We start from the raw sequence: 103,187 nt of genomic DNA on the forward strand, positions 1-103,187 counted from the left end.
GGTCTGCGCTTCGCCATCCGCGAAGGCGGCCGCACCGTCGGCGCAGGCGTCGTGTCCAAAATCATCGAGTAAGGCGCGCTTGTCGCGCTCGGTTGCGGCAGGTGGTTTTCCAAAGCGAAGCCAGCCGAAAGCAACTCGGTGAGAAACAAAAGAAGGCCGTCCCAAACCGGGGCGGCCTTTTTCGTTATGTCCACAAAACATTGGTTGCGCACATCCTGGTGTTGCACGCGAATACGCCAAGCTTGCGTTGAGCCGCGCCCCTCGACACAATTGCAGTCAGAATTGTCCAGAAGGGGAGGATGGTGGGATGACCAAGCATGTTGAAATCGGCCGGACTGGGGTCAGGTTGCCGCAAATAGGGTTCGGCTCAACAGGGCTGGGAAGCATTCCACAGATATATGGATACGAAGTAGACGAAAGCCGTGCACTGGATACCATCAGGGCAATTCTACAGCGTCCGGATGGCTTCATTGATACGGCGCGCGGATATGCCTTGGGCCGAAGCGAAGAACGTATCGGGCAAGTCATTCGCGAGCTGGGCGGGTGGCCCGAGGGCCGGGTTCTGTCCACGAAACTGGACCGGGATATGGAGAGCAACAGGTTTGATGCGACACAAGCGCGAAGGTCGCTTGAAGCAAGCCTTGAAGCCCTTGGCGTCGACCAGGTGGATATTCTTCACCTTCATGACCCTGAATACGCCGCAGATCTTTCCGAAGTGACCGGCACGGGCGGCGCGCTTGATGAGCTGTTTCGGATGAAGGAAGAAGGCCTGGCCAAAGCTGTGGGGCTTGCCGGTGGTCGAATTGACGTCCTGATGCCTATGCTACGCGATCGTGAGTTCGACGTCCTTCTGACGCACAACAGGCATACAGTCGTCAACGTGAATTCCGCTCCGCTGATTGAACTCGCGCGTTCCAAGGGAGTGACCGTTCTGAATGCGGCGCCCTATTCCGGAGGAATATTGGCCAAGGGAAGTTCTGCTCATCATTTCTATGTCTATCAGCCGGCGACCGAAGCTGTTCTGGGTCCGGTTCGTGCGGTCGAGAGTATCTGTTCCCGCTACGATGTCCCGTTGGGGGCGCTTGCGTTGCAGTTCTCGGTCAAAAACGCAGATATAGCTTCGACAATCTGCGGCGCGACATGGCCGCAGCACGTGGACCAGACATTCGAATGGGCCGACTGGTCTATCCCGGGTGCGGTCTGGACAGAGTTGGCGGAATTGGGGCAATCCCAAATGGATCCTGAAGCCGGGTAGGGTCTTCAAGATTCAGCGCGGCGGCCTATCACTTGTTGGACAATCCGCATTTGGGGCTTGGTGGCATTTCCCCCTTGCCAAACAGCGCCAACCCCACTAAACCGCGCGAGTTCTCGGTGAGAACGTGAAGGCGGGGTGATTCCCGCCTTTTGGGTTCGATGAGGGTTGGCGATGAGCGCCCGTCCTCCTCTCAACTCCAACGCCTGAAAAAAGGCTGTTAATATGCAAAGCCAAAACATCCGTATTCGGCTGAAGGCATTTGACTATCGCGTCCTGGATGCCAGCACGCAAGAGATCGTCAACACTGCAAAGCGGACCGGCGCGAACGTGCGCGGCCCGATCCCGCTGCCGAACAAGATCGAGAAGTTCACGGTTCTCCGTGGCCCTCACGTTGACAAGAAATCCCGCGATCAGTTCGAGATCCGTACGCACAAGCGTCTCTTGGACATCGTAGATCCGACCCCCCAGACCGTGGACGCGCTGATGAAGCTCGACCTGGCCGCTGGTGTGGACGTCGAGATCAAGCTGCAGTCGTAAGATCGGAGGGTATTGATGATGCGCTCTGGTATTATCGCAAAAAAAGTCGGCATGACCCGCCTGTTCATGGAAGACGGCAAGCAGATCCCTGTGACCGTTCTTCACCTGGACAATCTGCAGGTCGTTGCACAGCGTACCGCTGACAAAGACGGCTACACCGCCGTTCAGCTGGGCGCCGGTGCCGCCAAGGCAAAACGCACCTCGAAGGCCATGCGCGGCCACTTCGCCGCCGCCAAGGTCGAGCCCAAGCGCAAGCTGGCCGAGTTCCGCGTGTCGGAAGACGCGCTGATCGAAGTGGGCGCCGAGATCTCGGCAGATCACTTCCTGGCTGGTCAGAAGGTTGACGTTTCGGGCACCTCGATCGGTAAAGGTTTTGCCGGTGCAATGAAGCGCCACAACTTCGGTGGTCTGCGCGCCTCGCACGGTGTTTCGATCAGCCACCGTTCGCACGGTTCGACCGGTCAGTGTCAGGACCCGGGCAAGGTGTTCAAAGGCAAGAAGATGGCCGGTCACATGGGTGCTGCCCGTGTTACCACCCAGAACCTCGAGGTCGTCAAAACCGACGCCGACCGTGGTCTGGTCTTCATCAAAGGCGCCGTTCCCGGACCGAAATCGGGCTGGGTTACCGTCAAGGACGCCGTCAAGAAGAAAGCACCGGAAGGCTTGCCTTTCCCGGCTGCTGTGAAATCGGCTGCAACCGAAGCACCTGCGGAAGAAGCACCCGCGGAAGGTGGTGAAGCATGAAACTTGATGTAATCAAACTGGACGGCAAGAAAGCCGGCAACATCGAGCTGGATGCGGACCTGTTCGGCCTGGAGCCGCGCGCGGACATCCTGCACCGTGTGGTCCGTTGGCAGCGCAACAACGCGCAGGCTGGCACCCACAAGGTGAAGACCCGCTCGGAAACCAGCTACTCGACCAAGAAGATCTACCGCCAGAAGGGCACCGGTGGCGCACGTCACGGTGACCGCAACGCGCCGATCTTCCGCAAGGGTGGCATCTACAAGGGTCCGACCCCGCGTTCGCACGGCCACGACCTGCCGAAGAAGTTCCGCAAGCTGGGCCTGCGCCACGCACTGTCGGCCAAGGCCAAAGCCGGTGAGCTGGTCGTGATCGAAAGCGCCGAAGCCGAAGGCAAGACCGCCGCACTGGCCAAGCAGGTTGCAAACCTGGGCTGGAAGCGCGCTCTGGTCATCGACGGCGCCACCGTGAACGAAGGGTTCGCCCGCGCAGCCCGCAACATCGAAGGTCTGGATATCCTGCCGTCGATGGGCGCAAACGTCTATGACATCCTCAAGCGTGACACGCTGGTGCTCACCAAGGCGGGTGTCGAAGCACTGGAGGCTCGACTGAAATGAGCGCGAAGGCAGAACACTACGACGTGATCCGCAAGCCGATCATCACCGAGAAAACGACCATGGCGTCCGAAAACGGCGCGGTTGTCTTTGAAGTGGCGATCGACGCCAACAAGCCGCAGATCAAAGAGGCCGTCGAGGCGCTGTTTGGTGTGAAGGTCAAGGCGGTGAACACCACCGTGACCAAAGGCAAGGTCAAGCGGTTCCGCGGCCAGCTGGGCAAGCGGAAAGACGTCAAAAAAGCCTATGTGACCCTGGAAGAGGGCAACACCATCGACGTGACCACCGGTCTCTGATCGGCCCCGTCTTTGGAGCAAAACGAAACCCCCGCGTGAGCGGGGGTTTTTTTGTGGGCGCTAGCTGCGTGCAATGATTTTCGCGTCATCCAACGCGAAGCGGAATGTCAGACAGTACAACCTTCTCATGGGCATCTGGTACGCCCAATTCTTCCAGTACACCTACGAACGCGCTGTAACTGACGTATGGATACTGAGTTGGCCCAATAATAATGCGATCCAGAAGCGACGGAATATCCGCCCCGTGCAACCCGTTGTCTGGTTCGTTTGCTAGCCGAAGCTTGTATACCTTCTGTGGAACTCCACCCAGAACTACAGTTTCCTCCGTCATCTCTGGGCTCGTCCGTTCCGTCGGTCGATAGAAGAGTCGCCACTCCTGTTCCTCTTCGAATCCGGGATGCTTTGTGGCAATTGCGAACCGAAAAAGCATGTTATGAATGTATGCTACCAAAGTTTCCTGCCCCAAGCTCTGTAAGTATTTTCTATTAATTAAAATGGCATCAGTGATTTTGGCGAGATGTCCGGTCAACCCCTCGACCGAAAGATATAGCACCGGGATAGAATAGACCGCCAAAAGATCAGTTACCGCAGCCATCGGAGTATTTTTGAAAACCAGTGCGGTATCTCCATAGGCTCTCCACATTGAAAGCCGGCCGCGACGATCTTCTTCGGGATTATGGAGGGATACACACGCAATGTATGTCTCGAGCTGCCAATCTTGTTCCCATCCCGAAAGCAGTTTGTCAGACTTTTCAATTGTTCCCGGGAAGATGTCTTCGACTGCCTCCCGAAACCTGTTTCCTTCAAGGCCAGAGAACACTGAGCGGATCAACTGCAGGCCGTAGGAAATCTCGGAGAAATCATTCATTACAGTGGCGTTTCTGAACCAAAGTTCCTGATTACGGAGTACCTTCAGAGCCGTGTCAGCAGACGTGTAATAGACAAAATTTTTTTGTTCGGCCACGACCGACAAGCTTGCTTCCGCCAGTCCAGGTCGAAAAATCTGATTGAACATCATTGTTTCGTTGTCGAAGTCCACCGCTTCCCTCATTATTGATTCTTCAAATGTGGCAACCATTTCCGGATTTATTTCGATATGGAAGATGAGGCCGCACATTTTTTGAGCTTGTTCGTATCAATTGCTCTAACTTGTTGGAAAATGGTTTCGACGCATAGAGTAGAAGCTGTATGGTTTCGGTGGATACCCTTCAAAGAGTTGCAAACTCGGTGTCTAGATGTTCTTTCTTTGAAATCCGGGCGCACCCTATAGACACCCACCCCCAACCCTGCTACACGCTCCCAATCTTGCGGCCTCGGATTCGTTCCGGGGCCTCTGATATTTGAAACCGGGGACCTTCGGGGCCCTATAACCTGGGCACCTACGGGGGCCTCTCACATAGCGGGGATTGATCCTCGCGCTTGCTAAACGGAAGACAGAAAGCATGGCACTCAAGTCGTACAAACCGACGACGCCGGGCCAGCGCGGGCTGGTGCTGATCGACCGTTCGGAGCTTTGGAAAGGACGTCCGGTCAAGTCTCTCACTGAGGGTTTGACCAAATCGGGCGGCCGGAACAACACCGGACGGATCACTTCACGCCGCCGTGGCGGTGGCGCAAAGCGTCTCTACCGGATCGTTGACTTCAAACGGAACAAACTGGATGTGGCGGCAACCGTCGAGCGGATCGAATACGACCCGAACCGGACCGCATTCATCGCACTGATCAAATATGACGACGGCGAGCAGGCCTATATCCTGGCGCCGCAGCGTCTGGCGGTTGGCGACAAGGTCATCGCTTCGGCCAAGGCCGACATCAAGCCCGGCAACGCGATGCCGTTCTCGGGCATGCCGATCGGTACCATCGTGCACAACATCGAGATGAAGCCCGGCAAGGGCGGTCAGATCGCGCGTGCAGCGGGCACCTACGCCCAGTTCGTCGGCCGCGATGGCGGCTATGCCCAGATCCGTCTGAGCTCGGGCGAGCTGCGCATGGTGCGCCAAGAATGCATGGCCACCGTCGGTGCCGTGTCGAACCCCGACAACAGCAACCAGAACCTCGGCAAAGCCGGTCGTATGCGCCACAAGGGCGTGCGTCCGTCGGTCCGTGGTGTTGCCATGAACCCGATCGATCACCCCCACGGTGGTGGTGAAGGCCGGACCTCGGGTGGCCGTACGCCGGTTACGCCTTGGGGTAAGGACACCAAGGGTAAGCGTACCCGCAACAAGAACAAAGCGTCCCAGAAGCTGATCATCCGCTCGCGGCACGCCAAGAAGAAAGGGCGTTAAGACATGTCTCGCTCTGTTTGGAAGGGTCCTTTCGTCGACGCTTACGTGCTGAAAAAAGCCGAAGCTGCGCGCGAGTCGGGCCGCAACGAAGTCATCAAGATCTGGTCGCGTCGTTCCACCATTCTGCCCCAGTTCGTGGGTCTGACCTTTGGTGTGTACAACGGCCAGAAGCATATCCCGGTAAACGTCTCGGAAGACATGATCGGTCAGAAGTTCGGTGAGTACTCGCCGACCCGGACCTATTATGGCCATGCCGCAGACAAAAAAGCGAAGCGGAAGTAAGTCATGGGCAAGGAAAAGAACCCCCGCCGCGTGGCTGAAAACGAAGCAATGGCAAAAACCCGTATGCTTCGCACCAGCCCGCAGAAACTGAACCTGGTTGCGCAAATGATCCGCGGCAAGAAAGTCGAGAAGGCTCTGACCGACCTGACTTTCTCGAACAAGCGTGTCGCGCAGGACGTCAAAAAGTGCCTGCAGTCCGCAATCGCGAACGCCGAAAACAACCACAACCTGGACGTGGACGAGCTGATCGTCGCCGAAGCATGGGTTGGTAAGAACCTGGTCATGAAGCGCGGCCGTCCGCGTGCCCGTGGCCGTTTCGGCAAGATCATGAAGCCGTTCTCGGAGATCACCATCAAGGTGCGTCAAGTTGAGGAGCAAGCCTAATGGGACATAAAGTCAATCCGATCGGCATGCGCCTTCAGGTCAACCGTACCTGGGACAGCCGTTGGTACGCAGATACCAAGGACTACGGTGATCTTCTGCTGGAAGACCTCAAGATCCGTGAGTTCATCAAGAAAGAGTGCAAGCAAGCCGGCATCGCCCGTGTGATCATCGAACGTCCGCACAAGAAGTGCCGCGTCACGATCCACACCGCGCGTCCCGGTGTCATCATCGGCAAGAAAGGCGCGGACATCGAAGTTCTGCGCAAGAAGATCGCGCAGATGACCGACAGCGAACTGCACCTGAACATCGTCGAAGTGCGCAAGCCGGAACTCGACGCGCAGCTGGTTGCCGAGTCGATCGCTCAGCAGCTGGAGCGCCGCGTTTCGTTCCGCCGCGCGATGAAGCGGTCGGTTCAGAATGCCATGCGCATGGGCGCCCTGGGTATCCGGGTGAACGTCGCTGGTCGTCTGGGCGGCGCCGAAATCGCACGGACCGAATGGTACCGCGAAGGCCGCGTGCCTCTGCACACCCTGCGTGCCGACATCGATTACGCACATGCCGAAGCGATGACCCCCTACGGGATCATCGGGATCAAGGTCTGGATCTTCAAAGGTGAGATCATGGAGCACGATCCGCAGGCACGTGACCGTAAAGCACAGGAACTCCAGGACGGCCCTGCACCTCGTGGTGCTGGTGGCGGTCGTCGCTAAGGAGGGAAAGATATGCTTCAACCAAAGCGTACAAAATTCCGCAAGATGCACAAAGGCCGGATCAAGGGCGAAGCCAAAGGCGGCTCTGATCTGAACTTTGGCACCTACGGTCTGAAGGCCCTGCAGCCCGAGCGCGTCACTGCACGCCAGATCGAAGCTGCTCGTCGTGCCATGACCCGTCACATGAAGCGTCAAGGTCGCGTCTGGATCCGGATCTTCCCGGATACCCCCGTGACCTCGAAGCCTACCGAAGTCCGTATGGGTAAAGGTAAAGGCTCGGTCGACTATTGGGCAGCCAAAGTGAAGCCCGGTCGCGTGATGTTCGAGATCGACGGTGTCAACGATGAAATCGCGCGCGAGGCTCTGCGCCTGGCTGCGATGAAGCTGCCGATCAAGACCCGCGTGGTGGTCCGCGAGGACTGGTAAACCGGTCTTGCCAAGACTTCAGAAAACCCCGCCGAACCGGCGGGGTTTTTTGTTTTTCGGATGGTTTGGGTTAGGCTCCGCTTCAGCTTTTGATATTTTGGAAAAGCCTAGAACAGGGGGCCTCAAATGGTTTCGACGTCAGAGATAGAAAAGATTGACGACGGCTTCTTTGCCGCACTGAACGCTATGTTCGAGGGTGACGTTGTACCGATGGAGGCGCTGTGGTCGCATGCGGACGATGTCATCTATATGGGGCCGTCACCCGATCTGTTCCACGTCGGGTGGAAAGTCACGGATCAGGATTGGGTCGCGCAGGGTCGGGCGCATCTGGGCGGGTCGATCAAAGTGCTGAACCGGCATGTTGTGGTTGGGGATACGCTTGCCACTGTGCACCATGTCGCCGAGGCATCGGGGCAGGGCGATGGGGCCGGTATCCGGATGCGCGGCACGAATGTCTATCGCCTTGAAGGTGGAGCGTGGAAGCTGATCGCGCATCACAGCGACCCGTTGCCCTATATTGACTTGTGACAGCAGCAGGGGTTTTCCAAATTCGAAGAAAGTTCCTCTATCGCGCCTGGGCGTCGAATAGGGTAATGGACGCCCATGGCACAGATTGAATCACTCTTCGTTACCCGTCTCTACCGCGCCGCTCTGTCTGAGTTCGATCCAAGGATCGATCCGGAGGAGCTGGAGAACTCGTGCCTTGTCATCGCTGAGGATGACGAGGCCGGGCAGGAGTGGTGCGAAAAAAACGGCTATCCGGGTTACACCAGCTATGCCTCGTTGACTGACCTGCCCTGGCGGTTTCCGATCTTTCAGGACTTGGTGAAGACTTTGGATCAGCACGTGGCTGCATTCGCAAAAGACCTTGAGTTTGATCTCGATGACCGGGAATTGAAGCTGGAGGATCTTTGGATCAACATCCTGCCCGAGGGTGGAATGCATGCCAGCCACATCCATCCGCACAGTGTGATTTCTGGAACGACCTATGTGTCAATGCCGGAAGGCGCCAGCGCACTGAAGCTGGAGGACCCCCGCTCAGGCCGCATGATGGCCGCGCCGGTGCGTCGCAAGGGAGCCCGACGCGAATTGCAGCCCTTCATTTATATGAAGCCGAAGGTTGGCGACGTTCTGCTGTGGGAAAGTTGGCTGCGCCACGAGGTGCCGATGAACATGGCCGAGGACGAGCGGATTTCGGTCAGTTTTAACTATAAGTGGGAGTGAGCAGTCAGCGCCCCTCACGTTCGTCAAAAAGGTCAGGAGCCACACCCAACTATGCCAGTGTTGGATTTTCGAGAGATTCCCGACGCCCATATAGCAACTGGGAAACAAGACACATTTGAGCTGTTCGCCCGCGATTTTTTGAAAGCTTTGGGTTTCAAAGTACTTTCTGATCCGGATAGAGGCGCCGATGGTGGCGTAGATTTGCTAGTGGAAGAAACACGTGCCGGTGTCGGCGGTGAAACAAAAATCAAATGGCTGGTAAGTTGCAAGCACAAAGCAAGTAGTGGTCGGTCGGTAAGCGCTCAAGATGATTCTAACATCTATGACCGTGTGCAATCCAATGGTTGCCAAGGCTTTATGGGGTTCTATTCCACTATTGCTAGTTCAGGCTTATCCGACATGCTTGCGGGACTTCGCCCCGTTTTGGAGGTCTTGCTGTTTGACCGAGAAAAAATAGAGGAAAGCCTTCTGAATTCCGAAGAAGGCATGTCATTAGCTGCGCGATACTTCCCGGTTTCATTCGAAGCATGGAAGCGGGAAAACCCCAAACCGGCGACGCTTTTCGCAGAGGAACCGTCTTTAAAATGCTGCGTGTGTAATGCAGAGCTTTTGGAGAAAGAAGATAAAGGCGTAATTACTCTATGGATGGATATGGTCGACTTCACAGTAGATAGGCCTAAAGCATATCGTCATATCCGGTGGTGTTGCAGGGGGGCCTGTGACACTGAGGTACGTGCGTCGATGAGCAATCAAGGCTTGATCGACGGATGGGAGGACATCAATGATCTGGTTATGCCAACAAAGTACATTCAATGGGTCATGACCCTACTCAATCAGTTTCGTAGTGGAGTGGAATATTCCGACGAAGCTTTTGAGGAAATAAAAGACTTTATGCTCCAAGTCTTTCCACATGTGTCTAGGCACCCAACGATGAAGGAAATTGAGCGCGTGGAACAACTCAGTGATATTCCTTCTTGGATCGGTGGCTTAGGGACCTAAAACTTCCTCTTGCCACCCACCCATCAAACCCTTATACGGCGGCATCCTGCGGTCTCCCGGCGTTGTCGGGCGATTCGCATGTCTATCATTCATCCACCAGGTCCAAGGTGACCCGTGTACGGGGCCTTCTGGTGTTTTGAGCAAAGGAAAAGGCGATGAACGCCCAAGAACTGCGTGAAAAGACCCCGGACCAGCTCCGCGAGGAACTGGCCAACCTGAAGAAAGAAAGCTTCAACCTGCGCTTTCAACAGGCCACCGGTCAGCTGGAAAACACTGCTGGTATCAAAGCGGCCCGCCGCAATGCTGCCCGCGTCAAAACCATTCTGAACGAAAAGGCCGCTGCCGCGGCATCCGAGGAGTAATCAGATGCCCAAGCGTATCCTGCAAGGCACCGTGACCAGCGACGCCAACGAACAGACCATCACCGTTCTGGTCGAGCGCCGTTTCAAGCACCCTCTGCTGCAGAAAACCGTTCGTAAGTCCAAGAAATACCGGGCTCACGACGAAAAGAACGCCTTCAAGGTCGGCGACACCGTACGCATCATCGAATGCGCGCCGAAATCGAAGACGAAACGTTGGGAGGTTCTGGAGGCCTAAGCCTCCGGGATTTTTCCATTTGTCGAAACCCTGGGGGATTTAACAAGACCAGCCCCCACAGGTCGGGAGAAACCACATGATCCAGATGCAGACCAATCTGGATGTCGCTGACAACTCCGGCGCCCGCCGAGTTCAGTGCATCAAGGTCCTGGGTGGTTCCAAGCGTAAATACGCCTCCGTCGGCGACATCATTGTCGTCTCGGTGAAGGAAGCCATCCCGCGCGGCCGCGTGAAGAAAGGTGATGTCCGCAAGGCCGTCGTCGTGCGCACCGCCAAAGAAGTCCGTCGCGAAGACGGCACCGCGATCCGCTTCGATCGCAACGCCGCCGTCATCCTGAACAACAACAACGAGCCCGTCGGCACCCGTATCTTCGGCCCCGTTGTTCGTGAACTGCGCGCGAAGAACTTCATGAAGATCATCTCGCTGGCTCCGGAGGTGCTGTAATCATGGCTGCTAAACTCCGCAAAGGCGACAAGGTCGTCGTGCTGGCCGGCAAGGACAAGGGCAAAGAGGGGACTATCACCTCGGTCGACCCCAAAGCCGGCAAAGCTGTCGTTGATGGCGTGAACATCGCCATCCGCCACACCCGCCAGTCGCAAACGTCGCAAGGTGGCCGCCTGCCCAAGGCTCTGCCGATCGACCTGTCGAACCTGGCCCTGCTGGACAAGAACGGCAAGGCAACCCGCGTCGGCTTCCGCATGGAAGGTGACAAGAAGGTTCGTTACGCCAAGACCACGGGGGACGTGATCGATGCTTGATGCTGCAACCTACACCCCGCGTCTGAAAGCTCAGTACGCTGAAACCATCCGTGCCGCTCTGAAAGAAGAGTTCGGCTACAAGAACGATATGCAGATCCCCAAGCTGGAGAAGATCGTTCTGAACATCGGCTGTGGTGCCGAGGCGGTGAAGGACTCGAAGAAGGCGAAGGCGGCGGTCGAGGATCTGACGGCGATCGCCGGTCAGAAGGCCGTTTCGACCAAGGCGAAGAAGTCGATCGCGGGTTTCCGCGTCCGTGAAGACATGCCGCTGGGCGCCAAGGTGACCCTGCGCGGCGACCGGATGTACGAATTCCTGGACCGTCTGATCACCATCGCGATGCCTCGCGTACGTGACTTCCGCGGTGTGAAACCGTCCTTCGATGGCCGTGGCAACTTTGCCATGGGCATGAAAGAGCACATCGTGTTCCCGGAAATCGACTTCGACAAGGTCGACGAGGTCTGGGGCATGGACATCGTAATTGCCACCACAGCGAAAACCGACGCTGAAGCAAAGGCACTGTTGAAAGCTTTCAACATGCCGTTCAACGCGTAAGCGCCGGGAGGATTGAGACATGGCTAAAAAAGCAATGATCGAACGCGAGAAGAAGCGCGCACGCCTGGTGGCACAGTATGCCGAAAAGCGTGCGGCTCTGAAAGAGATCGCGAATGACGAGAGCAAGCCGATGGAAGAGCGCTTCAAAGCGCGTCTGAAACTGGCGAAACTGCCGCGCAACAGCTCGGCTACCCGTCTGCACAACCGTTGTCAGCTGACCGGTCGTCCCCACGCTTACTACCGTAAGCTGAAGGTCAGCCGTATCGCGCTGCGCGAGCTGGGTTCTGCTGGTCAGATCCCCGGCATGGTGAAATCGAGCTGGTAAGGGAGAGACAGATATGAACGATCCTATCGGCGATATGCTCACCCGCATCCGCAACGCGCAGATGCGCGGCAAGTCCACGGTTATCACTCCGGCGTCGAAACTGCGCGCCTGGGTTCTGGACGTGCTGGCGGACGAAGGCTATATCCGCGGCTATGAAAAGACGACCGGTGAAAACGGTCATCCGGCTCTGGAAATCAGCCTGAAATACTACGAAGGCACCCCTGTCATTCGCGAACTGAAGCGGGTCTCGAAGCCCGGCCGTCGCGTATACATGGGCGTCAATGACATCCCGCAGGTTCGTCAGGGCCTGGGCGTGTCGATTGTCAGCACTCCGAAAGGTGTGATGTCGGACGCAAACGCTCGCTCCAACAACGTTGGCGGCGAAGTGCTCTGCACCGTCTTCTAAGGAGGTCTGCAATGTCTCGTATTGGTAAGAAACCGGTCGAGCTGCCCAGCGGCGTTACCGCCTCTGTGTCGGGTCAGACCATCGAAGTCAAAGGTCCGAAAGGCACCCGCAGCTTCACCGCAACCGATGACGTCACTCTGACGGTCGAAGACAACGTGGTCAAAATCGACCCGCGTGGTTCGTCCAAGCGTGCGCGTCAGCAGTGGGGCATGAGCCGCACCATGGTCGCCAACCTGGTGACCGGTGTGACCGAAGGCTTCAAGAAGGAACTGGAAATCCAGGGTGTGGGTTACCGCGCTCAGATGCAGGGCAACACCCTGAAGCTGAACCTGGGCTACAGCCACGATGTTGATTTCGTTGCTCCGGAAGGTGTCACCATCACCGCGCCGAAGCAGACCGAGATCGTTGTGGAAGGCATCGACCAGCAGCTGGTGGGCGAAACCGCGGCGAAAATCCGCGAGTGGCGCCGTCCCGAGCCGTACAAAGGCAAGGGCATCCGCTACAAGGGCGAGTTCATCTTCCGCAAGGAAGGCAAGAAGAAGTAAGGACGAACACAATGGCAAACAGCAAAAGAACCCTGTTTCTGAAGCGCCGCCTGCGCGTTCGGAACAAACTTCGCAAGGTCAACGCGGGTCGTCCGCGTCTGTCCGTACACCGTTCGAACAAGAACATCTCCGTTCAGCTGATCGACGACGTACGTGGCGTGACCCTGGCCTCGGCCTCGACCCTGGAAAAGGATCTGGGTGTTGTTGGCAAGAACAACGTCGAAGCGGCCACCAAAGTGGGCGCAGCCATCGCCGAGCGGGCCAAGAAGGCCGGCGTCGAAGAGGCTTATTTCGATCGTGGTGGCTTCCTGTTCCACGGCAAGGTGAAGGCAGTTGCCGACGCTGCGCGTGAAGGCGGCCTGAAAATCTAAGACCTGTGGGCGGGTTTCGATCCGCCCCGATGATCCGGGGGCCTCGGCTTCGGTCGAGGCTCACTTGGATTGAAGAAAACGGCGCCAAGCGCCACATGAGAAAAGGGATGCCAAATGGCAGAACGTGAAAACCGTCGGGGCCGTGGCCGCGACCGTGAAGAAGCACCGGAATTTGCCGATCGTCTGGTCGCAATCAACCGCGTGTCTAAAACCGTAAAAGGTGGTAAGCGCTTTGGCTTCGCCGCTCTGGTGGTTGTTGGCGATCAGAAAGGCCGCGTGGGCTTTGGCAAAGGTAAAGCGAAAGAAGTACCTGAAGCCATCCGCAAGGCGACCGAGCAAGCCAAGCGTCAGATGATCCGCGTGCAGCTGCGCGAAGGCCGGACCCTGCACCACGACATCGAGGGCCGTCACGGCGCCGGTAAAGTGGTCATGCGCACCGCGCCGGAAGGTACCGGTATCATCGCCGGTGGTCCGATGCGTGCTGTGTTCGAAATGCTGGGCGTGAAGGACGTTGTGTCCAAGTCGCTGGGCTCGCAGAACCCGTACAACATGATCCGCGCCACCATCGACGGCCTGAAGAAAGAACAGAGCCCGCGTTCGGTTGCCGCGCGTCGTGGCAAGAAGGTCGCCGATATCCTGCCCAAGCGGGATGAAGCACCGGCTGAAGCCGAAGCGTAAGGAGAGCGAGCAATGGCAAAAACCATCGTCGTCAAGCAGATCGGTTCCCCGATCCGTCGCCCCGCCGAACAGCGCGCAACCCTGATCGGTCTGGGCCTGAACAAGATGCACAAGACCCGCGAATTGGAAGACACTCCGTCGATCCGCGGCATGGTCAACAAGATCCCGCATCTGGTTGAGATCATCGAAGAGCGCGGCTGAGCGCCAACTTCGAAAGCCTAATGAACGCCTCCGATTTGATCGGGGGCGTTTTCATTTTTGGCCGTCGCCTGCGCGGAATGTCGGAAGACCGCCTTTTGCGTTGAACTTGGCCAAGGCCTGGCCAGGAACTCGCAGGTAGACACCTTTTTGCCCTCTGTCCTGACCTCTAAATTCAAAACATAGCCAAACGGCTAACTTTTTCTTGACGCGGGCGGTGCGTTGAAATACTTAGCCTTATGGCTAACAAACTCGATACATTTTTTTCTGCGCTGGCCGATCCGACCCGGCGTGCCGTGATCGAACGGCTGATCACTGGCCCAGCGGCCGTGTCAGAGCTGCACGAAGCGCACGACATGGCTCTTCCTTCGTTTCTGAAGCATCTCGGCAAACTGGAATCCGCTGGAATGATCCGTTCGGAGAAGATCGGTCGGGTTCGCATGTTGCATATCGAAGCCGCCCCGATCGCCGAGGCGGAAGGTTGGTTGAAACAACAACGTCACCTCTGGGAAGGCCGGCTGGATCGCCTGTCTGCACTTGCCGAGCAAATTGAGAAGGAATCCGATGATGGCTGATTACGAAACTTTGATCCTGGAACGCGAGATTGCCTGCGCTCCCGACCGGCTGTTTCAGGTGTTGACCGACCGCGAGTTACGCCAGAAATGGGCCGCACCAGACGATGAAAGCGTAGTTCTGATTGATGTTTTTGACTGTCGACCCGGAGGCCGTGAGGAAACGCGGTGTGGACCGAAAGAGGCGCCAGAGTTCAATACGACCAGCCTGTTCCACGTGGTCTCGCCGGAGTTTCTTTCATTGACCGAAACACTGGTCATTCAGGGAGAGTTGGTCTCGGTCTCGCTGTGCGGACACGAAATCATGCCGAATGGCCAAGGCAGTACGCTGCGCGTCACGTTGCAGATCACAAGCCTGGCCGGGCCAGAACTATTTCAGGACTACAAAGGTGGCTGGTCTGCTGCTTTGGACAACCTGTCCCGGCTTGCGGCCGGTAGCGGTAACTCCTGATTTGCGCCGCTATGCCAAAAATGCATAGCGGCCAGTCCAAAACCATCGTTGTTAGCGATAACTGAACTCCCTATCTCAACCCTGTCCAAGACAGGAACCAAGTAAGTGACATCGGGGAATACGCCCCGACATTCGAAAGGAAATGAGATAATGGCACACACAGCGACCCTGACATATGGCGGCTTCAACCTGACCGCCCGTATCGCAAACCTGATCGAGCGCGTGAAAGAAAACCGCGCCCGGGCCAGCGAATACACCCGCACGTATACCGAGTTGCAGCGTCTGAGCGACCGCGAGTTGAACGACATCGGCATCCGCCGGTGCGACATCGCCGACATCGCCCGCGAGCACGCCTACTGCTCGTAAGATAAGGGACTACAACATATGAAGCAGAGGCGCCCAAGTGGCGCCTCTTTTGTGTTTACGGATCCCACACGGGCAGGAAAATAGTTGCTACCACAACTGCGACGTTGCGCGGCGCCGGGAATTGGGTCACTCCAATGCAGGCAAGCCGTCAAGGCATGAACACATTGGGCAGAGAGGGCAGAACATGGCACGGGACTTCCAGATTGCAATGCTGTGGGTCGAGGGGCCGCTCAGCTTTTTGGAACTGCTGTGCATCCAGTCTTACTTGGATATGGGCCACAGCGTGCGGCTTTATACCTATAGCAATGTGACGAACATCCCCGAGGGTGTCGAGCACCGTGATGCCCGCGAGATCCTGCCGGATTCCGAATTTATCACTCATGAGCGTACCAATAGCCCCGCGCCGCATTCCGACAAGTTCCGCTACCGGATGCTGGCTCAGGAGCCCGACCTGATCTGGGCCGACACCGATGCCTATTGCCTGAAACCCTATTCAACGGCGAATGGTCATTACTATGGGTATCTCGAGGGTGAGGTGGCGATTGGGGTTCTGGGCCTGCCGCAGGACAGTGAAACTCTGGCCAAGCTGATCGAGTACACGAATGATCCCTACCTTATTCCTCCTTGGTTACCGCCGCGCCACCGCCGACCGCTGGAAGAGGCGCGGGACGCCGGGAACCCGACCAACGTTCCCGAGGTGTTGTGGGGCGTGTGGGGACCAAAGGCATTCACCTGGGCGCTGAAGGAAACAGGCGAGATAAAATACGCCCTGCCAGAGCATGTTTTTTACCCGATCAACTTTTCGCGGCGCCGGGCCCTTGCCCGGCCGAACGAAAATCTTGACCGGTTTTTTCACGAGGATACCGTTTCGATCCATTTGTACGGGCGCCGGATGCGGGCGATCATGCGCAAGAACCATGGTGGAATACCACATCCTGACAGCCTGGTCGGGCGACTTGTGGCCAAACATGGAATTGTGCCCCAAGACGCGCCCATTGCCGGCCGCGACGACTGAACCGCTGCGGCAGGGTAATCAAAACTTGCAACTCGGGGCCCGAGGCTGTACTGCGCTCCGGTGGCGTGTTCGCCACGAGAATCAAAACCAAGAAATGCCGTGTTTGGCCCATCACGCTTCGGGGTCATATCCGGCTTAGGAGAAGCGACATGAAACTGCACGAATTGCGCGACAATCCCGGCGCCGTCAAGAAACGCACCCGCGTTGGCCGTGGTCCCGGCTCTGGCAAGGGTAAAATGGGTGGCCGCGGTATCAAAGGCCAGAAATCTCGTTCGGGTGTGGCCATCAACGGCTACGAAGGCGGCCAGATGCCGCTGTATCAGCGCCTGCCCAAGCGCGGCTTCAACAAGCCGAACCGCAAGGAATTTGCCGTCATCAACCTGGGCCTGATCCAGAAATTCGTCGACGCCGGCAAACTGGACGTTAAATCGGCCGTCACCGAGGACGCACTGGTCGCCTCGGGTCTGGTGCGCCGCAAGCTGGACGGTATCCGCGTTCTGGCCAAAGGCGAAATCAGCGCCAAGCTGAACCTGGAAGTGACCGGCGCCTCGAAAGCGGCGATCGAAGCCGTGGAAAAAGCGGGCGGTTCACTGAAGGTCACAAAAGCCGCTGCGGCAGAGTAAGCGCTTGTGAGCGGGCGCCGACCCGCTTACATAGACCTCAGAGTTTTCCAAGACGCCGCCCGAGCCGGAAAACGGTTCCGGGCGGCGTTTTCATAAGAGAGACCGATTTATGGTATCAGCAGCAGAACAAATGGCAGCCAACACAAGCTGGGCTGCTCTGGGCAAGGCCACCGATCTGCGCAACCGCATCCTGTTCACGCTGGGTTTGCTGATCGTCTATCGTCTGGGCACCTTCATTCCGGTGCCGGGGATCGACGGTCAGGCGCTGCGCGAGTTCATGGAACAAGCGGGGCAGGGCATCGGTGGGATGGTTTCGATGTTCACCGGCGGGGCGCTTGGGCGGATGGGTATCTTTGCCCTCGGCATCATGCCCTATATCTCGGCATCGATCATCGTACAGCTGCTGACCTCGATGGTGCCCGCGCTCGAACAGCTCAAGAAAGAGGGCGAGCAGGGCCGCAAGAAGATCAACCAGTACACCCGTTTCGGAACCGTCGCGCTGGCCACCGTTCAGGCCTATGGCTTGGCGGTTTCGCTGGAATCGGGCGATTTGGCTACCGATCCGGGTCTGTATTTCCGCCTGTCCACGATGATCACTCTGGTCGGTGGCACCATGTTCCTGATGTGGCTGGGTGAACAGATCACCGCGCGCGGCATCGGCAACGGCATCTCGCTGATCATTTTCGTCGGCATCATCGCCGAGGTTCCGGCCGCGCTGGCCCAGTTCCTTGCCTCGGGCCGTTCGGGCGCGATCAGCCCGGCCGTGATCGTCGGCGTGATCGTGATGGTGATCGCCGTTATCACCTTCGTGGTGTTCATGGAACGCGCGCTGCGCAAGATCCACATCCAGTACCCGCGCCGCAATGTCGGCATGAAGGTCTATGAGGGCGGCTCGAGCCACCTGCCGGTCAAGGTCAACCCGGCCGGCGTGATTCCGGCGATCTTCGCCAGCTCGCTGCTGCTGCTGCCGGTCACGATCTCGACCTTTTCGTCGGGCGCTGCAAACGGACCGATCATGTCGTGGCTGCTGGCCAATTTCGGACCGGGACAGCCGCTTTATCTGCTGTTCTTTGCGTCGATGATCGTGTTCTTTGCCTACTTCTACACGTTCAACGTGTCGTTCAAACCGGATGACGTGGCGGACAACCTGAAAAAGCAGAACGGCTTTGTGCCCGGCATTCGCCCTGGCAAAAAGACCGCCGAATATCTGGAATACGTCGTCAACCGCGTGCTGGTGCTGGGTTCGGCCTATCTTGCGGCGGTCTGCCTGCTGCCTGAAATTCTGCGCGGCCAGTTCGCCATCCCGTTCTATTTCGGCGGCACCTCGGTTCTGATCATCGTGTCTGTGACCATGGACACGATCCAACAGGTTCAGAGCCACCTCCTGGCGCATCAATACGAAGGGCTGATCGAAAAGTCCCAGTTGCGCGGCAAAGGCAAGAAACGCGGCAGGAAGGGACCCGCTCGTCGATGAATATCATTCTTCTGGGCCCCCCGGGGGCAGGCAAGGGTACGCAGGCACGTCACCTGGTTGAAACGCGGGGCATGATCCAGCTCAGCACCGGTGACATGCTGCGCGAGGCCCGCAACTCGGGAACCGAGATGGGCAAGAAGGTGGCCGCGATCATGGACGCGGGCAAGCTTGTCACCGACGAGATCGTGATTGGCTTGATCGAAGAGAAGCTGACCACCGAAAAGGGCGCCGGCTTCATCTTCGACGGCTTTCCGCGCACCTTGGCCCAGGCTGACGCCTTGTCGGCCCTTCTGACCAAGCTGGGCCAGTCGCTGCACACCGTGATCGAAATGCGCGTGGATGACGAGGCTCTGGTTGAACGGATCACTGCCCGGTCGACTTGTGGCGGTTGCGGCGAGGTCTACAATGACAAGACCAAACCGATCCCGGCCGATGGCAAATGTACCAATTGCGGCAAGGAAAACGATTTCGTCCGTCGTGCCGACGACAACGAGGAAAGCCTGCGCACCCGGCTTATGGAATATTACAAGAAGACCTCACCGTTGATTGGCTATTACTACGCCAAGGGCGATCTTCGACCGGTGAACGGGCTGGCGGACATCAAGGAAGTCCGGGCCTCGATCGCAGCCATATTGGGTTAAGCTTGCAAAGGGCTTGACGCCAAGCCCAAAAGCCCATATCGACCCCCATCCCTTTGGGGAATCAATCGCGCATGCGGGATTCGTTCCGCATGTATAGACCACCTCGAATAATGCTGAACCCTCTGGCCACACTGCCACGGTTAGGCGTTGTGAAAAAAGGTTCTGGAACTACGGAACCGCAACGAAAGGAAAGTGACACGTGGCACGTATTGCCGGCGTAAACATCCCGACTGCAAAGCGGGTACCAATCGCCCTTACATATATCACCGGTATCGGCAACACCTCGGCCAAAGCGATCTGCGAAGCCGTTGGCATCGACACGACTCGTCGCGTCAATGAATTGTCGGATGCCGAAGTTCTGGCCATCCGCGAATACATCGACGCCAACTTCACCGTCGAAGGTGACTTGCGTCGCGAAGTTCAGATGAACATCAAGCGTCTGATGGACCTGGGCTGCTATCGCGGTCTGCGTCACCGCCGCAACCTGCCGGTTCGCGGTCAGCGTACCCACACCAACGCTCGTACCCGCAAAGGCCCCGCAAAGGCCATCGCTGGTAAGAAGAAATAAGGGAGGGTCTGACTGATGGCACGTGACAAGACTCGCGTTAAGCGCAAAGAGCGTAAGAACATCGCATCGGGCGTCGCCCATGTGAATTCGACCTTCAACAACACCAAGATCTTGATCTCGGACGTGCAGGGCAACGCCATCGCTTGGTCGTCGGCCGGCACCATGGGCTTCAAGGGATCGCGGAAATCGACCCCCTACGCCGCTCAGATGGCTGCAGAAGACGCAGGCAAGAAGGCGCAGGAACATGGCGTCAAGACGCTGGAAGTCGAAGTTCAGGGCCCCGGTTCGGGTCGTGAATCGGCTCTGCGTGCGCTGGCTGCCGTGGGCTTCAATATCACGTCGATCCGCGACGTGACCCCGATCGCCCACAATGGCTGCCGCCCGCCGAAGCGCCGCCGCGTCTAACCGATCGAATTACCAGGCTGGGGCCGTGTTTTTACACGGCCCCGGTTCGCCGTTTTGAAACCTCGGGCGTCTGCACCTGATTGGTCATGGGGCGCAGACAGGAATGGAGGGATTACATGATCCACAAGAATTGGGCAGAATTGATCAAGCCGACCCAGCTGGAAGGCAAGCCGGGCAACGATCCCGCGCGGCAGGCAACCCTGGTTGCGGAGCCGCTTGAGCGTGGCTTTGGTCTGACCCTGGGCAACGCGCTGCGCCGTGTTCTGATGAGCTCGCTGCAAGGCGCGGCCATCACCAGCGTCCAGATCGACAACGTCCTGCACGAGTTCAGCTCGGTTGCCGGCGTTCGTGAAGACGTCACTGACATCATCCTGAACCTCAAGCAGGTTGCTCTGCGCATGGAAGTCGAAGGGCCCAAGCGCCTGTCGATCAATGCCAAAGGCCCCGCAGTTGTCACCGCCGGTGATATCAGCGAAAGCGCCGGCATTGAGGTTCTGAACCGTGATCACGTCATCTGCCACCTGGACGATGGCGCCGAGCTGTTCATGGAACTGACCGTCAACACCGGCAAAGGCTATGTCTCGGCCGAGAAGAACAAGCCCGAAGATGCGCCCATCGGCCTGATCCCGATCGACGCGATCTACTCGCCGGTCAAGAAGGTCGCCTATGACGTTCAGCCGACCCGTGAAGGCCAGGTTCTGGACTATGACAAGCTGACCATGAAGATCGAAACCGACGGCTCGATCACACCCGAGGACGCGCTGGCCTTTGCCGCGCGCATCCTGCAGGATCAGCTGTCGATCTTCGTCAACTTCGACGAACCGGAATCGGCTGGCCGCCAGGACGAGGACGATGGTCTGGAGTTCAACCCGCTGCTGCTGAAGAAAGTGGACGAGCTGGAACTGTCGGTCCGTTCGGCAAACTGCCTGAAGAACGACAACATCGTGTACATCGGCGACCTGATCCAGAAGACCGAAGCCGAGATGCTGCGCACCCCGAACTTCGGCCGCAAGTCGCTGAACGAGATCAAGGAAGTGCTGTCCGGCATGGGCCTGCACCTCGGCATGGATGTCGAGGATTGGCCGCCCGACAACATCGAAGATCTGGCCAAGAAATTCGAAGACGCGTTCTAAACGCGTCTTCGCCAATGCCCGGGCTGCCGGGGACCGTATGGGCATTTCCGCCCCAAGGAGAGCCGGTGACACGCATCGCCGGCCAGACAAAGCAAAACGCGAAAGAAGGAATTGAAAAATGCGTCACGCACGTGGTTACCGCCGCCTGAACCGTACTCATGAGCACCGCAAGGCCCTGTTCTCGAACATGGCCGGCTCGCTGATCGAGCACGAACAGATCAAGACGACCCTGCCCAAGGCAAAAGAACTGCGCCCGATCGTTGAAAAACTGATCACCCTGGGCAAGCGCGGCGACCTGCACGCCCGCCGTCAGGCCGCAGCTCAGCTGAAGGAAGACAAGGACGTCGCCAAGCTGTTCGAGGTTCTGGGCCCGCGCTACAAGGACCGTCAGGGCGGCTATGTCCGTATCCTGAAAGCTGGCTTCCGCTATGGCGACATGGCTCCGATGGCGATCATCGAATTCGTTGATCGTGACATCGACGCCAAAGGCGCAGCCGACAAGGCCCGCGTCGCCGCTGAAGAAGTGGACGTTGACGAAGAATAAGAACCGGCTGCATTGCCGTTTCATGGCCCCTGTCCGGATATCCCGGTCAGGGGCTTTTTCTTATGGATCGCCACGCTTGCGGCGGACATGGCAGCGGCAAGGTTTCGCGTGCTCTATTGCATTCGCGTGCCGACCTCCGCATATCTTCGGCGGATGATGAACGGAGCTGTCATGATACGCACGATCCTGGCCGTATGCCTGATGACACTGGCCACCCATGCCGGTGCCGAGACACGGGTTCCTCAGTCACAGGTCGAGATTTCCATGGGTTTTGCCCCGGTGGTCAAAAAGGCTGCCCCGGCGGTGGTGAACATCTATGCCAAGATCGTCCGGCCTGGGCGCAGCAGCCCGATTTTCACGGATCCGTTCTTTCGCGACTTTTTCGGCGGTGGGTTCGGTGCACCGCGGCCGCGGGTTCAAAACTCGCTGGGGTCGGGCGTCATCCTGACCGAGGACGGCTATGTCGTCTCGAACTATCACGTTGTCGGCACCGCGACCGAGATCCGGGTCGTGACAACGGATCGTCGCGAGTTCCAGGCCGAGGTCGTTCTGGGCGACGAGGAAAGCGACATCGCCATCCTGCGCCTGCAGGACGCGCAGGGACTGCCGTTTCTGCGTCTGCGGGATTCTGACCATGTCGAGGTGGGGGAACTGGCTCTGGCCATCGGCAACCCGTTCGGCGTCGGGCAGACCGTGTCGTCTGGCATCATCTCGGGGCTGGCGCGGTCTGGCACCGCCACCGGCAATGCACGGGGCTATTTCATCCAGACAGACGCGCCCATCAACCCGGGCAATTCCGGCGGTGCCCTGATCGACGTGAATGGTGACCTGATCGGCATCAACACCTCGATCCTGACGCGGTCGGGTGGGTCCAATGGGATTGGCTTCGCCATTCCGGCCAATCTGGTGGCAGAGTTTCTGCGGCAGGCCCAGGAAGGAAACGAAGGTTTCGTCAGCCCTTGGGCGGGTATGGCCGGACAGACCATGAGCGCCGACATCGCCGAATCCCTTGGGCTTTCGCTGCCGCAGGGCGTTGTGATCTCGGACCTCCATCCGCTCAGCCCGTTGGCCGAGGCCGGGTTGCGGGTTGGCGATATTGTGACCCACGTGGATGGCGAGGAGGTGAATTCTCCGGCTGAGATGAAGTTCCGCATGTCTGTGGCGGGTGTTGGTGGGACATCCGTTCTGACCCGGCTCCGCGGCAGCGAACGTGCTGAGGTCGCCGTCGATCTGGTGCCCGCGCCCGAGACGCCTCCGGCCGAGGAAACCACTCTGGACGATCGCACGGTTCTTCCGGGAATGACGGTTGCGCGCATCAACCCGGCAATGATTGCCAAGATGGGTCTGCTGCTGTCGCAGACCGGTGTGGTCGTGGTCGACCCCGGCCCCTATGGCGCGCGGGCCGGGTTGCGGCCCGGCGATGTCATCAATGCCGTGAACGGGCGAAAGGCTGAACGCCCGCGTGACGTCGTTCGGGCGCTGCGCGATCCGGGTCGGCGGGTGCAGATCGACCTGGTGCGCGGCGGCAAACCCGTGTCGTTGCGGTTCAGGCTGTGACCGCATGAGTGACCTGTTCGACACCGAAGGCCAGGCCTCGGAACCGGCCCCGAACCGCCCGCTGGCCGACCGGCTGCGGCCCCAGGCGTTGTCCGAGGTGATCGGGCAGCAACAGGTTCTGGGCCCCGAGGCGCCGCTGGGGGTGATGCTGGCGTCGGGCAGCCTGTCCAGCCTGATCTTCTGGGGACCGCCGGGGGTGGGCAAGACCACCATCGCGCGGTTGCTGGCCAAGGAAACCGACCTTCATTTCGAACAGATCAGCGCGATCTTCACCGGCGTTCCCGACCTCAAGAAGGTGTTCGAGGCCGCCAAGTTGCGGCGGCGGAACGGTAAGGGGACACTGTTGTTCGTGGACGAGATCCATCGATTCAACAAGGCCCAGCAGGACGGGTTCCTGCCGCATATGGAGGACGGGACGATCCTTCTGGTGGGCGCGACCACCGAAAACCCCTCGTTCGAGTTGAACGCCGCCGTGCTCAGCCGCGCGCAAGTGCTGGTGCTGGAACGGCTGGATCTGGCCGATCTGGAACGCCTGACACAGCGTGCCGAAAAAGAGCTGGGCAAGGTGCTGCCCCTGACACCCGCGGCGCGGGACGCGCTGCAGGAAATGGCGGATGGCGACGGTCGGGCGCTGTTGAACCTGATCGAACAGATCGCGGCCTGGTCGGTGGACGCGCCACTGGACCCGGACGCGCTGGCCAAGCGCCTGATGCGCCGCGCCGCGAAATACGACAAGTCGGGGGACGAGCACTACAATTTGATCTCGGCGCTGCACAAATCGGTGCGCGGGTCCGACCCGGATGCGGCGCTGTACTGGTTCGCCCGGATGCTGACTGGGGGCGAAGATCCGCGATACTTGGCCCGCCGCATCACCCGAATGGCGGTCGAGGATATCGGCCTGGCCGACCCGCAGGCCCAGTCGATCTGCCTGCATGCGTGGGAGGTGTACGAGCGGCTCGGGTCGCCCGAGGGTGAGTTGGCGCTGGCGCAGGCGGTCGTATATCTGGCGCTGGCGCCCAAATCCAACGGAGCCTATGTGGGCTACAAGGCGGCGATGCGCCTGGCCAAACAGTCGGGCAGCGAGCCGCCGCCCAAACACATCCTGAACGCGCCGACCGGGTTGATGAAGGATCAGGGCTATGGCGCGGGCTATGCCTACGACCACGATGCCGAGGACGGGTTCTCGGGGCAGAACTACTTTCCCGAGACCATGAAACGCCCGGTCCTGTACCAGCCGGTCGAACGCGGGTTCGAGCGCGAGTTGAAAAAGCGTCTGGACTACTTTTCGAAACTGCGCAGTCAACGCAACGGGTCGTGACGCAAGGTCAGATCAGGCCGTGCCGTCGCGTTTTGCGCGACACCCAGGGCGCGGCCGGGTTTCCCTAGGGTTACATGCCGCCAGGGAGGAGCGCAGATGACCGTTTCCATCGACAAGACAGATGACGTGTGGACCATCATCCACGACCGGCCCCAGGCCAGAAACGCCGTGGATGCCGAACACGCCGCAGCCTTGGCCGAGGCCTTCATCGCCTTCGAGGACAGCACGGCCAAAGCCGCCGTGTTCTGGGGCAAGGGCGGCAATTTCTGCGCGGGCTGGGATCTCAAGATGGCGGCCACGCTGTCTGACCCGGACCTGCGCGAGCCGTATTTCGACAAGCATGCCTTTCCGATCGGGGCGGCGCCGTCGCTGCTGGGGCCGATGGGTCCATCGCGGCTGGAATTGTCAAAGCCGGTCATCGGCGCGATCGAGGGTGCCGCAGTGGCCGGCGGCATGGAACTGGCCCTGTGGTGCGACATCCGGGTGATGGCCGAGGACGCCTATATGGGCGTCTATTGCCGCCGCTGGGGGATCACGCTGATGGATGGCGGTTCGGTGCGGCTGCCGCGGCTGGTCGGGCAGGGCAAGGCGCTCGAGATCACGCTGACAGGGCGCAAGGTCAAGGCTGACGAGTGCGAACGGATCGGACTTGCCGAGAAAATCGTGCCGCAGGGTGAAACCCGAATGGCGGCTGAAGCGATGGCGCAAGAGATTGCCCGGTTCCCGCAGGAGGCCGTCCGCGCCGACCGCCGCTCGATCATCGAAACCCGGGGGATGCCGATGCACGAGGCGTTGAAGGTCGAATGGGCCAACGGGCTGGACGCCATCCGCCGCGAGGGCACATCCGGCGCGGCTCGGTTCCGCGATGGGGCCGGGCGGCACGGGGATTTCACTGATATCTGAGCGGCCTTGGCCCCCGAACCCGTCAGCCTGCTTGACTCTTGCCTTGCGGCGCGCGACAGACGCGGATGTTTTCTGAGGCACTGACACGGGCGATTTTCCGGGCGCGCAGCATCCGGTCGCAAGGGGTATTGGCATGAGCGGCGTACAGATGATCACGGTCGAGCCGGGCGACGGCGACCAACGGTTGGACCGCTGGCTGCGGCGCCTGTTCCCGCATGTGAGCCAAGGCCGGATCGAAAAGATGTGCCGCAAGGGCGAACTGCGCGTGGACGGCGGGCGGGTCAAGGGCTCGACCCGCTTGCAGGCGGGGCAGGTGGTGCGCGTGCCGCCCCTGCCGGACCCGGATCACAAACCGGCCCCGGCCCGCCCCCGCGTGACCGATGCCGATGCGAAAATGATCCAGTCCTGCGTGATCTATCGCGACGACCACGTGCTGGCGCTGAACAAACCCCACGGCCTGCCCGTTCAGGGCGGCAGCGGTCAGGCCCGGCATGTGGATGGCCTCGCCGAGGCACTGCGCTTTGGCTATGACGAGAGCCCGCGGCTGGTGCATCGGCTCGACAAGGACACCTCGGGCGTGCTGCTGATGGCGCGTACGCGCGAAGCGGCCAAGGGGCTGACCGCGGCCTTCCGGCATCGCAACACGCGCAAGATCTACTGGGCGCTGGTGGCTGGCGTGCCGACCCCGTATCTGGGCGAGATCAAGACCGGGCTGGTCAAGGCCCCCGGTCATGGCAAGCAGGGGGAGGGCGAAAAGATGATCGCCGTCCACCTGAACGAGATCGACAGCACACCGGGTGCCAAACGAGCCCATACACTTTATGCCACGCTGTATCGGGTGGCGGGGCGTGCATCTTGGGTCGCGATGGAGCCCGTCACCGGCCGCACGCACCAGCTGCGCGCGCACATGGCGGCCATCGGGCACCCGATCATCGGCGATGGGAAATATGGCGGCTCGGGTCAGGAAAACCTAGGCGATGGCTGGGGCGCGCAGCTGGGCGGGGTCATCAGCAAAAAGCTGCACCTGCACGCCCGAACCGCGTCGTTCAAGCATCCGATGACCGGCAAGCAGGTCACGATCAACGCTCCGCTGCCGCCTCACATGAAGGACAGCTGGGATACTTTGGGCTGGACCGAAGATCTGGCCGCTGCAGATCCGTTCGAGGAGTTGCAATGACCGCGCCTCTGCGCCTGGTTCTGTTCGATGTCGACGGGACGCTGGTGGACAGCCAGGCCAGCATCGTGTCGGCCATGACCGCCAGTTTCCAGGCTCTGTCCCTTCCGGTGCCGGATCGCGCGGCGATCCTGTCGATCGTGGGGCTGTCCTTGCCGATTGCAATCGCACGCCTCGCGCCGGATCAGTCACGGGCAACTCAAAGCCGATTGGTCGAGGGTTACAAAGAGGCGTATCACGCTCATCGGCTTGAGATGGGGGTGGCAAGTTCACCGCTCTATCCCGGCGCGCGCGAGATTATCGGATCGTTGCAGGCCGTGCCCGAGATCCTTCTGGGCGTGGCGACGGGTAAATCGCAGCGGGGGTTGGATGCCTTGCTCGAGGCGCACGGGTTGGATTCTGTCTTCGTTACCCGTCAGGTGGCGGACCATCATCCATCCAAGCCGCATCCCTCGATGATCGAAACGGCGCTTTTTGAAACAGGGGTGTCGGCCGGTGATGCGGTGATGATCGGCGACACCAGCTTTGACATGGAAATGGCGCGGGCCGCCGGGGTTGCAGGGATCGGTGTGGGCTGGGGCTATCATGAACGGTCGCAGCTGGGTGCGGCGTCCGCGGTGATCGACCGGTTCGAGCAGTTGCCTGGCGTCCTGACCGAAGTCTGGGGATAACGATATGAGTGAGTGGAAACCGAAACGCTTTTGGACAGGCAGTGCCGTGGTCGCGACCGATAGCGGTTTTACCGTCGAATTGGACGGCCGCCGCGTGCGGACACCGGCCAAGGCTGCTCTGGTCCTGCCCACCCGGGCCATGGCCGAGGCGGTGGCCCGCGAATGGGACGCGCAGGAAAAGGAAATCGATCCGGCGACGATGCCCTTCACCCGTTCGGCCAACGCGGCAATCGACAAGGTGCAGCATCAGCACACGGAAGTCGCCGACATGTTGTCGGACTATGGCGATTCGGACCTGCTCTGCTATCGCGCAACCCACCCCGAAGCCCTGATCGAACGTCAGCGCCGCGAATGGGATCCCGCGCTGGACTGGGCCGCGGAAACGCTGGGCGCCAGACTGATCCCGGTCGAAGGCGTCCGGCATCAGCCTCAGGCCCCCGAGGCGCTGGATCGGCTGCGTCGGCAGGTTCACGACCTGGACGCGTTCCGTCTGGCGGCGTTTCACGACCTTGTGAGTCTGTCGGGTTCGTTGATTCTGGGTTTTGCCGCTGCCCAAAACTGGCGCAACCCGGACGAGATATGGCGCATTTCTCGGCTGGATGAATCGTGGCAGGCCGAGCAATGGGGGGACGACGACGAGGCGGTCCAAGCCGCCGAACTGAAGAAGATCGCCTTTTTGCACGCGAAAACCTTCTATGATCTATCGGTTTGAGCCTTTCTGGTCCTGATTTGAGAGGCTTGGGCAGTTGCCTTGCCGGGAACATATCGTTTTCACTGATCCGACCCTTGACGTTTGTTTATGAATGCGCCCAAACTCGGGCGCACTAAAGGGGAGACACCTTTGGGGTAACCTATCCGGCTACCTTTGTGTGTCGGACAAGATCCGTCCCGGGATGGGGCGGGAAATCAGGAAGAGGTAAAAATGAAAAAATCCGTAATCTTGGGCGCGGCGACGATTGCCGGTCTTGCTGCCGGCGCGGCCGCGGCAGGAACCATGGACGACGTCAAAGCGCGCGGCAAGCTGAACTGCGGTGTGACCACCGGTCTGGTTGGCTTTGCTGCACCTGACGCGAATGGCGAATGGCAGGGCTTTGACGTTGCTGTATGCCGCGCAGTAGCCGCCGCCGTTCTGGGTGACGCGAATGCTGTTGAATTCGTTCCCACCACCGGCAAGACCCGCTTCACCGCTCTGGCTTCGGGCGAAGTTGACATGCTGGCCCGTAACACCACCTGGACCTTCAGCCGCGACGTCGACCTGAAGTTCGAATTCGTGGGTGTGAACTACTATGATGGTCAGGGCTTCATGGTTCCCAAGGCACTGGGCGTCAGCTCGGCCAAGGAACTGGACGGCGCCACCGTCTGCATCCAGACCGGTACCACCACCGAGCTGAATCTGGCGGACTTCTTCCGCTCGAACAACATCAGCTACGAGCCGGTTCCGATCGAAACCAACGCCGAAGCGCAGCAGCAGTACCTGGCAGGTGCCTGTGACGTTTACACCACCGACGCTTCGGGCCTGGCCGCAACCCGCGCCACGTTCGAAAACCCCGGTGATCACGTTCTGCTGCCCGAAATCATCTCGAAAGAGCCGCTGGGCCCGCTGGTTCGTCACGGCGACAACGAGTGGGGCGACATCGTTCGCTGGACCCTGAACGCTCTGATCTCGGCCGAAGAGCTGGGCGTCACCTCGGCCAACATCGACGAGATGGCTGCTGGCACCGAGAACCCGGAAATCAACCGTCTGCTGGGTAGCGAAGGCACCCTAGGCGAGATGCTGGGCCTGGACGCACAGTGGGCCATGAGCGCTATCAAGGCGGGTGGCAACTACGGCGAAGTGTTTGCCAAGAACATCGGTGAGGAAACCCCGATCGGTCTGGCACGCGGTCTGAACGCACAGTGGACCGATGGTGGTCTGCTGTACTCGCCGCCGTTCCGCTAAAATCCACGGAAAAGGGCGCAGGGTAACCTGCGCCCTTTTTCGCAGAACAGAATGCTACGGGCTGCTCGGGAGCGGGGAAAACCCTGCCGGGAAGGAAGCGTCCGAAAAGCACGGGGATCCCAAAATATGTCGACTATGACTGACCCACCGAAGGCTGACTTTCGGTTGTCGATGCTCATAAACGATACACGCTATCGCTCTCTTACATTTCAGGTGATCGCGGCAATCGTTATTGCGCTCAGCATCTGGTATCTTGGTAACAACCTGATCCAGAACCTTAGGGCCGCAGGGCTCAACATTTCCTATTCTTTCCTGGGCGATCCGTCCGGGTATGACATCAACCAGCGTTTGATCGAATATGACAGCCAGTCCTCGCATGGGCGTGCGGCTGTCGTCGGCATTCTCAACACGCTTTTGGTTGCATTCCTGGCTTGTATCACTGCGACGGTGTTTGGCGTGATCGCAGGTGTTTTACGCCTGTCAAACAACTGGCTCGTATCCAAGCTGATGGCGGTCTACGTGGAAATCTTCCGGAATATTCCGGTTCTGATCTGGATCATCATCATCTTCACGATCATGACAGCCGTTCTGCCGGGACCGAGGGAGTTCCGCGGCGATAACCCAACATCCAGCATGCTGTTCGACCTGTTCGCCTTTACCAACCGTGGCGTCTATGTCCCGCGCCCCGAGTTTGCGAATGGGCTGTTCGGTTCGACCTTTCTGAATTGGCTGCTGGTCATCGCGGTTTTGGTCGCTTCCTGGTTTGCGTCTCGTGAAATTGAGAAACGCGCCACGCTCAAACAGGAACAGACGGGCGAGCGTCCAAAGACTGGCCTTGTGAAGCTTGCAGTTTGGCTTGTGCCTTTTGCGCTGCTGATGATTTTGATGGGCCTGACCTGGGATGTCCCCGCGCTGAAAGGTTTCAACTTCAGCGGTGGTATCAAGGTCGGCGGTCCGCTGATCGCATTGTGGTTCGCTTTGTCGATCTATACCGGCGCCTTCATCGCAGAAAACGTACGTGCGGGTATTCAGGCGATTTCAAAAGGTCAGACCGAGGCTGCGGCCGCGCTGGGCCTGCGTCCCGGTCGGATCATGAATCTTGTGATCCTGCCTCAGGCGCTGCGGGTCATCATCCCGCCGTTGATCTCGCAATATCTGAACATCACCAAGAACTCGTCTCTGGCGATTGCAGTCGGCTATGCGGATATCACCGCAACGCTGGGTGGCATCACGCTGAACCAAACCGGTCGCGCGATCGAGTGCGTCTTGCTGCTGATGCTGTTCTATCTGACAGCCTCGCTGCTGATTTCGATGGCGATGAACATCTACAACGCATCCGTCAAGTTGAAGGAGCGCTGAGCCATGGCTGATCAAACAACAAATCCGATCGCATTTGTGGCCGACGGCACCATTCCTCCGTCGCCTCCGCCGGCAAACCAGACGGGTATCGTCAAATGGCTGCGCGAGAACCTGTTCTCGGGTGTCACAAACACGATCCTTACCCTTCTGTCGATTCTGCTGATCTATGTGCTTCTCAAGAACACCTTGCCGTGGATTTTGAACGGAGTTTGGAATGCGGACTCGCTGGCGCAATGCCGCGAGATTCTGGACGGCAAGACCGGGGCCTGTTTCGCAGTTCTCACCGAACGCTGGCATCAACTGATCTACGGGTTCAAATATCCGGTAGAAGCGTATTGGCGCCCGAACTTGGCGTTTGTGCTGATGCTGGTGGCTGTGGCACCTGTTCTGTTCTTCGACCTGCCTCGAAAGTTGCTGCTGTTCACGGCGCTCTACCCGTTCATCGCTTTCTGGCTGATTTGGGGTGGAACCATCATGGTGCCCATCGTGGCCCTGCTGGGCTGTGTCGCGGCAGGCGTGGTATTCCAGAAATTTGGCCGCAACAGCTTTGCAGCCGGGTTTTTTGGGGCCATTGTCGTGGCGCTGGTCGTGTGGAATGTCGGCGGGGCACTAATTCCCGAAGACGCCAACGAAGGTGCGCTGCTGACTGCGGTGCCCAGCCGTGACCTAGGTGGTTTTATGCTGAACCTAATGCTGGGCGTGACCTGTGTTTCACTGTCCTTGCCTCTGGGTATTGCACTGGCTCTGGGTCGTCAGTCCGATATGCCGCTGATCAAGTGGGTTTGCGTCATCTTCATCGAATTCATCCGTGGCGTGCCTTTGATCACGCTGCTGTTCGTGGCTTCGGTGATGCTGGCCTATTTCTTCCCGCCTGACAGCACGGTCGACCTGTTCCTGCGCGTTGTGATCATGATCACCATGTTCTCTGCCGCCTATATCGCCGAGGTGATCCGCGGCGGTCTGGCTGCGCTTCCGCGCGGTCAGTATGAGGCAGCAGACAGTTTGGGTCTGGACTACCCGCAGGCGATGCGTCTGATCATCCTGCCACAGGCCTTGAAGATCTCAATCCCTGGTATCGTAAACGTGGCCGTTGGCCTGTTCAAAGATACCACGCTGGTTTCGGTCATCTCGATGTTCGATCTGGTGGGCATGATCCGGGGTCCCATCCTGGCGTCGACCGAATGGAACGGCGTCTATTGGGAGCTTCTGGGCTTTGCCGCGCTTCTGTTCTTCGTCGTCTGTTACGGCATCTCTCAATATTCCCAGTGGCTCGAGCGTCGCCTTGCCACGGATCATCACTAAGGAGTTCAACACATGTCTGAACTTGCAATCGACCGCGAAATTGACCGCTCTAAAATGCAGGTGAGCGACGAAGTCGCCATCGAAATCACCAACATGAACAAGTGGTACGGGTCCTTCCACGTGCTGCGCGACATCAATCTGACCGTCAATCAGGGCGAGCGGATCGTGATCGCGGGGCCGTCGGGCTCGGGCAAATCCACTCTGATCCGCTGCCTGAACGCGCTGGAAGAACACCAGCAGGGCAAGATCGTGGTGGATGGAACCGAGTTGTCGAACGATCTGAAGAACATCGACAAGATCCGGTCCGAGGTTGGCATGGTGTTCCAGCACTTCAACCTCTTCCCGCATCTGACCATTCTGGAGAACTGCACACTGGCCCCGATCTGGGTGCGCAAAACGCCCAAGAAAGAGGCCGAAGAAACAGCGATGCACTTTCTCGAAAAGGTCAAGATCCCCGAGCAGGCCAACAAGTATCCCGGCCAATTGTCGGGTGGTCAGCAGCAGCGTGTGGCCATCGCCCGCAGCCTGTGCATGCGTCCGCGCATCATGCTGTTCGACGAACCGACCTCCGCTCTGGACCCCGAGATGATCAAAGAGGTGCTCGACACGATGATCGAGCTGGCCGAGGAAGGCATGACCATGCTCTGCGTAACGCACGAGATGGGCTTTGCCCGCCAGGTGGCGAACCGGGTGATCTTCATGGATGCCGGTCAGATCGTTGAACAGAACGAGCCGGAAGAGTTCTTCAACAACCCGCAAAGCGAACGGACCAAGCTGTTCCTCAGCCAGATTCTGGGTCACTGACACGGGTTGAATGCGACGTTGGAAAGGGCGGGGTGATCCCGCCCTTTTTTCATTCTAGCAACGCGCGCGGCGTGACGAATTCGATCACCTGGCCGTCGTGCCAACCGATTCCGGACCAGTCCGCCATATCAAATTGAAGAACCGTGGTCGCACAGGTCGGATAGTCGAGGAACCGCGGGTGCTCCGGTGCAGACTGGACAATACGTTCCGCAAACTCCGCGACCCCCGGATTGTGGCCCAGCAGCAGGACCGTTTGCCCCGTCGCGCTGGACAGCGCCTGCCGGATCTGGTCGGGCGAGGCATGATAGAGTTCGGAGAGGAACCGGATGTTGGACGCACTCAGCCCCATCCGAAGCCAGGTCTCGCGCGTGCGTTCGGATGAAGAACTCAGGACCTCGTCTGGCAAGTACCCCTTGCGCCGCAGCCAATCGCCGATGGCGGATGCCGAAGCTCGGCCGCGCTTGTTCAACGGTCGGTCATGATCGGGCAGGTCGGGATGGTCCCAACTGGATTTTGCGTGGCGGGTCAGGATAAGCGTGCGGGTCATTCCGGGTGAAAGGCTCTCATGTGATGGGCGGATTGCTCGGCCCGACGTCCGGCTCCCGCGCTGAGCGGACAGACCAGCCGGGCCGCGCATCCCTGTGTCATGCAGGCTTGACCGGGCGGAGTTCTCAGGTAGCCGTGGCAGGCTTCGACGTCATAGAACGTTTTGGCGTTCAAGGCACCGACCGGGCAGGCCGATGCGCAGGGTGCGGGGCAATTGATACATGGCGACGGGTCATCTGCGACGGGAAAGTCGAACTCGTGGTCAAAATGCAGGGCTCCACGGAATGAAATCATCATTCCCACCGTGTCGTGCACCAGCGCGCCCACCGGGCTTTGAAACGTACGTCCCGATTTCAACGCCCAATCTATGAATGGCGCATAGGGTGGACCGCCGAATGGATACAACGCCTGGGCGCCAAGGTTTTCCGCAAGGGTGCCGACCACTCGGAGCGACCAACGGTCGACCGGGTCCGGCTTGCCGTCCAACCACTCGGCCGAAGCGGTGAGGACCGGCCAAAAGCTGCTGCCTGCCCCGAGCAGAATAAGCGTGCCACTATCCAACTGTTTGGCGCCAGTCACCCGCGGGTGTTGCGCGCCCATAACGATCAGGCCAGCGGCCTCGGATGTGGACACCACTTGATCATAGGTCACTTGCGCCGAAACGGCAGAGCGAGGCTCCACCCCAGCTTCGTCGGTCGATCGTCCTGCCATTCCAGCCCCACCGTCATGTCATCGTGGCCGGCCTCGGGCTGTGCCACATATGTCCCCATCAAACGGTCCCAGATGGATAATGCAAAGCCATAATTGCTGTCATGTTCCCTGCGCAGCACCGAATGGTGGACCCGGTGCATGTCCGGCGTGACCAGAATTCGGCGCATGGCGGCATCCACAGCGGCGGGCAGACGGATGTTCGAATGGTTGAACAAAGCCGTGCCGTTCAGCAGGACTTCGAACAGGATGACCGCGAGCGCGCTGGGCCCCAGCAGGTAGACGAGACCGATCTTCAAACCCATCGACAAGGCGATCTCGATCGGATGAAAGCGAACGGCCGTGGTGACATCCATGTCCCGGTCGGCATGGTGCACACGATGAAGACGCCACAGGACCGGCACCTTGTGGGTGATCAGATGTTGCGCCCAGATGGCGAAATCCAGCACCAGGACACAAAGGGTGACCTCTACCCATTTGGGCCAGTCCAGAGTGTTAAAAACTCCGACGCCCAACCGGCCGGCATCCAAGGCGGCCCCGACGGCCAGCAAAGGGAACCCGATCGCCATCGCCCGCAGTGTCAGTGTGTTCAAAAGGGTGACCGACAGGTTGGTCAGCCAGCGGCGCGATCGAGGCACGCGTAGCGGGCGGCGCGGGGCAAGCCTTTCGGCCAATGCGAAGGCCAGAAACAGCGTCAGAAAGATGCCCAAGCGGATGATGAGTTCACGCTCCATGCATTCAAGTTTAAGCATGTGAATGTGAACTGCAAGGGCGGGCTTGCTCGCTTCAGTCGGGGCGGATCAGAGACCCCGCACCATGTTCGGTGAACAATTCCAGCAGCACGGCATTGGGGGCACGGCCGTCCAGAATGACCACGGCGCGCACGCCGCTGTGCAGCGCGTCCAGCGCGGTTTCGGTCTTAGGGATCATACCGCCGGCAATGGTGCCGTCGCGGGTCATTTCCCGGATCTGGCCCGCCTTCAGTTCGGTCACGACCTCTCCGGCGGCGTTCTTGACGCCCGATACGTCGGTCAGCAGCAGCAGGCGGTCGGCCTTCAGCGCCGAGGCAATCGCTCCGGCAGCGGTATCACCGTTCACGTTGAACGTCTCGCCATTGCGGCCCGCCCCCAGCGGAGCGATCACCGGGATTACGTCGTGCGAGAACAGGTCGTGCAGGATCTTGGGGTTCATTTCGGCGGGCGTGCCGACATAGCCCAGCGACGCATCGGTCTGCTCACAGGTCATCAGGTTGGCATCCTTGCCCGACAGGCCGACGGCCGTTCCACCCTGGGCATTGATGGCCTGCACGATGCGCTTGTTGACCACGCCGGACAAAACCATCTCGACCACTTCGACCGTGGCGGCATCGGTGACGCGCTTGCCGTTCACGAAGTCCGACTGGATGTCCAGCTTGTCCAGCATCGCGTTGATCATCGGCCCGCCGCCATGCACGACCACCGGGTTCACGCCGACCTGACGCATCAGCACCACGTCGCGGGCAAAGCTCTCCATCGCTTCGTCGCTGCCCATGGCGTGCCCGCCCAGCTTGATCACGACGATTGCCCCGTCATAACGCTGCAGATAGGGCAGGGCGCTGTTGAGCGTGGCGGCGGTGGCTATCCAATCCCGGTTCATGTCCTGTTTCTTCATGGCTGTCGTCCCTCTGGCCTTCCCTGTTAGGGCCTTTGGCCGGACCTGCCAAGCCCGGAACGGGCAGGCCGCAGGTTTTGTTGCGTGGCGCGCCAAAAGGGGGACGCTGTCGCGCCACGCAGACGGGCGGCACCACAGTGGTACCGCCCGAACCGGTCAGCTGAAGGCGCGCCGACCCGCGGAGATGTTGCTGACCACCAGCAGGTCAACGGCCAGCACCGCAAGCAGCGTCAGCCCGACCAGCGGAAAGGCCATAGCCGTGAACAGCCCGACCAGCACCGCGCCCTTCCACAGGGGCATCTCGGCCGGCATCGGCGGCGCTGCCAGACGGCTGGCCCCGGACGGCCGCCGCTTGATCCACATGACCACGCCGGACACGCAGACAAAGATCACCGACAGGCAGAACACTACGTTCAGGACAAAGTTCCACAGACCCGCCAGACCCATATGCAGCGGAATACCCACCGCCATGGCCTTGCCCATCAGCGAGTAGTCCTGGAACCGCACGTCGGCCAGGATCTTGCCAGTGTACTGGTCGACATGGACGGTGCGGTCCTCGGTGGCGTCGGTCGAATCACCGCTCATGCTGTCGCGGTTCAGGGTCCACACGCCCGTGTCACCGTTGGGATAGGCGACGCGGAACCGGTTCTGCATGCCCAGGGACTCACCCAACGCAACCATCGCATCGATATTGACCGGAACACCCGTCGGGACCCCGGCAACGCCCACTTCCGAACCCGAGGCCGGCATCGGTGTCTGTTCCAGCGCCCAGGGCACGTCGTTCTGGCTGCCGTGGTTCATGCTGGCATGCAGGTCGTCCGACAGTGGGACGTCGTCCCATTTCTCGGCTGGAAAGCTGCTCCAGGCCTGCACGAACTTGCCGCCCCAGATCCCGGTCCAGGACATGCCCGAGATCAGGAACCCGACCAGCAACAGCGACATCCAGAACCCGGTGACCGCGTGCAGAGATTTCCACAGGGCCCGGCCCCGCGCCCGCAGGTCGGGCACCAGGGCCGCCACCACGTTGCCGCGCGGCCACCACATGTAAAGGCCGGTGAACACCAGCAGCAGCGCCATCCCGGCCGCGATTTCCAGAATCCGGTCGCCGGTATCGCCCATCAGCAGGGTCGAGTGGATGTTGTCGGCCAGATCGTACCACCCCGCGCGGCGGTCCCAGACCTGGATCACCTCGCCGGAATACTGGTCGATCGCCACCATGCGCTGGCCGGTTTCGGCCTTGACGCGGAACACGGTTGCCAGATCCGGCGCCTTGGGGCCGATCCATTCGACCACGCGGCCCGGAACGCGGGCCTGCACCAGATCGGCCAGTTCGGATGCGGGCATCGCCTGGCCCGTGATCTCGACCGCGATCTTTTCTCCGTCGCGGCCATCGGTTTGGGTAATGAACATCATCATCAGGCCGGTCACCGCCAGGATGATCAGGAAGGGGACAACAAAAAGCCCCGCATAGAAGTGCCACCGCCAGGCGGCCATGTAGAATTTTTGCGCATGCTCGCGCCGGGCCGCCTGCGCGCCCCCGGTTTGGCTGTCTTGTGCCATTTCAGTCTCCAGAAATTCGGAACGTCCCCGGCCGGGCGGCCGAGGTTTCAGGTCTTGTTCGCGGATTCAGGAGAGGTGGGGCGGACCCCGCGCGTCATACCGGGCGTGGAACCCGGCGCTGTGATGGGTGAAATCCACATGCGCCCAACGCGCGGCAATCGGCCAGTCGGCGGGCAGTACCGTTCCCACTTCGGCCAATTGGCCTGCCAGAACAATCCCGCCATAGGGGCAGGCGCTGCGTTCGTCGGTGTCGTTGTGGTCCGGGGCGTCCTCGCCCGGGTCGATCCAGCGCTCGACCGGGCCGTCGCCGGTGCAGATCACCATCAGAATCGCCCCGTCCGAGTTGCGCGTGGGCATCCAGCCCATCGGGATTGCACCGGATACCATCACGGCAACCAGCGTCAGCACCGAAATGACGCGCATCAGCAGCATCATTCCAGATTGGCGATGATCGAACGCAGCGTCGGGATGCCGTCGCCCTTCTCGGACGAGGTCAGCACGATCTCGGGATAGGCAGCGGGGTGTTTGGACAGGGCGCCCCGCACCTGTTCCAGAATCTTTTCGCGGTCCTTGGCCTTGACCTTGTCGGCCTTGGTCATCACGCATTGAAAGGTCACGGCGCTGGTGTCCAGCAGCTTCATGATCTCGTCATCCACGGGTTTCACGCCGTGGCGGGAATCGATCAGCACGAAGGCCCGGCGCAGGGTCTGCCGCCCGCTCAGATACTGTTTCAGAAGGCGTTGCCATTTCTCGACCACCTTGACCGGCGCATTGGCATAGCCATAGCCGGGCAGATCAACCAGATACAGTTCGGGGCCCTGGGTGAAAAAGTTGATCTCTTGCGTGCGGCCCGGCGTGTTCGAGGCGCGGGCCAACCCCTTGGTGCCGGTCAGAGCGTTAATCAGGCTGGATTTACCAACGTTCGACCGGCCGGCGAAACAGACCTCAAGCCGGTCGGGGGCGGGCAGGCCGTTCATCGCCACCACGCCCTTGACGAACTCGGACGGTCCGGCAAACAGCTTGCGGCCGGCCTCTTTTGCGTGGTCGTCGGGATCGGCCGCCAGGGGAAATGGCAGAGCTGTCATAGAACCTGCACCTTGTCTCCGGGGCGGATCGTGCCTTGGCGAATGACTTCGGCGTATACTCCGAAATCCTGATGGTCCCAGCTGCGCAGAGCGCCTAGCGTATCCGCGTCCCGCACTCCGGTGTCGGGGTTCGCAGTCGTTGCCATGCAGCGCGTAATCCGTTCGCGCACGTGAAATACGGCCTCGCCGATCTGCACATCCTTATCCAGCCAATCGAATTCTTCCCAAAGAGGAAGGCCATCGAACCAGATGTTGCCACGCCAGCGGCAAATCGACAGTTCGCGGCCCAGACGCTGCTCGACCGCCCGGTGCGAGGCTATGTTGCACAGGCTGACCGAGGGATAGTCACTGTCGGTCATACCACGGCCGGGAACCCGGACGATCCGTGCAGATGCGGCGCGGTCGGTGGGCATCAGCGGGCGGACCCACTCCAGAAACAGGTCTTGTTCTGTGTCCGGGCGAAAGATCAGTTCGGGCCGATCCGGGTGGCTGAGGGTCACGCGATCCCCGTCCAGAACGGCCGATATCGCCATCAGCTGGGGCGCCTTCGAGCCGCGGCTGAAATTGGCGCAGGGCGCCCACTCGGATCCGTCGGCCTTGGACATCTCATGCGCCACCGCCCAAACGCGATCCCCGGGCATGGTCTGCCCGGGGATAACGGTGACTTCCTGCAGAGATTCTCTGCCATGGCTTTTGATCGGATGGCGCCAGATCTGCGTGACTTGCCCGGTCATTTCTTGTCCGTCTTGGGGGTTTTCTTGAACCCCGACTTGATGTTGCCAAACACATCCGGCGTATAGCCCTGGCTGCGCATGATCAGGTATTGCTGGGTGAACGTGATGGTGTTGTTTGCGATCCAGTAAACGACCAGCCCGCTGGCAAAGCTGCCCAGCATGAACATGAATACCCATGGCATCCAGGCAAAGATCATGGCCTGGGTCGCGTCGGTGGGCGCCGGGTTCAGCTTTTGCTGCAGCCACATCGAGATCCCCAGCAGCAGCGGTAGGATGCCGATGAAAATCGTCGCCATCAGCGTGCCCGGCTCAGGTCCGGCCCACGGCAGCCAGCCGAAGAAGTTGATGATCGAGGTCGGATCCGGCGCACTCAGGTCCCGGAAAGGACCGAACCAGGGGGCTTGCCGAAGTTCGATGGTGACGAAGATCACCTTGTAGAGAGAAAAGAAGATCGGGATCTGCAGCAGGATCGGTAGACAGCCGGCGGCCGGGTTGACCTTTTCCTTTTTGTACAGCTCCATCATGCCCTGCTGCATCTTCTGACGGTCGTCGCCGGCAGCTTCTTTCAGGGCTTCCATCTGTGGCTGCAATTCCTTCATCTTCGCCATCGAGACGTAGGATTTGAACGCCAGCGGGAACAGGATTGCCTTGATGATCAGGGTCAGCCCGATGATCGACCAACCCATGTTGCCGATCAGGGCGTTGATGTTGTGCAGCAGCCAGAAAATCGGCTTGGTCAGGAAGAAGAACCAACCCCAGTCAATGCTGTCGATAAACTTCTGAACGCCCTGGGCCTGATATTCGCGGATGGTCTCCCATTCCTTGGCCCCGGCAAACAGCCGGGTGGTAACCTCGGCGGATTCGCCAGGGGCAACCGTCATCGTCGGCAACACCGTTTCGGCCTGGTAGATCTTCCGACGCGCGTCATATTTCGCGGCCGCCTTGAAAGCCGACCCCGGATCGGGGATCAGCGTGGTCATCCAATAATGGTCGGTAAAGCCGATCCAGCCGTTTTCCTTGACCTGATAGACCTCGGCCTGTGCCCGTTCGTTGGGGTCGATGTCAAAATCGCGGACATCGCCATAGTCGACCTCGGACAGGGTCCCGTCGGCCATGCCGATCACACCTTCATGCAGGATGAAGAAGTTCTTCAACCCCGGCAGATCGCCATCCTCGCCGATGCCGTGGCGGGCCAGAATGCCGTATGGGGCCATTCCGACCTCGGCTCCGGTGCCGTTTTCGACGGATTGGGTCACGGTGAACATGTAATCCGCATCCACACCGATCGTGCGGCGGAATGTCAGGCCCGCGCCATTTTCCCATTTCAGGGTTATGGGGCTGTCTACCGACAGGGTCTCGCCCTGTTCCAGCGTCCAGATGGTATTCGGGCCCGGCACGTCCGAGCCAGCCAATCCGGCACCGGGCGCCCACCCGTAGAGGGCGTAATAGGCCGAATTGGACCCAACGGGCGACAGCAGTTCGACGATCGGAGCGCCTTCGTCGATCGAGACCTTGTAGTCTTTCAGATACAGTTCGTCGATCCGTCCACCCGAAAGCGACAGGCTACCCGACAGACGCGGCGTGTCGATTTGGATCCGCGGCGCGGTGGCTTCCGGCAAGGTTTCCTCTGCGGTGGCGGTTGCCTCGCCGACAGTCGTGCTTCCGGCGCTGGGCGTCTGAATCTCTTCCCCCTCCGAGGCGCTGATTTCAGCCTGCTCAGGTGTTGTGGTCGGTTCCGGTGGGGGGAACAGCACAAACCAGACCAGGATCACAAGGAAACTAAGCGCGGTTGCAAGGATGAGATTCTTGTTCTGATCGTCCATCTGGGACAGCCACCTTGAGCAGTGAAAGACACCGCAGGGTTCAACAGAGTGCAGCCCAAAAGGTCAAGCGGAATCGCCCCGGAAATCGTGAGTGTAGGGCAATCCAGTCCCCGAAATCAGGATTTCCGGCCCATTTCGCGGCCAATCCGCGGTGCGCCTTCCAGTTTCGCGCGGCGGTCCTTGATCCAGTCGAGCGTATGCTCGACCGGCATCGGCTTGCCGACCCCAAACCCCTGGACATGGTGGCACCCCAATTGCGCCATCAGTGCGTGCTCGCCGGGGGTTTCCACCCCCTCGGCCAGGGTTTCAAGGTTCAACCTCTCGGCCATCATCAGAATGGCGCTGACCATTTGCTGCTGGGACGGATCCCGATCCGCATTGGACACGAATGACCGGTCGATCTTGATGCGGGAGACATCAAAGCGTTTGATCGACGAAAATGATGCGTGACCAGTGCCGAAATCGTCCAGATCGATGCAACAGCCGAGCTTGGACAACTGGGTCACGTTGCGGGTGATGACATCATCGGGCCGGCGCGAAAAAACGGTTTCGAGGATTTCCACGGCCAGCCGGTCCGGCGAAAGGTCGAACTGGTCCAACTCCCATCGCACCCGGTCAACAAGTGAGGGGTCCCGCAATTCGTCCGACGAAAAGTTGATGCCGATCCGAGGAATGACGGCACCAGCGCAGTCCCAGTCACACATCGCGCGAAAGGCTTGGTGGCGGATCGTCTGGCCCAGCTTGGGCATCAGCTTGGCCTGTTCGGCAAAAGGCAGAAACACCTGCGGCCCGACAACTCCCTTGGAAGGGTGTTCCCATCGAGCAAGGGCCTCAAACCCGGTGATGTCGCCGGTGTCCGTTGAAACCTGTGGCTGAAACCAAGGGCGAATCTGACCGGTTTCCAGCGCGGTCTCCAACTCCTTGCGGAAATTGATATGGACGACTGATCTGCGTCGCGTGGCCTCGGAGTAGGCGCGGATCGTGGAAGGCCCGTTCCGCTGTGCTTCGGCCAGCGCGGCCCGAGCGGCCTCGATCCAGCTGTCCGGCGCTTCATCGGCAACGGCAGAGTGCAGGCAAAATCCAGCAGAGCAGGACAGATAGAGGCTGGCATTGTCCAAAGGGATCGGTTCCTCCACCGTGCTTTGTATGCGTCCCGAGGTTTGGATGCAGCTTTCCAGGTCCAGATGCCGTGAGGGGCGCAACCCGATCAGGAACGTGTTTCTAGATAGGCGTGTTGCAATATCCTCGCTTCGGATCACCGCCAGAATGCGGTCGCAGAAGCGCCCTGCCACATAGTCGGCTGCCGCAGTGCCGTGCAGCTCTTCGACATCGTCGAAATCATCAAGTGACACAACGATGCAGGCTGAATCCTCTCCGGTTGCCCGCGATGTGCTGTGCAGGTACTCCATCTCGGCGTAGAAGGCATCACGTGGCAACAGTCCCCTGGGCCGCATTTGCGTCGCCGAACCAAGACCTGCACCCGGTTGAAGCCGTTGGGCAGCCGAAAGCAACAAGGGCAGCCCCAGGGCGACAACGACCAATGCCGTGTCGCCGCCCAGCCAGAAAGCAGCCAGGCACAATGCAGGCACGAATGCCAGAACTTGCGGCATTGCCAGAACGGTCAGCAGAGCATTCTGAAAACTCTGGGGTGAGAACCTTTTCAGCATCGATTCCGGCCTTCCAATTGGGCGAACTGCGTCCAATCGGAGGCTAGGAAATCATTCTGAGTCAGACGTTAACGCAGAAGCGGAATTTCTTCCGAATTTTCGCCGTTTTTGCCGGGGTCCAGCATCAGGCCGGCAAAATCGAACAGCTTGGGATCCAGCAAGTGCGAGGGCCGGGCATTGGTCAGCGCGCGGAACATCACCTGCCGGCGGCCGGGGCTGTTCTTTTCCCATTGGTCCAGAATCTGTTTGACCTGCTGTCGTTGCAGGCCGTCCTGACTGCCGCACAGGTCGCAGGGGATGATCGGATAGTTCATCGCCTTGGCGAATTTCTCGCAATCGGCCTCGGCCACATGGGCCAGCGGGCGATAGACGAACAGGTCGCCTTCTTCGTTCACCAGTTTCGGAGGCATGGTCGCCAGACGGCCGCCGTGGAACAGGTTCATGAAGAAGGTTTCCAGGATGTCATCGCGGTGATGCCCCAGCACCACGGCCGAGCACCCTTCCTCGCGCGCGATCCGGTACAGGTTGCCACGGCGCAGGCGCGAGCACAGTGCGCAATAGGTGCGGCCCTGCGGTACCTTGTCGACCACGATGGAGTAGGTGTCCTGATACTCGATCCGGTGCGGCACGCCCATGCGTTCCAGAAACTTGGGCAGCACGGTGGCCGGAAAGCCCGGCTGCCCCTGATCCAGATTGCAGGCCAGCAGGTCCACGGGCAGCAGGCCGCGCCATTTCAACTCGTACAGAACGGCCAGCAGGGTATAGCTGTCCTTGCCGCCCGACAGGCAGACCAGCCAGCGCGGCGGCTTGCCGTCCTTGTCGTGGGCCGACGGGTCAACCATGCCGTATTGCTCGATCGCCTCGCGCGTCTGGCGCACGATGCGTTTGCGCAGTTTCTTGAACTCGGTGGTCGAGGGCGCACCGGCAAACAGCGGATGGATATCGTCGGCTTCGTCGAACATGCGCAGCCCCTACCGCAGATGTGCCGACCGGGCAAGGCCCGCCTAGCCGGACAGCCGGCCCAGCAGGGCGTCGGTGTCCAGCCCCGAAACCGATCCGGGTATGCGCCCGCTTTCGCCGAGAACCCGGGTGGCGATGTATCCATCGGCCACTGCACCGGGCGCGTGGCGCAGCAGCAGTGCGGCGGTGAGCAGATGCGCGGTGGCCTCGGCGAACCAGCGGGCCTCGGCCTCGGGGGGCAGGGTCGGCCAACGGTCGCGATGCGCCTTCAGGGCGGCGTCATAGCGGCGGTCGGCTCCGGTTGCGGCGTCCAGTTCGGCCTGCAAGGTCTGCGCGGCCAGCGGGTCGCGCGCAAGGCTGCGCAGGATGTCCAGGCAGATCACGTTGCCGGACCCCTCCCAGATGCCGTTCAGGGGGGCTTCGCGATAGATCATCGGCATCGGCGTGTCCTCGACATAGCCCATGCCGCCCAGCACCTCCATCGCCTCGACCGCAACGACGGGGCAGCGCTTGTTCGACAGGAACTTGGCCAGCGCCACCCCGATCCGGGCAAAGGCGCGGTCTTCGGCAGTGTCCCCGTCAAAGGCGCGGGCCACGCGCAGGCCGAGGGTCAGCGCGCCTTCCCAGTCCAGTACCAGATCGGCCAGAACGGCGCGCATCAGAGGCTGGTCGATCAGGCGGCGCTGAAAGGCGCTGCGATGGCTGACCCAGTGATGTGCTTCGGACAGGGCCGCGCGCATCAGGCCGGCGGGGGCCATCGCGGTGTCGAGCCGGGTGTGATGCACCATCTCGATGATCGTGCGCACGCCGGCCCCCTCGTCCCCCAGCTGATAGGCCAGCGCGTCATGGAACTCGACCTCGGACGAGGCGTTGGCGCGGTTGCCCAGCTTGTCCTTGAGGCGCATCAGATGGATGGCGTTGCGCTCGCCTTCCAGCCAGCGGGGCAGCAGAAAACAGGTCAGCCCGCCCGGTGTCTGCGCCAGCGTGAGGAACCCGTCGGACATCGGGGCCGAGCAGAACCATTTGTGGCCGCGCAGCCGCCAAGCCTCACCGTCGCGAGTGGCGGTGGTGGTATTGGCGCGCACGTCCGAGCCGCCCTGTTTCTCGGTCATCGCCATGCCCAAGGTTGCCGAGCGTTTTTCTCCGATCGGGCGGGGGGCTTGGTCATAAGCGTCTGCGGTCAGTTTCGGGCGCCAGACTTCGGCCAGTTCGGGGTTGGCGGCCAGCGCCGGCACGGCGGCGTAGGTCATGGTCAGCGGGCAGCAATGGCCCGGCTCGACCTGGCTGGCCAGATAGACCATCGCGGCATGGGTGGCGTGACCGCCCGGTGCTCCGTCCCAGGCAAGCGCGGCATAGCCTGCCGATTGGCTCAGGTCCATCACGTGATGATAGGCCGGGTGGAACCGCACCTCGTCCAGGCGGCGGCCACCTCGGTCAAACAGGCGGAGTTCGGGCGGGTGCAGGTTGGCGTCGCGCCCGGCGTCGCGCGTTTCGGCTCGGCCCAGAGCGGCCCCGTAGGCGGCCAGCGGGGCCGCCCGTGCCCCGGCGCGCGTGGTGCAATCGCGCAGAACCGGGTCCGAGGCCCACAGGTCGGTGTCGCCGCGCTCGGGCGGTTGGTTCGTCACTTCATGCGTGGGCAGAGATTGACCGGCGTTGGATCTGGACATGGGCGTCTCGGAGAGTTGTTGCTGAAACCGATGTTCAGCGGCGCACCCCCCTTGGGTCAAGCGTGACGGGGTGTCAGATCAGGGCGCGTCGGGTTTGTCGTCGGGCACCGGGTCATAGCCGTCGCCGCCCCAGGGGTGGCAGCGCCCGATGCGGCGCGCGGCCAGCCATGTGCCCTTGATCGGGCCATGCTTTTCCAACGCTTCCAGCGCATAGGCCGAGCAGGTCGGCTGATAGCGGCAGTTGAACCCCACCCAGGGGCTGAAGATCAGCCGGTAGGCCCGGACAGGCAGCGCGAGGATATGAGCAAGCAGGGTCATTTGCGCGGGCTGTGGATCTTGCGCAGGGCCTGGCGCAGATCGTCCAGCAGGGCGTCAAAGGGGCGGGCGGCGGTCACCTCGGCCCGTCCGATCAGGACGTAATCCCACCCGTCCCGGCCGTGGTCTGGCAGAACGGCGCGGGCCGCCGCGCGCAGGCGGCGCTTGGCCCGGTTGCGGGCCACGGCATTGCCGACCTTCTTCGAGCAGGTGAATCCGACACGAATGCCCTCGGCCTCATCCAGTGCGCGCTTGCGGGCTTGCACCATCATGGAAGGCAGGCCTTGTCGTCGCGCTCGAGCGGCCCTGAGGAAATCGCTGCGCTTGCGCAGCACCGACAGATCAGGCGCGCAAACGGACGCCGCCGGGGGCATATCCCCGGGGTGGTCAGTGCCATCCACAGGGGCCTCCGGCGGCGTCATGTTCAAAACCTGAAAGGTCGCGCGGTTTATGCGCTCAGCGACTTGCGGCCGCGGGCACGGCGAGCGTTCAGGATCTTGCGGCCGGCCTTGGTGGCCATGCGCGCGCGGAAACCGTGGCGGCGTTTGCGAACCAGGTTCGAAGGCTGATAGGTGCGTTTCATCGCTCCGTCTCCAATCTTTGGCGGTCGGGTGCGGCGCGGATTCGCCTGCCCGTGGTGTTCGAAGCCCGTCCTCTACTGGGAACCGGCAGGCAAGTCAAACCCCATCGCAGCGGTTTTCGTGCCTTTTGCAACAATTCTTTCGGGCGACCGGGCAAAAGTTTCAGAATCAGCCCGTGGACGGCGGATTTCTCACATTGAACCGGTGCGTGTTCAACCCGGCGTGAGGACCCTGTTGCACGGAAGGCCAAGCGCGCATCTTGTAGGGCAGATGAAGCATTCGAACCCGGACGACGAGATGACCGAAACCACCCAGGTGCCGCGCAGCGGGCTGGCGCGACACATTCCCTTGCTTGTGATCCTGACGGTTGCCGTCGTCGGGTTCTTTTCGCTGGGCGACTACCTGACCTTTGAAACCCTGCGCGACAATCGCGAGGCGCTGTTGGCCTGGCGCGATGCCAACTACTGGTCGTTGGCGGGCGTTTTCATCTTGGTCTATGTCCTGATCGTCACCTTTTCACTGCCCGGTGCGGCCGTGGCCTCGATGACTGGCGGATTCCTGTTCGGCTTGTTCGCGGGCACCGTGTTCAACGTATTTGCCGCAACCGTCGGTGCCTCGGCGATCTTTCTGGCGGCCCGCTGGGGGTTGGGTGAGACGTTGACGGCGCGGCTGGAGGCCTCGGAAGGCGCCGTCAAGCGAATCAAGGACGGGTTGCGCGAGAACGAGATCCCGGTGCTGTTCCTGATGCGGCTGGTGCCGGTTGTGCCGTTCTTCGTCGCCAATCTGGTGCCGGCGCTGGTGGGGGTGAAGTTCCGGAACTTTCTGCTGACCACGGCGCTGGGCATCATTCCGGGCGGCATCGTCTATACCTGGATCGGCGTCGGTCTGGGCGGCGTGTTCGACCGAGGCGAGACGCCAGACCTGTCGCTGCTGACCGAGCCCTTCGTGATCGGCCCGATTCTGGGGCTGTGCGCGCTGGCGGCTCTGCCGATTCTCCTCAAACTCATTCGCGGCCGAAGGGGCCTTTGATCCATGCAAGAGCTAAAGACCGACATCCTGGTGATCGGGGCCGGGTCGGGCGGCCTGTCGGTGGCCGCCGGGGCCAGCCAGATGGGCGCCGACGTGATCCTGCTGGAAGGGCACAAGATGGGTGGCGACTGCCTGAACTATGGCTGCGTCCCGTCCAAGGCCCTGCTGGCAAGCGCCAAGCTGGCCCATGCGCAGAGCCATACCGCGCCGTTCGGCGTTGCCGACCACGCGCCACAGGTGGACTATGCCGCCGCCAAAGACCATGTCCGGGACGTGATCGCGCAGATCGAGCCCATGGACAGTCAGGAACGGTTCGAAGGGTTCGGCGTGCGCGTCATTCGCGACTGGGGGACGTTTCTGTCGCCCACACAGGTTCAGGCCGGCGATTTCGTTATCACCCCCCGTCGCGTGGTGCTGGCCACAGGCTCGTCCCCGCTGGTGCTGCCGATCCCGGGGCTGGACCAAGTGCCGTTTGAGACCAACGAGACCATCTTCGAGCTGCGCGACAAGCCCGACCACCTGCTGATCATCGGCGGGGGACCCATCGGTATGGAAATGGCGCAGGCGCATGTCCGGCTGGGCTGCAAAGTGACGGTGATCGAAGGCGCGCGGGCGCTGGGCAAGGATGACCCCGAGGCGGCCGCAGTGGTGCTGGAGGCCCTACGCGGCGAAGGGGTCGAGATTCTGGAACATGCGATGGTGGCCCGGGTGCGCGGTAAGGCCGGGGCGGTCGAGGTCGTCACCGAGAACGGCGCGGTCCATGCAGGCACGCACCTGCTGCTGGCGGTGGGCCGCAAGGCCAACACCGGCCGCCTGAACCTGCAGGCTGCCGGCATCGACCAGGCGCGCACGGGCATCAAGGTGGATGACAGCCTGCGCACCAACAACCGCAAGGTCTACGCGATCGGCGACGTCGCGGGCGGGCTGCAGTTCACCCATGTGGCGGGGTATCACGCCGGTGTCATCATCCGTTCGGCCCTGTTCGGGCTGCCGTCCAAGGCCAGGACGGCGCACATCCCCTGGGCGACCTATACCGACCCCGAACTGGCCCAGGTCGGCCTGACCGAGGCGCAGGCGCGCGATCGCCACGGCGACAAGGTCGAGATCGCCCGGTTCGACTATGCCCACAACGATCGCGCCGTGGCCGAGCGCAAAACGACCGGGTTCATCAAGGTCATGGTCGTCAAGGGGCGCCCGGTGGGGGCCACAATCGTGGGGCATCAGGCCGGCGAACTGATCAACTTGTGGTCTCTGGCGCTGGCCAATAACCTGAAGATGAGCCAGATCGCGGCGATGGTGTCGCCCTATCCCACGATCGGAGAGCTTAACAAACGGGTGGCGGGCGCCTATTTCTCGCCAAGACTGTTTGAGAATCAGATGGTTGAACGAGTGGTCAGGCTGGTCCAGCGCTGGATCCCCTGATCGGGAAAGGAGCGCCACTTGAACTCGCTGTCGGGTCGTTTCCTGATCTTGACGACGGTCTTCGTGATGTTGGCCGAGGTACTGATCTTCGTGCCGTCGATCGCGCGCTTCCGCGAGGATTTTCTTCTGAACCGGCTGGAACGCGCCCAGATCGCCTCGCTGGCGCTGCTGGCAGACGACATGCTGGCAGACGAGCTGGAGGCCGAGCTTCTGGCCAATGCCGGGGTCTACAACGTGGTGCTGCGCCGGGACGAGGTGCGCCAGCTGATGCTGTCTTCCCCTATCCCAGACCAGGTCGCCAAGACCTATGATTTGCGAGGCGCCGGGCCTTGGGTTCTCATTCGGGACGCGATGATCCGTTTCTTCACGCCCGAGAACCAGGTCATTCGCGTCATCGGGCAGCCTGTCCGGGATGCGGGCCTGCTTATCGAAGTTACCATGGACAGCGCGCCCCTGCGTATGGCGATGATCGACTATGGCCTGCGCATCCTCGGCCTGTCCTTTGTCATCTCGATCATCACCGCGTTTTTCCTGTTCCTTGCGGTGCGGGTGGTTCTGGTGCGCCCGATCAAAAGCGTGGTGGGCTACATGCAGCGTTACGCCCGTGCACCCGAGGATGCGCGCGGCATCATCTCCCCCCAATCCAAGGTGACCGAACTGCGCGAGGCTGAAGAAGCCCTGCAGATGCTGCAGACCGACCTAACCCAGGCCCTGAAACAGCGCGAGAGGCTGGCTCAGCTGGGTGGCGCGGTGGCCAAGGTCAGCCACGATCTGCGCAACATCCTGACCTCGGCCCAGCTGTTCACTGACCGGATCGAAGCCAGCGACGACCCGTTGGTCCGACGGATGGCGCCCAAGCTGGTCAACTCGATCACCCGGGCGGTGTCCCTGTGCGAAAGTACGCTGGCCTTCGGGCGGGCCGAAGAGCCCGCGCCCACCCTGACCATGGTGCGGTTGCGCGATATCGCTGCCGACGTAGCGTCCAGCGAGGCTCTGGCCGTAGACGGCGGTTGTATCGAAATTGCCAACGACGTTCCCGAAGATCTGGTTGTTCGGGCCGATCCGGAACAGATGTTCCGGGTCATCATGAACCTTGTGCGCAACGCACGCCAAGCACTTATGACATCCGGCCAACCAGGAAAAATCACGATCTCGGCCTCCGAAGATCAAGACGCATGGGTCATCGAGGTTCGGGATACCGGCCCCGGTTTGCCGCCACGAGCGCAGGAGAATCTGTTCACGCCGTTTCAGGGTGGTGTGCGCAAAGGTGGCTCGGGCCTGGGTCTGGCGATTTCGCAGGAACTGGTGCGCGGCCACGGGGGAGAATTGGTTCTGACCAGCACCGGCCCGGAGGGCACGGTCTTTGAAATAAGGCTCCCACGGGGGGAGATGGGTTTTTGAAATATTTTTGAAGAATCGGGTTGCACGTCCCGAACGCCGGGTCTAAATACCGCCTCACCAACGCGGACCGATAGCTCAGCTGGATAGAGTACTTGACTACGAATCAAGGGGTCGGGGGTTCGAATCCTCCTCGGTCCGCCACTTGGTAATTCTCCCTGATTTCGATGAGATACACTAGGTCGTTTGAACCTTTGTGTTTTATGGCCATAGTCGTGCTTCTGGGTTTTGTTGGCTTTTGTCCGGTCATACTCGTATACTTCCATTGAGTGGTATATTTTGTGGTATTTTCATGTCTGCGCTCAGCGGGAAGCTGACAAAGAAGCTGGTAGAGAATCTGGGCCCGGGCCGGCATGGCGACGGTTCTGGCTTGTATCTTGTTGTTGATCCATCAGGTGCACGGCGTTGGATCGTACGCGTAACGGTCAAAGGACAGAAGAATCGCAAGGGCGCTCCGCTGAGAACGGACTTCGGTTTGGGCGGCGCCGACGTCGTCACATTGAACCAGGCCCGAGAAAGAGCGCTCGAATACAGGCGAATGGCGAAAGCTGGGTTGAACCCTCGTTTTAATGCCCAGCGTGAAATTCCTACTTTCGAAGAGCTCAGCAGACAGGTCCACATCGACCGGTTGCCGACGTGGAAGAATGCCAAACACGGTCAGCAGTGGCTCAACACTTTGCGCGACTATGCGTTCCCCAAGATCGGACGAATGCCTGTGGATAGCGTCGATCAGCCCGAAGTGCTGATGTGTCTATCGCCCATCTGGACTGAAAAACACGAAACCGCAAAGCGGCTGTCGCAGCGGATCAAGACGGTGCTCGACGTGGCAAAGTCCAAGGGCTTCCGCTCGGGCGAGAACCCGGTGACCGCGATCCGCGAAGGCAAGGTGCTGCCCACCGTCAAAGCCAAGGTCCAGCACCACGACGCAATGCCCTGGCAAGAGGTTCCCGCGTTCTATGCCGAGTTGCAGACCCGCTCGGCCATGGCCGCCAAAGCGCTACAGTTCACCATTCTGACCGCCTGCCGGACCTCAGAGGTCCTGGAGATGAAATGGCCCGAGGTCGTTTTCGATGCGCGCCTTTGGATCATACCTGCGGAGCGCATGAAAGGCGGGCAGGTCCATCGTGTTCCTCTCACCGACGAAATGCTGGCCATTCTGGAACCGCTGCGTGCGCTGGCCTCTGACTATGTTTTCGAGGGGCAAAAGCGGCATCAGCCCCTGTCAAACATGTCCATGCTAATGTTGCTGCGCCGGATGCGGCAGGATGGCGTTACTGTGCATGGCTTCCGCAGTTCGTTTCGGGATTGGGCAGCGGAAGCTGCTAATGCACCGCGTGAATTGGCAGAGGCGGCTTTGGCCCATCAGGTTGGGTCCGACGTGGAGAGGGCCTATGCGCGTTCGGATTTGTTGGTAAAGCGACGGCGTCTATGCGACGCATGGTGCGGCTATGTATGCCCAATAAAGAAGGTGTAGATCGACTGTGTTTTGTCCTCCCGGCTATATCGACTGGAAAGAAATGCGGTCAAACGTTCGCAATCTGGCAGAACGACTGTATTTAGCTGATGCACTCGAGATGTTGGATGAAAATCCCCAGGTTGCCTTGGATGAGAATATCAACCCTAAGAAAGAAATACTCTCTCTAAGTAACCATAAATGGGCGCGTAAAAAGCTAAGTCTCAGTAGTTCCAACTTCGAAATAGAACTGATTGCGTTCTGGATTATGAACCGATTAGACGAAGATTATGGTGCTGTTCTGTGTTCAAGTGCTGGGAACCTTCTAAAGGCAAACCACCCAATACTCTTTCACACTGATCAGTTTTTCTATTTTTTCCTTGAATTTCCGTTGCGCGACATGACTGAACTATTGACGATCTTCAAAGAGTTTGATGCCAAAAGAATGTCTGGTCGCGACCTTTGGGACAGATATTGCTGCATCGACGGTGAAACAGGCGTAGTGAAGCAAAAGAACCAAACCAAACGGCTGTTTGCTAACTATTTTGGCCAGTCTCCAAGCGATGAGTGTGACGGTGGCGTTTTTGATCAATACGTAAAACCATTTATTGGTTGGTATGTAGTTTTTGATCCTGACGTATATCCGGATGGCTACTACGACACTTTTGAAGCGTTGAATCTGCTGAACAAACACTGGGTGAAACCAGAACAAGAAAATGAGCAGCAGCCCATAACCAAAAAACGAGGTCCCAAACCCTCGCCTGCCAAACGCGAATTTATTGCGCGCTACCCAGATGGACTACCGGACGAATTGAGTGCAGATGCGGTTGCCGCGGAGCTTACCGAAGACGGTTACCCGATAACGGGACGCTCGATACAAAACTACGACCGTGAACGAAAGGTTAGGAAATAATTCTTTCCTTCCAATTCTTTCTCCTTCGATGCCTGCCCAAAAGGCTAAACCAATCGCATAGTTCAGCCATCGCAACTGATCCAAGAGGATTTCAACGATGGCAAACGTCTTCAATGACGACCGGGTCTATTTCCCGGAAGACCCTGAAATGCGATTGCTGGGAAACCGCGAGAAACTGGCTCAATGGCGCCATCGCATGTGTGGTCCGGCCTTTATCCGCATAGGTCGGCGGATCGCTTATCACGGCGCCGACTTGAACGCCTGGCTGGCCGCCCGGCGCACAGATCCCAACAACGAGGCTGCATAATGAAAAACCCCAACTCCAAGCGCGGAGATGGGGCTTTTCCAGTGACATCGACTGCCACCCTAGCAAGTCCAGTTGATGCCACAGGATGCCCCGCGCCGACAAGTCAAAACGAGCGCCGGTACTACTGGTCGCCCCTTGGCCACTCGGTCGAACGGGTGATCGTACGGAAAGGACGGATCGAGCATGGCTGATATGTCCTTTTCCAAATCGACCAATGCCAGTCACGCAAGGGGGGCCGAAACAGGCCCTCTTCCGCAAATTGATCATCGGGAAACCGCCGAGAACTACAGCGGCGAGCTCTTTCGCGTCGGCATTTACCGGGTTGTCGTATGCCGAGATGGCATCCAATGGCTGTTTCAGCGTCAGAGACCCCAATTTCCTGCCGGGGGAGCGGCGTGGGACACGCTCGGGTACTGTGTGTCCAAATCCGGCCTAACTAGGCTCGTCCGGGCACATGTCGGCTGTGACATACCCGAACTGGATGGTTTGCCCGAGCATTTCCCGCGGAGGTCTCGCGATGAGTAGGCGGAGATCTCCTGCGGGTAAACGATCAGATGAGGGTCAATACGTCCCTCTGCCCTACGCAATGATCAAGTCCCCGGCGTGGCGGGCTCTGTCCGGACCTGCGGTGAAGCTCTGGCTGGAGCTTCACACCCGCTTCAATGGCGGCAACAACGGCAAGGTGTTTCTGTCGATGAACGAGGCGGCAGAAATCTTGGGGTTGGGTAAGGCTACCGTTCAACGCGCTTTCGAGGATCTGCAGGACAAAGGCTTCCTTGTGCTGGAGCAGGAAGGCAACTGGTATCACCGGCGAGCGCATGAATGGCGTTTGACGACCAAGGCGACGCAGACCCGGTCCGGCAAGAAAGCCGCCACAAACGACTGGCGCTTTTGGCAGCCCGAAAAAACAAAACGCGGTTCTGGGACGGACCCGTCACCATCCTCTGTGGTTCCGTTTGAGAACCCAAAGACCTCCCATGGTTCCAAATCAGAACCCGTCAGGCCGGTTTCTATCAGGTCCCTCGGTGCTGAAACGGAACACTAATACTAACCACTCCCTGCTATGCGAGGCGAAAATGACCAAGGCACCGAAGGACGAAGGCAACGATCTGCAGACAAAGAACTCCGAGCTTACCGAAGCGGAGACCATTGCTGTTGCCGATTTGAGGGAACGGAAGAGATCACGCGTTAGGGCACCGGACATCAAGTTGGACTTCGATGAAGATACACGCCGGCTCACGGTTGGGCACAAAGGAAAAGATCCGACGGCGGCTTGTGCTTTAGCAATGCATGAGCTTGGCACAACAGACTGCCGATTCTTCGAAGGCGTCATTGATCAAATCGCGACTCTTGGGCAACAAGACAGCTCTGTCTCAGAGACGGCATCGAACTTTGTGATGTCGGTTGTCGCTGGGGTTAAGCCGCAAGACGAGATCGAAGCCATGCTTGCGATCCAGATGGGCGCGATCCATCAGGCCACGATGATGTTGGCACGTCGCCTGAACCACGTAAAAACTCTCCCGCAGCAAGATTCTGCGGAACGAGCGCTCAACAAACTTGCGCGGACCTTCACCAGCCAGGTTGAAACCCTGAAACGATATCGATCCAAGGCAGATCAAACCGTCCGGGTCGAACGCGTGGAAGTCAATGAAGGTGGGCAGGCAATCGTTGGTAACGTCCAAAACAGGGGGCGGGGTGAATGAAAAAAAACAACGACAACCTCATAAACCCCACCAAACGGCTCAATGATGCGCCCAGATGCACCGCTACGGCGAAATCCACTGGCAAGCGGTGCCGCGCACCCGCCGTTCAAGGCTGGAGTGTTTGTCGCATGCATGGGGCTAGAGGTGGGCACGTTGCTGGGCCAAGCCATCCGTCCTGGAGACATGGACAAAGGTCCAGAGAAGCTGAGGAACTGCGCAAGACGATCACTGAATTGATCCGAACAGACAAGACGCTGCAGAAGCTGATCCATTGATTGGGCAGGGGCTGGTAACCGACACAAAGTAGTCATTCGACAGAACTAGGCGGATGTCTGCACCGAGCCCGAAGCGGAGGTGCTATTGGTTCGCCTTTCGCAAATGCAGCGAACTTTTTGCCAAATCCAATGACTGCGCCGCAAATTAAAAGAGGTCATTCATTCACAGCGCAAAGAACTTTGGGGCACCGATGTCGGACACTCGGACAAAAGGGCTCAACGGATCACTGCTAAGAATTTACTCGATCGGCCGTTTTGAGAATGCGCTAAACGTTGAAAATATCAGCCAGTCTCGCTCTGTCTGAGACGGGGCGGCGACAGGAAGAGCACCGCCCCGGAACCACCGGGCATATCAGGGGGAGGGGCAGTGCCCGGCGGTGATCTGTAAGACTTGCAGGTGCGTGTTCGCTATTTGATAGGAACGACCTTAACCTCTGAGGTAATTCGGGCCACGTAATCCGTAATAGCTTCGGCACTTTCCGGTTGATAGAGGCGGATGACCTGCGTCCAGCCGGGTTGCACGTCGATGTTGTTTGGCTGCCCCGGACAATTATATCGGAACGTGATGGAACCGTCCGCGTTCTCTTCCGCTGCCCGATTGTTCAGAGCAAAGTTCTCTTCGACGATCCAGCTTTCTGCACTGTAGGTCGTCACCGAGAAAAACGCACCGTCGTCAAATTTCAGAGGTGGGGACGGCAGGGTCATCTCGGAACATGCGCCTTCAGCCGAAGCGCCCTCAGGAACGATCGTCGAAATGTAGACAGCATCCTTGTAAGGCAAGCCGCCCCACCCTTTCGCTGTGGCAATCAGGAACATTTCCGGGTCAACATCCTCCGGGCGGCCAAAGAACAACTCCGGCTTGTCTGCTTCTGCTGCTCGAGCGACCAGCGAGGCCCTGACAACATCGAGGCTTTCGGTATCGAACCCCTTGGGCGCATAGGGCTCTGTCGAAGCGGCCTCAATCAGGAAGCCATCCTGATGCGCGTGCGCCTCTGCAAGTCCGGCCTCATCCGTTGATTTCAACCCGGTTCGCATGTTGAGAAACACGTAGCGGCCTGTGGTCAGGTCCTCAGGGGTCAGAGTGACGCTCTCGCCAGCATAAAGCACGTGCAGAGTATAGTGCGCCTCGTCGATGATCTGGATCATCGAAAGGTAATCCCAGTCAGGATTGGTGATCGTCGCACCACCCATCGTATCGACGACAGCATGGCTATAGAGCACATCCTTGTTCTCGGTGATTACGAACTGGTTGTCCGGACTGGATGGCTCGCGCGAATGCCGGATTGTGTTCACTTCATGCTCAGCAGAGTGCTCCGACATGTATTTGTCAGTTTCGGCGATCGTAAAATTGTCGAGAGTGACCTGGGTGCCATCAGCCATGGCCGCACCGGCAAAGATCATGCCGACGAAAAACACAGGTGCAAATGTTCGGGTCATCAGTTTGCCTCCGTGACGTCTGGCAATGTGTATGTCCGGTCGAGCACGGCCTGGCCGGGGCGGTAGATGCGCATCAAGAAGTTCCAGCCGTCGCTGATGTCGACGCGGTTGGGCTGTGCGCCGCAGAGCACCTCAGCGCCGTAGTGCACAGTGAAGGTGCCGTCGTCGTTCAGGCTCACGTTGCGGTCATTAACAATGTTGTTGTCGCTCTCCATGAAGCCGTCGGCGCCGTAGACGGTGATCGACCAGAAGGCATCATTGGGCGGCACTTCGTAGGTCGCCGTATAGCAGGCTTCCGCTGAGGCCGGGCCGGTGTAGTTGATGTAGACGGCATCTTTCTCCGGGAAGAGCCCCCAGGCACCAGCGACTGCGAGATGGCGGGTTTCCTCGTTCACTTCGCCTCGCGGGCCCATCCAGTCGGGCTCGTACTGGCTGAACTTCTGGAATTCCTTTTCGTACTCGGCACGCAGGGCGAGCATGCTGTCCACGTCCCATTGCGGTTCGGGGAAGAGATCGTGGCTTGCCGCTTCGATGACGAACTTGTTCTGCATATCGTTGACGAGCGCCACATCCGCCGGATCGCTCGGGTCCATGATCTGGATCCGCATGATCAGAGCGACATATTTGGTGTCGCCCGGGATCTCGTAAGTGCCCGGCTCGTAGAAGACCACGGGCGCGTAGTGGTCGTTGTCGATGACGAGGATAGAGAAATAGCGGTCATCCGGAAACTCAGGAATCGTGATCGTTGCGCCGCCCTCGGTATCGACCACGGAGCCGGCATAAAGCGTATCGCGGTTCATCCGTACCACGGCCTGCGCGTCCAGTGGCGTCGGCTTGCGGATGTAGTAGAAGCGGTTCACGTCACTTCCAGCATTAAGCTGGAACTGGGAGAAGGACATGTCGACTTCAGCCCGGATGTATGTCTTGGGCGTGACAGTTTCTTGAGCAAGCGCGGGCGCTGCAGCGAAAGTAATGAGACTGGCAGACTTAACAATTTCTTTCATTCACTTCTCCCAATCGTTTTCCGAGTTATCAGCCCCGACGTGACGTAGCTCAATCGAACGCCGCGACAACACCCACTTTGCTTTACTCGTGTCGTCTGACTGCCGGTGATTTTTCATGTATAGCACCTGCAGGGAATGTCTGTTTTGTCCGCACAGCAGACATTGGAAAGACTTGCGACGTACGTCTGCTGTGCCGGACAAAGCTGCCGTTCGGAGTTACCGAATAGATGTCAGCTTTCGAGGGTCAGTGATCCCGGCCACATAGGTCATGGTCTGCGAGCGAGGCCAAGACATAACAGTCCTCTGCCACGCCGCGACCATCACATCCTTGAGCAATACGCTTCAGTTCGTTCTCAAGCGCTTTGAGTCGTTTGATCTTGGCTCGCACTTCGGACAACTGACCTTCGGCGATCTCGGTGGCGGCTTCGCATGATCGGTCTGGATGGTTTTGCAACTCGATCAGAGATGAGATCGCGTCGATGGAGAAGCCAAGATCACGCGCATGACGGATGAAGCTCAGGCGTTCCAGACCATCGTTTGTGTAACGCCTCTGGTTGCCTGCTGTACGTTCCGGTGGAGCCAGGAGACCCATTTCTTCATAGTAGCGGATGGTAGGCACTTTGACCTTCGTCCGCTTCGAAAGCTCTCCAATTGAGAACATGCGAAAACCCTCTTGAACCTCTAGTCACTAGAGAGACTACATTAGAACCGAGGCGATTCTGAAGAGGTTTCAAAAATGGCAGGATGCTGCGGTAGCGACGTGAAGTTTGACGGGATGTCGAACGAATACAAACGCCGGTTATGGGTCGTCATCGCGCTGAATGCGACAATGTTCGTGGTCGAGATGACCGCCGGACACTATGCAAAGTCTCAGGCACTTCAAGCAGACGCGTTAGACTTCCTTGGGGACGCGCTCACCTATGGTATTTCCCTCGCCGTGATCGGTGCTTCTGTTCGCGCTCGAACGAACGCAGCCTTGGCGAAGGGGATCAGCCTCTTCCTGATGGGCGCGTGGGTGTTTGGTTCGACCGTCTATCGGGTGTTCTACGTGGGTGTTCCAGAGGCCGAAATCATGGGGATCATCGGTGCGCTGGCTCTCGCAACAAACCTTGCGAGCGTACTCTTGCTTGTCAGCTACAAGGATGGAGACGCCAACGTGCGGTCGGTTTGGCTATGCTCGCGGAACGACGCCATCGGCAATGTGGCCGTGATGATTGCCGCTTTGGGTGTCTGGGGCACCGCAACGGGCTGGCCTGACCTCATTGTCGCTGCGATCATGGCGAGCCTATTCTTGTCATCTTCGTACCAAATTGTCCGACAGGCACTTGAGGAACGGCGCGAGGACGCCGCGCACGAGCATGGAGCAGCCCGGACAAGCTGACATTCGCTGCGGGGAGCACACCGGGTAGGTATGGGCTCGAACCTGAATTTCGCTGCACTTTGTATGAGTGTCTGCTATTTCTTAGTTACCGGTCGTTCCGTCATGCTCGAACCTGAGACTTTGAAGCGCCAGTTCCAATGACTGGTGTGGTATATTTAGTGGTATGCATCTTAATTTATGAGATTTTATAATTTTTTAACAAATAGTTATACAAAAAGTATTCTTGCTCCTCGGTCCGCCACTGGTAACTCCCGAAAAACAGTGTTTTCGTCAGTATTGCCCATGTGGTGAATCCGAGGTGTTCTGTCTCAAGACAACTTCGAGGCAACCGCGCTGGGTTTAATGGGGTGTTTCACCCCATTCCATATGGTCCGCCTTCCTGTAGTTCGCCGAATGCCGCCCAAACCTCGTGGCAGGCGCGTTCGAACGCCACATCATCTTTTGGGATGCTGGCCTTGAAATTTGGGTAAGACATGTGGTTGCCCAAGTTCATCAGCACGGTCACGAGGTGGTTGCGCGGTATGAATGCCCGGAAACGGTAGTCGCCGCCCGGTGTTTCGATCACCTGACCGTCCATGCCATAGTCGCGCAGCAATTCGGCATCCTGTGCGCGGCGAAACCGCAGGCAGACGCGGGATCCCATGTGCGGCCCGCTGGTGTTGCCGTCCTCATCCATGGCAACGGCTGAGAAAAAGCCCGAACCCTCGGGCGTCGAGAATGCTACCCACATCTGCAGGTCCTCCTATTTTTGGGAAAGGGCGCGCGGTCTATCAGAAAAAATACGGGGTCGTCAAATCGAGGGGCTTCCGCGCTGGGTTGCTTGGCCTGGAGGCGCAAACCGAGACCTCAAAATCCGGCAGTGGATACGTGGTGGTTGGAGGCTATTCGACCCATCCAGTTTTGCCGTGATCGCCTCCTGTTGCGGCGATCTTTCTGAAAGCGGTGGCTGACATCATTGAGCTGCTGTGCTGAACAGACGCTCATACCGATGGTTCCGTTGTGGGTCGGTTCGCGGCCTCTTGTACTTGCTGGCCGCGTTGGTGGCTTCGTCCGCAGAGCGGCCATTGGTGGACGATGCGGCGAAGAGTTGCTTTGCCCGGCGGGCTATGATTTTGGCGGCCACAGAGTTTCAATACTGCGGCGAACTGGTGGTTGGACGAGCCGAGGGGCAGGGAAGGGTTGGCTGGCTCAGTATCCGGTGCCTACCCTATGCCCACAGCCAGACTTACTCCAACTTGACCCAAGCCGCGTTTCTGGACGAGCTTTGCACACAAGCGGCTACAAATTTGACGCCGTCTAGCCCGTCGTGCACGGTTGGGTAAACAACGGACGCCTCAGGTGAAATCCCATTTCGGAAAGCCTGGATCGCCTCAGCAGCCTCTCCGTAAATATTGGCGAACCCTTCAAGATATCCTTCGGGATGGCCCGGAGGAACTCTGCTCAAGCGATTGGCAGCGTCACCAGCTCCAGCGCCATTGCGGGTGATCAGACGCTTTGGTTCGTTGTAGGGCGTGAACCAGAGATAGTTCGGGTCTTCCTGAGCCCACTCCAGCCCACCTTTTTCGCCGTAGACCCTCAACCGAAGTGCGTTTTCGTTGCCGGGAGCCACCTGAGAGGACCACAGCATACCCCGTGCTCCGCCTTCGAAGCGAAGCAAGACATGTGCGTTGTCATCGACTTGGCGCCCCGGCACGAAAGCTTGCAGATCCGCCGCAAGGCTTTCCGCCCTCAGCCCGGTCACAAAACAAACGAGGTTGTAGGCATGGGTTCCGATGTCACCGGTTGATCCGCCCGCGCCGGAGCGTTCGGGATCGGTTCGCCACTCCGCCTGTTTGAAATCCTGCTGCTCGGTCAGCCAGTCCTGCGGGTATTCAACCTGGACGACGCGGATTTTGCCAATATCGCCGTTGGCAACCATTTCACGCGCCTGCCGAACCATTGGGTAGCCCGTGTAGTTGTGGGTCAGTATGAACAGGGCATTCGCGCTTTCCGCCGCTTTGACCAGTTTTTTTGCATCGGCAAGGGTCGAGGTGAGTGGCTTGTCACAAATGACGTGAATCCCACGTTTCAGGAATTCACGCGCGGCGGCATAGTGGACGTGATTTGGCGTGACGATTGAGACCGCCTCGATCCCGGATTTGAGCCGGGCTTCCCGGATCGCCATTTGTTTGAAGTCTTCATAGACCCGTTCGAGACCCAATGCCCGGCCGCTTTCAATGGATTTTTCGGGCGTCGAAGACAAAGCGCCGGCAACCAGTTCGAACCTGTCATCCAATCGCGCCGCTATGCGATGAACGCCGCCTATGAAGGCGTCATTTCCGCCGCCGACCATGCCAAGCCGAATGCGACCCGAGGCTTCTTCACTGCGTCCTGTAACCATTATTCGATCCCCAGCATTTTGCGATTGGCGGCTTCGTCAGTGCCACCGTCCGCGAAATCATCAAAGGCTTTCTCGGTCACACGGATGATGTGATCCGACACAAACTGAGCGCCCTCACGCGCTCCATCCTCGGGGTGTTTGAGACAGCATTCCCATTCGACCACAGCCCAGCCATCAAAGTCGTTCGCCGCCATTTTTGAGAAGACTGCCCCGAAATCCACCTGGCCATCACCAAGCGACCGGAACCGGCCGGCACGATCCACCCAGCTTTGGTATCCTGAATAAACCCCTTGCCGCCCGGTCGGGTTGAACTCGGCATCTTTGACATGGAACATCCGGATCCGATCCTTGTAGATGTCGATATTGTCCAGATAGTCGAGGCATTGCAGTACGTAGTGCGACGGGTCGTACAACATGCAAGCCCTTGGGTGATTGCCTGTCCGTTCGAGGAACATCTCGTAGGTCACGCCGTCGTGGAGGTCCTCTCCGGGGTGAATTTCATAGCAGACATCAACGCCGCATTCCTCGGCGTGATCAAGGATTGGCCCCCAGCGGCGGGCGAGTTCATCAAATGCCGTCTCAATCAAGCCGGCAGGGCGCTGCGGCCAGGGATAGACGTAGGGCCACGCCAACGAGCCCGAGAATGTCGCATGCGCCGAAATGCCCAGGTTCTTCGAAGCGGACAATGCTTTTTTTACCTGGTCTACGGCCCATTCTTGCCGGGCTTTCGGGTTTCCTCTGACTCTCTCGGCGGCAAAGCCATCAAAGGCGCTGTCATAGGCCGGGTGAACGGCCACAAGTTGACCCTGAAGGTGCGTTGACAGTTCAGTGACTTCGACGCCATTTTCCCTGGCTTTGCCTTTGAAGTCATCGCAGTAGCCGGTGCTGGACGCGGCCTGTTCTAGGTCGAACAACCGGCCATCCCAACTGGGAACCTGGACGCCCTTGTATCCACAGTCAGCCGCCCATTTGGTAATCGCGTCCCACGAATTGAACGGTGCTTCGTCCCCTGCGAATTGTGCAAGAAATAATGCTGGACCTTTGATCGTTTTCATAAGTTTCCTCCCCAAAACCTAAGCCGCTATGGCGGTAAATTTTCCCTCAGATAGATGTCGATACGGATACGTTCCTGCGCTTTGTTGAATGGGACTTTGTCCGAAGTCGCACGCAGAAGACGGACGGCTGAACGAACAATGTGCCCGGTGTCTTGCGAGATCAGAGCGTCAAACGTGCCAAGCCTTAGAGCCTCTCGACTAAGCGGAGTCAGCTCATGCGCTATGATCACCAGATCCTTGCTGAGCTTGTTTTCCGAAAGGAACTGAATAAGGCCGGCATTGCCCGCCGCAGACGAGTATATTCCGACCAGATCCGGGTAGGTTTCGAAGATCTCGGGCATCATCTTGTAAATCAGATCCGGGTCATCCCGGCCCTCAACAGACGCCACGACCTCGAGATGCGGAAACTCCTCGGCCACAACAAGATCAAAGCCCTGGCGACGCTCCAGGTGGTCACGTGCCAAACGAGAGCCAGTCAGAACCAGGACCTTGCCTTCCCGATGCACGAACCGTCCCATCAATTGACCGGCGGTTCGTCCTGCGGAAACGTTGTCAATTCCTACAAAGTGGTCTCGCTCGGAACTCGGCAGGTCAGACACCAAGGCAACCACCGGAACCCCTTTGTCCTTGAGCCGTCTCACCGCATCGCGAACAGAAGGCGTTTCGGGTCCGAAAACGGCAACCCCATCAACATCCAAACTGTCGACAGCATCCAGAATGTTGACGATATCCTGCGGTTCAAACGGAGCGACCCTTTTGATCGTGATGCGAGTCCGCTCGATAAACTGGTCACGGGATTGCTCTGCGATCTGGTTGCTGATCGCCTCCACAAATTCGTTGTCGGTGTCCGGCAGAACAAAAAGGAAATTGTAAACCCGGTTTCGTGCGAGGTTTGCCGCGGCGGTGTCGCGCACATACCCCAGTTCATCAATTGCCTTTTGTACTTTCTGAACGGTTACTGCGCGCACGCCGGGGCGCCTGTTCAAGACCCGGTCCACAGTCGCAAGACTGACACCCGCAACCCGCGCGATGTCATTGACGGTTGGCTTCTTCACCAATTCTAGTTTTTGTTTTTGGTCTGCCACGTGTTCCTCAGCCCTCAAGCTCCCGCGCCAAGCCCTCGAACAACAAGGCAACGGCCTCAGCGCCGGGATCGTTATGTCCAACTAGGTTTTCTTCGGGAACATAAGCTGCTCGGCCCGCCTTCGCACGGCGAATTTTGGCCGTATTGTTCGCTCCTTCGCGGGCGGCATGTGCGGCATGGGTCAACCCCGATGGGAGAGCGGCAAGCGCGGGTGCCAAGGCGTCAATCATAGTTCTGTCGCCGACCTTGGCGCCTCCGACTTGGCTGACGCGTTTCAGGCCTTCTTCCAGGGATTTGGCTACGGTTGCCCCATTGGCACATGCGTCACCAGCTGCATTGAAGAAAATTGCTAGTATCACACCGGAGGAGCCACCCATGGTTTGGCTCAATTCATTGCCCAACGCCGGGAACAGCTGAGTCAAATCAGCGAGCGGCATGCGGTCAAGGCTGCCTTGCAGCGCTCTTGCGGCCGTCGCCAATGTGCTTCCTGTGTCGCCATCACCGGATTTCGCGTCCAGTTCGTTCAGATTCTTCTCAGCGTTGATGAGGAGTTCAGACAAGCGCGAGATCGTTTCCCTTGTGGTGGGATTGTTCGAAGGAATTGGATCGATCGGCGTCAGGCCGTCAGGCAATGGTGCCACTTTGATCGGGTCGATGGAATTGACCCCGGGCCACGCGGCCAGATCAACAGGTGCTTCAAGAGCTGACAAATCGGCCTGATCCACGGGTAGAATGGAAACAGAAAACCCGTGCATATCTAGCGATGTCATCATGGGGGCCGGACCGATGATATGGTGGGCAATACCGGTTTCGGACAAGGCGTGCGTTAGGACAGCCATTTCCAGCGGAGTCGTGGAACCGAGGTTGTTGACCAACGCCACACATTCCCCGGCCCCAAGCCGTTGCCTCAGCTTCTCCACCACTGTGGACATGGCCGATACGGCATTTGAGAATTCGACTTGCTGCACACCCGGCTCGCCATGGATGCCCAAACCAAGTTCCGCCTTGCCGGGTGCGATCCTGTCTTCTTTCGGAGATCCCGGAACGGTACAGGTGTCCAGGCTCATACCAATGCTGACAACCTTTTCGATGGTGCTACTGGCTGCTTTGGCAACGGTGTCCAGGTCAGCACCGCTTTCCGCAAGCGCTCCGGCGATTTTGTGCACGAACAACGTGCCTGCCACGCCACGTGGTTGCGGCAGGTCGGGCAGGGCGATGTCGTCGTCGACGACCACCATTTCAACCTTGCGACCCAATGCACGGGCGCGTTCAGCGGCCAGCCCAAAGTTCAGCCGGTCACCGGTATAGTTCTTGACGATCAGCAAGCACCCAGCCTCACCCGTGACTGCAAGAATGCCCGCCAGAACCGCCTCGACAGACGGGGACGCAAACACTTCGCCGCAGACTGCGGCCGTCAGCATACCGGCGCCAACAAAGCCCGCATGGGCGGGCTCGTGACCTGACCCTCCACCGGACACCAACGCCACCTTCGACTTGTCCCAATCCGACCTGTAGACAACTTTGATATGCGGGTAGCCGTCCAGCCGGGTAAGCCTCCCTCCAGAGGAGGCCAGAAGACCGTCTATGGCATCTGTTACCAGGGTTTCTTTTGTGTTGAGGAACTGGGCCATGCTTTGCTCCTTAATTCACCCGCGCGCCGGACGCGTCAAAATACAATGGGTTGTGGGGGCGGATTTTAATAATTTTTCCAGATGGATAGTCCTGGTGGACATCTATCAACGTCACGACCGGGTGACCGTTTAGGTCCAAGTGCAGTCGTGTTTGATCACCCAGATGCTCGGCGCGTATCACGCGCGCCTCGCTGCCTTCACCTTCAACGATGTTTTCCGGGCGAAGACCAATCTGCGGACCTTTGTGGTCGCCTCCGAACAACTCGGACGGCAGGATGTTTATCCGTGGCAGACCCAACCTGCTGGCCACGTAAACGCTGCCGGGATTTTCGTAGATATCGCGAGGGGTACCGTACTGAACCAGCCTGCCGTTTTCCAAAACGCCGATATGCGTGGCCATTGTCATGGCTTCCACCTGATCATGGGTCACATAAAGCAAGGTTGATCCCAGGTCGGCCTGAATTCTCTTCAACTCGACCCGCAAATCCGCCCGAAGCTTGGCGTCCAAAGAGCTGAGCGGTTCGTCCATCAGGAAGATCTGGGGGTCACGCACCAGCGCCCGTCCGATCGAGACACGCTGCATTTCGCCGCCAGACAGTTCGGTGGCTTTGTTGTCCAGTTTGTGCGGGATCTGCAGGATCTCCGACACTTCGTTGACCTTCCTGGCGATCTCATCCTCTGGCGTCTTCAGGATCGGCGACCGCAGAGGGAAAGACAGGTTTTCACGCACTGTCATATGCGGGTACAGCGAGTACTGCTGGAAAACCATCGCCACATCGCGCTGGGCGGGTGTATCCATCCCGACGTCGCGCCCGGCAATGCGAACCGTGCCTGAATCCAGTTTCTCAAGCCCGGATATCAGTCTCAGCGTCGTTGTTTTTCCCGCACCCGTCGGACCCAACAACACCACAAAGGCGCCGTTGGGGATCGTCATTGAGATATCATCCACCGCTTTGATGTCGCCGAATGACTTCGAAATGTTTTCCAGAACGACTTCAGCCATTGCTCAGTACCTCGTCGTTCAGTGCGGACCTCAACGCGCGTCCGGTAGATTTTTCGAAAAGGGTCACTGCGGATGAGCGGAACTCCAATCCGACCGTCTCGCCGGGATTGACGGTTTCGCGTGCATCAATCCGGGCTTTCAACTCTCCGTTCGGGCTTTGCAGCGTCACGATCTGGGTCGTTCCCAGATATTCAGCGGCCAGGACCTTGGCTCGGTAGGCGCTGGCATCTGACAGAAAAACATGCTCGGGTCGAACGCCGAAAACCAAGTCACCTTCCGCCCCTTCCATCAGTTTGGGCACGGCTTCGTCATGGCCATTCAGTCGAACCATTTCCGAGCCAGGCGCGACCTTTCCCTGAAACGGTAGGAAGTTCATCGACGGAGACCCGATAAAATCCGCAACGAACATTGTGGCCGGTTTGTCGTAGATTTCCTGCGGCGTGCCGAATTGCTCGATCACAGCGTTGTTCATCACAACGATCTTGTCGCCCATTTGCATGGCTTCCAGTTGGTCATGTGTGACGTAAACAGTGGTTGCGCCCATGCGATCGTGGAGCGCGCGTAGTTCTTCGGCCATGTGTTCCCGAAACTCGGCATCTAAGGCACCCAGCGGTTCGTCCATCATGAATGCCTTGGGTTCGCGAACAATTGCGCGACCCAGCGCCACGCGTTGCCTGTCGCCACCTGAAAGCCCACCCACCGGGCTGTCGAGGATGTCGTTGATCCCCAGAATCCCCGCGACTTCTTCGACTTTGGCTTTGACAGCAGCACGCGGCATGCCCTGCGATATAAGCGGATAGCTGATGTTCTTGCGCACGTTCATGTGGGGATACAGCGCGAACATCTGGAACACGAAGGCAATGTCCCGCTCTGATGGCGGCCGCTGGCTGATCTCTTCGCCGTCCAGATAGATTTCGCCCGACGTTGGAAGCTCCAATCCCGCGATCATCCGCAGCGTCGTCGTTTTCCCGCAACCGGAGGGGCCCAGCAGCATGAAAAACTCGCCGTCTTCAATCGTGAACGAACTTTCGCGGACAGCCGTGAAATCGCCGAACATCTTCTTTACGTTTTTGACTACGATCTGGGCCATTTCTACTCCGGGAAATGGCTGACTATGATGAACATGACGGTTCCGATCAGCGTGACGATGAAGGAATAAGTGAAGGCCCAAAGGACAAAGGGCTGCATCAGCATGAAGACACCCAGTGCGATGAGGATGGTTGCGACCATCTCCCATGGGCCGCGGCGGAGCCGCACCAATCCGGAAAGAAACTCGCTCATTTGCGTACGGCTCCGAATGTTATCCCGCGCAGCAAGTGTTTGCGCATCAGGATGGTGAAAATCATGACCGGGATCAGGAAGATCGTCGCGCCGGCCGCAACGGCAGGCCAGTCCAAGCCGCCGATACCGATGATGGTCGGGATGAACGGTGGTGCAGTTTGCGCGTTTGCGGATGTCAGCAGCACGGCGAACGCGTACTCATTCCAGGCGAAGATCAGGCAGAAGATCGCAGTTGACGCAATTCCGGTAGCGGCTTGCGGCAGCACCACTTTGTAGAAGGCCTGAAACCTCGTGTACCCATCGATAAGGGCGGCTTCTTCGTACTCTCTGGGGATTTCGTCGATGAATCCTTTCAGCAACCAGACCGCCAGGGAGATATTCACGCCCGTGTAGAGCAGGATCATCCCGAGATGCGTGTCGCTTAAACCGAGGTTTCTGAACATCAGGAAGATAGGGATGGCGACAGCGACCGGAGGCATCATCCTTGTACTCAGGATGAAGAACAGAAGGTCATCCTTAAGCGGGACCTTAAATCGGCTGAACGCATAGGCAGCCAACGTGCCAAGGAAGATACTCAAGAACGTCGAGCCAAATCCGATGATGACCGAATTCATGAAGCGCTCGCCGAACTTGGAGGGCCCAACGATCACCATGTCGTATTGGCGTACGATCTCATCGGCCCAGTTCTGCGGCGGGTTGGCTTCCAGAAACTCCTGCGTTTGCCTGGTGCGTGTGGTGAAGAGGTTGACGTAGCCTTCAAGCGTTGGGTCAAAGACCACTTTGGGCGGGTAGCTGATCGCGTCGGACGGAGACTTGAAGCCAGTCAGCAAGATCCACACCAGCGGGATCATCGTGATCAGCGCATAAGTGATGACCAGGATGCCTGCGATCCATTTGGACCGGTTCGAAGGTTCAGTGACCGAAAAACTGCTCATCTCTGTTTCACCTTGTTCAGGGCTTTGACGTAGATCGACGCAAGGCCGAACACGGTGACGAACAAGATGATCGCATAGGCCGAGGCGTAGCCCGTCCGCCACTTCTCAAACGCCTCTCGCTTGAGATTGATTGAGGTGAGTTCCGTTACAGATCCCGGCCCACCGCCTGTCAGCTGAACAACCAGGTCGAACATCTTGAAGTTCTCGATCCCTCGAAACAGCACCGCGAGCATCAGGAACGGCAGCACCATCGGAATGGTGATCGTAAAGAACTGCCGCAGCTTGCTGGCCCTGTCGATCTCAGCCGCCTCGTAGATGTAGTCGGGAATGCTGCGCAGCCCGGCCAGACAAATCAGCATCACGAAGGGGGTCCACATCCAGGTGTCAACGATCACGATCGCCCAAGGGGCCAACGTGACGGACCCCAGCATTTCAAAGCTTGAGGGGTCCTTGCCCGTGAACCATGACACGATGTAGTTGAACAGGCCGATTTGAGGCTGATACAGGAATTTCCAGAAGTTCCCGACGACGGCCGGGGACAGCATCATCGGCAGCACGATGATCGTGGTCCAAAGATCGTTGCCCTTGAATTTCTTGTTGATCAGCCACGCCAGCGTGAACCCGATCAGGACCTGGAAAAAGATCGTCCAGAACAGGAAATGCGCCGTCGCCTGCATGTTCAGCCAGGTGTCTGAATCAGTCAGGATACGTTCGTAATTCCTGAGTCCGACGTCTTTGACCTCGCGCCCGATCCGGTTGGCCTTGTAGTTGGTAAAACTCAGTTGGATGGTCCAGATCAACGGAAAGATGTTGATCGCCAGCAATAGAAAAATCGTTGGTGAGATGAAAATCCAGGCGATCGCGCGGTCGGATAATCCTCGGATTTTTCGCGCAACTCGCTCGGGCGTTGCCTGCGCAACGCGATTTACGGTCCTGTCAGACATCTCTTTGCCAGCTCTTGTTGGTTTAGGACTCACGGGTGAAGGTGGAGCGGGATTGCACCCGCTCCTGCCTGTGTCCGGACTACAGCTTGCCTTCGTCTTCGAAGACTTCGGTCCAGTCTTGGATCAGAAGATCAAGCGCTTCTTGAGCGGTGCCCTGGTCCGCAACCACGTAGTCGTGGATGCGCTTCTGCATCGCCAGCAGCAGTTCCGCATAAGCCGGCTCCTGCCAGAAATCCTGCACCCCGGCCATCGCTTCCAGGAAGTCACCGGCAAACGGCTGGCTGTCAACAAAACCCGGATCTTCCAGTACGGAGTTATGGGCCGAGTAGCCGCCGAGCTCCCACCATTTGGCCTGAACGTCCGGTTGTGCAAACCACTTGATGTACTCAAGTGCGGCGTCCTGTTTGTCAGAGTAGCTGACAACAGAGATACCTTGTCCGCCCAGTGTCGAACCTGCCTGATTTTGTGGTGGGTTCACAAAGAAGTCGATCTTGTCGCCGCCGGTATTGGGATCGGCGTAGAGACCCGGGAAGAACGCAAACCAGTTCATCGCCATGGCGACCTGACCGGACTTAAAGGCGTCCAGACTCTCACCCATGTAAGAGTTGGTATATCCCGGAGGCGTCGCCGTTTCGTAGAATTCCTTGTAGAACTCCAGAGCTTCAACCGCTTCGGGTGAGTTTACCGCACCTTCCATGTCATATGAGCCCGGGGTGTTTTCGTATTTGAAGCCCCAAGGATACAGCGCTCCGGTGACACCCATGGTGATCCCTTCCGAGCCGCGCTCGGTAAAGATTGCTGCCCCATAGACGGTCTTGCCGTCGATCTCACGACCTTGGAAGAACTGAGCGATCTGCAGCAGCTCTTTCTGAGACTGTGGCTCACGCAGGTCCTGACCAGTCGCTTCTTTGTATGCGGCTTGGATGTCGGGGTTCTCGAACCAGTCCTTGCGATAGAACCAGCCATTCGCATCGCCCATCGCTGGCAGCGCATAGTAGTTCGGCGTGCCCTTGGGCCAGGTCGAGTAAGCGTAAACAGTGGCCGGCGCGAAATCGTCCATGCTGATGCCTTCAGCATCGAAGAAGTCGTTCAGTTTGACATAGTGGCCATTCTCAGCGCCCCCGCCGATCCACTGGCTGTCACCGATCAACAAGTCGCAGAGCTTGCCCCCAGAGTTCAGCTCGTTCAGCATCCGATCCGCAAAATTCGGCCAGGGAACAAACTCGAAGTTCATCGTGTGACCGGATTCGGCTTCGAATTCCTTTGAAAGCTCGACAAGCGCGTTGGCCGGGTCCCATGCAGCCCAACAAAGCGTCAGATCTTCAGCATTCGCCTTGGTGGAAAGAGTAGTAGCGGCAAGGACTATTGCGCTGGCCGAGGCCAGTTTTGTGTAAGTCATCCATTCCTCCCTTTTTTCGCCGTCAATCGAGGATGTGCGAATCGCGGCATACCCCCAAGGCTATTTGAGGTACGCACATCAAGTCTAGATATTTTTGAGGTTCGTACCTCAAGCGGACGGTGGTTGACGATTGGTGCTCCTTTAAATCACTGATGTAATGTAATTTTATTCCATTTGGTCGGTGTGCATGTATTTTCAGCAGTGAGGCATAAAGGGCCGCACCCGCCAAAATTGGCCCAGCTCACGATCACGTCCATCATGCGGCCAACCGGATTTTGGAACCCGCTTATGAGGCTCTAGCGGATTATTCGGTCGATACCCTTGAGGATTGGAGATAGCGTCAAACGGCACGGGTCACTCTGGCTCGTGCGTAACTCGTATGGTCAGGGGCAGACGTATGAACGCGCTCTCTATCGTCAGATTGAACCGGTACCCAATCAAAGGCTTGAGTGCCGATCCGATGCAAACCGTGACGCTGCGGGCAGGGGAGGGGATCCCGGGTGATCGCCTGTTCGGATTTGCGCGCTACAACTCCGGATTCGACCCACAGAACCCTCAGCCACTGCCGAAAGATCGCTTTGTTGTTCTGTTGAATGAGGCCGCGCTGGCAGGCGTCGAGACGAGTTTTGATTTTGAGACCCAAGATCTTGAGATCAAAGCGAACGGCAAAACGCAAAGCTTCAATATGCGAACACCAGAAGACCGGACGGATGCGGCAAGTTTCCTGTCTTCAGAGATCGACTTGAAAGATCCCGAATTGCCGGAATTCGTCTCGTCTGCTCCTCACCGGTTTACGGATGTGTCCGTCGTCTCACCAAAAATGATGAACGCGATATCCGTTCTTAATCGCGCGTCGGTGAGAGAGTTGGGTGAAAAACTGAACGCAGAGATCCAGCCAGCGCGGTTCCGCGCGAACATCGAGATAGACGGCTTGCCTTCGTTTTCCGAGTTGGATGCAGTTGGATCAGTTCTGAGATTTGGCGATGTTGAGTTGAAGATACTATCGCGTACGAAAAGATGTGCGGCCACTGAAGTGAACCCGGATACGGCCGAGCGTGACTTGAAAATACCCTATCTTATTAGGAAGTTGATGGGGCACATGGATATGGGAATCTATGTCGAGGTGACCAAAGGCGGAACCCTAAGTGTCGGCCAACCCGGGGAAATGCTTGCCTGAATGCCGCCCCCCTCAGATTGGCGACCTCGGGAAACCCCTGTTCCATATTCAATCGTGAAAAAGATCTTCGGTTTTTGCTGGTTCGCCCGGGGTGGCGATGTCTACGCAGCGAGGCTCCCCTGAGAGCCATATTCCAACCAGTCTCGGTCTTCGGGATCCAGGTGTGCATCCATCATCGCGTCGTAGCTTGCCAGTTCTTCCGCCGTCAGTTTTCCGTGCCATTTGCCGCTCGTTCCGCTGTGGAAAAACTCGGCATCCGACTTGAAGAATCCTTTGCCACCTGAGGGGGCATAGCGTTCTGCTTTGTCCTTCATATTGTCGAAGGTCGCAGTTTGAACCAATTGATCCATGACTGCCTCTGAATGGGTCGTGCCCAGGATGTCAGCCAGCCTGAAGAACGTTCCTCTCAAGTCCCGGGTCATGTCTGCGTAGTGAAAAAGCGATACGTTCGGCCGGTCGGAAAGTGCCGCAGCGGCTTTGTAATGCCGAATGATATGTGCCAGTGGCATCGCATCGGTATCGAACCCTTCCGCCCCGCCGTCCAGAAAGCGACGGAATGTGATACCTTCTTCATCGTTCTCGGGATACCAGGTGTCAAACCAGGTCATTGGAATGTTTCTGATGTGTTTGCGAAACGAGAAATGCGCATCGAGGGGATGACGAAAAACGCAGATGTACTGTGCTTGATCATCCAGAGGTAACCCATCCATCGGTGTGTGGCTTTTCATGCTGCGCCGATGCTGCATGGCTTCGAGCCGCTCTGCGACTTCAGGCATCTCTCGGATTCGGATGTCTACCCACGGTATTTTCACGGACAACTCCGTTTCAACTTCGGGATCACCAGAAAACAACAGAGATACAATGGTTTGCATCCAGGTCGTGCCGCATTTCGGTGGTGTTACCACGAACACATCGTCGGGGCGGATGCGAACCATATCCCAGCGTCTATTGTCGGTCAGGGGGCCAAGGTAGAGCTTTCGGTTTTTCACGTCTGAAAACTCCTCCGTGCGAATTGGTTCAGGAAAATTGGAATGAAAGTGAAAGGCGACTGGTTCTCATGGCGGAAATCCCAAAAAGCCAGTTGCTGCCTTGTTGAGTCAGGCCGGCAACAGAATGAGAGCGGAGCAGCACCTACACGTTATTCCAACAACCGCTCTGGGTTCTGGCCAGCAAGCAGCGCGCAATGCCCGCAAAACGGAACCAAGCCGCCGTTCATCCTTTCCCTTGGACTGCGCTGGTCTTCAGTCCAAGGGGATGATTTACCAGCCTGAATTCGACAAACAGTTGTCTGCGAATTCAGGCTGGCGAACACAGCTCACGGCGTCCCTTTGGTGCTATTGGTTCCCGGCACGGCTTGTGAGTTCCTCCATGACGTTGTCGAGGTTGAAGCTGCCGGGTTTTTGTCTAGGCGGAAATTCCTCGAAGCTTTGCAGCCATTGCCCAACGTAGGCGGAGGCCGGAGCTATCGCGAACATATGCTCGAGGAACCAGCGCTGGTATCCCATAGCGTTTTCTTCTTCGGCTCGCTCGAACGGATCGCTGCGGAGGTTTGCCAGCATCGGTGCGCGCAAGACTTCAAACGGTGAGAGCCATACATCAAGCCCATGCGCATTCTGCTTCAGGAATGTCACTTTGTACTGTTCGTATCGCAAGGCGGCGACGCTGCCATCATCCGTCCAATAGATGAACTCGCTGCGCGGCCACTCATCCGTTTCACCTGAGAGCGACGGCAGAAGATTGTAGCCGTCAAGATGGGCCTTGTATTGGCGACCGATCGCTTCAACGCCACCATCGAGCAGCTTTTCTTTGATGTCTGGCTCACCGACCGCAGCCAGAATGGTAGGCAACATATCCGTATGCGATACTACGCCATTGACCTTCGATCCCGGCTCGATGACGCCCGGCCACTTGATGACGGTCGGGACGCGATAGCCACCTTCCCACTGCGTGTTCTTCTCACCGCGGAAGGGTGTCGTACCGCCATCCGGCCACGTGAACGTCTCCGCTCCGTTGTCGGTTGAATACATCACAACGGTGTTGTCGGCGATTCCGAGCTCATCAAGTTTATCAAGCAGTACACCGACATGCCCATCATGCTCGACCATGCCGTCGGGATAAACTCCAAGTCCCGTCACTCCCTCGGACTCTTCCTTCAGATGCGTGAAAATGTGCATCCGGGTGGAGTTCCACCAAAGGAAGAAAGGTTTGTCCTGTTCGACGGCTCTATCCATGAAATCCAGCGCGCTGGCCGTGACTTCTTCGTCAACGGTTTCCATGCGCTTTTTCGTAAGCGGTCCGGTATCCTCGATCGAGCCATCAGCGGTCGACTTGATCACCCCGCGCGGGCCGAAGTTTTCCCTGAAGGCTTCATCCTTGGGGTAGTCAGGGTTTTCGGGCTCTTCTTCTGCGTTGAGATGATAAAGGTTGCCGAAAAACTCATCGAAACCATGGTTTGTGGGTAGGTGCTCGTCACGGTCACCCAAATGGTTTTTGCCGAACTGGCCAGTCATGTAACCATGGTTTTTGAGCAGCCCGGCGATGGTTGGGTCTTCGACGGGCATGCCCTCGGGCGCGCCGGGTAGGCCGACCTTGGTCAAACCCGTGCGGATGGGAGATTGTCCCGTGATAAAGGCTGCTCGTCCTGCGGTGCAGGACTGCTCTCCGTACCAATCAGTAAATAACGCGCCTTCTTTGGCTATGCGGTCGATGTTGGGTGTCTGATACCCCATCATGCCATGGTTGTAGGCACTGATATTCCAGAATCCAATGTCATCTCCCCAAATAATCAGGAAGTTCATGGGGGGATCATCTTGTGCGGAAACGGCTGTGGCGGCTGCAGCAAACAAGGCTGCCAATATTGTTGATCTTGTTTTGTACTTCATTTTCGTCCTCCCAAAATTTTTTGTTAATACCGAGTAACCTATCACAAAACTGGCGGTTTTGTCGGGGCATTTGCGGTATTCAGGATTTCGGGCGGAAACGCGCAAGTGATCCAAGAGACCCAATCGACTTTGATGGCTTTGATTTACGAGCCGGCTGAAACTTTTCTCCGCGCTTCAAGGCGTGGTTGATAAAGACGAGTTACGTCGAGTCTCGGAGCCACGCCAATGCGGTTTCTGGAGCACTTCTTCTGCTTTTGGAGCAAAGAACGGCCTGCTGAACGTTTTTTGGTGTGTGTTCAGTAAGTCTGTCGGTCGTTCCGGCACATTCGATCCCGTGCGTTGGCGACCGAAAAGCGCCGCGCACCGTTGATCAACCCGGCCGTCGGTGCTGCTGCCGTCTATCCTTTAGCCTATCGCCGGCTTCGGAACATGGGTGTTTGGATTCCTTGACAACCGCAGCATCGCGACCTGCGTGCCTCCGCCCCCTTGCCGTCGGAACGCCCAAACCTGCTGCGGGATATAATCCGCTGAAACCGATTTCAGCGGATCAAGGGGCAATGGTCAGTTGGTGATTTCTTGCACCTTCATGACCAGTTCGTTCCAGTTTCGCTGGTTTTCGATATCATGCTCGAGCCCTTGTTCATCGGCAATTCGAAAGCGTTTGACCGCCGGCGTCTTGCTAGTCGCCTGGTACAGCCAATAGGCCTCGGCTCTCAACGCCTCGGAAATAGGTTTGTCGATGGATTCGTAGACCATCTGCTTGCACGCGTTGATGGATTCGGCGGGGAACTGGGCAATGCGCCTGGCCAGAGCATCGACATAGGGACCGATCTCGTCGGAATCCAGCGCCTTGTTGATGGTGCCCATGCGCTCGGCATCGTCGGCATCGTAGTCCTGCGCACTCAGGATGATTTCCAATGCCCGGCCAAGTCCGGTTTGGCGCGCCATGCGAGAAGCTCCGCCGCCGCAGGGCAGGATACCCATGCCAACTTCCATCTGCATGAACTTGAACCGTCCACGTGCTGCAAAACGCATATCCAGCGCGAGTGCGAGTTCGTGTCCGCCGCCACGGGCGAAGCCTTCAAGCTTTGCGATTGTTGCCTGCGGGACCTTGCTCAGCCGTTCGCACACGGACTGCAGGTCCAGCAACTGGGCGTCTTCACGCGAGACGGCTTCGGTCGAAAGATCCTTGAGCAACTCGGTATCGTAATGACAGAGCCAGATTTCGGGGTTCGCCGACTGGAAGATCACCACTTTGGTTTCCCGGTCCCGCTCCAGCCGCATCGCAAGGCTGTTGAGGTCGGCCAGCATCTCCTGGCCCTGAACATTGACCGCTCCGAAGTTGAACGTCACGGTGGCAATTGCATTCTCGACCGCGACGTCGAAGGTCTGGAAATTTTCGTATTTCATTGGACAGTCCTCTCCTGTTCTCGCCATCAAAGATGCGAGGGTTTGCATGGATTTGCAGGGCGCGGGAGTGCGCCCGGCTCAGCCGCAGTGGCGGATAGTGTCTTGAATGGCCTTCATGACGTCGGCTGCGTGTTCGGACTTCAGCGCCGCGGGGTGCGGGTCTGCAAAGGTACCGCCGTCATTGTCGAAATAGGCGCCCGACGCCTGCGCGAACCGATCGCTAAGTGCGGCGTCGATCAGGATGTCGGCGCCGATGTTGAGGTCGTTGCCGGCGACTCCGAAACCGTCCTTGACCATTTTGGACGCCAGCAACGAACCCGGATTGACCGCGATCAACGCCGGTCCATCGGGCAGGGCGCGGGCCTGTTCGCGCGTCCATATCGTGATTGCCAACTTGCTTTGCGCATATGCGCCCATATCGGCCAACCGCGTTCTGCCGGTCAAAGCATCCACATCCACAGGGGCCTGGGCGGCCGAGGAAAGGTTCACGACGCGGCCAGTTTTGGGAATGATCGGAAGCAGAAGTTCGGTCAGCAGATAGGGCGCGAACGTGTTGACGACGAAGCGGATATCGAGACCGTTTTCGAGAGTGGTCTGCGGAGCCTTCAGGACGCCGGCGTTGTTGATCAGCACATCCAGCCGGTCGTGATTGGACCGGATGGCCTCCGCCAAAGACCTCACGGCTGATAGGTCGGACAAATCGGCGCTGTAGGTTTCCGGCTGCCCTCCAACCTCCTGGGCGGCTGCTTCCAGCTTTGCAGTGTTCCGTCCGTGCAACAGAATACGGTGACCGTCAGCCGCCAGTTTCTTGGCGGTGAGGAGTCCGATACCATCGGTTGCGCCAGTGATCAGAATGGTTTTGGTCATGCGATCCGTTCCTTATGAAAATTCCGGCAAGATCGTATCCGCCAGGCGTTTGAGTGTCGGTTCGATGGCGGCCTGGTTGAAGCGCAGATTCAGGGCGACGTGATTCATCCCGATCTCACGTATTTCAGCCAAGTAGCGGCGCAGGAAATTCGAACCCGACTGGAACCCCAGATGTATGGGACGTGCGGGGGCATTCGGGTCTTCCAGCAAGTCGACATAGAGCGACTGCATCACCGGTTTGTCCGGTTGCCCCAGTGCTTTCAGACGGTTCCGGTAATCGGCCACCGCGCGCCCCTGTGATGCCGCGTCGCGCGGATAGGTCATCCATCCATCGCCGTTTTCAGCCACCCAATCCGGGGATTGTCGACTGCCGCCCGTGATCAACAGCGGCAGGCGCGATCCCGAGGGTTTTGGCAGAAGGTCAATTTCGCCGGGCAGATGCCCCTGCAGGCTTTCATGCTTGGGATAGGGTGTTGCCGTCGCACGGATATAGTCGACACTGTCGCGGAACCGCTCACCTCGATCGGGGAAGGATTGACGCATTGCCGGATACTCTTCCGGTCGATCGCCGGACGCCACACCCAACAGCAGACGGCCATCGGACAATACATCCGCCGACGCGGCTGCCTTTGCCACATGGGCCGGATGGCGCAGGGGCAAAACGATGCTGGCGGTCCCCAGGGCAATGCGATCCGTCGCGGTCGCTAGCGCACCCAGATAGACGAACGGGTCAAAGATCTGGCCGGGGTCCCCGAAACTTGGAACATTGAACGGCACGTCGCGCAGCCAAAGCGCGGCAAAGCCCAGAGACTCGGCCAATTGCGCGGCCTTCATGTGGCCCTTCATCGTCGGCTCGGATCCCACCGGGTAGGCCTCAAGCGGCAATACCAGCCCTAGCGTCAGCTGATCCGGTCGAAATACCTGACCATAGGCCTTGTTGATCGGGGCAAAGGACAGGTTTTGGTTTTTGTCCAACATGATGGTTCCTTGGTCAGTACCGCACCAAAGTGCGGGTCTCGATGCTCTTCCGGATGGTGTTGACGGTCGGGTCCTCGACCATATCGAGCGCGCTGTGCGCGACGGAAGGCAACCCCCGATTGTCGTAGATGTTGAAAATCGCGATTTCATCCGGGCTCATTCGAGACAGATAGACCCAGTCATGCCGTGCATTCCCGACAAGCCCCATGATCTGCCCTTTGCGGTCAGGATAGATCAGGTCAAGCAGGATCCAGTCTTTGGGGTCGACGGACGAAGGACGGACGAATCCAAGCGGCGCGCTGTTGATCGGGTGATCGACCGGCCGCCAGAGATTGACAAAGGCATAGTGCCCTTTGCTCCACTCGGCCGCCCGCTCGGCGCCTAGCAAATCCTCCAGCCGTTGCCGAGCGCCGTCCGCGCTGTAATCGCTGTGGACATTGCGCGCCGGCTTGCGCGCCGCCTTTGGGTTGTCCACGCGCAAGGTATGGTCAAAGATCACGACCTCGCGAACGCCGATCTTTGTGGTCAGCAGTTGAGTGAGCTCGTGTTCGTAGGGCCGTTTCCACTGATCCCCGGAAAAATCGCGGATGGCACTGGGCGCATTCAGAAACTCGACACCGTCGGGGTCAAAGCGCAGGGGTTGCCCCGATGTCCGCGTATCAGTCAGGCTCACTTGTGTCGGCAACAGTTCGGGCGAAATCAGGTTGCCGACAATGCCGCCGGCGTCCAGTTGGAACGCCTGCCGTTCAGGTTTGTGAACGTGATAGTTTACGATACCGGTTCGTTGCATCTGTACCCTCACTGAATTGCGGATGACGCAGCCCCTGGCTTTTTCGACGTTGGCTCAGAACCAGTTCACGGTTTCGGCCATCGGGCGGCGGGTCTTGGGGAATTGCGGATCACTGGCGCGATACCCAAAGGCAAACATCACCGCGGGTTTCCATTTCGATGTATCCATCCCGAAATGCTCGGCCAGAGTCTGGGTGGTGAGTTCCAGGTCAAACCCTTCGATGGGGCAGGAATCGACACCCATCAAAGCAGCGGTCGTCATCATGTTGGCCAGAACGATATAGGCCTGTTTGCCGGACCAGTCGGTGATCTCGCGTTCAGTGGTGATGCGATGGTCGGTTGACTGGAACTTGTCATACGCACCGTTGAACAATTCGATGACGTCCTCGGGCAGTTGTTTGACCTTGCGATAGTGGTCCTGCAGATAATCAGACCCAGCGGTCATGGTTGCCGCAGTGCTGGCCAGAATGATGCCAAAGTGGCTGGCTGTCCCCAGCTGGCCGGAGCTGCCGTTCATCATGCCATTGGCGCCCCAGGAAAACTCGCGCAAAAGCTCGCGTTTGTCGGGCGATTGGATGACAAGAATCTTGAATGGCTCGTGCCCGAAAGAGGTGGGCGACAGGAGGCCAGCTTCAAGAATGGTTTCGAAATCGGCGTCGCTGATCTTGCGGTCGGGATCAAAGACCTTTGTCGCGTGCCGGAAATTGAAGGCTTCGAGGATCTGAGACTGAACGTTCGGGCGAACGGACATTTGTGGCTCCATTTGGTTTGTCTTCCGTGGAGCCAGAAATATCACTTGCAGAATCCGATGAAACGGCGGATATCAGGTTTCAGTTTTCGGATTTTGCGTATAATAAGCTAATGGACACACAAGCGCTTCGTCTTTTCGTGCTTGCAGCGGACAAGCTGAACATATCGGCCGCCGGGCGCGAACTGGGTTTGGTGCCCGCAGTCTCCAGCGCCCGACTTGCCAAGCTGGAGCATCATCTGGGTGTCGAGTTGCTTCACCGCTCGACCCGGAAAGTATCGTTGTCTCTGGAGGGCGCCGAGTTTCTACCTTATGCGCGCGAGATTCTGGCGCAGGAGACTGCGGCCCTGGCCGCCTTGGGGCAGGGGTCGGCCCAAGCCACCGGCACACTGCGGTTTACTGCGCCCAGCACATTTGCCCAGCTCTATATCGCTCCGATCCTTGCAAGGTTTCAGGAACAGCATCCGGGTGTGACCCTGGACCTGCGACTGTCGGATGCTCAGTTTGATCTGATCGAAGGCAGCTATGATCTTGCTTTGCGGAACGCACCGCTGATCGATACCAGCCTCAAGGGGCGCAAGCTGGCGGATGACAAACGCATCCTGTGCGCGGCACCGGATTACCTGTCGGCCCACGGAGAACCCGAGACGCCGGATGATCTGGTGCATCATCGGCTGATCGCATTTCGCCACACCCGGGCCCGGGCGCTGAAAACTGCCCGGGGAGCTGTCGCAAGTTTCGATCCCGGAGCCACGAAATGTCCATTGATCATGGATGACGGTCTCAGCCAGAAGCTGGCCACGGTGGCAGGGGCGGGGATCTCGATGAACTCACTGTGGAGCGTTCAGGAGGAGCTTGCCTCGGGCAAGTTGCGTCATGTCCTTCCCGAATATGAGGCGGCGGAAGACAACGTGCTGTGGCTGATCTATCCCAAGTCGAACGTATTGTCGCCAAAGGTGCGGGTCTTCATGGATTTTCTGATCACCGAGATCGGCGTGAAGCCTCCGTGGGAAAGATCATTGGACTGACTGATTGCGTCCAGTTGCTTCGGGCCAGCGCAGCAAAGGCCCGATTAGCCGTTCTGAAAGTAGAACGACAGCTTCCGGCTGACCCCGCCCGGAGGTCTCGGGAAGGGCGATGCGCGGCGGACCTGTTCCTTGGCGGCCCTGTCGACCTCGGTCGAGCCGGAACTGTCGATAATATCGACCCAGGCCAGTGTTCCGTCCGGATTGATTTCAAAGAAGACTTTGGCAAAGCCGCGAACCGAGACATAGACCGGCGGAGTTCTGTTGAGGTGGACAAGAACCTGCCCGGCGTAATTGGTGACATTCGAGTTTCCCGGGCCTCGACCGCCGGACTGATTGGAATTGCTCCCTCGGGTGAAGGCATCGACCCCCTGTCGGCGATAGGTCGTCAGCGGTGAGTCGATCTGCTTGTTGGGAAATCGCAGGTTGTCAAAACTGTCCAGCCGGCTGGCCCTTTGGTCGGGTACCGGGGCCGGAGCAGGGGGCCGGTCCGGAAGGCGCGGGCGGATCGATGTTGCAACCGCCAGATCCGAGACGCCGTCTTCGGTGTCGCTTTCGACCGGTTGCTGCTCCTCCGCCGGCACTGAGGGGTCCGGGATCGGCGAGGGGGCCGGCAGGGCTGCCAGTTGCTCTGGTTCCGAAACCGGGTCCTCTATGGGTTCGACCGGTGCTTCGGGCGCCGCTGCGGACTGCGTTTCGGCTTGGACGGGGGGTGTTTCATCCACCTCATCGGCGGCCTGCCGATCACTTTCGGCCGAGTCCGCCGGCTCAACGATTTCCGGAACGGGCTGATCAGGCTGCACCGGGTTGGTTTGTCCGATATCAGGCGAGTTGACCTTTTGCGGATCCGACGAAGCGACCAGTGTTTCGCTGACGGGTATTTCGGCCCGGTCCGGCTCTGTCGGCTGTTCGACATCGGGCTCGGGCTCTTCTGCGGGGGTTGGCGGCTCCGGCGGGGTCGCGGTTTCCGCCAGATCCTCGAACGCATTGCCCAAGGCAACCGTGTCCGGTTGCGGTCCGGCCGTCGCAGGGTCCGCAGAATCCCGCGCGGCTGGCAGCAGCAGGAAAAGGTGGAGCAGCACCGAAAGCACAAGGGCCAGCGCCGCGACAAACAGAGATTCCCGGATCATTCGAGCGCCCGTTCGGTCACCGCAAAGACTGCGGTGGCGCCGAGACGGCGCAAGGCGCCGGTGACTTCGATCAGGCGTGCCCCGGAAACGTTCCGGTCAGGCACGATCCGCACGGCTTCTTCCCCCCGGCCGGTCATGTAGGTCTGCGGATCCGTCGGAGTCCCGCGAAAGCTGAGCGTCCCGTCAGCGTGAAGAACCAGTGCATCGGGTGGTTCGCGGCCATCCAGATCGGATGTGTTGACCAGTTCCAAGTCCGGGTCCAACGGTTGAGCAACGGTTCCGGCGATCAAAAAGAAGATCAGCATCAGAAAGACCACGTTGATCAACGGGATGGTCGAGTCGCGCTTGCGGCTTGGGCGGTCGTGGCGGATCATGGGGTCACTCCAGAACCGTTACCGACAGACCGTCGAGGCCGCGCAATTTCACCAGAAAGTCAACAAGCCGTTGGGCGTTGACGTCGCCGTCAAGACTGACCAGCACCTGCCCGGGCTGCAGTGCCTGTGCCAATTCATCCAGCGAGAGCGGTGCTCCGTTCAGCACCACGCGGTTCGCCCCCAATTGCACAAATGCGCGATCCGACGGGGCGCTGGGCTCTGATGGGCCCGCGGCTGCGCTGCTGAGTTGAATTTCTCCGAATGTCGAAAAGGTCGACGTTAGCATGAAGAACAGCAAAAGCAGAAAAATCACGTCGATGAGCGGTGTCATCGACATGGCGCGCCGAACAAATGGGGCCGCGTTACGCATGTCCCGGCGCGGCGACAAACGCGGTGCTTGTCGTTGCTGTAGGCAGCGCCTGGGTCGGTACGAGAATCGTGCGCAAGGCCTTGTCTGCGAACACCCGCTCGCGCGCGGTGCGGCTTTCGAACCAGGACAGGACCATGGATGTGGGCATCGCAACCGCCAGACCCACCGCCGTCGTCACCAGCGCAACCCAGATCCCACCAGCCAGCAGCGACGGATCCACGCCGGCCCCGGCCGTCTGCAGGCTTTGGAACGCTTCGATCATGCCCAGAACCGTGCCGAACAACCCCAGCAAGGGGGCCAGCTGCGCGACCGTATCCAAAAGCCGGAAACCGCGCTCGAGCCCTGCCAACGCCAGTCCGGCTTCGGCGTCCAGCCGTTCGTCCAGCCCCGCCGTATCCGAGGCGTTCATTGCCGCACCCACGATCGGGGCAAGGTAGCTACTGCTGGCGGCCAGACGCTCGCGCGCAGTGTCGTGGTCTCCGGCATCCCAGGCCGCCAATGCCTGGGACAGCACCCTATGGCGGCCGACGCCACAGGCCGCAAACTGCCAGAGCTTGTAGATCGATACCGCCACGGTCAGGATCGACATCACAAGAAGGATCGCCACTACTGGCCCGCCCAATGCAAGGATCTGGCCAAGCGCGTTGAAGATGTTCATCCCAAAAGCTCCATTTCCAAGCGGCTGGTCACCGACAGGGCCGAATTGCAAAGATCACTCTCGGAACCGCCTGTTACGCAGGAACTGGCTCCGTTTATCAGAACGCGCCCGACCGTTGCGCATGGTCTGTCAGGCAGGTCGAACTGGCGCACACGCGGGCGGTCCTGCGGCAAATCCCGAAAATCGAACAATGACAGTTTGATCACCGAACCCTGCGTGTCGAAGATCACGGTTTCGAAAACGGCTTTGTCGATCGCCTGTCCGGTTTCGTTGGTGATCAGAAATGACAGCCGACAGGCCTGCCCTACATCCTGCGCCGCGTTGAGTTCCAGTGACAACCCTGCGCCATCGGCGTCAGATGATTGCGCACTGGCCGCAAAGGGGAGGGCTGAACATGCGATAAGGGCGGGTAAAAGGTGACGCAGTTTCAATGATAGAACCTCATTCTGAACACGTGGTACCTGCAGCCCGCCAAACAGTGCTGGCGCCGTGTCTGTGATATCTTAGACCGTCTGTACGGGGAAGGGTTGGCGGGGGCTTTGTGATCGTTCGTCAGGCGAAACCTCGCCAATACTCTTGGAGGTTCGCGGCTGTCGCTCAGGTTTCGACAAGATATCTGTCCGACAGAGGCAGGCTGGCTGCCCCCAGGGCGCGGGCATCCGGACCCACCGACCCGGCCAGAACCGAGGGCTGCTCGAGCCCGGTAAAGTTCAACCGGGAGAGATGCGTCTCGACACGTTCGATCAAGCGCGCGGTAACGCTCTCGGGCATCCAGCCGTCGATTTTCACCGTTTCAAAGTCGATCAGGCTGCAGGAAGACAGGATCGCATAGGCCAGACCTTTCGCGGCCTCGTCCATCCATGCTTCGAGAAGCGTGTCCGGCATGTCCCAATGGTCCGGGGTCTCCCACATGTGGAAGGGATCCAGCCCTGCGGCGACAAGCTTCTGCTCAAGCACGCACAGGCTGGCGACATCGATCAGGGGTTTGACTTCGCCCGAGCCGACGGGAACCGGCAACGGACCCAAGGCGCCTGCATTCCCGCGCCCGGAAAAAATGACGCCGTTCAGGACGACTCCCCCGCCAATGAAGTACCCCATGTAGAAATACAGAAAGTTCCGCGGCCTTTCGGATGGCCCGAACACCAACTCTGCCCCGCAAGCCGCGGTAGCATCATTCTGCAAATAGACGGGGATGTCTCGCGCTTGGGAAAGACTGGCTTGCAGATCGGCTGAGCGCCATGGATCCATCCTTTCTTGTGGGACATTCAGGGTCTGCGCCCAATCCCAGAGATAGAAGGGCATCGCAATGCCCAACCCGGCAACCCGGTCACGCGATGCTTCCGGCATCTGGTGCATCATCCGGTCCAATGTGCCCGTGGCGAAATCCAATGTCGCACCGGGGGTGGGATAGTCATAGGTCTCTCGCGCGCGATCCCGTACTTTGCCCAGGAAATCGGTCAATACCAGCTCGGTGCTGCGGCGGCCGACCTTCAGCCCCAGAAAATAGGCCCCATCCGGATTCAGGCGCATTGGCACGGAGGGTTGCCCAACCTTGCCACGTTGTGGCTCGCCCCGCAGCAGCAACCCATCGCTTTCCAGTTGGCGCATGATCACCGACACAGTCTGCGCCGACAATCCGGTCATGCGGGCCAGCTCCGATTTGGCGAGCGCTTGGTGCCGGCGAACCAGCGACAGCACCAGTCGCTCGTTGTGGGCGCGCATGCCACTTTGGTTCGTCCCGCGCACGGTCGAAACACGCTCGGGCGGATTGCTCTGCGCTGATTGTTCCTCGGGCACGGGCCGCTCCTCCTTCAGTCAAGAATGTGGATGCGCCTACCCAGTGTCAATAATAAATAAGAGTGATTTATTTATTGACAGAACCCGAGAATCACCGGATGGTTTTACACATGGGAGCCGGCAGAATTCCGTTCGGATTCCTTAGATGCCCGTCGGGTATCGGAGATATTGGGAGGAAAAGCCTTGAAGATTTCAGCATTTGCCGGCGCGACCGCGCTGGCCTTTACAGCCATGGCAGGCGCTGCCGCCGCGCAGGACACGGTCTGCCTGATCACCAAAACCGACACCAACCCCTTCTTCGTGAAGATGAAAGAGGGGGCCACCGCCAAGGCCGAAGAGCTGGGCATGACGCTCAAGGCGTTTGCCGGCAAGATCGACGGCGACCATGAGACACAGGTGCAGGCGATCGAGACCTGCATTCTGGACGGCGCCAAGGGTATCCTGTTGACCGCATCCGATACCTCGTCGATCGTTCCGGCCGTCCAGCAGGCGCGCGACGCCGGTGTTCTGGTCATCGCGCTGGATACACCGCTCGAACCGATCGACTCGGCGGACGCGACTTTCGCAACCGACAACTTTCTGGCGGGCGAGCTGATCGGCAAATGGGCCGCGGCCACGCTGGGAGACGAAGCCCAGAATGCGAAGATCGCGATGTTGGATCTGGCAGTCAGCCAGCCCTCGGTCGGGGTGCTGCGCGATCAGGGCTTCCTGCAGGGGTTCGGCATCGACCTGGGCGACCCGAACAAATGGGGCGACGAAACCGACCCGCGCATCGTGGGCCATGACGTCACCGCCGGGAACGAAGAGGGTGGCCGCAAAGCCATGGAGAACCTTCTGGCCAAGGACCCGATGGTCAACGTGGTCTATACGATCAACGAACCCGCCGCCGCGGGTGCGTATGAGGCGCTCAAGGCCATCGGCCGCGAAAACGACGTGCTGATCGTCTCGGTCGACGGCGGCTGCCCCGGTGTGCAGAACGTGGCCGACGGTGTGATCGGTGCGACCTCGCAGCAATACCCGCTGCTGATGGCGTCGCTTGGCGTCGAGGCGGTCAAGAAATGGGCCGACGAGGGCGTGAAGCCCGAGAACACACCCGGCAAGGACTTCTATGACACCGGTGTTGCGCTGGTGACGGACAAGCCGGCCGATGGCGTCGAGTCGATCTCGGTCAAAGAGGGCATGGACCTCTGCTGGGGCTGATCTGAACCCTTCAGGGGCCGCAGCGCGCGGCCCCTGAATTGAACCACGACCTCACCCGAAATTTTGCTAGAGTCGCCCCAAGACGGGAGCTTGACGCATGGGGGAACCTCACTGATGTCCGACACATCGAGACAGTCCGACGACTTCGAAGCCGCGGCCAAAGGCAGCCCGGAACAAGTTGCCGAATTCGAAGATCACCACCGCGGGTTCATGGGGACAGTCCAACACTTTCTGCATGTGAACCCGTCGCTGGTGCCGCTGATCGTTCTGGTCGCGGCGATCCTGATTTTCGGCGCCTTGCTTGGGGCCAAGTTCTTTTCGCCATTCGCACTGACCCTGATCCTGCAACAGGTGCAGATCGTCGGCATCGTCGCCGCCGCCCAGAGTCTTGTGATCCTGACCGCCGGGATCGATCTTAGCGTGGGCGCGATCATGGTCATGTCCTCGGTGGTGATGGGCCAGTTCACCTTCCGCTATGGTCTGCCGCCCACGGTGGCGATCCTGTGCGGTCTGGCCATCGGGACCGCCATCGGCGCGGTGAACGGGTTCCTGGTCAGCCGGGTCAAGCTGCCACCCTTCATCGTGACGCTGGGCATGTGGCAGATCGTACTGGCCGCCAACTTCCTGTATTCACAGAATGAAACCATCCGGTCGCAGGAAATCGAGGCCAACGCCCCGATCCTTCAGCTGTTCGGCGCCAAGTTCAATGTCGGCGGGGCGGTGTTCACGGTCGGGGTGATCTTCATGTTGGTGCTGATCCTGGTGCTGGCCTATGCGCTGCGGCATACCGCGTGGGGGCGCCATGTCTATGCCGTGGGCGACGACCCCGAGGCGGCCGAGCTGTCGGGCGTGAATGTGCATCGCACGCTGATGTCGGTCTACATGCTGTCGGGGCTGATCTGCGCCTTTGCCGGCTGGGCGCTGATCGGGCGCATCGGCTCGGTCTCGCCCACCTCGGGGCAGTTGGCCAACATCGAAAGCATCACCGCCGTCGTGATCGGAGGCATTTCATTGTTCGGGGGGCGCGGATCGATCCTGGGCTCGTTGTTTGGGGCGCTGATCGTTGGCGTGTTTACCCTCGGACTGCGGTTGTTGGGCGCGGATGCGCAGTGGACTTTCCTTCTTATCGGCATGCTGATCATCGCCGCCGTGGCCGTGGACCAGTGGATCAGAAAGGTAGCAGCGTGATGGAACCCATTCTTAAAGGGCGCAACCTAGTCAAACGCTATGGCAAGGTCACGGCGCTGGATCACTGCGATTTCGACCTGATGCCGGGCGAGATCCTGGCCGTCATCGGCGACAACGGGGCGGGTAAATCGACCCTGATCAAGGCGGTCTCCGGTGCCGTCGCCCCGGATGAGGGCGAGATCTGGCTGGAAGGGCTCAAGGTCGATTTCCACTCGCCCATCGACGCGCGCGAAGCCGGGATCGAAACGGTCTACCAGACGCTGGCCATGTCGCCCGCCTTGTCGATCACGGACAACATGTTCATGGGGCGCGAGATCCGGCGCAAGGGACCGTTGGGTTCGGTGTTCCGGATGCTCGACCGTCCGGCGATGGAGAAGTTCGCCCGCGACAAGCTGAACGAACTGGGGCTGATGACGATCCAGAACATCAACCAAGCGGTCGAGACTCTGTCGGGTGGACAGCGTCAGGGTGTGGCCGTGGCCCGGGCGGCGGCGTTCGGGTCCAAAGTCATCATCCTTGATGAACCCACTGCGGCGCTTGGCGTCAAGGAAAGCCGGCGGGTTCTGGAACTGATCCAGGACGTGAAATCGCGTGGCATTCCGATCATTCTGATCAGCCACAACATGCCCCATGTGTTCGAAGTGGCCGACCGCATCCATGTGCATCGGTTGGGCAAGCGGCTCTGCGTGATCGACCCCAAGGACTACACCATGTCCGATGCCGTGGCCTTTATGACGGGCGCCAAAGAGCCCCCGGAACAGGATCGCGCGGCATGACGGCCGAAGGGTCATCGCCACAGGCGCTGGCCGAGCGGATCGCCGACGCCGCAGCCGGGCTGGCGAGCGGCGAAGCGCGCCAGCTTGTCGCCGTGGCCGGGCCGCCGGGTGCGGGGAAATCCACCGTGGCCGCGCTTGCCCAACAGGCGCTGCAGGGGCGCGGCATTCCGACCGGGCTGCTGTCGATGGATGGTTTCCACTATGGCAACCAGATCCTGACGGCACGCGATCTGCTGCCGCGCAAGGGTGCGCCCGAGACATTCGACCTGCCGGGCTTTCACGCCTTGGTGCGCCGCCTTCAGGCCGAAGACGAGGTCGCCGTGCCCGAGTTCGACCGCGTGCTCGACAAGTCCATCGCCGCCTGTTCGTTCGTGACCCGCGACCAGAAGGTGGTGATCGTGGAGGGAAATTATCTCCTGCTGGACGAACCGGGATGGAACGATCTGAGCGATCTGTGGGCGCTGACCGTGTTTCTGGACGTGCCCCTGCCGACGCTCGAGGCGCGGTTGCTGGACCGTTGGATAGGGCTGGGCCTGCCGCGCGACGAAGCCGAGAGCCGAGCCTTCGCCAATGACATTCCCAACGCCCGGCGCGTGGTGCAGAACTCGGGCGCGGCCGACCTGGTGCTGCGTTAGCCCAGCGCCTTGTACATGTAGGTGGTGGGTTCGAACACGGGTTCGAACGGGTTGCGGCAATAGCCGGGAATCTCTCCGGCAGTTTCAAAGCCCAGGCTCTGGTACAGGATGCGCGACGGGTCCGTGCTGCGCGTGTCCAACACCAAAAGGGTTCTGCCCAGTTCGGTGGCGCGCTTTTGCAGGGCGTGCATCAAGGCGCGGCCCAGCCCGCGCCGCCGTGCGTCGGGATGCACCAGCAGCTTGGCCACATCGGCGCGGTGCGGCTGGTTGGGCATCGCAGCCGGAATCAGCTGAACCGTCCCTTGGATGCGTCCGTCGCCATAGGCCACGAAAAGATCCAGCTCTCCGGCTGACAGCGCCGGGCGCACGCGCTCCTGCCAATAGGCGCGCGCGGCGTCATGGGAAAATGGCAGAATGAACCCTATACTGGCGCCGGCATGCACGCAGCCATGCAGGATATCCGCCAGATCCTCCACCGCCTGGTCAAAAGTCGTTTCGGTCAGGCGTGTAATCATATCAGCACCAGGATGTAGCGGGCGCCGCGGGACGCCTCGGTTTCAAAACGGGTCGCGCCTGACAGATGATAACGCAGGCAATCACCCCCGTTCAGCGCATGGGACGTTCCATCAACGGTCAGGGTCAGTGCGCCATCCAGCACGATCAAGTGATGTTCCTGCCCGGGACGAGGCGGTGCGTCATAGGTGATCGTTGTGCCGGGTGGGAGGTGACATTCCAGAACCTCGCCCGTCAGGCCCGCCGAGGGGGGCGACACCGACCGGCGCGTGAACCCGGTTTCGGGGTCGCGCCATTCGATCTGCCGTTCGTAAGGAACCTTGGGGTCGAAGCTGTCCTCGACCATCATCAACAGGCGCGACATAGGCAGCCCGTAGGCTGCGCATAATCGGCCAAGATTCTCGGCCGTCGGGCTGACCTCGGCCTTCTCCATGCGCGACAGGGTGGCCCGGCTGACCCCGCTGGCCTGCGCGAGTTGTTCAAGCGACCAGCCCCGGCTGCGGCGCAGGTCGCTCAGATGGCGCGCGAGGCGGCTGGACAGGTTGTCTAGCATTTCTCATATCCGAGAATCAGTTTCGATAATGAGAAATGTAGCAGAAATAAATCAAATAAAAAGGGGCGCCTGTGCTGCGCCCCTTCAACTGCTCGATATGATGGCGGCTTACTTCCAGCCAACCTCGTTGAAGATCTTCTGGGCCTCGGGGATGTTCTTGGCGACTTCAGACAGGTTCACTTCATCGGCCTTGAATTCACCCAGAGCGGCCACGTTCTCGGCCAGCTCAACACCTTGGACGGCGGGGAATTCATCGTTGCCGTTCGAGAAGTAGACCTGTGCCTGATCGCTGGCGAGGTATTCCAGGAACTTGACCGCATTGTCCTTGTTCGGGGCATGGGCCGCGACGCCCGCACCCGACAGGTTCATGTGTGCGCCTTCGGCATCCTGCGCGGGGAATTGAATTCCGATCATGTCGACGCTGTCCGACAGGCCCTTGACGTCTTTGCGCAGGGCACGTGCAAAGTAGTACGAGTTCGACACGGCGATTTCGCATTCACCGGACACGATTCCACGCAGCTGATCGGTGTCGCCGCCCTGAGGTTCACGCGCCATGTTGGCCACGACGCCCTCGGCCCATTCTTTGGCCTTTTCGGCACCATGATGGGTGATGATCGAGGCCAGCAGGGTCTGGTTGTAGGTGTTGCTGGACGACCGGATGCAAACCAGCCCTTTGTATTCAGGGTCGGCCAGATCCAGGTAGGTGGCCGGCGGGTTGGTCACGTCATTCTTGTCGTAGAAAATGATGCGCGCGCGCTGCGAGAAGCCGAACCACTGGTTGTCTTCGTCCTGCAGGTTGGCGGGGATGCGCTCTTCCAGAACGTCGCTGTCGACCGCCTGCAGCAGGCCGGCGTTTTTGGCCCGCGCCAGGCGCGAGGTGTCCACGGTCAGCAGGATGTCGGCGGGCGAGTTCGCGCCTTCGGCTTCCATCCGCGCGATCAGCTCGTCGGCCTTGCCTTCGATGCGGTTGATCTTGATGCCAGTGGCTTCTTCGAAATCGGTGTAGAGACGCTCGTCGGTGTCGTAGTGGCGCGAGGAGTACAGGTTCAGCTCGCCTTCAGCGGCGGCCGATCCGGCGATCAGGGCCGACAGTGCGGCGGCGATAAAGCTCGTGGTTTTCATCTGTGGATGTCCCGGTTGTCGAATCTCATGAGCGGGGTATTTCCCGACTGATTTGCTCAATTAAACGATTCCGGGCGGGATGCAAGAAAATCCGACAAAATTACTTGGTCTAATTTGCCGCAGCGGTTTTGGGTGCGCCGGCCAGGGTTGGCTAGCGCGGGCGTTGAATTGTCTCGACCGACAAAATGGTCGGCAGATGCCTGGCGATCTCGGTCCAGGTTTCGCCTTCGTCGGCGCTTGCAAACACCGAGCCGCTGTTGGTTCCGAAAAAAACACCCGCAGGGTTGCAACAATCTCCTGCCATCGCCTGGCGCAGAACCGTGAAAAAGCAGCTGGTCTGCGGCAGCCCTTCGCGACAAGCGGTCCAGCTTTGGCCACCATCGGTCGATTTCCAGACCGCCGCCGCCGCATTCGGCGGATACCGTCCGATGCTGTCTCCATTCAGGGGAATGGTCCAGATCGTATCGGGATCGTGGGGATGGACGTGGATTGGGAATCCAAAGGTCGACGGCAACCCGCCGGAGATATCGTCCCAGCTGCGCCCGCCATCGGACGAACGCCAGACGCCATGATGGTTCTGTTGATACAGCAGCCCTTTGGTGCCGGGCGCCCGGACCATGTTGTGTACGCAATGACCGATTTGACCGTCCCGCGGCGCGGCCGGATGGTCGTGCTGCCCGCAACTCTCGGCGTTCGACAGCCGGTTGCGCCGCTCCCACGTAGTGCCGCCGTCTTCCGAGGCGAATACTCCGGCCGCCGATATGCCCACCCACAGCTTTTGCGCATCGTCTGGATCGGAAACGATCGTGTGAAGCACCAAGCCTGCGGCCCCCGGTGACCAGTCTTCGGCTGAGGGGTGATCGGTCAGGCCATTGACCGTTTCCCAGGTCTGCCCAGCATCCGAACTGACCAACAACCGCGCCGGTTTTGCTCCCGCGTACAAGGCGCCGCCTGAATAATGCAGCGACCAGATCTGCGAGAATTCATCGCCGAAAGGTGCTGCTTCCCCGGTCCATCCGATTAACTCGGCAAAGTCGGGATCGTTCGCGGCCCACTCGTCTTGCTGCCCTTGGGTGAGCTTGGTGACCGCCCAGCTCTCACCCCCATCCTCGGAGCGCCAGACGCCGGCTCCGTGCCAGTCGCCGCCACCGCCGGCCCAGAGTGTACCGGTTTCGTCATATCCGACGACGTGGTTGATGGGCCAGCCGCCGCAATGCGGACCCGTAACGCGCCAAGATGCGCGATCCGGGTCTCCGATGATCACGAAGGCACCCTTGGTGGTGCCCACCAGTATGTCGATGCAAGAGTGTTTCATCCGTTTCGCGCTCCCGGCTGTTTTCAACAGCCTAACACGAACGGTCAGTCTCGGCGCGCGGCACAAAAAAACCGCGCCCGGAGGCGCGGTTCTTTGAAACAGCGATTTGCCGTACTCAGCCCTGACGAGCTTTGAACTTGCGCTGCGTCTTGTTGATCACATAGACGCGGCCTTTGCGACGCACAACCCGGCAGTCGCGGTGCCGGTTCTTGAGCGAGCGGAGCGAGTTCTTGACCTTCATGGTCTCTCTCCAATTCTGCGGCGCCTTCATCAAGGACGTGGCCAGCGCCTGGGTTAGCGGGTGCCCCGGGTCAGACCCGAAACAGTGAAACGATGGTGGGCGGTACAAGGATCGAACTTGTGACCCCTTCGATGTCAACGAAGTGCTCTACCGCTGAGCTAACCGCCCACTTTCCCTTTGCGTATCCTGCCCCATAACGAAACGGGGCGCGGATCTCCGCGCCGGTGGAGGGGTCTATAAAAGGAGTCGCGAAGGGGTTCAAGGGGTTTGGTCCAACAATTTTCCGGTCTATGTTATCGGCAAAGAAGGAGAGGCCATGCACAGCGCCGCATACGCTTTGGAAATGCCCGCAGAACGCACGTCGTGCGTTGTTTTTTCTTCGCCACATAGCGGTCGGAACTATGTGCCGGGCTTTCTGGATCGTTCGGTTCTGAACCGCAATGTGATTCGCTCTTCCGAAGATGCCTTTGTCGACCAACTGTTCGCTTCGGCCTCGATCCATGGCGCACCGTTGATTGCGGCACAGATGCCGCGCGCGTTCCTTGACCTCAACCGCAGCGCCGAGGAACTGGATCCTGCGTTGATTCTGGGCGCGCGCCGCCAGGGACACAACCCGCGCGTGGTGTCGGGGTTGGGCGTGATCCCCCGTGTCGTGTCCAACGGTCGCGCAATCTACAGCGGCAAGCTTACGATGGACGAAGCGCGCCTGCGCATCGACACCTATTGGCGCCCCTATCACGCCCGCCTGAAGTCTCTTTTGGCCGAATCGATCGACATGTTCGGACAGGCCATCTTGATCGACTGCCACTCGATGCCGCACGAGGCTGTTGCCATGGCCGGGAACCCCAAGGGGCGCCGTCCCGAGATCGTACTGGGGGATCGGTTTGGTGCCTCGGCATCGGGCGTTATTGTTGATCAGATCGAAGCGGCCTTTTCGTCCGCCGGTCTGACCGTGGCCCGCAACACGCCCTTTGCAGGGGCGTACGTGACCCAAACCTACGGGCGTCCCGCCCGTCATCAGCATGCGATTCAGATCGAGATCGACCGGGCGCTCTACATGAATGAGAACACGATCGAGCCCAACGCCAATTTCCTGGCGTTCAGGGATATTCTGGAAGAAGTCATCGCGGATATCGCCCGAATTGGTTCTCAGCCGGCACGGTTGGCCGCCGAATAAGAAGAGCTACCGCAGCGCTCGGCCCTTCACGATTGCATCAGTTCCATATTTTCGCCGGATCTCGTCGGTCGCACGCTCTGCTTTCGAGCGTTGCGTGGCCCCAGGGTCCAGCAGGTCGCCGGATATGTCGGCCTGATCTTCGGCGCACAGGTCTGACAATCCGCAGCCCAGCAGACGATAGGGGCCTTGATCGCCGACCTGATCGAACAGCCCGCGGGCGGTGCGGTAGATGCGGTCGGCCATCTGTGTCGGATCCCGCAATGAGACCCGGCGGGTCAGCAGTTTGTGGTTGGCCTTCTTGAGCTTCAGCGTCACGACCCGCCCGGCCAGCCCCTTGGCCTTCGCACGGTCGGCCACCTTTTCGGCCATGCGCCAAAGGTGGCCGTCCAGAATGTCGGGGTTGGCGGTGTCCTCGAAAAACGTTGTTTCATTGCTGATCGACTTCATCGGCTCGTGGGCCGAAACGCGCCGCTTGTCCTGCCCTCTGGCCAGGTGCCACAGCCGATAGCCCATCGAACCGAAGCGCGCCGTGAGGGCCTCTTGATCCCATCGCAGCAAGTCCGAGAATGTGCGAATGCCGGCCCGTTCCAGTGACTCCTGCGCAGCCGGTCCGATGCCCCAGATCAACCGCACCGGCTTGTCGTTCAAAAACTCGGCGGTTTCCGCCATGCCGATCACGGAAAACCCGCGCGGTTTGTCCAGATCGGACGCCACCTTGGCCAGAAACTTGTTGTGTGAAAGCCCGATCGAGCCGGTCAGGCCCAATTCGTCTTTCATCCGTTTGACCAGTCGTGCCAGCATCACCGCGGGCGGCGCACCATGCAGCCGCTGGGTGCCTGACAGGTCCATGAACGCCTCGTCCAGTGACAGGGGTTCGATATCCGGTGTCAGTTCGTCCATCATCGCGCGGATCTGTCGTGAGACCTCGACATAGACGGACATGCGCGGTTTGATTACCACTGCATCGGGGCATAGTTTCAGCGCTTGAAACATTGGCATGGCCGAGCGCACGCCGCGAATACGCGCCACATAGCAGGCCGTTGAAACCACGCCACGCCGTCCCCCACCGATGATCACCGGCTTGTCCGCCAGTTCGGGGTTGTCGCGCTTTTCGACCGAGGCATAGAACGCATCGCAATCCATATGGGCGATGGTCAGATCGAACAGCTCTGGATGCCGCAACACCCGCGGGCTGCCGCAGGAGGGGCAGCGCCGTTCGTCGTGAAGACTGGCAAGGCAATCGCGACAGAGAGCGGGCATCATTTCCTTTCCACGGGCACCGTGAATGAGCAGTCTGGCCGAGGTGCCAAAAGTACAACACCGCACGCTGCAGCGCAAAGCGATTGAACGAAAAGGTGGGGCCGACAAGAAGACCCCCCGCAGTTTCGCGGGGGGAGGTAGCGGGCCTCAGGAAGACGCGGCCCGTTGGGGAGTGTCTCTTGATCAGAATCGCCCAAAAATGTCGATTTCGATAGGCCTACGAAGCAGGTCCCAAAACTCGTGTTTTTCATGTGTGTTTTGGGGCACAGAGGCAATTTGGCGCGGCCGCGGCCAAAAGTGACGCAAGGTCAACCGCTTGCGGGCCAAATCGTGCTTCTGGAATGGTGATTTGACGCGACTTGCCCTCGAAATGCTACACCGAACGCAACTCGGCCAGTACGGCGTCGGCTGCAGCTTTGGGGTCGGCGGCCTGATAAATCGGCCGCCCGACCACGATGTGATCGGCCCCCTCATTGATTGCGGCGGCGGGTGTCGCGACGCGTTTCTGATCGCCAAGGTCCGATCCGGACGGCCGCACGCCAGGGGTGACGATCAGTCGGCCTTCGGCCTGGGGCAGGGCGCGGATCAGGGCCGCCTCTTGCGGACTGGCGATCACGCCGTCGGCGCCGGCCTCGAATGCGCGGACCGCGCGTTCCAGAACCATATGCTGCATGTCGCCGGACTTCATCAAACCTGCATCCAGATCGTCACGGTTCAGCGAGGTCAGGATGGTCACCGCCAGGATCTTCAGGTCCTTGCCTGCTGCGCCTTCTTTGGCGGCACGCACCACGTGGGGGTCGCCATGCACGGTGAGGAAATCCAGATCGAATTGCGCCAGCCCCCGCACGGCATTCTCGACCGTGTTGCCGATGTCGAACAGCTTCATGTCCAGAAAGATGCGCTTGCCGTACTCCTGCTTCAACTCGTTTGCCAAGGCCAACCCGCCACCGGTCAGCATGCCCAGACCGATCTTGTAGAACGATACCGCGTCGCCCAGCGTCTCGGCCATTTTCAGCCCTTCCAGCGCGTTGGGTACGTCGAGGGCGACGATCAGGCGGTCATCTGCGGTTTGGGGCAGGGCTTTGGGCATTGTTTCGACCTTTCAGGCTTGACGGGATCGGCGCTTCTGTAGAGCGTGTGGCGCAATCAGACAAGAAAAGACGCAGGGTAGTACAGGATGATACGGTTGGGTGTGATGGCTTCGGCAACTGTTTTGGCCGGGGCGGGCGCTGTCTGGGCCAGCGAAACGGATTGCGGAGAGGCCCGACTGGTCTGGGCGGACGTCAAGGACAGCGGGTCGGCGGCGGCCATCCAAAGCTTTGCCGAGGTCTATGCGGAGTGCCCGATCTACTCGCAACTTGCACGCGAGCAACTGGCCCAGTTCAACGAAGGCGCACCTGAACCGGAGGAGGTCAGCGCCCCCAAAGAAGAGACACGACGCCTGCTTGTCACCGACCTGCGACCCCGGCCGGAACCAGACCCCGACGATCCGCCATACGAGCCCGACTATTCGGATGGAGAATATGAGTGCCTGATGGCCGCTGCCGCTCCGGGCCAGTCGCCTTATTTCGACGGGGTGGAATGGGCAGACATGGACGCCGAGAATGCGATGGCGATCTGTGCCGATCTGCTGCTGAAAGACCAGAATGTCGATGCCGAGGTCGTCGCCGCGTTCGGCCGGGCGCTGATGAAAGGCGGCAAGCTGGAAATGGCGCTCGAATTTTCGGAGCTGGCGGCAATGGAAGGCAGCGGGCTGGCGATGAACACGCTCGCTTCGCTCTATAACGAGGGTGAGATCGTTCCCGAAAACGATGAAACGGCGTTCGGGTGGTACATGGCGGCTGCCGATGCCGGCCTGTCCATGGGGATGCACAACGTGGCATACGGCTATGAACACGGCGATGGTGTAGCGCCCGATATCGACAAGGCGCTCGAGTATTATGAACGGGCTGCGTTCTTTGGGTATGATCCTTCTATGGTCCGCCTGGGCATTTTCCATCGCGACGGTACGCATGTCACACAGGATATGGACCGCGCGGTCGACTATCTGGAGCGGGCCGCCGATCACGGAAACGTCGATGCCGCGGTGCATCTGGGCTTGATCTACGAAACCGGCCAGAACGGATATCCCAAGGATATCGAAAAGGCGCTGGAGTATTATTTCCAGGCCGCCGAAGAAGATGACGTCGTGGCGCTGCATAATCTGGGGTCGCTGACCTATCACGGGCGGGACGGCGTGCCCCAGGACACGCAGGCGGCTTTTGTGCTCTGGGGCAGGGCGGCCGAGCTTGGCCATATGGCCTCGCAGCGCAAGTTTGGCCGTTTGCTGCACGAGGCGGGCGAGATCGAAGGCGCGTTGAAATATTACCGTCTTGCGGCCGAGCAGGGCGACGACGTTGCAAAAAAGCTGATCCGGGAAATCGAGGGCGATTGACCCCCACGGCTGGCAGGGGAGGCCCTGGTTTCCCCGCTTTGGCCCAACTGTGCTATGGTGCCGCCATTCAGGACCAAAAATTGCACCAAAGGGACAGACCATGAAGCACCTATTTCCGCTGGCCGCCGTGGCCGCGCTCGCCGCTTGTGAGGAGGCCCCTCCACAACCCGAGACGGGCGCTGCCCCGCCGCCCACCAACGACGATTTGTACCTGGTCGGCGGCTATCGGTCCGAGGATGACTGGTGCCAGTTGACCGGCGAAACCGCCTTTACCGTCAATTTCCTGGACCACACGGCCGACCTTGTCTCGTGCCCCACCGGCAGCGCCGCCGCGCAGTCGCTGGGCGAAATGCAGAATGCTCAGCAGGTGGCCGAAACCGGCGGCTATACCGTCTATACGATTCCCCGGGGCTGAGCGTTTTTTTCACCCGCTACCCTCTTGAAGCAGCGGGAACATTTCCCAAATTGATCCATGAGGCCCGGACCATTGCGTGCTGCCAAGCAGGCGCAAATTTAACGGGCGCTTGGAAAAGGAGAATGCCATGGACTTGAACAAGTTCACCGAGCGTGCACGAGGTTTCGTGCAGGCGGCGCAAACCATTGCGCTGCGCGAGGGACACCAGAGACTGGCTCCCGAGCATATTCTGAAAGCACTGATGGATGATGACCAGGGGCTGGCCAGCAACCTGATCAAACGTGCGGGCGGCGCGCCCGAGCGCGTGGTCGAGGCGCTGGATGTTGCCCTGGCCAAGATCCCGAAGGTCAGCGGCGACGCGGGCCAGGTCTATCTGGACGGTCAGACCGCCAAGGTTCTGGACGAGGCCGAGAAGATCGCCAAGAAAGCCGGCGACAGCTTCGTTCCGGTCGAGCGCGTGCTGATGGCTCTGTGTATCGTCAAATCCAAGGCGAAAGAGGCCCTGGAAGCCGGTGCCGTGTCCGCCCAGAAGCTGAACGAGGCGATCAATGACATCCGCAAGGGCCGTACGGCCGACAGCGCCAATGCCGAAGAAGGCTATGACGCGCTGAAGAAATATGCCCGCGACCTGACCGAGGCCGCCCGAGAGGGCAAGATTGACCCGATCATCGGCCGCGACGAGGAAATCCGCCGCGCCATGCAGGTGCTGTCGCGCCGGACCAAGAACAACCCGGTTCTGATCGGTGAGCCCGGTGTGGGTAAGACCGCCATCGCCGAAGGTCTGGCTCTGCGCATCGTGAACGGCGACGTGCCGGAATCGCTGAAGGACAAGAAGCTGCTGGCCCTGGACATGGGTGCCCTGATCGCCGGTGCGAAATACCGCGGTGAGTTCGAGGAACGCCTGAAAGCCGTTCTGAACGAAGTCACCGCGGCCGCCGGCGAGATCGTTCTGTTCATCGACGAGATGCACACGCTGGTCGGGGCCGGCAAGTCCGACGGTGCGATGGATGCGGCCAACCTGATCAAGCCCGCGCTGGCGCGGGGCGAGCTGCACTGCATCGGCGCCACCACGCTGGACGAGTACCGCAAATACGTCGAGAAGGACGCGGCCCTTGCCCGCCGGTTCCAGCCCGTCTTCGTGCAGGAACCTACGGTCGAAGACACGATCAGCATCCTGCGCGGCATCAAGGAGAAATACGAACTGCACCACGGTGTGCGCATCTCGGATTCGGCGCTGGTGTCGGCCGCGACCTTGTCGCACCGCTACATCACCGACCGTTTCCTGCCTGACAAGGCGATCGACCTCGTGGATGAGGCCGCCTCGCGTCTGCGCATGGAAGTGGACAGCAAGCCGGAAGAGCTGGACCAGCTGGATCGCCAGATCCTGCAGCTCCAGATCGAGGAAGAGGCGCTGAAGCTTGAAGATGACGCGGCTTCGAAAGATCGGCTTGAAGCGCTGCAGAAGGAACTGGCCGAGCTCAAGGAGAAATCCGCTGAGATGACCGCCCAGTGGCAGGCCGAACGTGACAAGCTGGCCAGCGCCCGAGAGCTGAAAGAGCAGCTGGACAAGGCGCGCGCCGAGCTGGAGATCGCCAAGCGCGAGGGCAACCTGGCCAAGGCCGGTGAGCTGTCCTATGGCGTGATCCCCGAGCTGGAGCGCAAGCTGGCCGAGGCCGAAAGCCAGGAAAGCAACGCGGTCATGGCCAAGGAAACGGTGCGTCCCGAACAGATCGCGGCCGTGGTCGAACGCTGGACCGGTATCCCGACCTCGAAGATGCTGGAAGGCGAGCGCGAAAAGCTGCTGCGCATGGAAGAAGCGCTGCATGCCCGCGTTGTCGGCCAGGACGAGGCCGTGCGCGCCGTGGCCAACGCCGTGCGCCGGGCCCGGGCCGGTCTGAACGACGAAAACCGCCCGCTGGGCTCGTTCCTGTTCCTCGGCCCGACCGGTGTGGGTAAGACCGAGCTGACCAAGGCCGTCGCCGAATACCTGTTCGACGACGAACACGCGATGGTGCGGATCGACATGTCCGAGTTCATGGAGAAACACGCCGTCGCCCGCCTGATCGGTGCCCCGCCGGGCTATGTCGGCTATGAGGAAGGCGGCGTTCTGACCGAAGCCGTCCGTCGCCGGCCGTACCAGGTGGTGCTGTTCGACGAGGTCGAGAAGGCGCATCCGGACGTGTTCAACGTGCTGTTGCAGGTGCTGGATGACGGTGTCCTGACCGACGGTCAGGGCCGCACGGTCGACTTCAAGCAGACGCTGATCGTGCTGACCTCGAACCTTGGCTCGCAGGCGCTGAGCCAGTTGCCCGAAGGGGCCGACACGGCGCAGGCCAAGCGCGATGTGATGGACGCGGTTCGGGCGCATTTCCGGCCCGAGTTCCTGAACCGTCTGGATGAGACCATCATCTTCGACCGGCTTCAGCGGTCGGACATGGATGCAATCGTCGACATCCAGCTGGCCCGCTTGCGGAAGCGGCTTGCCGGGCGCAAGATCGATCTTGTGCTGGACGATGCTGCCAAGGAGTGGCTGGCCAACGAAGGCTACGACCCGGTCTTCGGGGCGCGTCCGCTCAAGCGCGTGATCCAGCGTGCCCTGCAGAACCCGCTGGCCGAGGCTTTGCTGGCCGGCGACATCCGGGATGGCGACACCGTGCCGGTAACTGCCGGACCCGATGGTCTGATCATCGGCGACCGGTTGGGCACCAGCGACCGCCCGCGCCCGGACGAGGCCGTGGTCCACTAACTTGCGGCTTGGCTGAAACAGGAAAGGCCCGCCAGAAATGGCGGGCCTTTTTCATGCGCACCAATCAGTCGTGGTTCTGACGGCTTTTGCGCAATGCTCGCAAGTCGTCGGCACTCAGGCGCGGACCGGACTCGGGCGATGGTGGTGGTGCCGGCGGAGCCATGCGCTGGGCCGGATCCACCATATGGCGGCTGGGGCGCCCGCCCTGCAGTTTCAGATAGGCCAATACCGCACCCGCGGATTGCAGGCTCAGCCCCCAAAGCCCGACCAGGATAAAGCTGAGAAACAAGGCCACTGCAGGCCAGATCGGGTTTTCGATGGCGCCACCGCGGAACAGGCCTTCGATTTCGGTAACGGACGTTGCCAACGCCGGTAGCCCCGCCACGAAGGCCACGGCCAGAAAGGCGAGGACGTAAAGCACCATCATCGATACATAGCTGATGGCCACCAAAGCAAAGAGCGGCCAGAAGGACGCACCCAGATTGCGGAAGGGTGTATAAGGTCGGTCGTCAGGATCGCTGCCCAAGGCCGCCGCAGCCAGGGGAACCAGCAGACTGGCCCGCGCAGCCGAGGCTACCGTGAATACCGCAACCGTGACGACGAGGCCCGCCACCGAAACCGACGCGCCGGCCGAGGTCAGCCAGTCCAGTGCCGGTGTTTCGGGGGTCTTGGTCAGATCGACCAGATTGGGCGCGACCTGAACAAAGGCCAACCCGACCACTGGCGCAAGGATCAGGCCGATCGCCAGGGACTCCGCCGCGCCATAGGCAATGGCGGGAACGATCAGCTTGCGATAGCCCACGCCGGGTCGGATCAGCTTTGACTGGAACCCGAACCGGGCGCCGACCATGATCGGGATCACGCCGGATGAGGCGCTGATCAGGAAGGTTGCGATGAACAGTGTTCCGGGCAGGATCAACCCGATGACGAACCCGATCACGCCACCCAACGCGCCGTACAGAAAAAGGCCGATGAGCAGGATCGGGAACGTCACCGCAAAGCGCCACAGGATCGAAAGGGACAAAGGAATGGTTTTGGTCAGTAACACGGGGCGGCCTTCACACAGTCTCTGGTGGTTTCGGCGATACCTTATCGGATGTGCAGCTTCCATCCCGTTGATGCCGTTCCAAACAGGTGTTCGTCTGTGCGCGACGGGAATGCAACGCAGGCTTCGTTACAGTCCCGTCTCTCAATCGTGACGCAAGTTGCGTTGGTCCGGTGTTAAAACGGGGCTAATTCAAGGCTGATTTTTGTAAATGAACGGAGAACGGAATGGCGCACCGCTGGATCAACACTCTGACACATGCCGATACGACCCCGCGGGCGGCGTTCCTGAACCGCCGACAGATCATGGCGGGACTCGCCGGATCGGGACTGGCGATGATCGCGGGCCGTGCAGGTGCGGAAGATGCGCTGGAGCAGAACACGTGGGAAGAGATCACGTCCTACAACAACTACTATGAGTTCGGGACCCGCAAGGACGACCCTGCGAAATACGCCCATACCCTCAAGACCGAACCATGGAGCGTCACGATCGACGGGTTGGTTGACCGCCCGGGAGAGTATGATTTCCAGGACATCATGTCCGAAATGACGATCGAAGAACGCATCTACCGTTTCCGCTGTGTCGAGGCCTGGTCGATGGTCGTGCCCTGGAACGGGTTCGAGCTGGCCGATCTGCTGAACATGGCCGGTGTGCAGGAAGGGGTGAAATACGTGGCCTTCGAAACCGCGCTGCGCCCCGACGAGATGCCAGGCGTTGCATATCCGGTTCTGGACTGGCCGTATCGCGAAGGTCTACGGCTGGATGAAGCCATGCATCCGTTGACGATCATGGCGACGGGTATCTATGGCCGCCCGATCCCCAATCAGAACGGCGCCCCGTTGCGCCTGGTGGTTCCATGGAAATATGGCTTCAAGTCGATCAAATCGATCGTACGAATCACTTTGACCGAGGAAGAGCCGCCAACCAGCTGGAACATGGCCAACCCGCGTGAATACGGGTTCTACAGCAACGTGAACCCGACCGTGGATCATCCGCGGTGGTCCCAGGCCTCGGAACGCCGCATCGGCGGCGGGTTGTTTGCCAAGCGACAACCGACACTGATGTTCAACGGTTACGAAGAAGAGGTCGCAGGGCTTTATGACGGTATGGATCTCAGGGAATACTACTGAGGCCATGCACAAGCTGAACCAGATACTGCGCCGCGTTCCTGTCTGGGCGGTCTACATCGCCGGATTGGTTCCGGTGCCCTGGTTGTTCTACCAAGGCATGACCGGTGGCCTTGGATTCGAACCGATCGAGGCTTTGGAACATGAATATGGAGAACTGGCGCTTCAGTTGTTGATCCTGGGTTTGGCGGTCACGCCGCTGAGGCGGCTCACCGGCTTGAACCTCATGAAGTTCAGGCGGGCCATTGGCGTTTTGACCCTATCCTATGTGGCGTGCCATCTTTTGGTTTGGCTGGTTCTGGACGTGCAAGACCCAGGTCAAATTTGGGCAGACATCATAAAGCGACCCTACATCACGGTCGGCATGGCGGCATTCGTTCTGATGCTGCCGCTTGGGATTACGTCGAACAATGCCTCGGTCCGGTGGCTGGGGGCGGCTTGGCGGCGCCTTCACAAGCTGGTCTACCCGGCAGCCATTCTTGCAGGGCTGCACTACGTCATGTTGGCGAAGGGCTTTCAGATCGAGCCCCTGATCTACTTGTTTGTGATTCTTGCCCTGTTGCTGCTGCGCTTGCCCAAACCGGCATTCAATACGGCGTCCCGGCGCGCCGATTCCGCGTGACTCGGGTGCTGGGCTGTGGGTAACCATGTGGGCAAGTCATACAGTGAGTGTTTTTGCACTGCGAGGCCCAGGCGAAAACTGAGTTCTGGGGAGGCATGACGTCATCAATAACCTGAAAATAAACAATTATTTTTGTTTTCGCGATTTTTTCCCAATTCTTGTCATTTTCTGCTTGCGGTGATTTGTAGTTATCCTTAGAACGCCCTTCACCGGCGCTGCTGAGGCGGTGTTGGTTGGTCGGATGGACGGCCTGACGGACTGGAAAGACGGTTGAGACGC

The 103,187-nt window shown here is 59.5% G+C and carries 119 protein-coding genes and 2 tRNA genes; 68 read left to right on the forward strand and 53 right to left on the reverse strand.

The genetic code is table 11. The annotated features are described in order from the left end of the window. The 6 genes from GOW72_RS18275 to GOW72_RS18300 form a co-directional block, all read left to right on the forward strand. On the forward strand, positions 1–72 hold a 72-nt coding region (locus GOW72_RS18275; RefSeq protein WP_217353393.1), incomplete at its 5' end, for an EF-Tu C-terminal domain-related protein. Positions 73–307: 235 nt separating this feature from the next. Beyond that, a complete protein-coding gene (locus tag GOW72_RS18280; protein ID WP_170367990.1) occupies positions 308–1,255 on the forward strand; it encodes an aldo/keto reductase in 948 nt (315 codons plus the stop codon). A 222-nt stretch (positions 1,256–1,477) separates the two neighbouring features. Next, positions 1,478–1,792: a 30S ribosomal protein S10 gene (gene rpsJ / locus GOW72_RS18285; protein WP_008756422.1), complete on the forward strand. Its 315-nt coding sequence runs from the start codon at positions 1,478–1,480 to the stop codon at positions 1,790–1,792. Between the two features lie 18 nt (positions 1,793–1,810). Beyond that, on the forward strand, positions 1,811–2,536 hold the full coding sequence (gene rplC / locus GOW72_RS18290; RefSeq protein ID WP_170343454.1) for a 50S ribosomal protein L3: 726 nt from the start codon (positions 1,811–1,813) through the stop codon (positions 2,534–2,536). Next, complete coding sequence (rplD, locus tag GOW72_RS18295) at positions 2,533–3,150, forward strand: 50S ribosomal protein L4 (RefSeq protein ID WP_170342972.1); 618 nt, start codon at positions 2,533–2,535, stop codon at positions 3,148–3,150. The genes rplC and rplD overlap by 4 nt, the downstream gene beginning before the upstream one ends. Further along, entirely contained in the window at positions 3,147–3,443 is a 297-nt protein-coding gene (locus GOW72_RS18300; protein WP_170367992.1) for a 50S ribosomal protein L23, read from the forward strand. Before rplD ends, GOW72_RS18300 begins: the two co-directional genes overlap by 4 nt. Positions 3,444–3,528: 85 nt before the next feature. On the opposite strand, the gene GOW72_RS18305 is transcribed toward GOW72_RS18300, so the two are convergent. Further along, on the reverse strand, positions 3,529–4,560 hold the full coding sequence (locus tag GOW72_RS18305; RefSeq protein ID WP_170367994.1) for a DUF2971 domain-containing protein: 1,032 nt from the start codon (positions 4,558–4,560) through the stop codon (positions 3,529–3,531). Between the two features lie 325 nt (positions 4,561–4,885). On the opposite strand from GOW72_RS18305, the gene rplB reads away from it, so the two are divergent. The 40 genes from rplB (at position 4,886) to GOW72_RS18505 (ending at position 33,004) form a co-directional block, all read left to right on the forward strand. Further along, positions 4,886–5,728, forward strand: coding sequence for a 50S ribosomal protein L2 (gene rplB, locus GOW72_RS18310; protein WP_093965344.1), 843 nt, complete (start codon positions 4,886–4,888; stop codon positions 5,726–5,728). Positions 5,729–5,731: 3 nt separating this feature from the next. Next, positions 5,732–6,010, forward strand: coding sequence for a 30S ribosomal protein S19 (rpsS, locus tag GOW72_RS18315; protein ID WP_005980699.1), 279 nt, complete (start codon positions 5,732–5,734; stop codon positions 6,008–6,010). Between the two features lie 3 nt (positions 6,011–6,013). Next, entirely contained in the window at positions 6,014–6,394 is a 381-nt protein-coding gene (gene rplV, locus GOW72_RS18320; RefSeq protein WP_039538267.1) for a 50S ribosomal protein L22, read from the forward strand. Next, on the forward strand, positions 6,394–7,104 hold the full coding sequence (rpsC, locus tag GOW72_RS18325; RefSeq protein WP_093965346.1) for a 30S ribosomal protein S3: 711 nt from the start codon (positions 6,394–6,396) through the stop codon (positions 7,102–7,104). Before rplV ends, rpsC begins: the two co-directional genes overlap by 1 nt. A 12-nt stretch (positions 7,105–7,116) precedes the next feature. Beyond that, a complete protein-coding gene (rplP, locus tag GOW72_RS18330) occupies positions 7,117–7,530 on the forward strand; it encodes a 50S ribosomal protein L16 (RefSeq protein WP_005980704.1) in 414 nt (137 codons plus the stop codon). 126 nt (positions 7,531–7,656) lie between these two features. Beyond that, positions 7,657–8,058, forward strand: coding sequence for a YybH family protein (locus GOW72_RS18335; protein WP_170367996.1), 402 nt, complete (start codon positions 7,657–7,659; stop codon positions 8,056–8,058). A gap of 75 nt (positions 8,059–8,133) precedes the next feature. Then, on the forward strand, positions 8,134–8,754 hold the full coding sequence (locus GOW72_RS18340; protein WP_093965350.1) for a 2OG-Fe(II) oxygenase family protein: 621 nt from the start codon (positions 8,134–8,136) through the stop codon (positions 8,752–8,754). Between the two features lie 51 nt (positions 8,755–8,805). Then, positions 8,806–9,753 carry a restriction endonuclease gene (locus GOW72_RS18345; RefSeq protein ID WP_170367998.1) on the forward strand — a complete coding sequence of 316 codons (948 nt, stop codon included), beginning with the start codon at positions 8,806–8,808 and terminating at the stop codon, positions 9,751–9,753. 155 nt (positions 9,754–9,908) lie between these two features. Continuing rightward, on the forward strand, positions 9,909–10,115 hold the full coding sequence (gene rpmC / locus GOW72_RS18350) for a 50S ribosomal protein L29 (protein ID WP_093965352.1): 207 nt from the start codon (positions 9,909–9,911) through the stop codon (positions 10,113–10,115). Positions 10,116–10,119: 4 nt separating this feature from the next. Continuing rightward, a complete protein-coding gene (gene rpsQ / locus GOW72_RS18355; protein WP_170342963.1) occupies positions 10,120–10,350 on the forward strand; it encodes a 30S ribosomal protein S17 in 231 nt (76 codons plus the stop codon). Positions 10,351–10,426: 76 nt separating this feature from the next. Next, positions 10,427–10,795: a 50S ribosomal protein L14 gene (rplN, locus tag GOW72_RS18360; protein ID WP_005621870.1), complete on the forward strand. Its 369-nt coding sequence runs from the start codon at positions 10,427–10,429 to the stop codon at positions 10,793–10,795. A 2-nt stretch (positions 10,796–10,797) separates the two neighbouring features. After that, positions 10,798–11,109 carry a 50S ribosomal protein L24 gene (gene rplX / locus GOW72_RS18365; protein WP_093965356.1) on the forward strand — a complete coding sequence of 104 codons (312 nt, stop codon included), beginning with the start codon at positions 10,798–10,800 and terminating at the stop codon, positions 11,107–11,109. After that, a complete protein-coding gene (rplE, locus tag GOW72_RS18370) occupies positions 11,102–11,662 on the forward strand; it encodes a 50S ribosomal protein L5 (protein WP_093965358.1) in 561 nt (186 codons plus the stop codon). The genes rplX and rplE overlap by 8 nt, the downstream gene beginning before the upstream one ends. Before the next feature lie 19 nt (positions 11,663–11,681). Next, positions 11,682–11,987, forward strand: a complete 306-nt coding sequence (rpsN, locus tag GOW72_RS18375; RefSeq protein WP_093965360.1) for a 30S ribosomal protein S14 — start codon at positions 11,682–11,684, stop codon at positions 11,985–11,987. 13 nt (positions 11,988–12,000) lie between these two features. Continuing rightward, positions 12,001–12,393: a 30S ribosomal protein S8 gene (gene rpsH / locus GOW72_RS18380; RefSeq protein WP_093965361.1), complete on the forward strand. Its 393-nt coding sequence runs from the start codon at positions 12,001–12,003 to the stop codon at positions 12,391–12,393. A gap of 11 nt (positions 12,394–12,404) precedes the next feature. After that, positions 12,405–12,938: a 50S ribosomal protein L6 gene (gene rplF, locus GOW72_RS18385; RefSeq protein WP_093965363.1), complete on the forward strand. Its 534-nt coding sequence runs from the start codon at positions 12,405–12,407 to the stop codon at positions 12,936–12,938. 11 nt (positions 12,939–12,949) lie between these two features. Further along, entirely contained in the window at positions 12,950–13,309 is a 360-nt protein-coding gene (gene rplR / locus GOW72_RS18390) for a 50S ribosomal protein L18 (protein ID WP_010437103.1), read from the forward strand. A 114-nt stretch (positions 13,310–13,423) separates the two neighbouring features. Continuing rightward, positions 13,424–13,987: a 30S ribosomal protein S5 gene (rpsE, locus tag GOW72_RS18395; protein WP_093965365.1), complete on the forward strand. Its 564-nt coding sequence runs from the start codon at positions 13,424–13,426 to the stop codon at positions 13,985–13,987. Positions 13,988–13,999: 12 nt separating this feature from the next. Continuing rightward, positions 14,000–14,188: a 50S ribosomal protein L30 gene (gene rpmD / locus GOW72_RS18400; RefSeq protein ID WP_093965366.1), complete on the forward strand. Its 189-nt coding sequence runs from the start codon at positions 14,000–14,002 to the stop codon at positions 14,186–14,188. A 236-nt stretch (positions 14,189–14,424) separates the two neighbouring features. Next, positions 14,425–14,760 carry an ArsR/SmtB family transcription factor gene (locus GOW72_RS18405; RefSeq protein WP_170342961.1) on the forward strand — a complete coding sequence of 112 codons (336 nt, stop codon included), beginning with the start codon at positions 14,425–14,427 and terminating at the stop codon, positions 14,758–14,760. Further along, positions 14,753–15,208, forward strand: coding sequence for an SRPBCC domain-containing protein (locus GOW72_RS18410; RefSeq protein ID WP_170368000.1), 456 nt, complete (start codon positions 14,753–14,755; stop codon positions 15,206–15,208). Before GOW72_RS18405 ends, GOW72_RS18410 begins: the two co-directional genes overlap by 8 nt. Positions 15,209–15,358: 150 nt before the next feature. After that, positions 15,359–15,574 (forward strand): DUF1127 domain-containing protein, encoded by a 216-nt coding sequence (locus GOW72_RS18415; protein WP_170368002.1) that lies wholly within the window; start codon positions 15,359–15,361, stop codon positions 15,572–15,574. 184 nt (positions 15,575–15,758) lie between these two features. Beyond that, positions 15,759–16,589, forward strand: a complete 831-nt coding sequence (locus GOW72_RS18420; protein WP_244952485.1) for a hypothetical protein — start codon at positions 15,759–15,761, stop codon at positions 16,587–16,589. 149 nt (positions 16,590–16,738) lie between these two features. Further along, the gene (rplO, locus tag GOW72_RS18425; RefSeq protein WP_170368004.1) at positions 16,739–17,212 is read left to right on the forward strand and encodes a 50S ribosomal protein L15; all 474 of its coding nucleotides are present in this window, start codon (positions 16,739–16,741) and stop codon (positions 17,210–17,212) included. A gap of 109 nt (positions 17,213–17,321) precedes the next feature. Continuing rightward, positions 17,322–18,686, forward strand: a complete 1,365-nt coding sequence (gene secY / locus GOW72_RS18430; RefSeq protein WP_093965375.1) for a preprotein translocase subunit SecY — start codon at positions 17,322–17,324, stop codon at positions 18,684–18,686. Then, positions 18,683–19,327 carry an adenylate kinase gene (locus tag GOW72_RS18435; protein ID WP_170368006.1) on the forward strand — a complete coding sequence of 215 codons (645 nt, stop codon included), beginning with the start codon at positions 18,683–18,685 and terminating at the stop codon, positions 19,325–19,327. The genes secY and GOW72_RS18435 overlap by 4 nt, the downstream gene beginning before the upstream one ends. A 199-nt stretch (positions 19,328–19,526) precedes the next feature. Then, positions 19,527–19,895 (forward strand): 30S ribosomal protein S13, encoded by a 369-nt coding sequence (gene rpsM, locus GOW72_RS18440; RefSeq protein ID WP_093965378.1) that lies wholly within the window; start codon positions 19,527–19,529, stop codon positions 19,893–19,895. A gap of 15 nt (positions 19,896–19,910) precedes the next feature. Beyond that, positions 19,911–20,300 carry a 30S ribosomal protein S11 gene (gene rpsK / locus GOW72_RS18445; RefSeq protein WP_093965380.1) on the forward strand — a complete coding sequence of 130 codons (390 nt, stop codon included), beginning with the start codon at positions 19,911–19,913 and terminating at the stop codon, positions 20,298–20,300. 116 nt (positions 20,301–20,416) lie between these two features. Next, positions 20,417–21,433, forward strand: coding sequence for a DNA-directed RNA polymerase subunit alpha (locus GOW72_RS18450; RefSeq protein ID WP_170342951.1), 1,017 nt, complete (start codon positions 20,417–20,419; stop codon positions 21,431–21,433). A 118-nt stretch (positions 21,434–21,551) separates the two neighbouring features. After that, on the forward strand, positions 21,552–21,977 hold the full coding sequence (gene rplQ, locus GOW72_RS18455) for a 50S ribosomal protein L17 (RefSeq protein ID WP_093965383.1): 426 nt from the start codon (positions 21,552–21,554) through the stop codon (positions 21,975–21,977). Positions 21,978–22,148: 171 nt separating this feature from the next. Then, positions 22,149–23,534, forward strand: coding sequence for a trypsin-like peptidase domain-containing protein (locus tag GOW72_RS18460; protein WP_170368008.1), 1,386 nt, complete (start codon positions 22,149–22,151; stop codon positions 23,532–23,534). 4 nt (positions 23,535–23,538) lie between these two features. Next, on the forward strand, positions 23,539–24,852 hold the full coding sequence (locus GOW72_RS18465) for a replication-associated recombination protein A (protein WP_170368010.1): 1,314 nt from the start codon (positions 23,539–23,541) through the stop codon (positions 24,850–24,852). A 96-nt stretch (positions 24,853–24,948) separates the two neighbouring features. Then, a complete protein-coding gene (locus GOW72_RS18470) occupies positions 24,949–25,755 on the forward strand; it encodes a crotonase/enoyl-CoA hydratase family protein (protein ID WP_170368012.1) in 807 nt (268 codons plus the stop codon). A gap of 133 nt (positions 25,756–25,888) precedes the next feature. Next, the gene (locus tag GOW72_RS18475; RefSeq protein ID WP_170368014.1) at positions 25,889–26,932 is read left to right on the forward strand and encodes an RluA family pseudouridine synthase; all 1,044 of its coding nucleotides are present in this window, start codon (positions 25,889–25,891) and stop codon (positions 26,930–26,932) included. Continuing rightward, positions 26,929–27,600: an HAD-IA family hydrolase gene (locus tag GOW72_RS18480; RefSeq protein ID WP_170368016.1), complete on the forward strand. Its 672-nt coding sequence runs from the start codon at positions 26,929–26,931 to the stop codon at positions 27,598–27,600. Before GOW72_RS18475 ends, GOW72_RS18480 begins: the two co-directional genes overlap by 4 nt. Before the next feature lie 4 nt (positions 27,601–27,604). Continuing rightward, the gene (locus GOW72_RS18485; RefSeq protein ID WP_170368018.1) at positions 27,605–28,312 is read left to right on the forward strand and encodes an ATP12 family chaperone protein; all 708 of its coding nucleotides are present in this window, start codon (positions 27,605–27,607) and stop codon (positions 28,310–28,312) included. A 210-nt stretch (positions 28,313–28,522) separates the two neighbouring features. Continuing rightward, positions 28,523–29,539 carry an amino acid ABC transporter substrate-binding protein gene (locus GOW72_RS18490; RefSeq protein ID WP_170366411.1) on the forward strand — a complete coding sequence of 339 codons (1,017 nt, stop codon included), beginning with the start codon at positions 28,523–28,525 and terminating at the stop codon, positions 29,537–29,539. A 126-nt stretch (positions 29,540–29,665) separates the two neighbouring features. Continuing rightward, positions 29,666–30,898, forward strand: a complete 1,233-nt coding sequence (locus tag GOW72_RS18495; RefSeq protein WP_170361668.1) for an amino acid ABC transporter permease — start codon at positions 29,666–29,668, stop codon at positions 30,896–30,898. A gap of 3 nt (positions 30,899–30,901) precedes the next feature. Beyond that, positions 30,902–32,200, forward strand: a complete 1,299-nt coding sequence (locus tag GOW72_RS18500; RefSeq protein WP_170342939.1) for an amino acid ABC transporter permease — start codon at positions 30,902–30,904, stop codon at positions 32,198–32,200. A gap of 12 nt (positions 32,201–32,212) precedes the next feature. Next, entirely contained in the window at positions 32,213–33,004 is a 792-nt protein-coding gene (locus GOW72_RS18505; RefSeq protein ID WP_170342938.1) for an amino acid ABC transporter ATP-binding protein, read from the forward strand. 49 nt (positions 33,005–33,053) lie between these two features. Here the strand turns inward: GOW72_RS18505 and GOW72_RS18510 are convergent, their stop codons facing one another. The 15 genes from GOW72_RS18510 to rpmH all read right to left on the reverse strand — a co-directional run bounded on the left by GOW72_RS18510 (position 33,054) and on the right by rpmH (position 46,302). Then, a complete protein-coding gene (locus GOW72_RS18510) occupies positions 33,054–33,551 on the reverse strand; it encodes a SixA phosphatase family protein (protein ID WP_170368020.1) in 498 nt (165 codons plus the stop codon). Next, positions 33,548–34,201, reverse strand: coding sequence for a 4Fe-4S dicluster domain-containing protein (locus tag GOW72_RS18515; RefSeq protein WP_170368022.1), 654 nt, complete (start codon positions 34,199–34,201; stop codon positions 33,548–33,550). Before GOW72_RS18515 ends, GOW72_RS18510 begins: the two co-directional genes overlap by 4 nt. Further along, the gene (locus tag GOW72_RS18520; protein WP_170368024.1) at positions 34,198–34,992 is read right to left on the reverse strand and encodes a sterol desaturase family protein; all 795 of its coding nucleotides are present in this window, start codon (positions 34,990–34,992) and stop codon (positions 34,198–34,200) included. Before GOW72_RS18520 ends, GOW72_RS18515 begins: the two co-directional genes overlap by 4 nt. A gap of 52 nt (positions 34,993–35,044) precedes the next feature. Next, a complete protein-coding gene (gene argB, locus GOW72_RS18525; RefSeq protein ID WP_170361663.1) occupies positions 35,045–35,908 on the reverse strand; it encodes an acetylglutamate kinase in 864 nt (287 codons plus the stop codon). 156 nt (positions 35,909–36,064) lie between these two features. Continuing rightward, the gene (locus tag GOW72_RS18530; protein ID WP_170368025.1) at positions 36,065–37,468 is read right to left on the reverse strand and encodes a PepSY-associated TM helix domain-containing protein; all 1,404 of its coding nucleotides are present in this window, start codon (positions 37,466–37,468) and stop codon (positions 36,065–36,067) included. Between the two features lie 66 nt (positions 37,469–37,534). Then, the gene (locus tag GOW72_RS18535; RefSeq protein WP_244952486.1) at positions 37,535–37,903 is read right to left on the reverse strand and encodes a DUF2946 family protein; all 369 of its coding nucleotides are present in this window, start codon (positions 37,901–37,903) and stop codon (positions 37,535–37,537) included. Next, a complete protein-coding gene (gene yihA / locus GOW72_RS18540; protein ID WP_170361658.1) occupies positions 37,900–38,553 on the reverse strand; it encodes a ribosome biogenesis GTP-binding protein YihA/YsxC in 654 nt (217 codons plus the stop codon). The genes GOW72_RS18535 and yihA overlap by 4 nt, the downstream gene beginning before the upstream one ends. Continuing rightward, positions 38,550–39,287, reverse strand: a complete 738-nt coding sequence (locus GOW72_RS18545; RefSeq protein WP_170368027.1) for an MOSC domain-containing protein — start codon at positions 39,285–39,287, stop codon at positions 38,550–38,552. Before GOW72_RS18545 ends, yihA begins: the two co-directional genes overlap by 4 nt. Continuing rightward, positions 39,284–41,110, reverse strand: coding sequence for a membrane protein insertase YidC (gene yidC, locus GOW72_RS18550; RefSeq protein ID WP_170368029.1), 1,827 nt, complete (start codon positions 41,108–41,110; stop codon positions 39,284–39,286). Before yidC ends, GOW72_RS18545 begins: the two co-directional genes overlap by 4 nt. Positions 41,111–41,226: 116 nt before the next feature. Beyond that, positions 41,227–42,777 carry a putative bifunctional diguanylate cyclase/phosphodiesterase gene (locus GOW72_RS18555; RefSeq protein ID WP_244952487.1) on the reverse strand — a complete coding sequence of 517 codons (1,551 nt, stop codon included), beginning with the start codon at positions 42,775–42,777 and terminating at the stop codon, positions 41,227–41,229. A gap of 68 nt (positions 42,778–42,845) precedes the next feature. Continuing rightward, entirely contained in the window at positions 42,846–43,739 is an 894-nt protein-coding gene (gene ttcA, locus GOW72_RS18560) for a tRNA 2-thiocytidine(32) synthetase TtcA (protein WP_170368031.1), read from the reverse strand. A gap of 42 nt (positions 43,740–43,781) precedes the next feature. Then, positions 43,782–45,404 carry an acyl-CoA dehydrogenase family protein gene (locus tag GOW72_RS18565; RefSeq protein ID WP_170368033.1) on the reverse strand — a complete coding sequence of 541 codons (1,623 nt, stop codon included), beginning with the start codon at positions 45,402–45,404 and terminating at the stop codon, positions 43,782–43,784. Between the two features lie 78 nt (positions 45,405–45,482). Beyond that, complete coding sequence (yidD, locus tag GOW72_RS18570) at positions 45,483–45,722, reverse strand: membrane protein insertion efficiency factor YidD (RefSeq protein WP_170368035.1); 240 nt, start codon at positions 45,720–45,722, stop codon at positions 45,483–45,485. After that, positions 45,719–46,141: a ribonuclease P protein component gene (rnpA, locus tag GOW72_RS18575; RefSeq protein WP_170368037.1), complete on the reverse strand. Its 423-nt coding sequence runs from the start codon at positions 46,139–46,141 to the stop codon at positions 45,719–45,721. Before rnpA ends, yidD begins: the two co-directional genes overlap by 4 nt. A 26-nt stretch (positions 46,142–46,167) precedes the next feature. After that, positions 46,168–46,302, reverse strand: coding sequence for a 50S ribosomal protein L34 (gene rpmH / locus GOW72_RS18580; RefSeq protein WP_005980833.1), 135 nt, complete (start codon positions 46,300–46,302; stop codon positions 46,168–46,170). Between the two features lie 268 nt (positions 46,303–46,570). Here rpmH and GOW72_RS18585 point away from each other — a divergent pair, with 268 nt between their 5' ends. From GOW72_RS18585 to GOW72_RS18625, 9 genes are all read left to right on the forward strand, one after another. After that, on the forward strand, positions 46,571–47,329 hold the full coding sequence (locus tag GOW72_RS18585; protein WP_244952488.1) for a TVP38/TMEM64 family protein: 759 nt from the start codon (positions 46,571–46,573) through the stop codon (positions 47,327–47,329). A 3-nt stretch (positions 47,330–47,332) separates the two neighbouring features. Continuing rightward, a complete protein-coding gene (locus tag GOW72_RS18590; RefSeq protein WP_170368039.1) occupies positions 47,333–48,751 on the forward strand; it encodes a dihydrolipoyl dehydrogenase family protein in 1,419 nt (472 codons plus the stop codon). 18 nt (positions 48,752–48,769) lie between these two features. Further along, complete coding sequence (locus GOW72_RS18595) at positions 48,770–50,152, forward strand: sensor histidine kinase (protein ID WP_244952489.1); 1,383 nt, start codon at positions 48,770–48,772, stop codon at positions 50,150–50,152. A 64-nt stretch (positions 50,153–50,216) separates the two neighbouring features. Next, a tRNA-Arg gene (locus tag GOW72_RS18600) sits at positions 50,217–50,293 on the forward strand. 148 nt (positions 50,294–50,441) lie between these two features. After that, positions 50,442–51,623 (forward strand): tyrosine-type recombinase/integrase, encoded by a 1,182-nt coding sequence (locus GOW72_RS18605; RefSeq protein ID WP_170368041.1) that lies wholly within the window; start codon positions 50,442–50,444, stop codon positions 51,621–51,623. A 100-nt stretch (positions 51,624–51,723) separates the two neighbouring features. Further along, complete coding sequence (locus tag GOW72_RS18610) at positions 51,724–52,515, forward strand: hypothetical protein (protein WP_170368043.1); 792 nt, start codon at positions 51,724–51,726, stop codon at positions 52,513–52,515. Between the two features lie 97 nt (positions 52,516–52,612). Then, complete coding sequence (locus GOW72_RS18615; RefSeq protein WP_170368045.1) at positions 52,613–52,822, forward strand: MerR family transcriptional regulator; 210 nt, start codon at positions 52,613–52,615, stop codon at positions 52,820–52,822. Between the two features lie 586 nt (positions 52,823–53,408). Beyond that, positions 53,409–53,867: a helix-turn-helix domain-containing protein gene (locus GOW72_RS18620; RefSeq protein WP_244952490.1), complete on the forward strand. Its 459-nt coding sequence runs from the start codon at positions 53,409–53,411 to the stop codon at positions 53,865–53,867. Positions 53,868–53,898: 31 nt separating this feature from the next. Then, positions 53,899–54,525, forward strand: coding sequence for a hypothetical protein (locus GOW72_RS18625; protein WP_170368048.1), 627 nt, complete (start codon positions 53,899–53,901; stop codon positions 54,523–54,525). Between the two features lie 683 nt (positions 54,526–55,208). Here the strand turns inward: GOW72_RS18625 and GOW72_RS18630 are convergent. The 3 genes from GOW72_RS18630 to GOW72_RS18640 all read right to left on the reverse strand — a co-directional run bounded on the left by GOW72_RS18630 (position 55,209) and on the right by GOW72_RS18640 (position 57,902). Further along, on the reverse strand, positions 55,209–56,237 hold the full coding sequence (locus tag GOW72_RS18630; RefSeq protein WP_209509258.1) for a DUF1254 domain-containing protein: 1,029 nt from the start codon (positions 56,235–56,237) through the stop codon (positions 55,209–55,211). After that, positions 56,237–57,241, reverse strand: a complete 1,005-nt coding sequence (locus GOW72_RS18635; RefSeq protein WP_170337759.1) for a DUF1254 domain-containing protein — start codon at positions 57,239–57,241, stop codon at positions 56,237–56,239. Before GOW72_RS18635 ends, GOW72_RS18630 begins: the two co-directional genes overlap by 1 nt. A gap of 244 nt (positions 57,242–57,485) precedes the next feature. Next, a complete protein-coding gene (locus GOW72_RS18640; protein WP_170363786.1) occupies positions 57,486–57,902 on the reverse strand; it encodes a MerR family transcriptional regulator in 417 nt (138 codons plus the stop codon). A 75-nt stretch (positions 57,903–57,977) separates the two neighbouring features. On the opposite strand from GOW72_RS18640, the gene GOW72_RS18645 reads away from it, so the two are divergent. Then, complete coding sequence (locus tag GOW72_RS18645; protein WP_170368050.1) at positions 57,978–58,622, forward strand: cation efflux transmembrane domain-containing protein; 645 nt, start codon at positions 57,978–57,980, stop codon at positions 58,620–58,622. 352 nt (positions 58,623–58,974) lie between these two features. Here GOW72_RS18645 and GOW72_RS18650 read toward each other — a convergent pair whose 3' ends face one another. The 11 genes from GOW72_RS18650 to GOW72_RS18700 all read right to left on the reverse strand — a co-directional run bounded on the left by GOW72_RS18650 (position 58,975) and on the right by GOW72_RS18700 (position 70,334). Continuing rightward, positions 58,975–59,352, reverse strand: coding sequence for a hypothetical protein (locus tag GOW72_RS18650; RefSeq protein WP_170368052.1), 378 nt, complete (start codon positions 59,350–59,352; stop codon positions 58,975–58,977). 495 nt (positions 59,353–59,847) lie between these two features. Then, on the reverse strand, positions 59,848–61,002 hold the full coding sequence (locus GOW72_RS18655) for a Gfo/Idh/MocA family protein (protein ID WP_170368054.1): 1,155 nt from the start codon (positions 61,000–61,002) through the stop codon (positions 59,848–59,850). Further along, positions 61,002–62,057, reverse strand: a complete 1,056-nt coding sequence (locus GOW72_RS18660; RefSeq protein ID WP_170368056.1) for a sugar phosphate isomerase/epimerase family protein — start codon at positions 62,055–62,057, stop codon at positions 61,002–61,004. Before GOW72_RS18660 ends, GOW72_RS18655 begins: the two co-directional genes overlap by 1 nt. Positions 62,058–62,083: 26 nt before the next feature. Next, complete coding sequence (locus tag GOW72_RS18665; protein WP_170343496.1) at positions 62,084–63,142, reverse strand: LacI family DNA-binding transcriptional regulator; 1,059 nt, start codon at positions 63,140–63,142, stop codon at positions 62,084–62,086. A 7-nt stretch (positions 63,143–63,149) separates the two neighbouring features. Continuing rightward, a complete protein-coding gene (locus GOW72_RS18670) occupies positions 63,150–64,772 on the reverse strand; it encodes a dihydroxyacetone kinase subunit DhaK (protein ID WP_170368058.1) in 1,623 nt (540 codons plus the stop codon). Between the two features lie 10 nt (positions 64,773–64,782). Next, positions 64,783–65,775, reverse strand: a complete 993-nt coding sequence (locus GOW72_RS18675) for an ABC transporter ATP-binding protein (protein WP_170368060.1) — start codon at positions 65,773–65,775, stop codon at positions 64,783–64,785. Next, a complete protein-coding gene (locus tag GOW72_RS18680; protein ID WP_170368062.1) occupies positions 65,768–66,865 on the reverse strand; it encodes an ABC transporter ATP-binding protein in 1,098 nt (365 codons plus the stop codon). The genes GOW72_RS18675 and GOW72_RS18680 overlap by 8 nt, the downstream gene beginning before the upstream one ends. A 2-nt stretch (positions 66,866–66,867) precedes the next feature. Then, entirely contained in the window at positions 66,868–67,056 is a 189-nt protein-coding gene (locus GOW72_RS18685) for a hypothetical protein (RefSeq protein ID WP_170343500.1), read from the reverse strand. Next, entirely contained in the window at positions 67,053–67,991 is a 939-nt protein-coding gene (locus GOW72_RS18690; RefSeq protein WP_170368064.1) for a carbohydrate ABC transporter permease, read from the reverse strand. Before GOW72_RS18690 ends, GOW72_RS18685 begins: the two co-directional genes overlap by 4 nt. Then, the gene (locus tag GOW72_RS18695) at positions 67,988–68,935 is read right to left on the reverse strand and encodes a carbohydrate ABC transporter permease (RefSeq protein WP_170368066.1); all 948 of its coding nucleotides are present in this window, start codon (positions 68,933–68,935) and stop codon (positions 67,988–67,990) included. The genes GOW72_RS18690 and GOW72_RS18695 overlap by 4 nt, the downstream gene beginning before the upstream one ends. A gap of 79 nt (positions 68,936–69,014) precedes the next feature. Then, positions 69,015–70,334, reverse strand: coding sequence for an ABC transporter substrate-binding protein (locus GOW72_RS18700; protein ID WP_093965439.1), 1,320 nt, complete (start codon positions 70,332–70,334; stop codon positions 69,015–69,017). Positions 70,335–70,731: 397 nt separating this feature from the next. Here GOW72_RS18700 and GOW72_RS18705 point away from each other — a divergent pair, with 397 nt between their 5' ends. Continuing rightward, positions 70,732–71,511 (forward strand): MOSC domain-containing protein, encoded by a 780-nt coding sequence (locus GOW72_RS18705; protein ID WP_170368068.1) that lies wholly within the window; start codon positions 70,732–70,734, stop codon positions 71,509–71,511. 101 nt (positions 71,512–71,612) lie between these two features. Here GOW72_RS18705 and GOW72_RS18710 read toward each other — a convergent pair whose 3' ends face one another. The 7 genes from GOW72_RS18710 to GOW72_RS18740 form a co-directional block, all read right to left on the reverse strand. Next, positions 71,613–72,500: a sulfotransferase domain-containing protein gene (locus GOW72_RS18710; RefSeq protein ID WP_170368070.1), complete on the reverse strand. Its 888-nt coding sequence runs from the start codon at positions 72,498–72,500 to the stop codon at positions 71,613–71,615. Positions 72,501–72,845: 345 nt separating this feature from the next. Further along, positions 72,846–74,393: an arylsulfatase gene (locus tag GOW72_RS18715; protein WP_170368072.1), complete on the reverse strand. Its 1,548-nt coding sequence runs from the start codon at positions 74,391–74,393 to the stop codon at positions 72,846–72,848. Positions 74,394–74,954: 561 nt separating this feature from the next. After that, a complete protein-coding gene (locus tag GOW72_RS18720; protein WP_170368074.1) occupies positions 74,955–75,803 on the reverse strand; it encodes an enoyl-CoA hydratase/isomerase family protein in 849 nt (282 codons plus the stop codon). Between the two features lie 78 nt (positions 75,804–75,881). Then, positions 75,882–76,670 carry an SDR family NAD(P)-dependent oxidoreductase gene (locus GOW72_RS18725; protein ID WP_170368075.1) on the reverse strand — a complete coding sequence of 263 codons (789 nt, stop codon included), beginning with the start codon at positions 76,668–76,670 and terminating at the stop codon, positions 75,882–75,884. A 12-nt stretch (positions 76,671–76,682) separates the two neighbouring features. Beyond that, positions 76,683–77,648, reverse strand: coding sequence for an LLM class oxidoreductase (locus GOW72_RS18730; protein WP_170368077.1), 966 nt, complete (start codon positions 77,646–77,648; stop codon positions 76,683–76,685). A 13-nt stretch (positions 77,649–77,661) separates the two neighbouring features. Further along, positions 77,662–78,438: a CmcJ/NvfI family oxidoreductase gene (locus GOW72_RS18735; protein WP_170368079.1), complete on the reverse strand. Its 777-nt coding sequence runs from the start codon at positions 78,436–78,438 to the stop codon at positions 77,662–77,664. A gap of 54 nt (positions 78,439–78,492) precedes the next feature. Then, complete coding sequence (locus GOW72_RS18740; protein WP_170368081.1) at positions 78,493–79,188, reverse strand: NAD(P)H-dependent oxidoreductase; 696 nt, start codon at positions 79,186–79,188, stop codon at positions 78,493–78,495. 110 nt (positions 79,189–79,298) lie between these two features. Between GOW72_RS18740 and GOW72_RS18745 the strand changes: the two genes are divergently transcribed. Next, positions 79,299–80,213: a LysR family transcriptional regulator gene (locus GOW72_RS18745; RefSeq protein ID WP_170368084.1), complete on the forward strand. Its 915-nt coding sequence runs from the start codon at positions 79,299–79,301 to the stop codon at positions 80,211–80,213. A 44-nt stretch (positions 80,214–80,257) separates the two neighbouring features. On the opposite strand, the gene GOW72_RS18750 is transcribed toward GOW72_RS18745, so the two are convergent. The 6 genes from GOW72_RS18750 to GOW72_RS18775 all read right to left on the reverse strand — a co-directional run bounded on the left by GOW72_RS18750 (position 80,258) and on the right by GOW72_RS18775 (position 84,464). Further along, positions 80,258–81,340, reverse strand: coding sequence for an energy transducer TonB family protein (locus GOW72_RS18750; protein ID WP_170368086.1), 1,083 nt, complete (start codon positions 81,338–81,340; stop codon positions 80,258–80,260). Further along, complete coding sequence (locus GOW72_RS18755; RefSeq protein WP_170368088.1) at positions 81,337–81,714, reverse strand: ExbD/TolR family protein; 378 nt, start codon at positions 81,712–81,714, stop codon at positions 81,337–81,339. Before GOW72_RS18755 ends, GOW72_RS18750 begins: the two co-directional genes overlap by 4 nt. A 4-nt stretch (positions 81,715–81,718) precedes the next feature. Then, positions 81,719–82,045 (reverse strand): ExbD/TolR family protein, encoded by a 327-nt coding sequence (locus GOW72_RS18760; protein WP_170343537.1) that lies wholly within the window; start codon positions 82,043–82,045, stop codon positions 81,719–81,721. Positions 82,046–82,076: 31 nt separating this feature from the next. Continuing rightward, positions 82,077–82,742 (reverse strand): MotA/TolQ/ExbB proton channel family protein, encoded by a 666-nt coding sequence (locus tag GOW72_RS18765; RefSeq protein ID WP_170368090.1) that lies wholly within the window; start codon positions 82,740–82,742, stop codon positions 82,077–82,079. Further along, on the reverse strand, positions 82,739–83,080 hold the full coding sequence (locus GOW72_RS18770; protein ID WP_244952491.1) for a hypothetical protein: 342 nt from the start codon (positions 83,078–83,080) through the stop codon (positions 82,739–82,741). The genes GOW72_RS18765 and GOW72_RS18770 overlap by 4 nt, the downstream gene beginning before the upstream one ends. A gap of 259 nt (positions 83,081–83,339) precedes the next feature. Further along, positions 83,340–84,464: an ROK family transcriptional regulator gene (locus GOW72_RS18775; RefSeq protein ID WP_170368123.1), complete on the reverse strand. Its 1,125-nt coding sequence runs from the start codon at positions 84,462–84,464 to the stop codon at positions 83,340–83,342. Between the two features lie 306 nt (positions 84,465–84,770). Between GOW72_RS18775 and GOW72_RS18780 the strand changes: the two genes are divergently transcribed. The 4 genes from GOW72_RS18780 (at position 84,771) to GOW72_RS18795 (ending at position 88,338) form a co-directional block, all read left to right on the forward strand. Then, a complete protein-coding gene (locus GOW72_RS18780) occupies positions 84,771–85,739 on the forward strand; it encodes a sugar ABC transporter substrate-binding protein (protein ID WP_093965461.1) in 969 nt (322 codons plus the stop codon). Positions 85,740–85,853: 114 nt separating this feature from the next. Further along, positions 85,854–86,927: an ABC transporter permease gene (locus GOW72_RS18785; protein WP_093965462.1), complete on the forward strand. Its 1,074-nt coding sequence runs from the start codon at positions 85,854–85,856 to the stop codon at positions 86,925–86,927. After that, entirely contained in the window at positions 86,927–87,703 is a 777-nt protein-coding gene (locus tag GOW72_RS18790) for an ATP-binding cassette domain-containing protein (RefSeq protein ID WP_170361606.1), read from the forward strand. The genes GOW72_RS18785 and GOW72_RS18790 overlap by 1 nt, the downstream gene beginning before the upstream one ends. Continuing rightward, positions 87,700–88,338, forward strand: a complete 639-nt coding sequence (locus tag GOW72_RS18795; RefSeq protein WP_170368094.1) for a nucleoside/nucleotide kinase family protein — start codon at positions 87,700–87,702, stop codon at positions 88,336–88,338. Before GOW72_RS18790 ends, GOW72_RS18795 begins: the two co-directional genes overlap by 4 nt. On the opposite strand, the gene GOW72_RS18800 is transcribed toward GOW72_RS18795, so the two are convergent. The 6 genes from GOW72_RS18800 to GOW72_RS18825 form a co-directional block, all read right to left on the reverse strand. Continuing rightward, positions 88,335–88,853, reverse strand: a complete 519-nt coding sequence (locus GOW72_RS18800; protein WP_170368096.1) for a GNAT family N-acetyltransferase — start codon at positions 88,851–88,853, stop codon at positions 88,335–88,337. The genes GOW72_RS18795 and GOW72_RS18800 overlap by 4 nt on opposite strands. Continuing rightward, positions 88,850–89,404 carry a helix-turn-helix domain-containing protein gene (locus GOW72_RS18805; protein WP_170342880.1) on the reverse strand — a complete coding sequence of 185 codons (555 nt, stop codon included), beginning with the start codon at positions 89,402–89,404 and terminating at the stop codon, positions 88,850–88,852. Before GOW72_RS18805 ends, GOW72_RS18800 begins: the two co-directional genes overlap by 4 nt. A 108-nt stretch (positions 89,405–89,512) precedes the next feature. After that, positions 89,513–90,526 (reverse strand): Fe(3+) ABC transporter substrate-binding protein, encoded by a 1,014-nt coding sequence (locus tag GOW72_RS18810; protein ID WP_170368099.1) that lies wholly within the window; start codon positions 90,524–90,526, stop codon positions 89,513–89,515. Positions 90,527–90,677: 151 nt separating this feature from the next. Beyond that, positions 90,678–91,841 (reverse strand): WD40/YVTN/BNR-like repeat-containing protein, encoded by a 1,164-nt coding sequence (locus tag GOW72_RS18815; RefSeq protein WP_170368101.1) that lies wholly within the window; start codon positions 91,839–91,841, stop codon positions 90,678–90,680. Between the two features lie 115 nt (positions 91,842–91,956). Continuing rightward, entirely contained in the window at positions 91,957–92,082 is a 126-nt protein-coding gene (gene ykgO / locus GOW72_RS18820) for a type B 50S ribosomal protein L36 (RefSeq protein ID WP_005648635.1), read from the reverse strand. Between the two features lie 93 nt (positions 92,083–92,175). After that, a tRNA-Val gene (locus GOW72_RS18825) sits at positions 92,176–92,250 on the reverse strand. Positions 92,251–92,398: 148 nt separating this feature from the next. Here GOW72_RS18825 and GOW72_RS18830 point away from each other — a divergent pair. Next, a complete protein-coding gene (locus tag GOW72_RS18830) occupies positions 92,399–93,259 on the forward strand; it encodes an N-formylglutamate amidohydrolase (protein ID WP_170368103.1) in 861 nt (286 codons plus the stop codon). Between the two features lie 6 nt (positions 93,260–93,265). On the opposite strand, the gene GOW72_RS18835 is transcribed toward GOW72_RS18830, so the two are convergent. Next, entirely contained in the window at positions 93,266–94,519 is a 1,254-nt protein-coding gene (locus GOW72_RS18835; protein WP_170368105.1) for a DNA polymerase IV, read from the reverse strand. A 373-nt stretch (positions 94,520–94,892) separates the two neighbouring features. Next, positions 94,893–95,609: an orotidine-5'-phosphate decarboxylase gene (gene pyrF, locus GOW72_RS18840; RefSeq protein ID WP_170368107.1), complete on the reverse strand. Its 717-nt coding sequence runs from the start codon at positions 95,607–95,609 to the stop codon at positions 94,893–94,895. Positions 95,610–95,696: 87 nt separating this feature from the next. Here pyrF and GOW72_RS18845 point away from each other — a divergent pair, with 87 nt between their 5' ends. The 3 genes from GOW72_RS18845 (at position 95,697) to clpB (ending at position 100,114) form a co-directional block, all read left to right on the forward strand. Continuing rightward, the gene (locus GOW72_RS18845; RefSeq protein WP_170368109.1) at positions 95,697–96,953 is read left to right on the forward strand and encodes a tetratricopeptide repeat protein; all 1,257 of its coding nucleotides are present in this window, start codon (positions 95,697–95,699) and stop codon (positions 96,951–96,953) included. Between the two features lie 100 nt (positions 96,954–97,053). Further along, positions 97,054–97,368, forward strand: a complete 315-nt coding sequence (locus GOW72_RS18850; protein ID WP_170368110.1) for a hypothetical protein — start codon at positions 97,054–97,056, stop codon at positions 97,366–97,368. A gap of 127 nt (positions 97,369–97,495) precedes the next feature. Next, complete coding sequence (gene clpB / locus GOW72_RS18855; protein WP_170343526.1) at positions 97,496–100,114, forward strand: ATP-dependent chaperone ClpB; 2,619 nt, start codon at positions 97,496–97,498, stop codon at positions 100,112–100,114. Between the two features lie 64 nt (positions 100,115–100,178). Here the strand turns inward: clpB and GOW72_RS18860 are convergent, their stop codons facing one another. After that, complete coding sequence (locus GOW72_RS18860) at positions 100,179–101,162, reverse strand: hypothetical protein (RefSeq protein WP_170368111.1); 984 nt, start codon at positions 101,160–101,162, stop codon at positions 100,179–100,181. A 224-nt stretch (positions 101,163–101,386) separates the two neighbouring features. Between GOW72_RS18860 and msrP the strand changes: the two genes are divergently transcribed. Then, entirely contained in the window at positions 101,387–102,289 is a 903-nt protein-coding gene (msrP, locus tag GOW72_RS18865; protein ID WP_170368113.1) for a protein-methionine-sulfoxide reductase catalytic subunit MsrP, read from the forward strand. Positions 102,290–102,293: 4 nt separating this feature from the next. Beyond that, the gene (gene msrQ, locus GOW72_RS18870) at positions 102,294–102,908 is read left to right on the forward strand and encodes a protein-methionine-sulfoxide reductase heme-binding subunit MsrQ (protein ID WP_170343529.1); all 615 of its coding nucleotides are present in this window, start codon (positions 102,294–102,296) and stop codon (positions 102,906–102,908) included. On the opposite strand, the gene GOW72_RS18910 is transcribed toward msrQ, so the two are convergent. Next, positions 102,874–103,187: hypothetical protein (locus GOW72_RS18910; RefSeq protein WP_217358201.1), on the reverse strand; the 314-nt coding region annotated here is incomplete at its 5' end. The genes msrQ and GOW72_RS18910 overlap by 35 nt on opposite strands.

The sequence above is a fragment of the Ruegeria arenilitoris genome (assembly GCF_013032855.1).
GTDB classification, from domain to species: Bacteria; Pseudomonadota; Alphaproteobacteria; order Rhodobacterales; family Rhodobacteraceae; genus Ruegeria; species Ruegeria arenilitoris.

Excerpts from the sequence above, each read along its gene's own strand:
- GOW72_RS18280 (WP_170367990.1), top strand. The coding sequence starts at position 308 with ATGACCAAGCATGTTGAAATCGGCCGGACTGGGGTCAGGTTGCCGCAA.
- rpsJ (WP_008756422.1), top strand. The coding sequence starts at position 1,478 with ATGCAAAGCCAAAACATCCGTATTCGGCTGAAGGCATTTGACTATCGC.
- rplC (WP_170343454.1), top strand. The coding sequence starts at position 1,811 with ATGCGCTCTGGTATTATCGCAAAAAAAGTCGGCATGACCCGCCTGTTC.
- rplD (WP_170342972.1), top strand. The coding sequence starts at position 2,533 with ATGAAACTTGATGTAATCAAACTGGACGGCAAGAAAGCCGGCAACATC.
- GOW72_RS18300 (WP_170367992.1), top strand. The coding sequence starts at position 3,147 with ATGAGCGCGAAGGCAGAACACTACGACGTGATCCGCAAGCCGATCATC.
- GOW72_RS18305 (WP_170367994.1), bottom strand. The coding sequence starts at position 4,560 with ATGTGCGGCCTCATCTTCCATATCGAAATAAATCCGGAAATGGTTGCC.
- rplB (WP_093965344.1), top strand. The coding sequence starts at position 4,886 with ATGGCACTCAAGTCGTACAAACCGACGACGCCGGGCCAGCGCGGGCTG.
- rpsS (WP_005980699.1), top strand. The coding sequence starts at position 5,732 with ATGTCTCGCTCTGTTTGGAAGGGTCCTTTCGTCGACGCTTACGTGCTG.
- rplV (WP_039538267.1), top strand. The coding sequence starts at position 6,014 with ATGGGCAAGGAAAAGAACCCCCGCCGCGTGGCTGAAAACGAAGCAATG.
- rpsC (WP_093965346.1), top strand. The coding sequence starts at position 6,394 with ATGGGACATAAAGTCAATCCGATCGGCATGCGCCTTCAGGTCAACCGT.
- rplP (WP_005980704.1), top strand. The coding sequence starts at position 7,117 with ATGCTTCAACCAAAGCGTACAAAATTCCGCAAGATGCACAAAGGCCGG.
- GOW72_RS18335 (WP_170367996.1), top strand. The coding sequence starts at position 7,657 with ATGGTTTCGACGTCAGAGATAGAAAAGATTGACGACGGCTTCTTTGCC.
- GOW72_RS18340 (WP_093965350.1), top strand. The coding sequence starts at position 8,134 with ATGGCACAGATTGAATCACTCTTCGTTACCCGTCTCTACCGCGCCGCT.
- GOW72_RS18345 (WP_170367998.1), top strand. The coding sequence starts at position 8,806 with ATGCCAGTGTTGGATTTTCGAGAGATTCCCGACGCCCATATAGCAACT.
- rpmC (WP_093965352.1), top strand. The coding sequence starts at position 9,909 with ATGAACGCCCAAGAACTGCGTGAAAAGACCCCGGACCAGCTCCGCGAG.
- rpsQ (WP_170342963.1), top strand. The coding sequence starts at position 10,120 with ATGCCCAAGCGTATCCTGCAAGGCACCGTGACCAGCGACGCCAACGAA.
- rplN (WP_005621870.1), top strand. The coding sequence starts at position 10,427 with ATGATCCAGATGCAGACCAATCTGGATGTCGCTGACAACTCCGGCGCC.
- rplX (WP_093965356.1), top strand. The coding sequence starts at position 10,798 with ATGGCTGCTAAACTCCGCAAAGGCGACAAGGTCGTCGTGCTGGCCGGC.
- rplE (WP_093965358.1), top strand. The coding sequence starts at position 11,102 with ATGCTTGATGCTGCAACCTACACCCCGCGTCTGAAAGCTCAGTACGCT.
- rpsN (WP_093965360.1), top strand. The coding sequence starts at position 11,682 with ATGGCTAAAAAAGCAATGATCGAACGCGAGAAGAAGCGCGCACGCCTG.
- rpsH (WP_093965361.1), top strand. The coding sequence starts at position 12,001 with ATGAACGATCCTATCGGCGATATGCTCACCCGCATCCGCAACGCGCAG.
- rplF (WP_093965363.1), top strand. The coding sequence starts at position 12,405 with ATGTCTCGTATTGGTAAGAAACCGGTCGAGCTGCCCAGCGGCGTTACC.
- rplR (WP_010437103.1), top strand. The coding sequence starts at position 12,950 with ATGGCAAACAGCAAAAGAACCCTGTTTCTGAAGCGCCGCCTGCGCGTT.
- rpsE (WP_093965365.1), top strand. The coding sequence starts at position 13,424 with ATGGCAGAACGTGAAAACCGTCGGGGCCGTGGCCGCGACCGTGAAGAA.
- rpmD (WP_093965366.1), top strand. The coding sequence starts at position 14,000 with ATGGCAAAAACCATCGTCGTCAAGCAGATCGGTTCCCCGATCCGTCGC.
- GOW72_RS18405 (WP_170342961.1), top strand. The coding sequence starts at position 14,425 with ATGGCTAACAAACTCGATACATTTTTTTCTGCGCTGGCCGATCCGACC.
- GOW72_RS18410 (WP_170368000.1), top strand. The coding sequence starts at position 14,753 with ATGGCTGATTACGAAACTTTGATCCTGGAACGCGAGATTGCCTGCGCT.
- GOW72_RS18415 (WP_170368002.1), top strand. The coding sequence starts at position 15,359 with ATGGCACACACAGCGACCCTGACATATGGCGGCTTCAACCTGACCGCC.
- GOW72_RS18420 (WP_244952485.1), top strand. The coding sequence starts at position 15,759 with ATGGCACGGGACTTCCAGATTGCAATGCTGTGGGTCGAGGGGCCGCTC.
- rplO (WP_170368004.1), top strand. The coding sequence starts at position 16,739 with ATGAAACTGCACGAATTGCGCGACAATCCCGGCGCCGTCAAGAAACGC.
- secY (WP_093965375.1), top strand. The coding sequence starts at position 17,322 with ATGGTATCAGCAGCAGAACAAATGGCAGCCAACACAAGCTGGGCTGCT.
- GOW72_RS18435 (WP_170368006.1), top strand. The coding sequence starts at position 18,683 with ATGAATATCATTCTTCTGGGCCCCCCGGGGGCAGGCAAGGGTACGCAG.
- rpsK (WP_093965380.1), top strand. The coding sequence starts at position 19,911 with ATGGCACGTGACAAGACTCGCGTTAAGCGCAAAGAGCGTAAGAACATC.
- GOW72_RS18450 (WP_170342951.1), top strand. The coding sequence starts at position 20,417 with ATGATCCACAAGAATTGGGCAGAATTGATCAAGCCGACCCAGCTGGAA.
- rplQ (WP_093965383.1), top strand. The coding sequence starts at position 21,552 with ATGCGTCACGCACGTGGTTACCGCCGCCTGAACCGTACTCATGAGCAC.
- GOW72_RS18460 (WP_170368008.1), top strand. The coding sequence starts at position 22,149 with ATGATACGCACGATCCTGGCCGTATGCCTGATGACACTGGCCACCCAT.
- GOW72_RS18465 (WP_170368010.1), top strand. The coding sequence starts at position 23,539 with ATGAGTGACCTGTTCGACACCGAAGGCCAGGCCTCGGAACCGGCCCCG.
- GOW72_RS18470 (WP_170368012.1), top strand. The coding sequence starts at position 24,949 with ATGACCGTTTCCATCGACAAGACAGATGACGTGTGGACCATCATCCAC.
- GOW72_RS18475 (WP_170368014.1), top strand. The coding sequence starts at position 25,889 with ATGAGCGGCGTACAGATGATCACGGTCGAGCCGGGCGACGGCGACCAA.
- GOW72_RS18480 (WP_170368016.1), top strand. The coding sequence starts at position 26,929 with ATGACCGCGCCTCTGCGCCTGGTTCTGTTCGATGTCGACGGGACGCTG.
- GOW72_RS18485 (WP_170368018.1), top strand. The coding sequence starts at position 27,605 with ATGAGTGAGTGGAAACCGAAACGCTTTTGGACAGGCAGTGCCGTGGTC.
- GOW72_RS18490 (WP_170366411.1), top strand. The coding sequence starts at position 28,523 with ATGAAAAAATCCGTAATCTTGGGCGCGGCGACGATTGCCGGTCTTGCT.
- GOW72_RS18495 (WP_170361668.1), top strand. The coding sequence starts at position 29,666 with ATGTCGACTATGACTGACCCACCGAAGGCTGACTTTCGGTTGTCGATG.
- GOW72_RS18500 (WP_170342939.1), top strand. The coding sequence starts at position 30,902 with ATGGCTGATCAAACAACAAATCCGATCGCATTTGTGGCCGACGGCACC.
- GOW72_RS18505 (WP_170342938.1), top strand. The coding sequence starts at position 32,213 with ATGTCTGAACTTGCAATCGACCGCGAAATTGACCGCTCTAAAATGCAG.
- GOW72_RS18510 (WP_170368020.1), bottom strand. The coding sequence starts at position 33,551 with ATGACCCGCACGCTTATCCTGACCCGCCACGCAAAATCCAGTTGGGAC.
- GOW72_RS18520 (WP_170368024.1), bottom strand. The coding sequence starts at position 34,992 with ATGGAGCGTGAACTCATCATCCGCTTGGGCATCTTTCTGACGCTGTTT.
- argB (WP_170361663.1), bottom strand. The coding sequence starts at position 35,908 with ATGAAGAAACAGGACATGAACCGGGATTGGATAGCCACCGCCGCCACG.
- GOW72_RS18530 (WP_170368025.1), bottom strand. The coding sequence starts at position 37,468 with ATGGCACAAGACAGCCAAACCGGGGGCGCGCAGGCGGCCCGGCGCGAG.
- GOW72_RS18535 (WP_244952486.1), bottom strand. The coding sequence starts at position 37,903 with ATGATGCTGCTGATGCGCGTCATTTCGGTGCTGACGCTGGTTGCCGTG.
- yihA (WP_170361658.1), bottom strand. The coding sequence starts at position 38,553 with ATGACAGCTCTGCCATTTCCCCTGGCGGCCGATCCCGACGACCACGCA.
- GOW72_RS18545 (WP_170368027.1), bottom strand. The coding sequence starts at position 39,287 with ATGACCGGGCAAGTCACGCAGATCTGGCGCCATCCGATCAAAAGCCAT.
- yidC (WP_170368029.1), bottom strand. The coding sequence starts at position 41,110 with ATGGACGATCAGAACAAGAATCTCATCCTTGCAACCGCGCTTAGTTTC.
- GOW72_RS18555 (WP_244952487.1), bottom strand. The coding sequence starts at position 42,777 with ATGCTGAAAAGGTTCTCACCCCAGAGTTTTCAGAATGCTCTGCTGACC.
- ttcA (WP_170368031.1), bottom strand. The coding sequence starts at position 43,739 with ATGTTCGACGAAGCCGACGATATCCATCCGCTGTTTGCCGGTGCGCCC.
- GOW72_RS18565 (WP_170368033.1), bottom strand. The coding sequence starts at position 45,404 with ATGTCCAGATCCAACGCCGGTCAATCTCTGCCCACGCATGAAGTGACG.
- yidD (WP_170368035.1), bottom strand. The coding sequence starts at position 45,722 with ATGACCCTGCTTGCTCATATCCTCGCGCTGCCTGTCCGGGCCTACCGG.
- rnpA (WP_170368037.1), bottom strand. The coding sequence starts at position 46,141 with ATGACGCCGCCGGAGGCCCCTGTGGATGGCACTGACCACCCCGGGGAT.
- rpmH (WP_005980833.1), bottom strand. The coding sequence starts at position 46,302 with ATGAAACGCACCTATCAGCCTTCGAACCTGGTTCGCAAACGCCGCCAC.
- GOW72_RS18585 (WP_244952488.1), top strand. The coding sequence starts at position 46,571 with ATGAAGCATTCGAACCCGGACGACGAGATGACCGAAACCACCCAGGTG.
- GOW72_RS18590 (WP_170368039.1), top strand. The coding sequence starts at position 47,333 with ATGCAAGAGCTAAAGACCGACATCCTGGTGATCGGGGCCGGGTCGGGC.
- GOW72_RS18605 (WP_170368041.1), top strand. The coding sequence starts at position 50,442 with ATGTCTGCGCTCAGCGGGAAGCTGACAAAGAAGCTGGTAGAGAATCTG.
- GOW72_RS18610 (WP_170368043.1), top strand. The coding sequence starts at position 51,724 with ATGTTGGATGAAAATCCCCAGGTTGCCTTGGATGAGAATATCAACCCT.
- GOW72_RS18615 (WP_170368045.1), top strand. The coding sequence starts at position 52,613 with ATGGCAAACGTCTTCAATGACGACCGGGTCTATTTCCCGGAAGACCCT.
- GOW72_RS18620 (WP_244952490.1), top strand. The coding sequence starts at position 53,409 with ATGATCAAGTCCCCGGCGTGGCGGGCTCTGTCCGGACCTGCGGTGAAG.
- GOW72_RS18625 (WP_170368048.1), top strand. The coding sequence starts at position 53,899 with ATGACCAAGGCACCGAAGGACGAAGGCAACGATCTGCAGACAAAGAAC.
- GOW72_RS18630 (WP_209509258.1), bottom strand. The coding sequence starts at position 56,237 with ATGACCCGAACATTTGCACCTGTGTTTTTCGTCGGCATGATCTTTGCC.
- GOW72_RS18635 (WP_170337759.1), bottom strand. The coding sequence starts at position 57,241 with ATGAAAGAAATTGTTAAGTCTGCCAGTCTCATTACTTTCGCTGCAGCG.
- GOW72_RS18640 (WP_170363786.1), bottom strand. The coding sequence starts at position 57,902 with ATGTTCTCAATTGGAGAGCTTTCGAAGCGGACGAAGGTCAAAGTGCCT.
- GOW72_RS18645 (WP_170368050.1), top strand. The coding sequence starts at position 57,978 with ATGGCAGGATGCTGCGGTAGCGACGTGAAGTTTGACGGGATGTCGAAC.
- GOW72_RS18650 (WP_170368052.1), bottom strand. The coding sequence starts at position 59,352 with ATGTGGGTAGCATTCTCGACGCCCGAGGGTTCGGGCTTTTTCTCAGCC.
- GOW72_RS18655 (WP_170368054.1), bottom strand. The coding sequence starts at position 61,002 with ATGGTTACAGGACGCAGTGAAGAAGCCTCGGGTCGCATTCGGCTTGGC.
- GOW72_RS18660 (WP_170368056.1), bottom strand. The coding sequence starts at position 62,057 with ATGAAAACGATCAAAGGTCCAGCATTATTTCTTGCACAATTCGCAGGG.
- GOW72_RS18670 (WP_170368058.1), bottom strand. The coding sequence starts at position 64,772 with ATGGCCCAGTTCCTCAACACAAAAGAAACCCTGGTAACAGATGCCATA.
- GOW72_RS18675 (WP_170368060.1), bottom strand. The coding sequence starts at position 65,775 with ATGGCTGAAGTCGTTCTGGAAAACATTTCGAAGTCATTCGGCGACATC.
- GOW72_RS18680 (WP_170368062.1), bottom strand. The coding sequence starts at position 66,865 with ATGGCCCAGATCGTAGTCAAAAACGTAAAGAAGATGTTCGGCGATTTC.
- GOW72_RS18685 (WP_170343500.1), bottom strand. The coding sequence starts at position 67,056 with ATGAGCGAGTTTCTTTCCGGATTGGTGCGGCTCCGCCGCGGCCCATGG.
- GOW72_RS18690 (WP_170368064.1), bottom strand. The coding sequence starts at position 67,991 with ATGAGCAGTTTTTCGGTCACTGAACCTTCGAACCGGTCCAAATGGATC.
- GOW72_RS18695 (WP_170368066.1), bottom strand. The coding sequence starts at position 68,935 with ATGTCTGACAGGACCGTAAATCGCGTTGCGCAGGCAACGCCCGAGCGA.
- GOW72_RS18700 (WP_093965439.1), bottom strand. The coding sequence starts at position 70,334 with ATGACTTACACAAAACTGGCCTCGGCCAGCGCAATAGTCCTTGCCGCT.
- GOW72_RS18705 (WP_170368068.1), top strand. The coding sequence starts at position 70,732 with ATGAACGCGCTCTCTATCGTCAGATTGAACCGGTACCCAATCAAAGGC.
- GOW72_RS18715 (WP_170368072.1), bottom strand. The coding sequence starts at position 74,393 with ATGAAGTACAAAACAAGATCAACAATATTGGCAGCCTTGTTTGCTGCA.
- GOW72_RS18720 (WP_170368074.1), bottom strand. The coding sequence starts at position 75,803 with ATGAAATACGAAAATTTCCAGACCTTCGACGTCGCGGTCGAGAATGCA.
- GOW72_RS18725 (WP_170368075.1), bottom strand. The coding sequence starts at position 76,670 with ATGACCAAAACCATTCTGATCACTGGCGCAACCGATGGTATCGGACTC.
- GOW72_RS18730 (WP_170368077.1), bottom strand. The coding sequence starts at position 77,648 with ATGTTGGACAAAAACCAAAACCTGTCCTTTGCCCCGATCAACAAGGCC.
- GOW72_RS18735 (WP_170368079.1), bottom strand. The coding sequence starts at position 78,438 with ATGCAACGAACCGGTATCGTAAACTATCACGTTCACAAACCTGAACGG.
- GOW72_RS18740 (WP_170368081.1), bottom strand. The coding sequence starts at position 79,188 with ATGTCCGTTCGCCCGAACGTTCAGTCTCAGATCCTCGAAGCCTTCAAT.
- GOW72_RS18745 (WP_170368084.1), top strand. The coding sequence starts at position 79,299 with ATGGACACACAAGCGCTTCGTCTTTTCGTGCTTGCAGCGGACAAGCTG.
- GOW72_RS18750 (WP_170368086.1), bottom strand. The coding sequence starts at position 81,340 with ATGATCCGGGAATCTCTGTTTGTCGCGGCGCTGGCCCTTGTGCTTTCG.
- GOW72_RS18755 (WP_170368088.1), bottom strand. The coding sequence starts at position 81,714 with ATGATCCGCCACGACCGCCCAAGCCGCAAGCGCGACTCGACCATCCCG.
- GOW72_RS18760 (WP_170343537.1), bottom strand. The coding sequence starts at position 82,045 with ATGACACCGCTCATCGACGTGATTTTTCTGCTTTTGCTGTTCTTCATG.
- GOW72_RS18765 (WP_170368090.1), bottom strand. The coding sequence starts at position 82,742 with ATGAACATCTTCAACGCGCTTGGCCAGATCCTTGCATTGGGCGGGCCA.
- GOW72_RS18775 (WP_170368123.1), bottom strand. The coding sequence starts at position 84,464 with ATGCGCGCCCACAACGAGCGACTGGTGCTGTCGCTGGTTCGCCGGCAC.
- GOW72_RS18780 (WP_093965461.1), top strand. The coding sequence starts at position 84,771 with ATGGCAGGCGCTGCCGCCGCGCAGGACACGGTCTGCCTGATCACCAAA.
- GOW72_RS18785 (WP_093965462.1), top strand. The coding sequence starts at position 85,854 with ATGTCCGACACATCGAGACAGTCCGACGACTTCGAAGCCGCGGCCAAA.
- GOW72_RS18790 (WP_170361606.1), top strand. The coding sequence starts at position 86,927 with ATGGAACCCATTCTTAAAGGGCGCAACCTAGTCAAACGCTATGGCAAG.
- GOW72_RS18795 (WP_170368094.1), top strand. The coding sequence starts at position 87,700 with ATGACGGCCGAAGGGTCATCGCCACAGGCGCTGGCCGAGCGGATCGCC.
- GOW72_RS18800 (WP_170368096.1), bottom strand. The coding sequence starts at position 88,853 with ATGATTACACGCCTGACCGAAACGACTTTTGACCAGGCGGTGGAGGAT.
- GOW72_RS18805 (WP_170342880.1), bottom strand. The coding sequence starts at position 89,404 with ATGCTAGACAACCTGTCCAGCCGCCTCGCGCGCCATCTGAGCGACCTG.
- GOW72_RS18810 (WP_170368099.1), bottom strand. The coding sequence starts at position 90,526 with ATGAAAACCACGAGCTTTATCGCCGCCGCACTGTCGGCCCTGATCGCC.
- GOW72_RS18815 (WP_170368101.1), bottom strand. The coding sequence starts at position 91,841 with ATGAAACACTCTTGCATCGACATACTGGTGGGCACCACCAAGGGTGCC.
- ykgO (WP_005648635.1), bottom strand. The coding sequence starts at position 92,082 with ATGAAGGTCAAGAACTCGCTCCGCTCGCTCAAGAACCGGCACCGCGAC.
- GOW72_RS18830 (WP_170368103.1), top strand. The coding sequence starts at position 92,399 with ATGCACAGCGCCGCATACGCTTTGGAAATGCCCGCAGAACGCACGTCG.
- GOW72_RS18835 (WP_170368105.1), bottom strand. The coding sequence starts at position 94,519 with ATGCCCGCTCTCTGTCGCGATTGCCTTGCCAGTCTTCACGACGAACGG.
- pyrF (WP_170368107.1), bottom strand. The coding sequence starts at position 95,609 with ATGCCCAAAGCCCTGCCCCAAACCGCAGATGACCGCCTGATCGTCGCC.
- GOW72_RS18845 (WP_170368109.1), top strand. The coding sequence starts at position 95,697 with ATGATACGGTTGGGTGTGATGGCTTCGGCAACTGTTTTGGCCGGGGCG.
- GOW72_RS18850 (WP_170368110.1), top strand. The coding sequence starts at position 97,054 with ATGAAGCACCTATTTCCGCTGGCCGCCGTGGCCGCGCTCGCCGCTTGT.
- clpB (WP_170343526.1), top strand. The coding sequence starts at position 97,496 with ATGGACTTGAACAAGTTCACCGAGCGTGCACGAGGTTTCGTGCAGGCG.
- msrP (WP_170368113.1), top strand. The coding sequence starts at position 101,387 with ATGGCGCACCGCTGGATCAACACTCTGACACATGCCGATACGACCCCG.
- msrQ (WP_170343529.1), top strand. The coding sequence starts at position 102,294 with ATGCACAAGCTGAACCAGATACTGCGCCGCGTTCCTGTCTGGGCGGTC.